This is a genomic window from Mesobaculum littorinae, assembly GCF_004011175.1.
GTDB lineage: Bacteria > Pseudomonadota > Alphaproteobacteria > Rhodobacterales > Rhodobacteraceae > Tranquillimonas > Tranquillimonas littorinae.
On record NZ_RQXX01000001.1, the window covers coordinates 1 to 110,385 of the forward strand.

The 110,385-nt window shown below is 68.1% G+C and carries 112 protein-coding genes (1 of these 112 only partly in view); 53 read left to right on the plus strand and 59 right to left on the minus strand.

The genetic code is table 11. The annotated features are described in order from the left end of the window. The 4 genes from EKE94_RS00005 to EKE94_RS00020 all read left to right on the plus strand — a co-directional run. Positions 1-915 (plus strand): hydroxypyruvate isomerase family protein (locus tag EKE94_RS00005; RefSeq protein WP_328590458.1); only part of this gene is annotated, 915 nt, incomplete at its 5' end. 34 nt (positions 916-949) lie between these two features. After that, positions 950-2,638 carry a GMC oxidoreductase gene (locus EKE94_RS00010; RefSeq protein ID WP_127904559.1) on the plus strand — a complete coding sequence of 563 codons (1,689 nt, stop codon included), beginning with the start codon at positions 950-952 and terminating at the stop codon, positions 2,636-2,638. Next, on the plus strand, positions 2,638-3,201 hold the full coding sequence (locus tag EKE94_RS00015; protein WP_127904560.1) for a gluconate 2-dehydrogenase subunit 3 family protein: 564 nt from the start codon (positions 2,638-2,640) through the stop codon (positions 3,199-3,201). The genes EKE94_RS00010 and EKE94_RS00015 overlap by 1 nt, the downstream gene beginning before the upstream one ends. A 66-nt stretch (positions 3,202-3,267) precedes the next feature. Beyond that, positions 3,268-4,023, plus strand: a complete 756-nt coding sequence (locus tag EKE94_RS00020; RefSeq protein ID WP_206614996.1) for a 3-keto-disaccharide hydrolase — start codon at positions 3,268-3,270, stop codon at positions 4,021-4,023. A 246-nt stretch (positions 4,024-4,269) separates the two neighbouring features. Here the strand turns inward: EKE94_RS00020 and EKE94_RS00025 are convergent, their stop codons facing one another. Then, positions 4,270-5,289, minus strand: coding sequence for a ribose-phosphate pyrophosphokinase (locus EKE94_RS00025; protein ID WP_127904562.1), 1,020 nt, complete (start codon positions 5,287-5,289; stop codon positions 4,270-4,272). A 94-nt stretch (positions 5,290-5,383) separates the two neighbouring features. Between EKE94_RS00025 and EKE94_RS00030 the strand changes: the two genes are divergently transcribed. Further along, positions 5,384-5,995 carry a 2-hydroxychromene-2-carboxylate isomerase gene (locus EKE94_RS00030; RefSeq protein ID WP_127904563.1) on the plus strand — a complete coding sequence of 204 codons (612 nt, stop codon included), beginning with the start codon at positions 5,384-5,386 and terminating at the stop codon, positions 5,993-5,995. Positions 5,996-6,232: 237 nt separating this feature from the next. On the opposite strand, the gene EKE94_RS00035 is transcribed toward EKE94_RS00030, so the two are convergent. The 5 genes from EKE94_RS00035 to EKE94_RS00055 form a co-directional block, all read right to left on the minus strand. Beyond that, positions 6,233-7,279: a threonine aldolase family protein gene (locus EKE94_RS00035; RefSeq protein WP_127904564.1), complete on the minus strand. Its 1,047-nt coding sequence runs from the start codon at positions 7,277-7,279 to the stop codon at positions 6,233-6,235. After that, entirely contained in the window at positions 7,276-7,812 is a 537-nt protein-coding gene (locus tag EKE94_RS00040; protein ID WP_127904565.1) for a YcgN family cysteine cluster protein, read from the minus strand. Before EKE94_RS00040 ends, EKE94_RS00035 begins: the two co-directional genes overlap by 4 nt. Beyond that, positions 7,805-8,800 (minus strand): bifunctional riboflavin kinase/FAD synthetase, encoded by a 996-nt coding sequence (locus tag EKE94_RS00045; RefSeq protein ID WP_127904566.1) that lies wholly within the window; start codon positions 8,798-8,800, stop codon positions 7,805-7,807. Before EKE94_RS00045 ends, EKE94_RS00040 begins: the two co-directional genes overlap by 8 nt. Positions 8,801-8,868: 68 nt before the next feature. Next, on the minus strand, positions 8,869-9,741 hold the full coding sequence (locus tag EKE94_RS00050; RefSeq protein ID WP_127904567.1) for a TIGR01459 family HAD-type hydrolase: 873 nt from the start codon (positions 9,739-9,741) through the stop codon (positions 8,869-8,871). A gap of 152 nt (positions 9,742-9,893) precedes the next feature. Beyond that, on the minus strand, positions 9,894-10,814 hold the full coding sequence (locus EKE94_RS00055) for a manganese-dependent inorganic pyrophosphatase (RefSeq protein ID WP_127904568.1): 921 nt from the start codon (positions 10,812-10,814) through the stop codon (positions 9,894-9,896). Positions 10,815-11,145: 331 nt separating this feature from the next. On the opposite strand from EKE94_RS00055, the gene EKE94_RS00060 reads away from it, so the two are divergent. The 3 genes from EKE94_RS00060 (at position 11,146) to EKE94_RS00070 (ending at position 13,681) form a co-directional block, all read left to right on the plus strand. Continuing rightward, on the plus strand, positions 11,146-11,433 hold the full coding sequence (locus tag EKE94_RS00060) for a co-chaperone GroES (RefSeq protein ID WP_127904569.1): 288 nt from the start codon (positions 11,146-11,148) through the stop codon (positions 11,431-11,433). Between the two features lie 70 nt (positions 11,434-11,503). Beyond that, positions 11,504-13,150, plus strand: a complete 1,647-nt coding sequence (gene groL / locus EKE94_RS00065; RefSeq protein ID WP_127904570.1) for a chaperonin GroEL — start codon at positions 11,504-11,506, stop codon at positions 13,148-13,150. Between the two features lie 153 nt (positions 13,151-13,303). Beyond that, positions 13,304-13,681, plus strand: coding sequence for a GFA family protein (locus EKE94_RS00070; RefSeq protein ID WP_127904571.1), 378 nt, complete (start codon positions 13,304-13,306; stop codon positions 13,679-13,681). Between the two features lie 121 nt (positions 13,682-13,802). Here the strand turns inward: EKE94_RS00070 and EKE94_RS00075 are convergent, their stop codons facing one another. The 3 genes from EKE94_RS00075 to gntR all read right to left on the minus strand — a co-directional run bounded on the left by EKE94_RS00075 (position 13,803) and on the right by gntR (position 16,599). Next, entirely contained in the window at positions 13,803-14,882 is a 1,080-nt protein-coding gene (locus EKE94_RS00075; RefSeq protein WP_127904572.1) for a 5-(carboxyamino)imidazole ribonucleotide synthase, read from the minus strand. After that, positions 14,875-15,360: a 5-(carboxyamino)imidazole ribonucleotide mutase gene (gene purE, locus EKE94_RS00080; protein WP_127904573.1), complete on the minus strand. Its 486-nt coding sequence runs from the start codon at positions 15,358-15,360 to the stop codon at positions 14,875-14,877. Before purE ends, EKE94_RS00075 begins: the two co-directional genes overlap by 8 nt. 192 nt (positions 15,361-15,552) lie before the next feature. Beyond that, positions 15,553-16,599 carry an HTH-type transcriptional regulator GntR gene (gntR, locus tag EKE94_RS00085; protein ID WP_127904574.1) on the minus strand — a complete coding sequence of 349 codons (1,047 nt, stop codon included), beginning with the start codon at positions 16,597-16,599 and terminating at the stop codon, positions 15,553-15,555. Between the two features lie 50 nt (positions 16,600-16,649). Here gntR and EKE94_RS00090 point away from each other — a divergent pair, with 50 nt between their 5' ends. The 4 genes from EKE94_RS00090 to EKE94_RS00105 all read left to right on the plus strand — a co-directional run bounded on the left by EKE94_RS00090 (position 16,650) and on the right by EKE94_RS00105 (position 20,194). After that, positions 16,650-17,195 carry a gluconokinase gene (locus EKE94_RS00090; RefSeq protein WP_235855844.1) on the plus strand — a complete coding sequence of 182 codons (546 nt, stop codon included), beginning with the start codon at positions 16,650-16,652 and terminating at the stop codon, positions 17,193-17,195. Positions 17,196-17,225: 30 nt separating this feature from the next. Then, positions 17,226-18,242 carry a TRAP transporter substrate-binding protein gene (locus EKE94_RS00095; protein WP_127904575.1) on the plus strand — a complete coding sequence of 339 codons (1,017 nt, stop codon included), beginning with the start codon at positions 17,226-17,228 and terminating at the stop codon, positions 18,240-18,242. A 73-nt stretch (positions 18,243-18,315) separates the two neighbouring features. Next, positions 18,316-18,873: a TRAP transporter small permease subunit gene (locus EKE94_RS00100; RefSeq protein WP_127904576.1), complete on the plus strand. Its 558-nt coding sequence runs from the start codon at positions 18,316-18,318 to the stop codon at positions 18,871-18,873. Position 18,874: 1 nt separating this feature from the next. Beyond that, positions 18,875-20,194, plus strand: a complete 1,320-nt coding sequence (locus tag EKE94_RS00105) for a TRAP transporter large permease (protein WP_127904577.1) — start codon at positions 18,875-18,877, stop codon at positions 20,192-20,194. A gap of 164 nt (positions 20,195-20,358) precedes the next feature. On the opposite strand, the gene EKE94_RS00110 is transcribed toward EKE94_RS00105, so the two are convergent. Then, complete coding sequence (locus EKE94_RS00110) at positions 20,359-20,577, minus strand: YdcH family protein (protein WP_127904578.1); 219 nt, start codon at positions 20,575-20,577, stop codon at positions 20,359-20,361. A 151-nt stretch (positions 20,578-20,728) separates the two neighbouring features. On the opposite strand from EKE94_RS00110, the gene EKE94_RS00115 reads away from it, so the two are divergent. Next, complete coding sequence (locus tag EKE94_RS00115) at positions 20,729-21,142, plus strand: Hsp20 family protein (RefSeq protein ID WP_127904579.1); 414 nt, start codon at positions 20,729-20,731, stop codon at positions 21,140-21,142. Positions 21,143-21,158: 16 nt separating this feature from the next. Further along, positions 21,159-21,386: a DUF1150 family protein gene (locus EKE94_RS00120; protein ID WP_127904580.1), complete on the plus strand. Its 228-nt coding sequence runs from the start codon at positions 21,159-21,161 to the stop codon at positions 21,384-21,386. A 186-nt stretch (positions 21,387-21,572) separates the two neighbouring features. On the opposite strand, the gene EKE94_RS00125 is transcribed toward EKE94_RS00120, so the two are convergent. The 3 genes from EKE94_RS00125 to EKE94_RS00135 all read right to left on the minus strand — a co-directional run bounded on the left by EKE94_RS00125 (position 21,573) and on the right by EKE94_RS00135 (position 25,732). Continuing rightward, on the minus strand, positions 21,573-23,648 hold the full coding sequence (locus EKE94_RS00125; RefSeq protein WP_127904581.1) for a bifunctional sulfate adenylyltransferase/adenylylsulfate kinase: 2,076 nt from the start codon (positions 23,646-23,648) through the stop codon (positions 21,573-21,575). A 291-nt stretch (positions 23,649-23,939) separates the two neighbouring features. Then, on the minus strand, positions 23,940-24,944 hold the full coding sequence (gene trxB, locus EKE94_RS00130; RefSeq protein WP_127904582.1) for a thioredoxin-disulfide reductase: 1,005 nt from the start codon (positions 24,942-24,944) through the stop codon (positions 23,940-23,942). Positions 24,945-25,087: 143 nt separating this feature from the next. Then, the gene (locus EKE94_RS00135) at positions 25,088-25,732 is read right to left on the minus strand and encodes a hypothetical protein (protein ID WP_127904583.1); all 645 of its coding nucleotides are present in this window, start codon (positions 25,730-25,732) and stop codon (positions 25,088-25,090) included. A 212-nt stretch (positions 25,733-25,944) separates the two neighbouring features. On the opposite strand from EKE94_RS00135, the gene EKE94_RS00140 reads away from it, so the two are divergent. Beyond that, positions 25,945-26,445 (plus strand): Lrp/AsnC family transcriptional regulator, encoded by a 501-nt coding sequence (locus EKE94_RS00140; protein WP_127904584.1) that lies wholly within the window; start codon positions 25,945-25,947, stop codon positions 26,443-26,445. A 41-nt stretch (positions 26,446-26,486) separates the two neighbouring features. On the opposite strand, the gene EKE94_RS00145 is transcribed toward EKE94_RS00140, so the two are convergent. The 5 genes from EKE94_RS00145 to lgt form a co-directional block, all read right to left on the minus strand. Further along, positions 26,487-27,161 (minus strand): Hint domain-containing protein, encoded by a 675-nt coding sequence (locus tag EKE94_RS00145; RefSeq protein WP_164870773.1) that lies wholly within the window; start codon positions 27,159-27,161, stop codon positions 26,487-26,489. 271 nt (positions 27,162-27,432) lie between these two features. Next, a complete protein-coding gene (locus EKE94_RS18505) occupies positions 27,433-27,579 on the minus strand; it encodes a hypothetical protein (RefSeq protein ID WP_164870774.1) in 147 nt (48 codons plus the stop codon). Positions 27,580-27,842: 263 nt separating this feature from the next. Next, the gene (pgeF, locus tag EKE94_RS00150; RefSeq protein WP_127904586.1) at positions 27,843-28,601 is read right to left on the minus strand and encodes a peptidoglycan editing factor PgeF; all 759 of its coding nucleotides are present in this window, start codon (positions 28,599-28,601) and stop codon (positions 27,843-27,845) included. Further along, complete coding sequence (locus EKE94_RS00155) at positions 28,598-29,707, minus strand: class I SAM-dependent methyltransferase (RefSeq protein WP_127904587.1); 1,110 nt, start codon at positions 29,705-29,707, stop codon at positions 28,598-28,600. Before EKE94_RS00155 ends, pgeF begins: the two co-directional genes overlap by 4 nt. Next, positions 29,704-30,600 carry a prolipoprotein diacylglyceryl transferase gene (gene lgt, locus EKE94_RS00160; RefSeq protein WP_127904588.1) on the minus strand — a complete coding sequence of 299 codons (897 nt, stop codon included), beginning with the start codon at positions 30,598-30,600 and terminating at the stop codon, positions 29,704-29,706. The genes EKE94_RS00155 and lgt overlap by 4 nt, the downstream gene beginning before the upstream one ends. A gap of 109 nt (positions 30,601-30,709) precedes the next feature. On the opposite strand from lgt, the gene EKE94_RS00165 reads away from it, so the two are divergent. Both EKE94_RS00165 and EKE94_RS00170 read left to right on the plus strand, forming a co-directional pair. Continuing rightward, positions 30,710-30,961, plus strand: coding sequence for an accessory factor UbiK family protein (locus EKE94_RS00165; protein ID WP_127904589.1), 252 nt, complete (start codon positions 30,710-30,712; stop codon positions 30,959-30,961). A gap of 511 nt (positions 30,962-31,472) precedes the next feature. Further along, on the plus strand, positions 31,473-31,976 hold the full coding sequence (locus EKE94_RS00170) for a type III secretion system chaperone family protein (RefSeq protein WP_127904590.1): 504 nt from the start codon (positions 31,473-31,475) through the stop codon (positions 31,974-31,976). A gap of 119 nt (positions 31,977-32,095) precedes the next feature. Here the strand turns inward: EKE94_RS00170 and EKE94_RS00175 are convergent, their stop codons facing one another. Beyond that, positions 32,096-33,364: an SAM-dependent methyltransferase gene (locus tag EKE94_RS00175; protein ID WP_127904591.1), complete on the minus strand. Its 1,269-nt coding sequence runs from the start codon at positions 33,362-33,364 to the stop codon at positions 32,096-32,098. A gap of 327 nt (positions 33,365-33,691) precedes the next feature. Here EKE94_RS00175 and aspS point away from each other — a divergent pair, with 327 nt between their 5' ends. The 5 genes from aspS (at position 33,692) to EKE94_RS00200 (ending at position 39,839) form a co-directional block, all read left to right on the plus strand. Further along, positions 33,692-35,470, plus strand: coding sequence for an aspartate--tRNA ligase (aspS, locus tag EKE94_RS00180; RefSeq protein WP_127904592.1), 1,779 nt, complete (start codon positions 33,692-33,694; stop codon positions 35,468-35,470). Then, complete coding sequence (locus EKE94_RS00185) at positions 35,470-35,700, plus strand: DUF1413 domain-containing protein (RefSeq protein ID WP_127904593.1); 231 nt, start codon at positions 35,470-35,472, stop codon at positions 35,698-35,700. Before aspS ends, EKE94_RS00185 begins: the two co-directional genes overlap by 1 nt. A gap of 305 nt (positions 35,701-36,005) precedes the next feature. Beyond that, positions 36,006-37,043, plus strand: coding sequence for an aldo/keto reductase (locus tag EKE94_RS00190; protein ID WP_127904594.1), 1,038 nt, complete (start codon positions 36,006-36,008; stop codon positions 37,041-37,043). Positions 37,044-37,245: 202 nt separating this feature from the next. Further along, a complete protein-coding gene (locus EKE94_RS00195) occupies positions 37,246-38,604 on the plus strand; it encodes a DUF1800 domain-containing protein (RefSeq protein ID WP_127904595.1) in 1,359 nt (452 codons plus the stop codon). 11 nt (positions 38,605-38,615) lie between these two features. Continuing rightward, positions 38,616-39,839 (plus strand): DUF1501 domain-containing protein, encoded by a 1,224-nt coding sequence (locus EKE94_RS00200; protein WP_127904596.1) that lies wholly within the window; start codon positions 38,616-38,618, stop codon positions 39,837-39,839. 153 nt (positions 39,840-39,992) lie between these two features. On the opposite strand, the gene EKE94_RS00205 is transcribed toward EKE94_RS00200, so the two are convergent. Together EKE94_RS00205 and EKE94_RS00210 are read right to left on the minus strand one after the other, a co-directional pair. After that, entirely contained in the window at positions 39,993-40,208 is a 216-nt protein-coding gene (locus tag EKE94_RS00205) for a hypothetical protein (protein WP_127904597.1), read from the minus strand. A 195-nt stretch (positions 40,209-40,403) separates the two neighbouring features. Then, complete coding sequence (locus tag EKE94_RS00210) at positions 40,404-41,126, minus strand: response regulator (RefSeq protein WP_127904598.1); 723 nt, start codon at positions 41,124-41,126, stop codon at positions 40,404-40,406. A gap of 114 nt (positions 41,127-41,240) precedes the next feature. Between EKE94_RS00210 and mce the strand changes: the two genes are divergently transcribed. Beyond that, entirely contained in the window at positions 41,241-41,699 is a 459-nt protein-coding gene (mce, locus tag EKE94_RS00215) for a methylmalonyl-CoA epimerase (protein ID WP_127904599.1), read from the plus strand. A 75-nt stretch (positions 41,700-41,774) separates the two neighbouring features. Beyond that, positions 41,775-42,089 (plus strand): DUF1467 family protein, encoded by a 315-nt coding sequence (locus EKE94_RS00220; RefSeq protein ID WP_127904600.1) that lies wholly within the window; start codon positions 41,775-41,777, stop codon positions 42,087-42,089. On the opposite strand, the gene EKE94_RS00225 is transcribed toward EKE94_RS00220, so the two are convergent. The 3 genes from EKE94_RS00225 to EKE94_RS00235 form a co-directional block, all read right to left on the minus strand. Then, positions 41,998-42,744, minus strand: coding sequence for an EI24 domain-containing protein (locus tag EKE94_RS00225; protein ID WP_127904601.1), 747 nt, complete (start codon positions 42,742-42,744; stop codon positions 41,998-42,000). The genes EKE94_RS00220 and EKE94_RS00225 overlap by 92 nt on opposite strands. A 43-nt stretch (positions 42,745-42,787) precedes the next feature. Further along, positions 42,788-43,366 carry a nitroreductase family protein gene (locus tag EKE94_RS00230; protein ID WP_127904602.1) on the minus strand — a complete coding sequence of 193 codons (579 nt, stop codon included), beginning with the start codon at positions 43,364-43,366 and terminating at the stop codon, positions 42,788-42,790. 66 nt (positions 43,367-43,432) lie between these two features. Then, positions 43,433-44,548, minus strand: a complete 1,116-nt coding sequence (locus EKE94_RS00235; protein WP_127904603.1) for a class II histone deacetylase — start codon at positions 44,546-44,548, stop codon at positions 43,433-43,435. Between the two features lie 119 nt (positions 44,549-44,667). On the opposite strand from EKE94_RS00235, the gene EKE94_RS00240 reads away from it, so the two are divergent. Further along, positions 44,668-44,928 carry a DUF167 domain-containing protein gene (locus EKE94_RS00240; protein ID WP_127904604.1) on the plus strand — a complete coding sequence of 87 codons (261 nt, stop codon included), beginning with the start codon at positions 44,668-44,670 and terminating at the stop codon, positions 44,926-44,928. A 241-nt stretch (positions 44,929-45,169) separates the two neighbouring features. Here the strand turns inward: EKE94_RS00240 and EKE94_RS00245 are convergent, their stop codons facing one another. Continuing rightward, positions 45,170-45,412, minus strand: a complete 243-nt coding sequence (locus EKE94_RS00245; protein WP_127904605.1) for a hypothetical protein — start codon at positions 45,410-45,412, stop codon at positions 45,170-45,172. A gap of 240 nt (positions 45,413-45,652) precedes the next feature. Between EKE94_RS00245 and EKE94_RS00250 the strand changes: the two genes are divergently transcribed. The 4 genes from EKE94_RS00250 (at position 45,653) to EKE94_RS00265 (ending at position 48,552) form a co-directional block, all read left to right on the plus strand. After that, the gene (locus EKE94_RS00250; protein WP_127904606.1) at positions 45,653-46,402 is read left to right on the plus strand and encodes a M48 family metallopeptidase; all 750 of its coding nucleotides are present in this window, start codon (positions 45,653-45,655) and stop codon (positions 46,400-46,402) included. A 151-nt stretch (positions 46,403-46,553) separates the two neighbouring features. Then, positions 46,554-46,805: a DUF6455 family protein gene (locus tag EKE94_RS00255; RefSeq protein ID WP_127904607.1), complete on the plus strand. Its 252-nt coding sequence runs from the start codon at positions 46,554-46,556 to the stop codon at positions 46,803-46,805. Positions 46,806-47,025: 220 nt separating this feature from the next. After that, the gene (locus tag EKE94_RS00260; RefSeq protein ID WP_127904608.1) at positions 47,026-47,415 is read left to right on the plus strand and encodes a PRC-barrel domain-containing protein; all 390 of its coding nucleotides are present in this window, start codon (positions 47,026-47,028) and stop codon (positions 47,413-47,415) included. 234 nt (positions 47,416-47,649) lie between these two features. After that, the gene (locus tag EKE94_RS00265) at positions 47,650-48,552 is read left to right on the plus strand and encodes an SDR family NAD(P)-dependent oxidoreductase (RefSeq protein ID WP_127904609.1); all 903 of its coding nucleotides are present in this window, start codon (positions 47,650-47,652) and stop codon (positions 48,550-48,552) included. Between the two features lie 105 nt (positions 48,553-48,657). Here the strand turns inward: EKE94_RS00265 and cutA are convergent, their stop codons facing one another. From cutA to EKE94_RS00280, 3 genes are all read right to left on the minus strand, one after another. Next, positions 48,658-49,035, minus strand: coding sequence for a divalent-cation tolerance protein CutA (gene cutA, locus EKE94_RS00270; protein ID WP_127904610.1), 378 nt, complete (start codon positions 49,033-49,035; stop codon positions 48,658-48,660). Next, positions 49,035-50,420 (minus strand): 30S ribosomal protein S12 methylthiotransferase RimO, encoded by a 1,386-nt coding sequence (gene rimO / locus EKE94_RS00275; RefSeq protein ID WP_127905419.1) that lies wholly within the window; start codon positions 50,418-50,420, stop codon positions 49,035-49,037. Before rimO ends, cutA begins: the two co-directional genes overlap by 1 nt. Positions 50,421-50,833: 413 nt before the next feature. Beyond that, positions 50,834-51,406: a glutathione S-transferase family protein gene (locus EKE94_RS00280; protein ID WP_127904611.1), complete on the minus strand. Its 573-nt coding sequence runs from the start codon at positions 51,404-51,406 to the stop codon at positions 50,834-50,836. A gap of 69 nt (positions 51,407-51,475) precedes the next feature. Between EKE94_RS00280 and EKE94_RS00285 the strand changes: the two genes are divergently transcribed. Then, positions 51,476-52,186, plus strand: a complete 711-nt coding sequence (locus tag EKE94_RS00285; RefSeq protein WP_127904612.1) for a helix-turn-helix transcriptional regulator — start codon at positions 51,476-51,478, stop codon at positions 52,184-52,186. 405 nt (positions 52,187-52,591) lie between these two features. Here the strand turns inward: EKE94_RS00285 and EKE94_RS00290 are convergent, their stop codons facing one another. After that, positions 52,592-53,044 carry an Lrp/AsnC family transcriptional regulator gene (locus EKE94_RS00290; RefSeq protein ID WP_127904613.1) on the minus strand — a complete coding sequence of 151 codons (453 nt, stop codon included), beginning with the start codon at positions 53,042-53,044 and terminating at the stop codon, positions 52,592-52,594. A 102-nt stretch (positions 53,045-53,146) separates the two neighbouring features. Between EKE94_RS00290 and EKE94_RS00295 the strand changes: the two genes are divergently transcribed. The 7 genes from EKE94_RS00295 (at position 53,147) to EKE94_RS00325 (ending at position 61,306) form a co-directional block, all read left to right on the plus strand. Next, positions 53,147-53,869 (plus strand): AzlC family ABC transporter permease, encoded by a 723-nt coding sequence (locus EKE94_RS00295; RefSeq protein WP_127904614.1) that lies wholly within the window; start codon positions 53,147-53,149, stop codon positions 53,867-53,869. Then, positions 53,866-54,162 carry an AzlD domain-containing protein gene (locus EKE94_RS00300; protein WP_127904615.1) on the plus strand — a complete coding sequence of 99 codons (297 nt, stop codon included), beginning with the start codon at positions 53,866-53,868 and terminating at the stop codon, positions 54,160-54,162. Before EKE94_RS00295 ends, EKE94_RS00300 begins: the two co-directional genes overlap by 4 nt. Before the next feature lie 688 nt (positions 54,163-54,850). Then, the gene (locus EKE94_RS00305; protein WP_127904616.1) at positions 54,851-56,785 is read left to right on the plus strand and encodes an ABC transporter ATP-binding protein; all 1,935 of its coding nucleotides are present in this window, start codon (positions 54,851-54,853) and stop codon (positions 56,783-56,785) included. Positions 56,786-56,844: 59 nt separating this feature from the next. Beyond that, complete coding sequence (locus EKE94_RS00310) at positions 56,845-58,371, plus strand: glutathione ABC transporter substrate-binding protein (RefSeq protein ID WP_127904617.1); 1,527 nt, start codon at positions 56,845-56,847, stop codon at positions 58,369-58,371. 78 nt (positions 58,372-58,449) lie between these two features. Beyond that, positions 58,450-59,370 (plus strand): ABC transporter permease subunit, encoded by a 921-nt coding sequence (locus EKE94_RS00315; protein ID WP_127904618.1) that lies wholly within the window; start codon positions 58,450-58,452, stop codon positions 59,368-59,370. A gap of 14 nt (positions 59,371-59,384) precedes the next feature. Continuing rightward, positions 59,385-60,296 (plus strand): ABC transporter permease subunit, encoded by a 912-nt coding sequence (locus tag EKE94_RS00320; protein ID WP_127904619.1) that lies wholly within the window; start codon positions 59,385-59,387, stop codon positions 60,294-60,296. Beyond that, on the plus strand, positions 60,293-61,306 hold the full coding sequence (locus EKE94_RS00325; RefSeq protein WP_127904620.1) for a P1 family peptidase: 1,014 nt from the start codon (positions 60,293-60,295) through the stop codon (positions 61,304-61,306). The genes EKE94_RS00320 and EKE94_RS00325 overlap by 4 nt, the downstream gene beginning before the upstream one ends. Here the strand turns inward: EKE94_RS00325 and EKE94_RS00330 are convergent. Both EKE94_RS00330 and EKE94_RS00335 read right to left on the minus strand, forming a co-directional pair. Beyond that, positions 61,303-62,121, minus strand: a complete 819-nt coding sequence (locus tag EKE94_RS00330; RefSeq protein ID WP_127904621.1) for a M55 family metallopeptidase — start codon at positions 62,119-62,121, stop codon at positions 61,303-61,305. The two genes, EKE94_RS00325 and EKE94_RS00330, sit on opposite strands and share 4 nt — an antisense overlap. Positions 62,122-62,166: 45 nt before the next feature. Then, on the minus strand, positions 62,167-63,111 hold the full coding sequence (locus EKE94_RS00335) for an isoaspartyl peptidase/L-asparaginase family protein (RefSeq protein WP_127904622.1): 945 nt from the start codon (positions 63,109-63,111) through the stop codon (positions 62,167-62,169). Between the two features lie 428 nt (positions 63,112-63,539). Between EKE94_RS00335 and tmpT the strand changes: the two genes are divergently transcribed. Further along, positions 63,540-64,196: a thiopurine S-methyltransferase gene (gene tmpT / locus EKE94_RS00340; RefSeq protein ID WP_127904623.1), complete on the plus strand. Its 657-nt coding sequence runs from the start codon at positions 63,540-63,542 to the stop codon at positions 64,194-64,196. A gap of 1 nt (position 64,197) precedes the next feature. Here tmpT and EKE94_RS00345 read toward each other — a convergent pair whose 3' ends face one another. From EKE94_RS00345 to EKE94_RS00400, 12 genes are all read right to left on the minus strand, one after another. Beyond that, positions 64,198-65,346: a metal ABC transporter permease gene (locus tag EKE94_RS00345; RefSeq protein WP_127905420.1), complete on the minus strand. Its 1,149-nt coding sequence runs from the start codon at positions 65,344-65,346 to the stop codon at positions 64,198-64,200. Continuing rightward, positions 65,346-66,482, minus strand: coding sequence for a metal ABC transporter permease (locus EKE94_RS00350; protein ID WP_127904624.1), 1,137 nt, complete (start codon positions 66,480-66,482; stop codon positions 65,346-65,348). The genes EKE94_RS00345 and EKE94_RS00350 overlap by 1 nt, the downstream gene beginning before the upstream one ends. Continuing rightward, positions 66,475-67,275, minus strand: a complete 801-nt coding sequence (locus EKE94_RS00355) for a metal ABC transporter ATP-binding protein (protein WP_127904625.1) — start codon at positions 67,273-67,275, stop codon at positions 66,475-66,477. Before EKE94_RS00355 ends, EKE94_RS00350 begins: the two co-directional genes overlap by 8 nt. A 74-nt stretch (positions 67,276-67,349) precedes the next feature. Then, positions 67,350-68,336 carry a metal ABC transporter solute-binding protein, Zn/Mn family gene (locus tag EKE94_RS00360; RefSeq protein ID WP_127904626.1) on the minus strand — a complete coding sequence of 329 codons (987 nt, stop codon included), beginning with the start codon at positions 68,334-68,336 and terminating at the stop codon, positions 67,350-67,352. Positions 68,337-68,583: 247 nt separating this feature from the next. Beyond that, positions 68,584-69,051: a manganese-binding transcriptional regulator MntR gene (gene mntR, locus EKE94_RS00365; protein WP_127904627.1), complete on the minus strand. Its 468-nt coding sequence runs from the start codon at positions 69,049-69,051 to the stop codon at positions 68,584-68,586. 394 nt (positions 69,052-69,445) lie between these two features. Beyond that, entirely contained in the window at positions 69,446-70,240 is a 795-nt protein-coding gene (locus EKE94_RS00370; RefSeq protein WP_127904628.1) for an inositol monophosphatase family protein, read from the minus strand. After that, complete coding sequence (locus EKE94_RS00375) at positions 70,233-71,246, minus strand: LacI family DNA-binding transcriptional regulator (protein WP_127904629.1); 1,014 nt, start codon at positions 71,244-71,246, stop codon at positions 70,233-70,235. Before EKE94_RS00375 ends, EKE94_RS00370 begins: the two co-directional genes overlap by 8 nt. Next, entirely contained in the window at positions 71,243-72,667 is a 1,425-nt protein-coding gene (locus EKE94_RS00380; RefSeq protein WP_127904630.1) for a glycerophosphodiester phosphodiesterase family protein, read from the minus strand. Before EKE94_RS00380 ends, EKE94_RS00375 begins: the two co-directional genes overlap by 4 nt. Beyond that, a complete protein-coding gene (locus EKE94_RS00385; protein ID WP_127904631.1) occupies positions 72,664-73,728 on the minus strand; it encodes an ABC transporter ATP-binding protein in 1,065 nt (354 codons plus the stop codon). The genes EKE94_RS00380 and EKE94_RS00385 overlap by 4 nt, the downstream gene beginning before the upstream one ends. Beyond that, complete coding sequence (locus tag EKE94_RS00390; protein ID WP_127904632.1) at positions 73,728-74,552, minus strand: carbohydrate ABC transporter permease; 825 nt, start codon at positions 74,550-74,552, stop codon at positions 73,728-73,730. Before EKE94_RS00390 ends, EKE94_RS00385 begins: the two co-directional genes overlap by 1 nt. Before the next feature lies 1 nt (position 74,553). Then, positions 74,554-75,927 (minus strand): carbohydrate ABC transporter permease, encoded by a 1,374-nt coding sequence (locus tag EKE94_RS00395; RefSeq protein ID WP_127904633.1) that lies wholly within the window; start codon positions 75,925-75,927, stop codon positions 74,554-74,556. Continuing rightward, positions 75,911-77,257, minus strand: coding sequence for a sugar ABC transporter substrate-binding protein (locus EKE94_RS00400; protein ID WP_235855845.1), 1,347 nt, complete (start codon positions 77,255-77,257; stop codon positions 75,911-75,913). The genes EKE94_RS00395 and EKE94_RS00400 overlap by 17 nt, the downstream gene beginning before the upstream one ends. A 428-nt stretch (positions 77,258-77,685) precedes the next feature. Here EKE94_RS00400 and EKE94_RS00405 point away from each other — a divergent pair, with 428 nt between their 5' ends. After that, positions 77,686-78,756, plus strand: a complete 1,071-nt coding sequence (locus EKE94_RS00405) for a mechanosensitive ion channel family protein (protein WP_127904635.1) — start codon at positions 77,686-77,688, stop codon at positions 78,754-78,756. A 62-nt stretch (positions 78,757-78,818) separates the two neighbouring features. Here EKE94_RS00405 and EKE94_RS00410 read toward each other — a convergent pair whose 3' ends face one another. Together EKE94_RS00410 and EKE94_RS00415 are read right to left on the minus strand one after the other, a co-directional pair. Beyond that, a complete protein-coding gene (locus EKE94_RS00410) occupies positions 78,819-79,547 on the minus strand; it encodes a metal-binding protein ZinT (protein ID WP_127904636.1) in 729 nt (242 codons plus the stop codon). 369 nt (positions 79,548-79,916) lie between these two features. Further along, the gene (locus tag EKE94_RS00415) at positions 79,917-80,519 is read right to left on the minus strand and encodes a GcrA family cell cycle regulator (RefSeq protein WP_127904637.1); all 603 of its coding nucleotides are present in this window, start codon (positions 80,517-80,519) and stop codon (positions 79,917-79,919) included. Positions 80,520-80,654: 135 nt separating this feature from the next. On the opposite strand from EKE94_RS00415, the gene EKE94_RS00420 reads away from it, so the two are divergent. The 3 genes from EKE94_RS00420 to argF all read left to right on the plus strand — a co-directional run bounded on the left by EKE94_RS00420 (position 80,655) and on the right by argF (position 84,006). After that, the gene (locus EKE94_RS00420) at positions 80,655-81,461 is read left to right on the plus strand and encodes an ABC transporter permease (protein WP_235855846.1); all 807 of its coding nucleotides are present in this window, start codon (positions 80,655-80,657) and stop codon (positions 81,459-81,461) included. A gap of 346 nt (positions 81,462-81,807) precedes the next feature. Then, complete coding sequence (locus tag EKE94_RS00425) at positions 81,808-82,995, plus strand: aspartate aminotransferase family protein (RefSeq protein ID WP_127904638.1); 1,188 nt, start codon at positions 81,808-81,810, stop codon at positions 82,993-82,995. Positions 82,996-83,100: 105 nt separating this feature from the next. Then, complete coding sequence (gene argF, locus EKE94_RS00430) at positions 83,101-84,006, plus strand: ornithine carbamoyltransferase (RefSeq protein WP_127904639.1); 906 nt, start codon at positions 83,101-83,103, stop codon at positions 84,004-84,006. Between the two features lie 254 nt (positions 84,007-84,260). On the opposite strand, the gene EKE94_RS00435 is transcribed toward argF, so the two are convergent. Beyond that, positions 84,261-84,494, minus strand: coding sequence for a hypothetical protein (locus EKE94_RS00435; protein ID WP_127904640.1), 234 nt, complete (start codon positions 84,492-84,494; stop codon positions 84,261-84,263). Between the two features lie 204 nt (positions 84,495-84,698). Here EKE94_RS00435 and gndA point away from each other — a divergent pair, with 204 nt between their 5' ends. Further along, positions 84,699-86,093 carry an NADP-dependent phosphogluconate dehydrogenase gene (gene gndA / locus EKE94_RS00440; RefSeq protein ID WP_127904641.1) on the plus strand — a complete coding sequence of 465 codons (1,395 nt, stop codon included), beginning with the start codon at positions 84,699-84,701 and terminating at the stop codon, positions 86,091-86,093. Positions 86,094-86,157: 64 nt separating this feature from the next. Here gndA and hrpB read toward each other — a convergent pair whose 3' ends face one another. Next, a complete protein-coding gene (gene hrpB / locus EKE94_RS00445; protein WP_127904642.1) occupies positions 86,158-88,623 on the minus strand; it encodes an ATP-dependent helicase HrpB in 2,466 nt (821 codons plus the stop codon). A 368-nt stretch (positions 88,624-88,991) separates the two neighbouring features. On the opposite strand from hrpB, the gene EKE94_RS00450 reads away from it, so the two are divergent. Both EKE94_RS00450 and rpmB read left to right on the plus strand, forming a co-directional pair. Further along, positions 88,992-89,642, plus strand: coding sequence for a hypothetical protein (locus tag EKE94_RS00450; RefSeq protein WP_127904643.1), 651 nt, complete (start codon positions 88,992-88,994; stop codon positions 89,640-89,642). Between the two features lie 330 nt (positions 89,643-89,972). Continuing rightward, positions 89,973-90,260, plus strand: a complete 288-nt coding sequence (gene rpmB / locus EKE94_RS00455; protein ID WP_127904644.1) for a 50S ribosomal protein L28 — start codon at positions 89,973-89,975, stop codon at positions 90,258-90,260. A gap of 220 nt (positions 90,261-90,480) precedes the next feature. On the opposite strand, the gene EKE94_RS00460 is transcribed toward rpmB, so the two are convergent. The 3 genes from EKE94_RS00460 to EKE94_RS00470 all read right to left on the minus strand — a co-directional run bounded on the left by EKE94_RS00460 (position 90,481) and on the right by EKE94_RS00470 (position 92,193). After that, on the minus strand, positions 90,481-91,179 hold the full coding sequence (locus EKE94_RS00460) for an NAD-dependent deacylase (protein WP_407940852.1): 699 nt from the start codon (positions 91,177-91,179) through the stop codon (positions 90,481-90,483). A 52-nt stretch (positions 91,180-91,231) separates the two neighbouring features. Beyond that, entirely contained in the window at positions 91,232-91,531 is a 300-nt protein-coding gene (locus EKE94_RS00465) for a hypothetical protein (protein ID WP_127904646.1), read from the minus strand. 380 nt (positions 91,532-91,911) lie between these two features. Continuing rightward, positions 91,912-92,193: an acylphosphatase gene (locus tag EKE94_RS00470; RefSeq protein ID WP_127904647.1), complete on the minus strand. Its 282-nt coding sequence runs from the start codon at positions 92,191-92,193 to the stop codon at positions 91,912-91,914. A 227-nt stretch (positions 92,194-92,420) separates the two neighbouring features. Between EKE94_RS00470 and lepA the strand changes: the two genes are divergently transcribed. From lepA to EKE94_RS00485, 3 genes are all read left to right on the plus strand, one after another. Then, positions 92,421-94,223 (plus strand): translation elongation factor 4, encoded by a 1,803-nt coding sequence (gene lepA / locus EKE94_RS00475; RefSeq protein WP_127904648.1) that lies wholly within the window; start codon positions 92,421-92,423, stop codon positions 94,221-94,223. Between the two features lie 346 nt (positions 94,224-94,569). After that, a complete protein-coding gene (locus EKE94_RS00480) occupies positions 94,570-95,064 on the plus strand; it encodes a pyridoxamine 5'-phosphate oxidase family protein (protein WP_127904649.1) in 495 nt (164 codons plus the stop codon). 376 nt (positions 95,065-95,440) lie between these two features. Next, positions 95,441-95,842 carry a DUF2177 family protein gene (locus EKE94_RS00485; protein WP_235855896.1) on the plus strand — a complete coding sequence of 134 codons (402 nt, stop codon included), beginning with the start codon at positions 95,441-95,443 and terminating at the stop codon, positions 95,840-95,842. A gap of 55 nt (positions 95,843-95,897) precedes the next feature. Here EKE94_RS00485 and EKE94_RS00490 read toward each other — a convergent pair whose 3' ends face one another. The 5 genes from EKE94_RS00490 to thrS form a co-directional block, all read right to left on the minus strand. Further along, positions 95,898-96,104: a cold-shock protein gene (locus EKE94_RS00490; protein WP_127904651.1), complete on the minus strand. Its 207-nt coding sequence runs from the start codon at positions 96,102-96,104 to the stop codon at positions 95,898-95,900. Between the two features lie 246 nt (positions 96,105-96,350). Continuing rightward, positions 96,351-97,109 (minus strand): HvfC/BufC N-terminal domain-containing protein, encoded by a 759-nt coding sequence (locus EKE94_RS00495; RefSeq protein ID WP_235855847.1) that lies wholly within the window; start codon positions 97,107-97,109, stop codon positions 96,351-96,353. After that, a complete protein-coding gene (bufB, locus tag EKE94_RS00500) occupies positions 97,106-97,969 on the minus strand; it encodes an MNIO family bufferin maturase (protein ID WP_127904653.1) in 864 nt (287 codons plus the stop codon). The genes EKE94_RS00495 and bufB overlap by 4 nt, the downstream gene beginning before the upstream one ends. Positions 97,970-97,977: 8 nt before the next feature. Next, positions 97,978-98,265, minus strand: coding sequence for a BufA1 family periplasmic bufferin-type metallophore (locus tag EKE94_RS00505; RefSeq protein WP_127904654.1), 288 nt, complete (start codon positions 98,263-98,265; stop codon positions 97,978-97,980). Positions 98,266-98,448: 183 nt separating this feature from the next. Then, positions 98,449-100,407: a threonine--tRNA ligase gene (thrS, locus tag EKE94_RS00510; RefSeq protein WP_127904655.1), complete on the minus strand. Its 1,959-nt coding sequence runs from the start codon at positions 100,405-100,407 to the stop codon at positions 98,449-98,451. 172 nt (positions 100,408-100,579) lie between these two features. Here thrS and EKE94_RS00515 point away from each other — a divergent pair, with 172 nt between their 5' ends. Next, complete coding sequence (locus EKE94_RS00515; RefSeq protein ID WP_127904656.1) at positions 100,580-101,323, plus strand: alpha/beta hydrolase; 744 nt, start codon at positions 100,580-100,582, stop codon at positions 101,321-101,323. Between the two features lie 403 nt (positions 101,324-101,726). Continuing rightward, on the plus strand, positions 101,727-102,035 hold the full coding sequence (locus EKE94_RS00520; protein WP_127904657.1) for a transglycosylase domain-containing protein: 309 nt from the start codon (positions 101,727-101,729) through the stop codon (positions 102,033-102,035). 71 nt (positions 102,036-102,106) lie between these two features. Here the strand turns inward: EKE94_RS00520 and phaZ are convergent, their stop codons facing one another. Next, positions 102,107-103,426: a polyhydroxyalkanoate depolymerase gene (phaZ, locus tag EKE94_RS00525; protein WP_127904658.1), complete on the minus strand. Its 1,320-nt coding sequence runs from the start codon at positions 103,424-103,426 to the stop codon at positions 102,107-102,109. 158 nt (positions 103,427-103,584) lie between these two features. Between phaZ and EKE94_RS00530 the strand changes: the two genes are divergently transcribed. The 3 genes from EKE94_RS00530 (at position 103,585) to phaR (ending at position 106,721) form a co-directional block, all read left to right on the plus strand. After that, on the plus strand, positions 103,585-105,378 hold the full coding sequence (locus EKE94_RS00530; protein ID WP_127904659.1) for a PHA/PHB synthase family protein: 1,794 nt from the start codon (positions 103,585-103,587) through the stop codon (positions 105,376-105,378). 125 nt (positions 105,379-105,503) lie between these two features. After that, positions 105,504-105,956, plus strand: coding sequence for a Phasin (locus EKE94_RS00535; RefSeq protein WP_127904660.1), 453 nt, complete (start codon positions 105,504-105,506; stop codon positions 105,954-105,956). A gap of 216 nt (positions 105,957-106,172) precedes the next feature. After that, positions 106,173-106,721, plus strand: coding sequence for a polyhydroxyalkanoate synthesis repressor PhaR (gene phaR / locus EKE94_RS00540; protein ID WP_127904661.1), 549 nt, complete (start codon positions 106,173-106,175; stop codon positions 106,719-106,721). A 225-nt stretch (positions 106,722-106,946) separates the two neighbouring features. Here phaR and EKE94_RS00545 read toward each other — a convergent pair whose 3' ends face one another. The 3 genes from EKE94_RS00545 to EKE94_RS00555 form a co-directional block, all read right to left on the minus strand. Then, positions 106,947-108,332 carry an aminotransferase gene (locus EKE94_RS00545; RefSeq protein WP_127904662.1) on the minus strand — a complete coding sequence of 462 codons (1,386 nt, stop codon included), beginning with the start codon at positions 108,330-108,332 and terminating at the stop codon, positions 106,947-106,949. A 45-nt stretch (positions 108,333-108,377) separates the two neighbouring features. Beyond that, on the minus strand, positions 108,378-108,779 hold the full coding sequence (locus tag EKE94_RS18510) for a GFA family protein (RefSeq protein WP_164870775.1): 402 nt from the start codon (positions 108,777-108,779) through the stop codon (positions 108,378-108,380). A 285-nt stretch (positions 108,780-109,064) separates the two neighbouring features. After that, a protein-coding gene (locus tag EKE94_RS00555) for an NAD-dependent succinate-semialdehyde dehydrogenase (RefSeq protein ID WP_127904664.1) crosses the window boundary here: on the minus strand, positions 109,065-110,385 show its 3' portion. It continues 116 nt past the right edge of the window; only the last 1,321 of its 1,437 coding nucleotides appear in the window; its start codon lies off the right edge, out of view; the stop codon is at positions 109,065-109,067.

Consider the following 110,385-nt stretch of genomic DNA (forward strand, 5'->3'; position numbering starts at 1 on the left):
CAGGACCCTGCACACCGCGACCTTACTCGCCGGCAAATGGCGCTCGGTGCCCTGGCCGGGGCGGCCGGGCTGCAGGCCGGCGCGGCAGCCGCCGCGACGGGCGGGGCCACCGAAAGCCCGGCCAACACCACGGCAAATCAGGCGGCCGGCAACAGGGCGGGCGTCCGCCACTCCGTCGCGCGCTGGACCTTCGACGCGATGGCGCTGCCCGATCTCTGCGCGCTGGCCCGCGGCATCGGCATGCAGGCTATCGACCTCGTCGGCCCCGCCGACTGGCAGACGCTGAAGGATGCCGGTCTCGACAGCTCGATGTGCAACGGCGCCGAGCCGAACCTGACGGACGGCTTCGCCGACCCGCAGTTTCACGACGCGCTGGTGCAAAGCTACGAACGTCACATCGACCTCGTGGCCGAGGCGGGCTATCGCAACCTGATCCTGTTCTCGGGCAACGCGCGCGGCATGGACCCCGGCACCGGGCTTGCGAATGCCGAGCGGGGGATCGGGCGCATTCTGTCCCGGGCCGAGGATCGGGGCGTCGTGTTGCACATGGAGCTTCTGAACTCGAAGGTCGATCACCCCGACTACATGGCGGACAATTCGCCCTGGGGGGTCGAGCTGTGCACCCGGCTCGGCTCGGACAGCTTCCGCCTGCTCTACGACATCTATCACATGCAGATCATGGAGGGCGACGTGATCCGGACGGTCCGCGATCACGGCGACTGTTTCGGCCACTACCACACCGCGGGCGTGCCCGGCCGCAACGAGATCGGCGAGAACCAGGAACTGCACTATCCGGCGATCATCCGCGCGATCGAGGAGACCGGGTTCACCGGATACCTCGCGCAGGAGTTCCTGCCGACCGCCAGCGATCCCGCCGCGTCCCTGCGCGACGCGGTCCGGATCTGCAGCGTCTGAGACATCCAGCGACATAGCCAGAGGAGGAGAGAAAATGGCGGACGACATGCACTACGACGCGATCGTCGTGGGGTCGGGGATCAGTGGCGGCTGGGCTGCCAAGGAGCTGACCGAGAAGGGGCTGAAGGTTCTGCTTCTGGAACGCGGCCGCAACATCGAGCACCAGGTCGACTACGTGAACGCCCAGAACGAGGCGTGGGATTATCCGCATCGCGGCGAGCCGACGCGCGACATGGTCGAAAAGCACCCCGTGCTCAGCCGCGACTACCCGCTCAACGAACAGACCCACGGCATGTGGGCCGACGAGCAGGAGAACCCCTATACCGAGGAGAAGCGGTTCGACTGGTACCGCGGCTATCACGTGGGGGGGCGGTCGCTTCTCTGGGGGCGGCACACCTACCGCTGGAACGAGGCGGATTTCGAGGCGAACGCCAAGGAGGGGATCGCCGTCGACTGGCCGATCCGGTACTCCGACCTCGCGCCGTGGTACGACTACGTCGAGGGGCATGCCGGCATCTCGGGCAACCGCGACGGGCTCGACGTTCTTCCCGACGGTAATTTCCAGCCTCCGATCCCGCTCAACATCGTGGAAAAGACGGTGTCCGAGCGCATCAAGCGCGAGTTCGGCGGCGAACGTCACCTGATCAACGCGCGCATGGCGAACATGACCGAGGACAAGCCCGACGAGGGCAGGACGAAGTGCCAGTTCCGCAACAAATGCTGGCTTGGCTGCCCCTACGGCGCCTACTTCGCCACCCAGTCCTCGACCCTGCCGGCGGCGATGGCGACGGGGAACCTTACGCTGCGCCCGCATTCCATCGTGCGGCAGGTGATGTACGACAAGGACAGGAAGCGCGCCACCGGGGTCGAGGTGATCGATTCAGAGACCGGGCAGACCTACGAATACACCGCCAACGTCATCTTCCTGAACGCCTCGACCTTCAACTCGACCTGGATCCTGATGAACTCCGCGACGGATGTCTGGGACGGCGGGCTTGGTTCGTCGAGCGGTGAGCTGGGCCACAACGTGATGGACCACCATTTCCGCACCGGCGCGCAGGCGACGCTGGAAGGGTTCGAGGACAAGTACTACTACGGTCGTCGCCCGACCGGGTACTACATGCCGCGCTACCGCAACTGGAACGGCGACAGCCGCGACTACGTGCGGGGCTTCGGCTACCAGGGCAGCGCCAGCCGCGAGGGCTGGGACCGGTCTGTTGCGGAACTGGGCAGCGGCGCGGACCTCAAGCATGCGCTGTCACGGCCGGGCGAGTGGACGATGATGATGCTGGCCTTCGGCGAGATGCTGCCCGCGCATCACAACCACATCGCGCTGGATCCCGACGTCACCGATGCCTGGGGCCTGCCGGTCCTGAAGTTCTCGGTCGAGATCGGCGAGAACGAAGAGCGGATGCGCAAGGACATGCGCGACGATGCGGTCGAGATGCTGACCGCGGCGGGTGGCTCAAACGTGGAGGGCTTCGACTGGGGCTATGCGCCCGGCATGGGCATCCACGAAATGGGGACCGCGCGCATGGGGCGCGACCCCAAGACCAGCGTGCTCAACGCCCATAACCAGGTCTGGGACGCGCCGAACGTCTTCGTCACCGACGGCGCGGCGATGACCTCGGCCTCCTGCGTGAACCCCTCGCTCACCTACATGGCGATGACCGCGCGCGCCGCGGATTTCGCGGTGTCCGAGCTGAAGAAAGGAAACCTCTGATGCAGCGCAGACAGCTTCTCCAGATGATCGCGGCGGCGACGGGCACGGCCTTCATCGCCGGCAAGGTCCAGGCCTACGAGCCGACCGAGACGGGGCAGAACCTGTTCTCGTCCGAGGATGGTCAGCTTCTCAACGATCTGGGCGAGACGATCCTGCCCGCCACCGACACGCCCGGCGCCAGGGACGCCGATGTCGGCCCCTTCATCACGCAATACGTCTCGGACTGTTACGACGACGGGGAGCAGGCGCTGTTCCGCGCGGGCCTGGACGACCTGCGCGACCGGGTGCAGGTCGTCTACGGCACCGATTTCGCGGGACTGTCCGACAGCCAGAGACGTGCCTTCGTCGACGATCTCGACATGACTGCAAGGATCGTCGCGTCGGGCGCGGGCGAGGGGGCGGGCGCCGCCGACCTGCACTGGTTCACGATGATGAAGCAGCTGGTGATCTTCGCCTTCTTCACGTCCCAGGTCGGCGCCACCGAGGTGCTGCGTTACGTCGCCGTGCCGGGACGCTTCGATGGCGATGTCGACTACAACGGCGAACCCGCCTGGGCGACCTGATCACGGCGTGACTACGGGCGGGTTGCCGCGTCAGGCGCCCCGCCCCCGAACATGAGGGAGAGAGACATGACACGTATGATGACCGCGCTGGCCGCCCTGGCCGCGCTGAACGGTGCCGCCCCCGCAATGGCGCAGGAAATGAGCGACGCGGCACGCTCGACCATCACCGAGCTTGACGGACCGAAGCCGCCGAAGATCGCGGCGCCGGCGGACGAGGCCCCCTCGGACGCGACCGTCCTCTTTGGCGGAGACAGTCTCGAAGCCTGGGAAAGCGTCGAGGGTGGCAAGGCCGCGTGGCTGGTCGAGGACGGGATCATGCGGGTGAACCGCGGCTCGGGCGCGATCCGCACCACGCAAGACTTCTGCGACGTGCAGCTTCACGTCGAGTGGCGCGCGCCAGAAGAGACCGAAGGCTACGACGGGCAGGACCGGGGAAATTCCGGCGTGTTCCTGCAAGAGCGTTACGAGGTTCAGGTGCTCGACAGCTACGACAACCCGACCTACGCCAACGGGCAGGCGGGGTCGATCTACAAGCAGCACATCCCGCTCGTGAACGCCTCGCGGCCGCCGGGGGAATGGCAAAGCTACGACATTATCTACACCGCCCCCGAATTCGGATCCGACGACCGGGTGAGCGAGCCCGCGCGCGTGACGGTGATGCACAACGGGATCGTCGTGCAGAACGACGTCCAGATCCAGGGAAAGACCGTCTGGATCGGAGCCCCTAGCTACGACGAGGCACATGGTTGCGCGCCGATCATGCTGCAGGATCACGACGCCGACGTGGCCTATCGCAACATCTGGGTGCGCGACTTGTCGTGACCCCGTGTCCGGGTGCCGGGCCCTCCGGGTCCGGCGCCTCGGCCGCCCCGCCCGGCGCGCAACGATGAGCGCGAGGCAATCGCCCGACGGGTCATCAGAATCCTGCGCTGAGTTGATCGACTGACCACTAACTTGCAGAGCGCGGCGCCACCGCAAACCGAGGCGCCGCGCTGCGTTTCAAACGTGCAAGTATCGGCCGGGCAGGGGCGCTGCCCCCGCAGGCCTGGCAGATCTTGGGGCCCGCGGTCAGGGGCGGGCGTAGGTGCCTTCGTAGATCGGCACCAGCGTGTCGACTTCGAGCAGGGACGAGATCGAGGTGCCGTGCCAGGTGTTCAGGATCGCCTGGGCGAAGATCGGCGCGGTGGGCACCACGCGGATGTTCGGCGCCTCCAGCGCGGCCTTCGGCGTTTCGATCGTGTCCGTGATCACGAGGCTTTTCAGCTTCGACGCGCTCACCCGCTCGACCGCCGGCTTCGACAGGACGCCGTGCGTGGTATAGGCGTGGACCTCCTGCGCTCCGTTGCCCATCAGGACCTCCGCGGCCTTGCACAGGGTGCCGGCGGTATCGCAGATGTCGTCGACGATCAGGCAGGTTTTTCCCTCGACCTCGCCGATCACCGTCATCTCGGCGACCTCACCGGCCTTTTCGCGGCGCTTGTCGACGATCGCCAGCGCGCAACCCAGCCGCTGCGCCAGCGACCGCGCGCGCGCCACGCCGCCGACGTCGGGCGACACCACGGTCAGGTTGTCGAGCTGCCCCTTGAAGTGGTGCATGATGTCCAGCGCGAAGATCGGCGCGGCATATAGGTTATCGACGGGGATGTCGAAGAAGCCCTGTATCTGCGCCGCGTGCAGATCCATCGTCAGCACCCGCGCCACGCCGGCCTCGGTCAGCATGTTGGCGACCAGCTTGGCCGAGATCGGCGTGCGCGACTTGGTGCGGCGGTCCTGTCGGGCATAGCCGAAATAGGGGATCACGGCGGTGATCTTGGCCGCCGACGACCGGCGCAGCGCGTCGGTGATGATCAGAAGCTCCATCAGGTTGTCGTTGGCGGGTTTCGAGGTCGGCTGGATCACGTACATGTCCTCGCCGCGGACGTTCTCGAACACCTCGACGAAGACCTCGCCGTCGTTGAACCGCTCGACCCTTGCGTCGACCAGCCCGACATTCATCCCCCGGTGCAGCGACATCCGCCGTGCGATTGAGTTGGCAAGCGGCATGTTGGCGTTGCCGGAGATGAGTTTCGGCTCGATCATGGAGGGCATGGGGGCAGGGGTCCTGTGGCAGCTGCGGTCGCGTTGACACGGATTAACACGGGCGTACCGTCGCGCAAGCCGAAGCGCCGCAGGAGGATGCAAAATGCCAAAGATAGACTATTTCTTTTCGACCCTGTCGCCCTATGCCTACCTCGCGGGCGACGGGCTTGAGCGGATTGCCGCCCGACACGACGCGACCATCGTCTACAAGCCCCTCGATCTGGCCCAGCTGTTCCCACGCACCGGCGGGACGCCCGTGGGCGACCGCCACCCCGCGCGGCTTGAGTACCGCGCGCAGGATCTTGCCCGGAGCGCGCGCAAGGTCGGGCTGCCGCTGGCCGTCGCGCCGGCGCACTGGCCCACGAATGCCGCGCCGTCGTCCTATGCCGTCATCGCCGCGCAGCGGGCGGTCGAGGCGGGCGCAGACGGCGACGTAGGCGCGCTGGTGCGGGCGATCCTTGCCGCCTGCTGGGCAGAAGAGCGCGACATTGCAGAGGACGACACGATCCGCGACTGCCTCGCGCGCACGGGCTTCGATCCCGCGCTTGCCGACAGCGGATTGCTGGCCGGTGCCGAAACCTATGCCGCCAATCTGGAAGAGGCCGCGGCCCGCGGGGTTTTCGGCGCACCCTTCTACATCACGCCCGACGACGCCCGGTTCTGGGGGCGCGACCGGCTTGAGGATCTGGACCTGCACCTGGGGGGCAAGATCTGACAGGCATCGGCGGGGCCCAAGGGCCGGCCGGGGGCACCTGCGCCCGGGGACAGGTTGATTAAGTCGGGCGGATGCCCTCCGGCGGGTGCCGTTGACCGGCCCCGCCGCCCACCGACGACAGCCCGAGACGCCTGCCCGACACACGGGCCTGAGGGGCGGGGCGGGCAGGGGCGGGATGGTCAGGGAGGGGATTGTCGGGGGCGGTATTGTCGGGGGCGGGGCCTGTCCCCCGATGCCTCAGCCGTGCAGAAGTTCGAGGAATCGCGCCGTCTCCTCGGGCGCGGTGGACCAGGAACAGACCATCCGCGCCGATAGAAGCTCGTCGTCGGGCCCTTCCAGCGACTGCCCGCCGGGCCAGAGGTAGTAGGCGGCGCCGGCGTCCTGCAGGCGCCGATGCGCCGCGCGCGGGAAGGCGGCGAAGACCGCGTTCGCGTCGGTCGGGTGCAGAAGCCGGCCGCCCGCCTGCGAGATGCCGTCCGACAGGGTGCGCCCCGCGTCGTTGGCAGCGCGCGCGAGGTCGAGCCACAGGTCGTCGGCCAGGTAGGCCTCCATCTGCGCCGAAAGGTAACGGTGCTTGGAGAACAGGTGCCCGCCCCGCTTGCGCCGCAGCTCGAACTCCCACGCCTTGGCGGGGTCGAAGAACACCACCGCCTCGACCCCGAGACAGCCGTTCTTGGTGCCGCCGAAGGACACGACATCGACGCCGGCCTTGCGCGAAAGCTCGGCCGGCGAGGCGCCGGTTGCGACCACCGCGTTGGCGAACCGCGCGCCGTCAAGGTGCACGGGCAGGCCGTGGGACTTTGCCACGTCGCACAGCGCACGCGTTTCCTCGGCCGAGTAGACGGTGCCGTTTTCGGTCGAGTTGGTCAGCGACACGATGCCGGGCTGGACCGAGTGGACGGCACCCCCGGTGGTGCGGATCGCGGCGTCCAGACCCTCGGGCGTCATCTTTGCATCGCGGCCCTGCGTCAGCACCAGCTTGGACCCGGTGGTATAGAATTCGGGCGCGCCGCATTCGTCTACGTTGATATGCGCGTCGGCGTGGCAGAACACGGCCTGGAAGGGCTGGCAGTAGCTGGCCAGCGCCAGCGCATTCGCCGCCGTCCCGGTGGCGACGAGGTAAACGGCAGCCTGCGGCGCCTCGAACACCTCGCGCAGGCGGGCGCGGACGCGGTCCATGATCGGGTCCTTGCCGTAGGGCATGGCATAGTCGCGGTTCGCGGCGGCCACGGCCTCCATCACGCTGGGATGGGCGGCGCTGGAGTTGTCGGAGGCGAAGTTCATGTGCCGGGTTCCTCTATGATGTGATCCTCCCACTCCTCCTCCGGTATCTCGAATTCGGGAATGGTGATCCCGCGGGCTGAGACGCCCGCGTCGTGAACGCTCTCGGGCGTGCCCGAGATCAGCGGATGCCAGTCGTAAAGCGGCTTGCCCTCCCATAGCAGCCGGTAGGCGCAGGTGGCGGGCATCCAATAGGCGACTTCGGGCAGGTTGCGGGGCGACAGAACCACGCATTCGGGAACGAATTGCTTGCGGATCTCGTATTGCGCGCAGCGGCATGATCCGTCGTCGAATAGCCTGCAGGAGATGCGGGTCAGCGCGACCTCGCCCGTCTCTTCGTCCTCAAGCTTGTTGAGGCAGCATTTGCCGCAGCCGTCGCAGAGGGCTTCCCATTCGCGGGGCGTCATCTGGTCCAGCGGCGTCGTGTCCCAGTAGCGGGGGCGCAGGCGGTCGCGCGGGATCGGATCGCGGGCGGTTTCCCTGTGCCCGTCGCTGCGGTCGTCGCTGCGCCCATCGCTGCGGTCATGCTCAGCCATCGATGCCGTCCGTCCGGCCATCCAGCGGCGCCGATGCGCCCTGATCGGCCCGTTCTTGCGCAAGGATCGACCGGGCGTGGGCGCTGTCGTCGTCCATCTGCGCGATCAGGCTGTCCAGGTCGTCGAATTTCAGCTCGGGCCGCAAGAACTCGACCAGCGCGACCGAGAGGTGTTCGCCGTAAAGATCGCCGCGGAAATCGAAGAGGAAGGTTTCGATGTTGGGCGCGTTGACGCCGAATGTCGGGCGCGTCCCGATCGAGGCGACGCCGTCGTAGTCGCCCGCGTAGGCGCCCGTCAGGACCCGCACGCGCACGGCATAGACGCCCAACCGCGGCTGGTGCAGCCCGGCGATCGACATGTTGGCGGTGGGGTAGCCCAGGTCCCGCCCGCGCCGGTCGCCGTGCAGTACCGCGCCTTCGATCCTGTGGTGGTGGCCCAGCATCGCGGTCGCGTCGCGCACCCGGCCCTCGGCCAGCGCCTCGCGAATCGAGGTCGAGGAGACGCGCAGCCCGGCTGTTTCCAGAAGATCGGCGCGGGTGACGCCAAACCCGAATTCCTCGCCGAAGGCAGCCAGCGCATCGGCATCGCCGTCGCGCCCCTTGCCAAAGCGGAAATCGCGCCCGACGACGACATGGCGCAGACCCAGCCCCCGGGCGATCACCTCTTCGGCGAAGGCCCGTGCTGGCAGTTGCGACAGCGTAGTGTCGAAGGGAAGCTCGTAGAGCAGATCCACCCCCAGACGGTCCAGCCGGTTGGCGCGCGCCTCGGCGTTCATCAGCCGGAACGGCGGGCTGTCGGGGGCGAAGAATTCACGCGGATGCGGTTCGAAGGTCATCACCCCGAGCGGCGCGCCCAGCCGCACGGCCTCGGCCCGGGCAAGGTCGATGACCGCCCGATGGCCCAGATGGACGCCGTCGAAATTGCCGATGGCCGCGCTCGCGCCGCGATCGCCTTCGGCGACGAACTGATGATCCCGCACGATCCGCATGGGCGATGCGATAGCGCCGCTCCCGCGCGGGTGCAAGCGGGGTCGGGCGATGCCGCTGCGGCGCGGCCCTAGCGCAGGAAGCCGATCGCGAAGTCCGGGGCGACGCCCTCTGCCTCGACATAGGCGGCCAGCGCCTGCGGTTCGGGCTGACTGTCGGTGCGGGTTTCCCGGGCCGCGAGGCCGCCGGTCACGAAGAGGCTGTCGATACCGGCGTCGCGCGCGCCCCTGATATCCGTGTGGATGCCGTCGCCCACGGCCAGGATGCGGGGGCTGTCGGGCGCGCGCCCGGTTTCGTCCAGCCGCCGGCGCGCGAGGTCGTAGATCGCGCCGTGTGGCTTGCCGAAATAGAGGCTCTCGCCGCCGAGGTCGGTATAGAGACGCGCCAGCGCGCCCGCGCACCATTCCCGCGTCTCGCCCCGGTCGACGACGATGTCGGGGTTCGCGCACAAGAGCTTCAGCCCGCGCCCGACTGCTGCTTCGAGCGTCGGGCGATAGGCCTCGGGCTCTTCGCCGGGCGTCGGGAAGCCGCAGCAGACGATGCCCTCGGCCGCCTCGGGCGCGACCAGCCGCGGCTCGATCGGCGAGGCGACGAGCGCGAGGGGGTCGAGAAAGGCGCGGTCGTGCTCGGCGCCGATGAACCACACGTCGCGCCCCACGGCGCCTTCGAAAAGGGCCACGCGCGCCGCGTCGCCCGAGCTGGCGATGGCGTCCCAGGCCGAGGTCGGCACGCCGAAGCTGTCCAGTTGCGTGGCGACCGAGGCGCGCGGGCGGGGGGAGTTGGTGACCAGGACCACCGTCTTGCCCGCGGCGCGGAAGGCGTTCAGCGCCAGCACGGCCTCGGGCAGGGCGCGCAGGCCGTCATGCACGCAGCCCCAGAGATCGCAGTAGAGGACATCGTAGTCGTCGGCGATCTGGTCGAGGGTCTCGATAAGTCGGGTCACGGGCCGCAGCCTCCTGATGATGATGCGCGATCCGCGCAGGGTCGGGCGTGCGCCGGTCGGACCCGGGCCCGGGGCGCCAACCGGAAGGGCACGCCCCGGCCGGACCCGGTGGCGGCCACGCGCGGCGGGCGCGCGTGGCCGGGGTGGGGGATTTAGACTGCGAGGTTCGGGATGATCTGCTTCTTGCGGCTGACGATGCCGGGCAGCACGACGGTGTCGTCGCCGCAGACGGTGGCAAAGCTCTTCTCGGCGACTTGGCGCGTCAGGTCGTTGGGGACCAGCATCGTCGCCTCTTCGCGCAGGATGTCGACGACGAAAAGCAGGACCTGGTCCACGCCGTCCTCGCGCGCGACCTCGTCCATCGCGGCGACCAGCGACGCCTTGCGCGCCAGCACGGTTTCCGGCGACGTGGTTTCCAGCACCGAGACGCGGAATTTCTTGCCGCCGACTTCGTATTCCTTGGAATCCATCCGCAGCAGTTCGGCGTCGGAGAAGGCCGAGACATCGGACTTCGCGGCGAACATCTCGGCGGCGTAGCCGGGGATGTCGACGCCCAGGTCGGCGGCCAGCGTCTCGGCCAGCTTGCGGTCCGCGTCGGTCGTGGTGGGCGAGCGGAATTCAAGCGTGTCGCTCAGGATGCAGGACAGCATCGCGCCCTTGATCGGATCGGGCATCTTGGTCGCCTCGGCGCCCATCAGGTCGTGCATGATGGTCGCGGTGCAGGCGACGGGGCGGACAGTGATGTCGATCGGACCCTTGGTCTCGATCCCGCCGACCAGCTTGTGGTGGTCGATGATCGCGGTGATGTCGGCGGCGTTGATGTCCGCGGGCAGCTCGGCAGGGTTGTTGGTGTCGACGATGACCACCGGATCGCCGGCGCCGACGCCGTCGATGATCTGCGGCTTGTCGAGGCCCCAGCGCTGCAGCATGAACGCCGCTTCGGTGTTGGGCTCGCCCAGCAGGGCGGGGGCGGCATCGCGGCCCTCGACCTCGTTTAGGTACCACGCCCAGATGATCGGCGAGCCGGTGGAATCGGTGTCGGGGGATTTGTGTCCGAAGACTTTGATGGTCATTGAGGCTGTCCCGTGATCCGGTTTGGTTTCGGCGCCCTTATATTCAGGGCGCCGGGCCTTGTCACCCGGCCCGGGGGGCCACGGTCCGCCGGCGGCGAGCCCGTCGTCAAGCTGCCCGAAAGGGGACCGCTTCGGGGGTGCGCCGCCTCCCCCACGAAGGCAGCGGCGGATTGCCGCTGCAGGCGAGCCCCCGCGGCGCGGGGGGGTTGCGGCGCAGGTCGCGCGATCCCAGTTGACAGCGTGAAGGCAGTCCCCTATCTCCCCGTCGTTAGCACTCACCCCTAGTGAGTGATAAGTGAAGACAAACGTGAACCCGAAGGAGCGTTCAGAGATGGCTTTCAAACCGCTGCATGACCGCGTGCTGGTCCGCCGTGTCGAGTCCGACGATAAGACCAAGGGCGGTCTGATCATCCCCGACAGCGCCAAAGAGAAACCTGCCGAAGGCGAAATCGTCTCGACCGGTGAAGGCGCCCGCAAGGATTCCGGCGAACTGATCGCGATGACGGTCAAGGCCGGCGACAAGGTGCTGTTCGGCAAATGGTCGGGCACCGAGGTCAGCCTCGACGGCGAAGACCTGCTGATCATGAAGGAATCGGACATCCTGGGCATCATCGCCTGATCGTCCCGCGGCCCCCGCAGGGCCGCGCCTTTTCTTCTGTGAAACACACGACATTCAAGGAGCAAGCATAATGGCTGCCAAGGACGTCAAATTCGACACCGATGCCCGCAACCGGATGCTCAAAGGCGTGAACATCCTGGCCGATGCGGTCAAGGTCACGCTGGGCCCCAAGGGCCGCAACGTCGTCATCGACAAATCGTTCGGTGCGCCCCGCATCACCAAGGACGGCGTCACCGTCGCCAAGGAAGTCGAACTGGAAGACAAGTTCGAGAACATGGGCGCGCAGATGGTGAAGGAAGTCGCTTCCCGCACCAATGACGAAGCCGGCGACGGCACCACCACCGCGACAGTTCTGGCCCAGGCCATCGTCAAGGAAGGCATGAAGTCGGTCGCCGCGGGCATGAACCCGATGGACCTCAAGCGTGGCATCGACATGGCCACTGCCAAGGTCGTCGAGCAGATCCGCGCCGCCGCGCGTGACGTGTCGGGCACCGACGAAGTCGCTCAGGTCGGCACCATCTCGGCCAACGGCGAAGCCGAAATCGGCCGCCAGATCGCCGACGCGATGCAGAAAGTCGGCAACGAAGGCGTCATCACCGTCGAAGAGAACAAGGGTCTCGAAACGGAAACCGACGTCGTCGAAGGCATGCAGTTCGACCGCGGCTTCCTGTCGCCCTACTTCGTCACCAACTCGGACAAGATGATTGCCGAGCTGGACGATTGCATGATCCTGCTGCACGAGAAGAAACTCTCGTCGCTGCAGCCGATGGTGCCGCTGCTCGAGTCGGTGATCCAGAGCCAGAAGCCGCTCCTCATCATCGCCGAGGACGTCGAAGGCGAAGCGCTGGCGACCCTCGTGGTCAACAAGCTGCGCGGCGGCCTGAAGATCGCTGCCGTCAAGGCCCCCGGCTTCGGCGACCGCCGCAAGGCCATGCTGCAGGACATCGCCGTCCTGACCGGCGGCCAGGTGATCTCGGAAGATCTGGGCATGAAGCTCGAGAACGTGACCGTCGACATGCTGGGCCAGGCCAAGCGCGTCTCGATCACCAAGGACGAGACCACGATCGTGGACGGTGCCGGCGACAGCGCCGAGATCGAAGCCCGCGTCGGCCAGATCCGCAACCAGATCGAGGAAACCACCTCGGACTACGACCGTGAAAAGCTGCAGGAACGCGTGGCGAAGCTCGCCGGCGGTGTGGCTGTCATCCGCGTCGGCGGCATGACCGAAGTCGAAGTCAAAGAGCGCAAGGACCGCGTCGATGACGCGCTGAACGCGACCCGTGCGGCCGTTCAGGAAGGCATCGTCGTCGGTGGCGGCGTGGCCCTGATCCAGGGTGCCAAGGCGCTCGAAGGGCTCGAAGGCATCAACAGCGACCAGAACGCCGGTATCGCCATCGTGCGCCGCGCGCTCGAAGCGCCGCTGCGCCAGATCGCCGAGAACGCCGGTGTCGACGGCTCGGTCGTCGCGGGCAAGATCCGCGAAAGCTCGGACCTCAAGTTCGGCTTCAACGCCCAGACCGAAGAATATGGCGACATGTTCTCGTTCGGCGTGATCGACCCGGCCAAGGTGGTGCGCACCGCGCTCGAGGATGCAGCCTCGATCGCCGGCCTGCTGATCACCACCGAAGCGATGATCGCTGACAAGCCCGAGCCGAAAGGCCAGGGCGGCGCCGGCGGCGGCATGCCCGACATGGGCGGCATGGGCGGCATGATGTAAGCCACCCGGGCCACCGATCGGCATCGCCGGTCGACCCCGACAGACAGGAAGGGGCGTTCCGCAAGGGGCGCCCCTTTCTCGTTGTGGGCGGGGGCGCGGTGGTCCAGTCTTGGCCTTACGCCTGCGAGCCCGCAAACCCACGAGGTGCCAAGCATGGAACGCCACGACGGAGGATGCCTTTGCGGGGCGCTGCGCATTTCGGCCAGGGGTCGGCCGCTGCGTGTCGGCCTGTGCCACTGTCTGGACTGCCGCCGCCACCATGGCGCGCCGTTCTATGCGGCCGCGATCTTCCGGGCCGATAACGTGCGGATTACCGGACCATGGCGGGCCTATCGCGGGCGTGCCTTTTGTCCCGATTGCGGCTCGTCGGTCTTTGCGCAGAGCGGCGAGGAAATCGAGGTTCATCTGGGCGCTCTCGATACCCCCGACAGTCTGCGCCCCGATTACGAGGTCTGGACCTGCCGGCGCGAAAGCTGGCTGACCCCGGTCCCCGGTGCGGCCCAGTTTCCGCGTGACAGGGAGGACGCGTAGGTCCCGGCGCGCGACGCGACCGGGGGTCGGGGGCGCTAGAGACCCTGGTTGATGCAGCCTGAGGGCGCGTCCGGGCACTGGCGTCGTCCCCTGCCAGTGTCCTCGGGCGCCCGGGCCGCGGTCAGGCGGCGCCGGTGCGGCGGTTCACGTGGCCCATCTTGCGTCCCGCGCGCACCTCGGCCTTGCCGTAAAGGTGCAGCGCCGCGCCCGAGGTCCTGAGATCGGGCAGGCGGTCCATGTCGGCACCGATCAGGTTCTCCATCACCACGTCGGAATGGCGCAACCCGTCGCCCAGGGGCCAGCCTGCCACCGCGCGGATATGCTGTTCGAACTGGTCGATGTCGCAACCGTTCTGCGTCCAGTGGCCCGAGTTGTGGACCCGCGGCGCGATCTCGTTCACGACAAAGCCGTCCGGCGTCACGAAAAGCTCGACCCCCAGAACTCCGACATAGTCGAGCGCGTTGAGGATGCGTGCCGCGACCAGCACCGCGTCGGTGCGTTGCGATGCGCTGAGCCGCGCAGGCACGGTCGTGGTCCGCAGGATGCCGTCCTCGTGCAGGTTCTCGCCCGGATCGAAGCAGGCCACGGACCCGTCGGCACCGCGGGCGCCGATCACCGAAACCTCGCGCTCGAACGGCACGAGGCCTTCCAGGATCGCGGGCGCACCGTCGAGGGTGGCAAGGGCCGCGTCGGCGTCCTGCGCCGTGGCCAGCCGCGCCTGTCCCTTGCCGTCGTAGCCGAAGCGCCGGGTCTTGAGGATCGCTGGCGCGCCCACCTGCGCCAGCGCGGTGCCGAGGTCCTCGGCGCCGTCCACGGCGGCAAAGGGCGCGACGGTCAGGCCCAGATCGGCGAGGAAGGTCTTCTCGGTCAGCCGGTCCTGGCTGACGCGCAGCGCCTCGCGTCCCGGTCGGATCGGGCGGATCGCCTCGACGGTATCCAGCGCGGCGGTCGGGATGTTCTCGAACTCGTAGGTCACGACATCGACCGACTGCGCGAAACGGGTCAGCGCCTCGGTATCGTCATAGCCGGCCTTCATGTGGAAATTCGCGACATGCGAGGCGGGGCAATCGCCGCCGGGTTCGAAGATGCAGGTCTTGAACCCCAGCCGGGACGCGGCCACCGACAGCATGCGGCCCAGCTGGCCGCCGCCGAGGATGCCGATCGTGGATCCGGGGGCGAGGGGGGGCGTGGTCTCAGTCATCGCTGGGCTCCTCGGGGATCGAGGCCGAGAGCGCGGCGCGCCAGGCATCCAGCCGCCCGGCCAGCGCAGGGTCGGAGACGGCGAGGATCGCGGCGGCCATCAGGCCCGCGTTGGCCGCGCCAGCCGACCCGATCGCCATGGTCGCGACGGGAAAGCCCTTGGGCATCTGCAGGATTGAATAGAGGGAATCGACCCCGGACAGCGCCCGGGTCTGCACCGGTACACCGATCACCGGCACCCGGGTCTTCGACGCCATCATGCCGGGCAGATGCGCCGCCCCTCCGGCGCCGGCGATGATCACCTTCAGGCCGCGGTCCACGGCGGTCTTGCCGTAGTCCCACAGCCGGTCCGGCGTGCGGTGGGCCGAGACGATGCGGGTTTCGTGCGTGACGCCCAGCTCGTCCAGAATGGTCGCCGCCTCGCGCAGCGTGGGCCAGTCCGACTGGCTGCCCATGATGATCCCGACGTCGACGCCCATCGCCTGCCTCCTGAACTTCGATCTGCCCCGGCCAGTATACGCAGCCGCCCCATGGCGCAACGGGCGCGGGCCGTCACGGTGTCCACCGCGAGGGCGCGGAGCCGGATCCTCGTGCGGCAGGCTATAGCCGGCAGTGACAGGGGGGGGGCGGACCGGGCTGCGGGGCTGGCCCCGTGGGGCCGCGCGCGGCGCCTACCCGCGGCGGGTGCTTTCACGCGGCATCAGACGGAACCCGAGGTCGGCGATCCTGGGGCCCGGATCGCGGTCGTCGAGGCGGGCCAGGATCTTCTCCATCGCGGTGCGCCCCATGTCGTGCCGGAAGGTGCGCAGGCTGGTCAGGGTGGGATAGGCGGCGGCGTTGACCTCGAAATCGTTGAAGCCGCAGACGCCGAAGCTTTCCCCGATCCGAAATCCCCGTCGCAGCGCCGCGAACTGCACCCCGAGCGCGAGGTCGTCGTTGTTGCAAAAGACCGCGTCGGTTTCGGGCGCCTGCGCCAGCAGCCGGTCCAGAAGCGTGCCGCCCAGCGATACGCTGGAGGCGTCGTTCGTCACCATCTCGTGCCCCTCGACGGGCAGGCCGGCGGCGTCGAGCGCGGCGCGGAACCCTGCGCGGCGGCGTGTCGAACGGGGATCCATCCGGGCCCCGATAAAGGCCGGGGCCCGGTAGCCCTGTGCGATCAGGTGTTCGGTCGCCGCCTGCGCCGCCTCGTGGTGGGAAAAGCCCACCATCATGTCGATGGGATCCTGGGCCAGGTCCATGATCTGCACCACCGGGCATCCGGCCCGTTCAAGCAGGGTGCGCGCCTCGGGCGTCTGGTCGACGCCCGCCACCACCAGCCCCGCGGGGCGCTGGCTGAGGAAGACGCGGATCAGCTCTTCCTCGGTTTCGCTGCGGTATCGGGTGTTGCCGAGCTGGACCTTGTAGGGCGTCCCTGAGACGGCGCTGTAGACCCCGCTCAGCACGTCCGAGAACACGTTGTTGGTGACAGACGGGATCAGAACTCCGATGACCGAGGTGCGCTGCGACGCCAGGGCCTGTGCCGCCGGGTCGGGGATGTATCCCAGCTCGTGCACCGCCTCGGCGATCCGGGCGCGCAGGGCGGGCGATACCATTTCGGGGCGGCGCAGCGCACGGCTGACGGTGATCGTCGAGGTGCCGACCCGGGCCGCGACGTCGGCGAGGGTGACGCGGCGGGACGACCTGCGGCCAGAGGGGGAGGGGGCATCGATGCGTGACATGGGGAAACTATCCTTGACGCATGACAGCGCTGTCAATAAGCATTGCGCCCATGACAACGCTGTCATTCGCGCAGCGCGCAACCATGGGGGGAGCTATGCGGCACGTGCTGGTCATGGGCATCTGCGGCACGGGCAAATCGTCCGTCGCCGGGCTGCTGGCCGCGCGCACCGGGCGGGGATTCGTCGAGGCCGACGATCATCATTCGGCCGAGGCGATTGCCCGGATGGCCCGTGGCGAGGCGCTGACCGACGACGACCGCTGGGGCTGGCTTGACCGCGTGGCGCAGGCCGCCCTCGCCGAAGGCCGGCCGACGGCGATCGCCTGTTCGGCGCTGAAGCGGGCGTATCGCGACCGTCTGTCCGAAACGCTTGGCGAGATCGACGTCATCCACCTGGACGGCGCCCGCGATCTGGTCGCCCGGCGCATGGCCGACCGTGCAGGACATTTCATGCCCGTCAGCCTGATCGACAGCCAGTTGTCCGCTCTCGAACCGCCCGCAGGCGCGCGTGTCCTGCGGCTGGATATCGATCAGCCGCTCGATGCGCTCGTGGCGCAGGCGGTCGAATTCACGACCCCGGAACGCCCCTCGGCGTAACCGGGACTTTTCACCTTGGGAGGACCAAACATGAAGACCCTTACCCTGACCGCCCTGCTGGCCCTTGGTACCGCGACCGGCGCGCTGGCGCAGGAGATGACGCTGCGCTTTCAGTCGTCGGACCCCGCGGGCAACCCCAACTTCCTGCTGCAGAAGGAATGGGCCGCAAGCGTTTCCGAAAAGACCGACGGCGCCATCACGGTCGAGCTTCTGCCGGTCGAATCCATCGTCGCCCATAACGAAACGCAGGACGCCATCGCCGCCGGCATTCTTGACGGCCACGTCACCGACACCTCGTACTTTGCGGGCAAGGACCCGGCCTTCGGCCTGATCGCGAACCCCGTCGGCGCGTGGTCCGACCCGCAGGAAATGTTCGATTACATGGAAGAGGGCGGCGGCCGCGAGCTGATGAACGAGCTGCTGAACCCGTATGGCCTGCAGTTCCTCGGCGCGACGACCCCGGGGCTCGAGGCGCTGGTGGCGAAGGTGCCGCTGGACGGGGTCGACGACCTGCAGGGCCTCAAGATGCGCGCGCCCGAGGGGCTGGTGCAGCAGGTCTTTGCCGCGGCCGGTGCCGCGCCGGTGAACCTGCCCGGGTCCGAGGTCTTCACCTCGCTCGACAAGGGCGTGATCGACGCGGCCGACTACACCGTGTTCTCGACCAACCAGGCGCAGGGCATGCACGACGTCGCAAAGCACCCGGTCTACCCCGGCTTCCACTCGATGCCGCTGGTCGAGATTTCCATGAACAAGGAAAAGTTCGACAGCCTGCCCGAAGAGCAGCAGACCGCGCTGGTCGAATCGGTCGCCGAGTTCGCGCAGATGCAGGTGTCGGAACTTCGCGCCGCCGACGAGGCCGCCGTCGAGAAGGCCCGCGAAGCCGGTGACATCACGATCCACGACTGGCCCGAGGACGAGCGCGCGCGCTTCCGCCAGATCGCGCAGGGCGAATGGCAGACCGTGGCCGACAAGTCGGAGAACGCACAGAAGGTCTACGATTCGCTGACCACCTACCTCACCGATGCCGGGCTGATGCAGTCCGAGTAATCGCAGCGACCCGAGCCATGCCCGGGCCGGCCTGCGCGTCGGCCCGGGGTCTTGCAGTCCGAGGAGGGGACAGATGGTCAGCCATCAAGAGACGAGCGAGGCGGCCCACGAGGCGCCGCAGGGGGCCATCGCCGAATCCGGCCTGCTGGGTAGGGCGATCTCGGCCGGGGGGCTGGTGTTCGCGGCGGGCATCGTTGTGGCGATGCTGATCCTGATCCAGGAGGTGGTGCTGCGCTACTTCTTCAATTCGCCCACGGTCTGGGCGCACGAGACGACGATCTTCCTGTCGGGGATCGCCTTCGTCTACGGCGGGCTCTACTGCGTGGCGCAGGACAACCACATCCGCGTGGTGCTGCTTTACGATGCGATCCCGCGAGGGGCACGCCGCATCCTGGACATCGTGATCTCGGTCATCTGCGCGTTGGCCTCGGGCATGTTCGCCTGGGCCGCGTGGCTGATGGTCGAACGGGCGGTCTTCACCCCCGCGGGTGACTTCCGGCTCGAAACCTCGGGCAGCGCGTGGGACCCGGTCTACCCGGGGCTGATGAAGCTCTTCCTGCTTGCCGTGATGGCCGTGATGGCCCTCCAGTTCCTCATCCTTGCCATCAACTACGCGCGGGGAAGGCGCTGACATGGACATTTTCGGTTCGCTTCAGGGCCTCGGCGTCGAAAACGCCACCTACCTCATGTTCGCGATGCTGCTGGTGCTTCTGGTCACCGGCATCCCGCTGGCCTTCGTAACACTTCTGGTCGCGCTGATCTTCGCCCTGGGCTGGTTCGGGCCGATGGCGGTGCCGCTGATCACCAGCCGTGTCTATTCCTTCGTCTCCAGCTTCGTCTTTGTCTCGGTGCCGATGTTCGTGCTGATGGCCGCGATCCTCGACCGATCCGGCATTGCGCGGGACCTTTTCGACGCGATGAAGCTGGTCGGCGGCCGTCTGCGCGGCGGCGTGGCGATCCAGACGATCCTGGTCGCGGTCATCCTGGCCGCGATGTCGGGCATCATCGGCGGCGAGATCGTCCTGCTGGGCCTGATCGCGCTGCCGCAGATGCTGCGGCTGGGCTATGACCGGCGGCTGGCCATCGGCGTGGTCTGCGCGGGCGGGGCGCTGGGCACCATGGTGCCGCCCTCGATCGTGCTGATCATCTATGGTCTGACGGCGAACGTGTCGATCGGGGATCTCTTCACCGCGTCCTTCCTGCCGGGCCTGATGCTGGCGGGATTCTACGTGGCCTACGTGCTGATCCGCGCCTACCTCAACCCCGCCGTCGCCCCCGTGATGGAGGCCGACGACAGCCAGACATGGCGCGACAGACTGCCGCTGCTCAAGGGGCTGATCCTGCCGATCCTCGTGGTCATCGGGGTCCTGGGTTCGATCTACGGCGGCGTCGCCAGCGTGACCGAGGCATCGGCCGTGGGCGTGCTGGGCGTGATCGTGTCGACGATGATCCGGGGCGAGTTCACCTTTGGCCTGCTCACGGGCGCGGCGCTGCAGACACTGCGGACCGTCGGCATGATCGTCTGGATCGGCATCGGCGCGTCGGCCCTGGTCGGGGTCTTCAACCTGATGGGCGGGCTGGACTTCATCCGGTCGCTGCTGACGAACCTCAGCGACGATCCGCTTCATGTCCTGCTGTTCATGATGGCGATCCTCTTCGTGCTGGGCATGTTCCTCGACTGGGTGGGGATCGCCCTTCTGGCGATGCCGGTCTTCGTGCCGATCATCAAAGATCTGGGCTATGATGCGGTGTGGTTCGGGGTGCTGTTCTGCATGAACATGCAGGTGAGTTTTCTCACGCCGCCCTTCGGACCTGCGGCCTTCTACCTTAAATCCGTGGCGCCGCCCGAGATCAGCCTCGGCGAGATCTTCAAGTCGCTCCTGCCGTTCATCGCGCTGCAGGTCCTGGCGCTGGCGGTGCTGATCGCCTTCCCCGGGATCACCGGGCGCTGAACCGGCCCGGGGGGGGGCGCCCGCCGCGCGGCCCCCCGGGGACCTCTCGCCCGTTGGTCGCGATGCGGCGCGGGACAGGGCCGGCAGGCGGCATGGCCTGCGCGGTCGGGTCACCTGGAGTGGTTTCGGGTGCCGTAGGCCCGGCGCCGTGCCCTTGGCCCGGCTCAGGCCAGGATGTCGGGGATCAGGCGATCCTCGATTCGGGCGATTTCATCCTTCAGTCCCAGCTTGCGCTTTTTCAGGCGCTGCAGGGTGAACGCCTCGCCCGGCGGTCCGTCCTGCAAGGCACGGATCGCGGCGTCGAGGTCGGCATGCTCGCGGCGCAGCACCCCGAGCTTCACGCGCAGGACCTCTTCTGTTTCCATTCGGCTGGAGGCGTTCATTTTCGCTATCCCGGGCTTTGCGCCCCCTGTCTAGCGCGTTTGCGCGCGATCGCAAAGAAACCTTGTAGGGCGTGAAACCCGCCCCCATATTCGGGTCAGACAGCCGCCGCACGGGGCTGATCTGCACGATCGCTTGATGAAGGACGTGTCGATGACGAAAATGGCCCTTGGGTCCCACCCGTTCCTCTTGGGGTTCGAGCAGCTTGAACGGCTGGTCGAGCGCACCGCCAAGTCGGATGCCGGAGGGTATCCCCCCTATAATATCGAACAAACCAGCGAGACCGCGTATCGCATCACCCTGGCTGTCGCCGGGTTCGGCGACGACGACCTGTCGATCACCGTCGAGGATCGCCAGCTTGTGGTGCGCGGACGCCAGTCCGAGCCGTCGGAGGATCGGTTGTTCCTGCATCGCGGCATCGCCGCCCGGCAGTTTCAGCGGACCTTCGTGCTGGCCGACGGCGTTGAGGTGGCAGGCGCGGCGCTGGAAAACGGTTTGCTGCATGTCGATCTGGAGCGGTCCGTGCCCGAAACGGTGGTCCGCACGATCCAGATTTCGAAAGGTTGAGGGAAAGGTAGTCCAGATGGATACGCATTACGAAGCCGTCCCCGAGGGGGGCCAGAACATCGTCTATGTCCGTCCCGTGAAGGTTCATGACCTGCCGGACGACGTTCGCGAACAGGCAGGCGACCTCGACCTGGTCTATGCCGTCCACAACGAAGAAGGCGACCGGCTGGCGCTGGTCAAGGACCGGCAGCTGGCGTTCATCGTGGCGCGGCAGAACGATCTGGCGCCGGTCAGCGTGCACTGATCGCGCCTGACGCGCGGGCTTTTGATCCCGCCAGAGAATGCGAAAGGGCCGCGTCTTCACCCGAAGACGCGGCCCTTTTTGCGATCGACTAGGGCGAACCGATGGCCTGATGGCCCGTGTGGTCGCAAGGGGCGGCCCGCCCGCGGGGGCAGGGCCGCTGATCTACGCGTGTGTCCGGTCGGGGCTTCAGCGTTCGGTCCCGATCAGCCCCATGCTTTCCAGTTTCAGCAGGACTTGGTGGGCGCAGTTGTCGACATCCACGTTCTGGGTATCGATCCGCAATTCCGGGTTCTTGGGCTCGTCATAGGGATCGGAGATGCCGGTGAACTCCTTGATCTTTCCCTCGCGCGCCAGCTTGTAGAGCCCCTTGCGGTCGCGGCGCTCGCATTCCTCGAGCGGGGTGGCGACGTGAACCTCGACGAAGGCGCCGAAAGCCTCGATATCCTCGCGCACCGCGCGGCGGGTGGCCGCGTAGGGCGCGATGGGCGCACAGATCGCGATGCCGCCGTTCTTGGTGATCTCGGACGCCACATAGCCGATGCGGCGAATGTTGAGATCGCGGTGCTCCTTAGAGAAACCCAGTTCGGACGACAGGTTCTTGCGCACGATGTCACCGTCGAGAAGCGTCACCGGGCGGCCGCCCATCTCCATCAGCTTGGTCATCAGCGCGTTGGCGATCGTCGACTTGCCCGACCCCGAAAAGCCGGTGAAGAGAACGGTGAACCCCTGTTCGGAGCGCGGCGGCGAGGTGCGGCGCAGTTCCTTGACGACCTCGGGGAACGAGAACCAGTCGGGGATTTCCAGCCCTTCGCGCAGGCGGCGGCGCAGCTCGGTGCCCGAGATGTTGAGGATCGTGACGTTATCCTTGTCCGCGATCTCGTCATTCGGTTCGTACTGGGCGCGCTCCTGCACGTAGACCATGTGTTTGAACGGCACCATCTCGATGCCCATCTCTTCTTGGTGCTCCTTGAACAGCTCCTGCGCGTCGTAGGGGCCGTAGAAGTCCTCGCCTTGGCTGTTCTTGCCCGGGCCGGCGTGGTCGCGGCCGACGATGAAGTGGGTGACGCCGTGGTTCTTGCGGATCAGGCCGTGCCACACCGCCTCGCGCGGGCCGGCCATGCGCATGGCGAGCGGCAGAAGGCTCATCGTCGTGGTCGCGGCGGGGTACTTGTCCAGCACCGCCTCGTAGCAGCGCACGCGGGTGAAGTGGTCGACGTCGCCCGGCTTGGTCATGCCGACGACGGGGTTGATCAGCAGGTTGGCCTGGCTTTCGCGCGCGGCGCGGAACGTCAGCTCTTGGTGCGCGCGGTGCAGCGGGTTGCGCGTCTGGAACGCGACGATCCGGCGCCAGCCCATCTTGCGGAAGAAGGCGCGCAGTTCGTTGGGCGTGTCGCGACGGGTCTTGAAGTCGTAGTGCGTGGGCTGCTGGATGCCGGTTACCGGCCCGCCCAGGTAGACCTTGCCGGCCTGGTTGTGCAGGTAGTTGACCGCCGGATGCGCATCGTCATCGGCACCGAAGACCTTTTCGGCCTCGCGCGACTTGTTGGGCACCCACTTGTCGGTGACGGTCATGGTGGCGAGGATCACGCCCTCCTGGTCGCGCAGGGCGATATCCTGCCCCGGCTCGATGCTGTCGGCGAACTTTTCGCCGACGTCCAGCGTGATCGGCATGGGCCAGAGGGTGCCATCGGCCAGGCGCATGTTCTCGACGACGCCGTCGTAGTCGGCCTCGCCCAGGAAACCCTTGAGCGGGTAGAAGCCACCGTTCATCAGCAGCTCGATGTCGCAGATCTGGCGCGGCGTCAGGTCGAGCGACGGCAGGGTGCCGGCTTCGACCTTCAGCTTCTGGGCCGAGTCGTACGAGACGTAGAGTTCCGGGATCGGGGCGAAGGAGTTCGACATCATGCGGGTCCTGTATGGTGAGGTGTCGAGGGTGGCGTTTGCGCCGGTCAGTTCGGCGTGCAGTGCGTTGTATTCGGCAAATTTCGAGGCAAGGAACCGATCGACCAGCCGGGCCTTCTCCGTGGCGCCACGCGTCGTCAGCTCGTAGCTGAAGCGGTGTCGCCGGTCGGGACCGGCGCGGTCGGTCACGCGCACGAACCCCGCCTCGCTTGCCTGGCGCAGCAGCGTGTTGAGTCGGCCAAGCGATATCCCGAGCGCCGCGGCGATCCCCCGCTGCGACGCTTCCGGCGTCAGGTCGACCTGGCGCAAGAGGCGGAAGGTCTGGCCTTCCTCGTCTGAAATCTCAGGGGCGTGCGTCACGGGTAGGGCCGATGGCTGAAAGTTTGTTCACGGATGAACACATTGCATATGCCCCGGCGTCATGGAACCCCCGAATCTGGGAGGCGAGCGAATTTCTGCGAAGTCTCTCCAGGTATGGGCGGCTTCGATCGCACCGCAGGACATGGCGAGCACGACGCCGCCCAGTCTCCCGCGGTCTGTCGAAGGGTGGCCAGCCGGGCGGCTTGGCCGGGGAGGGGAAGTCGGCGCGCGGGACGGTCCGCGCGCCGGAAATGCTCGGGGCTCGACGGTCGAAAGCGGATGAAACCGCGATCAGTGCCCCGCTTCGATCGGAGCGCCGTAGCCCAGCGGTTCGCTTTCGTCCTTGTCCTCGACCTCGCCCAGCCCGGCGAGGTAGCGTTCGGCCTCCAGCGCGGCCATGCAGCCCATGCCGGCGCTGGTCACAGCCTGGCGATAGACGTGGTCCGTCAGGTCACCCGCGGCGAAAACGCCGGGCACCGACGTTTCGGTCGAATCGGGCTTGGTCACCACGTAGCCACCGTGATGCGTGTCCAGCTGGTCGGCCACCAGTTCCGACGCCGGCGCGTGACCGATCGCCACGAAGAAGCCGGCGCAGGGCACCTGCGTCACCTCGCCGGTCTCGATATGGCGGGCCTTCACACCCTCGACGCCCAGCGGGGTCTCGGCGCCCACGACCTCGTCGACGGCGTGGTTCCACATGATCTCGACCTTGGGGTTCTTGAACAGCCGGTCCTGCAGGATCTTTTCCGCCCGCAGCGTGTCGCGGCGGTGGATCAGCGTGACCTTGCTGGCGAAGTTCGTCAAAAACAGTGCCTCTTCCACGGCGGTGTTGCCGCCGCCGATCACCACGACCTCCTGCCCGCGATAGAAGAAGCCGTCGCAGGTGGCGCAGGCCGACACGCCGAAGCCCTTGAACTTCTCCTCGCTGGGCAGGCCCAGCCACTTGGCTTGCGCACCCGTGGCCAGGATCAGCGCGTCGGCGGTGTAGACCGTGCCGCTGTCGGATTGCGCGGTGAAGGGCCGCCGCGACAGATCGAGCGAGGTGATGATGTCGCCGATGATCTCGGTCCCCATCTCGCGGGCATGGGCCTCCATCTTGACCATCAGGTCGGGGCCCATGATCGACGCCTCGCCGGGCCAGTTCTCGACATCGGTGGTGATGGTCAGCTGTCCGCCGGGCTGGATGCCCTGGATCAGGACGGGGTCCAGCATCGCGCGCGAGGCATAGACCGCGGCGGTGTAGCCCGCCGGGCCGGAGCCGATGATCAGAACCTTGCTGTGCTTCGTCTCGGCCATGGTGCCGCCCTTTCGTTTCTACGTTTCCGGTTTTGCCGGCGTGGCGTTCAGGTATGAAAGCTGGCAGTTGGTGGCAAGCCCATGGCACGGCATGAGAGCCCTCGCGAGGGGACATGGCGCGAAGGGGCCGCGCCTGTGCGGGCCTATTTCGAGCGGCGGAAAAGCTGCGCGTTCTGCGTGACGAAGTCCTTGAGCGGCTTGGACAATCCGCCAAGCTCGCGCCCTTTCATGTAAAGCGCACCGACGGTGGCCCCGATCGCGGCGCCGATCACGTCGACGATCAGATCCTTCATCGTGTCATGCAGCCCGGACTTCTGCATGTTGAAGCCGAAGATCTGGTCCATTCCGTATTCGAAGATCTCCCACACCGCGCCGATGGTAACGGCAAAGGAAAAGGCAATCAGACCCAGTGCCCAGGCCGGCGCGGCATAGCGGTCGCCCTCGAACAACATGAAGACGAAGAGAAAGCCCACTAGCCCGAAACCAAGCGCCGACCCCCCGTGCAGCACCATGTCCCACCACCAGTAGCGGTTGTAGAAATCGAAGGCCTCGCCAAGAAAAATCGTCGCGAAGATGAACAGCACGATCGCGGCGGTAAAGCTCATCGGCAGACGGATGCCGACGCGCGGCGCCAGCACGATGGGCAGCAGCGTCAGCGCGAATGTCAGCGCCGCCACGAAGGCCAGCGGCCACTGCCGTTCAAGCAGCGATGTCACGAATTCCAGCCCGAGCGCGGCCCAGACCAGCAGCACGGGGAGGGGGATGTTCTTCAGGCGCAATCTCGGCATGAGGTCACAGCTATGTGGCGCGCCTCCCGGGGGCAAGGAGCAACCAACCGTCCGGGAACGCGATCTGCCATCGGCGATGCTGGCCTGGGGCGGGGAGGGACCGGATCGGTTGTATTTTTGTTGCGCAACGCTGCAACATTATTGCGTCTCCAGAGCGATACCAGTAACAGGGCGTGAAATTCGGCCCTCTTGGGCTTTCTTGGAGACAATTGATGGCTGCCAGCAAACTCGACCCGATCGACCGCAAGATTCTGGCCGAGCTTCAGGCGGACGGGCGCATGACCAACGTCGAACTTGCGCGGCGCGTCGGGATCTCGGCCCCGCCCTGCCTGCGGCGGGTCCGCACGCTTGAGGAGGCGGGCTATATCAACGGCTACCACGCCCGGATCGACGCCCGCGCCATGGGGTTCGAGGTTCAGGTCTTCGCCATGGTCGGCCTGCAAAGCCAGGCCGAAGCCGATCTCGCCCGGTTCGAGGAGCAGTGCCGCGCCTGGCCCCTGGTCCGCGAATGCCACATGCTGAACGGCGAGGTGGATTTCATCCTGAAATGCGTGGCGCCGGACCTGTCGACCTTTCAGAGCTTTTTGACCGAGAAGCTGACCGCGGCGCAGAACGTGGCCAGCGTGAAGACCTCGCTTGTGATCCGTGGCGCCAAGGACGAACCCGGCGTGCCCTTCGACATCCTCGAAGACCGGCTGACGCGCTCGGCCTGAGCCCCGCGCGACGACGGGGCGCCGGATCGGTGGGGGCGCCGTCAGGCGACCTGGACCCACTCCAGATCCTCTTCGGTCAGCCGGGGCATGCAGAGCGGCCCGAAGGCCTCGACCCCCGAAAGATGGGGGAACAGCGACATGAACAGCTCGACGATCCCCGTGCCAAGCTGCGCAAGGTTCAGCGTGCCGGGATGGAAGCTTTCCACCTCGATCCCGCTGACCGACAGGGTTTGGTGACCGGCAAAGCCCAGGTGAAACGTGCGCATTGCCGAAATCGGGGTGATCTGGATCACGCGGGTGCCGTCAACCATCGCCGAAACCGGGGTCAGCGCGGCGTCGGTCTTCATCGCAGCGCGCAGCCTGGGCGCGCGGTTGACCAGCCGCGCCGCGGGGCCGAGCATCAGATCGGGCGCGGGACGGTCGAGGCCGAAGGCGTCCGCCGGCAGGCGGAACATGCGCACCGGTGGCTCGCCCGTCGGGTCGGGGACCAGCGTGATCGCCCCGATCCACAGCAGCGGCTCCCGGCCGTGCGATGTCTCGACCATCATGCCAGGCACCAGGTCCTCGACCGCGACGGGCCCCTCGGAGGTCGTCACCATCGCGCCGCGGCCGAATCCACCGAAGGCCTCTTCGAACATCGGGATGGCGGGGGCGGCCAGCGCCGTCGACTGGCTGTCGCCCGAGGGCAGCATCCAGGAAATGTCGTAGCGGCGCATCGGACCGGACGACAACATAGGCGGTGAAGGGTCGGGGCGGGGCGTCTTTTGCCGGGCGCTCCAGGCCGGCGTCACCCGCCATGACCCCGCGCGGGCAGAGGGGCCGGGGCGGGAATACGACATGACGTCAGTCCTTTCAGGGCCGTCTGGCGCCGCGCAGCGGGGCGGTTCGCGGAGAGGGGGCGAGGGATAGGGCGGGGGGTGCCCGAAGGAGCCGCGCAGATTGGATCAGACGGCGGGGAGCTCAGTGCCGGACACGTGCGCCCGCGGCTCAGCGTTTTGCAGGGGCCTGCGTCGGATGCAATTGGCTGATCGCTGTGGCATCCACGCTGTGCGCGGTGCGTTGCCAGGGCAGGCTGACCTCGGTCGTGCGGCTTTCGTCGATCGCGCTTTGCAGCCAGCGGCGGTTATGGGCCATGATCGGTCCTTCCTTGGTCTTTCGCGACCGTCCCGGCAGCTGGGACGCGCCTCTGTTGACCCCAGAAGACCTCTCTATTGGGGCGCGGATGGGGCGCTTGCAGGGAAAGTTGGGGCCGATTTGCGCGCCACGCCTGCCTTATTCCTGCCAAATTGCGCAGGGGGGTCGTTGGCGGGCCCGAGGGCTGGCGCGACCCGAGAGCTCTCACCACGAAAGGAAAGCCGGCAGTGCGTCGATACGGTCAGCGGCAAGGGAGCCGGAAATCAGAGCCGAATGGACGAGATCAGGCGGCCGTAATCGGCTTCTTGCCGGTGACAGGAGCGGCGGTAGGAGAAAAAGCGTGCCGCGTCGTCGTAGGTGCAATGCCCCGTCCATTCGGCTTGACCCACCCCCGCCGCGCGCAGGCAGTGCAGACCGAAGCCGGGCAGGTCGAACAGCATCCTGTCACCCGGGCCTTGAGCGAAGAACCGGGTGAGGTCGGGGTCCTCGGCCATGAAGCTGTCAAGGAACTCGGGCCCGACCTCGTAATTGCGCTGGCTGATGCAGGGGCCGATCACCGCGGTGATCCGGTCACGTTGCGCGCCCAGACGTTCCATCGCGTCGATGGTGTTGCCCAGGATGCCGGCCAGCGCGCCCTTCCATCCCGCGTGCGCGGCACCGATCACGCCGGCCTCGGCATCGGCGAAGAGAACGGGCTGGCAATCGGCGGTCAGGATCGCCAGCGCGATGCCCGGTTCGCGGGTGACCATCGCGTCGGCGCGCGGCGGCGGAACGGCGGCGGGCCCGGTAATCTCGACCACGTCGGCGGAGTGGACCTGATGCGCGGTCACCAGCGCCCCCGGCGCGACGCCCATGTCGGCGGCGACGCGGGCGCGGTTGATCGCCACTGCCTCGCGCTGGTCCGAAGATCCGATCCCGCAGTTCAGACCGCCGAACACGCCTGACGAGGCTCCGCCCTTGCGCGTGAAGAAGCCGTGGCGCACGGGGCGCAGGGCCGGTGCGGTCAGCACCTCCAGCGTCATTCTGCCAGGCCCGGCGGGGGCGGCGCATCTTTCGGGTGTATCGCCATCACCTGGAAAAGGTTGCCCATCTCCTCGGGGTGGGTCAACCGCCGATGCGCCGCGACATGGGTGTCGAACGCGGCACCGGTCATCCCTTGGGCAAGCGCCTGCGCCCGCGCCGTGATCCCGAGCCGTTCGAGGAAGACGCCCTGCGGCACTGGCCCCGTGGCCCCCGCCGGATGCGCCGCCGCGGCCAGGGGGCCGAAGGCCACATGGGCGGTCAGATCGGTTTCGCCGGGCGCATCCAGCGGCCCCGCTCTGCGATGGCCCGAGACGGCCTGCAGCGTGTCGCCGCGCGACTGCGCCGCGCCGTAATCGACGATCAGTGCCGCGCCGCCGTACCGCGCCACATGCGCTCCCAGGGTTGCGGCCGTCGCCTCGGACGGCGCGCTGTATTCGACCATCTCGCCCTCGGGCGTGACGGCGCGCAGGGGTTCGAGCGCGGCAAAGCGATCCTCGGGCGACAGGGCGAAGGCCAGGGCACTGCTGCCCGCGTCGCCCTGCGCGGTGACCATCCGTTCGCGCCATCCGTCGCCCGCCCGCAGGAACTGGCGCACGGGCAGGCAGTCGAAGAACTCGTTGGCCACGAGGAAAAGCGGCATCTCCGGCAGCTCGGACAGGCCGTCGATCCACGCGGGCGCGTGGGGCGCAAGCGCCCGGGCCTGATCGGCCCGCAGCGGCCCGGAGCTGTCCATCAGCGTCAGCCGCATCGCGTCGTGGAAGCCGGGCACCTGCCGCGTCGCGCGCAGCAGGTCGGCCATCAGCGTGCCGCGGCCGGGGCCCAGTTCGGCCAGGCAGAACGGGGCCGGCGCCCCCTGGTCCAGCCAGGCTTGCGCCAGCGACAGGCCCAGAAGCTCGCCGAACATCTGGCTGATCTCGGGCGCGGTGATGAAATCCCCCTCACGGCCCAGCGGCGTGCGCACGGCGTAATAGCCGAACTCGGGGTGGGTCAGGCAGGCCGCCATGTAATCGCCCACCGTCATCGGCCCAAGCGCCCGGATCTGCCGGAGGATCCAGTGCGCCGCCGGCGTCCTGCGGGCGGCGGCGGTCTCGTGCGGCCCGCTCATGCCGGGGCGGGGCGGCGGCGCAATGCGACGATCAGGAAACCCAGCCCCAGCGCCAGCATCGGCAGCGACAGAAGCTGGCCCATCGACAGGCCGAAATCGCCCAGTTGCACGACATATCCCATCGGGTTCGCCGCGGTGATGAACTGCGGATCGGCCTGGCGGAACAGCTCGACAAAGATCCGCGCCAGTGCGTAGCCCGACAGGAACACGCCCACGCAGAACCCCGGACGCTTCAGCGCGCCCAGCGCATAGACCAGCCAGATCAGCAGCCCGCCCAGCACCAGCCCTTCCAGCCCGGCTTCGTAAAGCTGCGAGGGGTGGCGCGCGCACAGCCCGTCGACATTGGTGCAGCTTTGCGCCCGGGCGCCGGGAAAGATCACCGCCCAGGGCGCGGTCGAAGGCCGCCCCCAAAGCTCGGCATTGACGAAGTTCGCGATCCGCCCCAGCAGCAGCCCCGGCGGCACTGCCAGCGACAGCAAGTCGAGCAGCGACAGCACCGGCATCGGGTGGCGGCGCAGGAACCACGCACCGCCGAGGACCACGCCGATCATGCCACCGTGGAACGACATGCCGCCGGTCCAGATCGCCGGGATCTGGGCCGGGTTCTCCAAGTAGTAGCCCGGCTGGTAGAACAGCACGAAGCCCAGCCGCCCGCCCAGCACGATGCCCAGGATCACGGCCGTGACCAGATCCTCGATCGCGTCGGCCGGGATCGGGGCGCGTCCGCCGGGCCACAGCCGGTCGCGCCGTACCGTCATCACCGCCAGCCGCCAGCCGGCGAGGATGCCCACGATATAGGCCAGCGCGTACCAGCGCAGCGCGAAGTCAAAGCCGCCGACCGAGATCGAGAAGACCTCGGACGAGATGTCGGGGAAGGAGAGAACTGCCTGCATGGGCGGGGTCAGAGCCCGGCGGCGCGGCAGAGTCAAGCCACGTCGCGGGCCGCTTGAGAATACCCGCCGATACGCCCATATAAGGGATAACCGACAAGGGAGCCCATCCATGCAGACCCGTAACAAGATCTTCGACGACGTCTCGCAACTGATGACCAACGCCATGGGCGTGGCACAGGGCGCGCGGGGCGAGGCAGAGACCGCGATGAACGGCTGGATCGACCGCTTTCTCGCCGATCGCGATCTGGTCACGCGCGAGGAATTCGATGCCGTTCGCGTCATGGCGCAGAAGGCGCGCGAGGAAAACGAGGCGCTGAAATCGCGCATCGCCGCACTTGAGGCCAAGCACGCCGGAGAGTGATCCGGCGACCCTTCGCGCGGCGGGAGGGGGCATCTTACGCAGACTTTTGACTGAGGCGTCCGTGACCGCGGGCGCCTCAATTCATTCTTAACCCCGTTCCGCGCAGGGTGGCCCTGTCGTGGACGGCTTTTTGCCGAAATATCGCGCAGGCGCCGGGCCCGTCCGGGCCGTTCTGCGGGCAGGGGATGCCCGGGCCCGTGACAGGGACCGCGGGGACGTCGGCAGGTTGGCCATAGTCAGGGGGAGGGTGCCGCACAGGACCACGGTCGGTTCAGGACCAGAATCTCACAGGCTTACGCACAGGCTGTGGATATCGGCTGGGGACAAGACTCGGTGGTTGGGGATTTCTCATCCACAAGAGAGTGCAGTTGTCACCAACATTTCGCTTTACAGGGGTGTGCTTTCCGCACACCATATTTCGTGAGGGTGCGCGCCTCGTCCGCCGCCCCTAGAGCAGGCACCAAGCGGTAGGTCCTTCGCGGATTTTCCGCCACAACCAGCGAGGCCGCCCATGTCGCTTTCCGAGCAGTACCTCGATACCGCCGAAATCCACCCGATCGATATCGTCGAGCATCTTGCCGAGATCCATGATTGGGAATTCGACCGCGTGGGCGACGACCAGATCGCGATGACGGTGGAAGGGCAGTGGCGCACCTATTCCATCACCCTCGCCTGGTCGTCCTATGACGAAACGCTGCGCCTGATCTCGACCTTTGAATTCGAACCGCCCGAGGATCGTCTGGCCGAGCTGCACGAGGTGCTGAACGCCACGAACGACCAGTGCTGGACCGGGGCCTTCACCTACTGGGCCGAACAGCGGCTGATGGTGTGGCGCTACGGGCTGGTTCTGGCCGGCGGGCAGATCGCCGGGCCGGAACAGATCGACCGGCTGATCACCGCGGCCGTGGTTGCCGCCGAACGCTTCTACCCCGCTTTCCAGCTGGTCGTCTGGGGCGACCGCAGCACCAAGGACGCGATGCAGATCGCCATCGCCGAGGCATACGGCCGGGCGTAAGACCCGGGTTTTCTGAGGGCGGCCCCGGACCCCCGGGGCCCGGTTTCATACACGGCAGACCCCGCCGCCGGGCGACCGGCGGCGGGTTTCCCTTGTCCCGCCCCGTGTTCGGCGGCGCCTTATTCGGCGGCGTGGGCCATCCTGTCCCGGGCGCGGTCCGGGACCTTGTCTTCGGCGCCATCACGGGTGTCGTCGCGATAAAGGTAGTCGCGTGTCAGCGGGACGGCCGCCTTGTCGTGCGCAAGCTGCACCTGGTAGACGACCTGCTGCGCATGGCGGAACGTCATCTCGCAGGCGATCAGGTAGTAGCGCCACATGCGGCAGAAACGTTCATCGTAGATCTCCCGCGCGCGGTCGATGTTGGACATGAAGCGGTCGTACCAGTGCCGGATCGTCTCGGCATAGTGCAGCCGCCAGATCTCGACATCGGTTGAGGCGAGGTTTTCCTTTTCGACCGCGGCCATCATCTCGGACAGGGCGGGGATATAGCCCCCGGGAAAGATGTAATTCGCGATCCACGGGCTGGTGGCACCCGGGGGCCCGCCGCGGCCGATGGTGTGGATCAGGGCGATGCCCTCGGGCTTGAGCTTGTCGTGGACATGGCGGAAATACTCGCGGAAATGCGGTGCGCCGACATGTTCGAACATGCCCACCGACACGATGCGATCGAAGGTTTCGGTCACGTTGCGGTAATCGACCAGCCGGAATTCGACCCGGTCCTGCAGCCCTGCCTCCTTCGCGCGCTGCACCGCAACCTTGTGCTGCTCCTGGCTGAGCGTGACGCCCAGGACATGCGCGCCGTAGTCGCGCGCCAGTGTCAGCGCCATCCCGCCCCAGCCACAGCCGATGTCCAGCACCCGCATGCCCGGCTCGATCAGAAGCTTGCCGGCAATATGCGCCTTCTTGGCCTCCTGCGCCTCTTCCAGCGTCATGTCGGGCCGGGTGAAATAGGCGCAGCTGTATTGCTTGTCGATATCGAGGAAGAGATCGTAAAGCTCGCCCGACAGGTCATAGTGATGCGCGACGTTCGACTGGGCCTTGCCCACGGGGTTCCACTGCGCCAGCCGCCGCAGGGCGGTGCGGGAATGATTCGCCGCCGTCTGCCACCAGACAAAATCGCGCCGCGCCGTGTTGCGCACTGCAAGGTCCATGAAGCCGTGAAGATCGTCGTTTTCGATGACCAGATCGCCGTCGGTGTAGCCTTCGCCGACGCCCAGGTCGGGGCTTTGCACGATGCGCTTTGGCAGGCTGCGATCGCGAAGCGCGACCCGAACCGGCGTTCCGGTTCCGTCGCCGTAGCGGTTGACCTGCCCGTCGGGCATCGTGACCTCAAGCGTGCCGGTCTTGATGATCCGTCGCACGGCCTGATCGAATGCCTTGTCCCACATCGTGAACCCCCTTGTCGCGAAGGCCCCGGCCCTTGGGCGGGGCACGTCTTCTGCGGAACGATGGCGAACCGTCCCGTTCACTTTGCAACTCTGGGACTTTGTTCCATCACGTCAAGACTTTGTTAACCTCGATGTGTTGCGCACCATGTGCGGACGTCTCGGGCAGGGCGGATTCGATCAACCCCGGGCCGGGGGCACAGCGGGCACGCCGGTCCGCTCGGGCTGGGCATGGCGTTGCGAGCGGCGGCGTCGCGGCGGCCCGGCTTGACTTCCCGGGCCGGGCGCGGTGTATCGACCGCGATCCGCCGACGCCTGAAAGGAGGCAAGATGCACGCCTATCGCAGCCAGACCTGCGCCGACCTCAACACCGATTTCGTGGGGCGGGACGTGCGCCTTGCCGGATGGGTGCATCGTGTGCGCGACCATGGGGGCGTGCTGTTCATCGACCTGCGCGACCATTTCGGCATGACGCAGGTGATCTGCGACCCCGACAGCCCGGTCTTCGACCAGGTTGAGAAGCTGCGCGCCGAATGGTGCGTGCGCATCGACGGCACCGTGAAGGCCCGCGCGCCGGAACTGGTGAACGCCAAGATCCCCACCGGCGAGATCGAGGTCTATGCCCGCGACATCGAGGTGCTGGGCCAGGCCAGGGAACTGCCGCTGCAGGTCTTCGGCGACCAGGAATACCCCGAGGAGACTCGGCTCAAGTATCGCTACCTCGATCTGCGCCGCGAAAAGCTGCACGACAACATCGTTCTGCGGTCGAACGTGGTGAAGGATCTGCGCGAACGCATGTGGGCGCAGGAATTCAACGAATACCAGACGCCGATCATCACCGCCTCCTCCCCAGAGGGCGCGCGCGACTTCCTGGTGCCCTCGCGCCTCCACCCGGGCAAATTCTACGCGCTGCCGCAGGCGCCGCAGCAGTTCAAGCAGCTGATCATGGTGTCGGGCTTCGACAAGTATTTCCAGATCGCGCCCTGTTTCCGCGACGAGGATCCGCGCGCCGACCGCAGCCCGACCGATTTTTACCAGCTCGACCTCGAGATGTCCTTCGTCGAACAGCAGGACGTCTTCGACACCATCCAGCCGGTGATCCAGGGCTGCTTTGAAAAGTTCGGCGGCGGGCGTCCGGTCGACAGTGTCTGGCCGCAGATTTCCTACGCCGATGCCGCGCTCTGGTACGGCACCGACAAGCCCGACCTGCGCAACCCGATCAAGATGCAGGTGGTCAGCGACCATTTCCGCGGCTCGGGTTTCGCGATCTTCGCCAACCTGCTGGAAAAGGACGGCACCCAGATCCGCGCCATTCCGGCCCCCGGTGGCGGCAGCCGCAAGTTTTGCGACCGCATGAACGCGTTTGCCCAGAAAGAAGGTCTGCCCGGCATGGGCTACATCTTCTGGCGTGACGGCGAGAACGGGGTCGAGGCAGCGGGCCCGCTGGCCAAGAACATCGGGCCCGAGCGGACCGAGGCGATCCGCCAGCAGCTGGGCCTTGGCAAGGGGGACGCCGCCTTCTTCCTCGGCGGGCGTCCGTCGGACTTCGAACGTGTCGCCGGCCGCGCCCGCGTCGTGATCGGCGAAGAGCTGGGCCTGACCGACCTCAACCGCTTTGCCTTTGCCTGGATCGTCGATTTCCCGATGTACGAGGCAGATGAGGAGACGGGCAAGATCGACTTCTCCCACAACCCCTTCTCGATGCCGCAGGGTGGGCGCGAGGCGCTGGACGGCGATCCGCTGGAGGTTCTGGGCTACCAGTACGACCTGGCCTGCAACGGTTACGAACTGGTCTCGGGCGCGATCCGGAACCACCGCCCCGACATCATGTTCAAGGCGTTCGAGCTGGCGGGCTATGGTGAAGACGAGGTGCGCAAGCGCTTCGGCGGCATGGTCAACGCGTTCCAGTACGGCGCGCCTCCGCATGGCGGCTGCGCCGCGGGCATCGACCGGATGGTCATGCTGCTGGCCGACGAACAGAACATCCGCGAGGTCATCATGTTCCCGATGAACCAGCGCGCCGAGGATCTGATGATGGCCGCCCCGTCCGAACCCACGGGCGATCAGCTGCGCGAACTGGGCCTGCGGGTCCTGCCGCGCGAAGACTGATGCAGGACTGCGAACGCGATCGGCTGGCCGGACGGCTGGCCGATTTCGATACGGGAGAGTTCCACTTTCCCGACCTCTACGGCCCCGGCTGGGACAGCCTGCCTATCGGCGAGAAGGTCAGCCGGGGTCGCGACTTCCTGAAGGCCGTGCGCAACGGCGACTTTCCGGGCGTCGACGACACGGGCCGCAAGGCCGGGGGCGGCCGGCTTTACCGCTGGGACGGGCGCTAGGCGCCGATACTCTGAACATGGGACCGGGCACAGCGCCCGGCTGCGCCGAACCCTCGACCCGAGGGGCGAGGGTGCCTGCCCCAAGCCCTCGGATCCGAAGGCGCGCCCCTGGTTTCTTCTCTTCTAAAATACTCCCGCCGGAGGCGTCCATCGGCAGCGCCCAGGCGAAACCTCTCGGCCGATCGCGAAAAATCGCAGGCAGGACGTGCCCGCCCAGGGGTCGCCCTCGGCAACTCAAGGCCCATATCCGGGACAGAAGGGGCCGGTTCCGGCCCGGTTTTTGCCAGACACGCAAAGGACATCCCATGCGATATCGCCCCCTCGGCCCCAGCGGCCTGTTCGTATCCGAGCTTTGCCTCGGCACCATGACCTTCGGCGGCGACGACGGGCAGTGGGGCAAGATCGGGCGCCTGCAACAGGACGAGGCCGATCAGCTGGTGAAGACGGCGCTCGACGCGGGCGTGACCTTCTTCGACACCGCCAACGTCTATGCGGGCGGCGAAAGCGAACGCATCTTCGGCCAAAGCCTCAAGAACCTCGGTGTCGCGCGCGACGATGTAGTCGTGGCGACCAAGGTCATGGGCCCGATGGGCGAGGGGCCGAACAAGCGCGGCGCCTCGCGCGGTCATATCCTGGCGCAGTGCAAGGAAAGCCTTGGGCGCCTCGGCCTCGACCACATCGACCTCTACCAGATCCACGGCTTCGATCCCGCGACGCCGATGGAAGAGACGCTCGAGGCGCTGAACCTTCTCGTCCAGCACGGCCACGTCAACTATATCGGCCTGTCGAACTGGGCCGCGTGGCAGATCATGAAGGCCGTGGGCCTGACCCGGGCCCGGCAACTGGCGCCGATCCTTTCGCTGCAGGCCTACTACACTCTGGTCGGCCGCGGGCTTGAGCGCGAGGTCGTGCCGATGCTGCGGTCCGAGGGCCTTGGCCTGATGGTCTGGAGCCCGCTGGCCGGCGGGTTCCTCTCGGGCAAGTACACCCGCGACAACATCGCGCCCGAGGGTGGACGCCGGGCCGAGTTCGACTTTCCGCCCGTCGATACCGACCGCGCGTTCCCCGCGCTGGACGCCATGCGCGAGATTGCCGAGACCAAGGGCGCAAGCGTCGCGCAGATCGCGCTGGCCTGGCTTCTGCACCAGAAGGTGGTGACCAGCGTCATCATCGGGGCCAAGCGGCCCGAGCAACTGGCCGACAACCTGGGCGCCGTCGATGTCACCCTCTCCGACGACGAGCTTGCGCGGCTTGACGACCTGACCGCGCTGCCGCCCGAGTATCCCGGCTGGATGCTGCAACGACAGGGCGAATACCGCCGCGGCCAGCTGGAGCACAGCTAGGCGCGCGCGACCCGCCGTGCCGCCCCGACCCATGGGGCAGGGCGCGGCGGACTGCCGCCCCGGCGGGGGCGGCCCCGTGCCGATCCGGTGCGGTCGCCGCGAAACGTGATGCACGGATCGCGCGGAGGTGCGGTAAAGGGGGGCAACGGCCGGGCTCTCCCGGCCAGCCATCCCACGGGCCCCTCATGACCTCGACCAGAGTATGACCCTCAGCAGCCTTTCCGCGATCCGCTTCGGCTATGGTCCGGGCGCGCGCGCGATGCCCTCTGGGGCCGAGGCGATCCTTGCCTCGCTGTCCGCCCCCGACGATTTGCTTCGGGCGTTCCCGATGCCGTCCCTCGACAGGGCGCTGAAGATCGCGCGCGCCGACCGCGATGCGCAAAAGGCGGTGGCCCGCAATGAGCCGGGCGCCGAGACGGTGAAAGAGCGTACGCGGCAGGACCTGTCGTCGGCGCAGATGAGCGGGCTGCGCCAGTCGCTGGCCCGGGTTGCCGACAGCCCGGCGCCCTTTCGCGAGCGCCTCATGCATTTCTGGGCCGATCACTTCGCGGTTCGTGTCACGCAGACCCGGCTGTCCGGCCTTGGGCCCGCTTATCTGGACCAGGCGATTCGGCCGAATATCGCTGCGCAGTTCGGCGATCTGCTCAAGGCCGCGGTGCTTCACCCGGCGATGCTTGTCTACCTCGACCAGGTCGCCTCGGTCGGGCCCGGGTCGGCCTTGGGGCGCGACCGGGGGCAGGGGCTGAACGAGAACCTCGCGCGCGAAGTGCTGGAACTGCACACGATGGGCGCCGAGGGCAGCTATACCCAGGCCGACGTGACCGAGTTCGCGGAGCTGCTGACCGGGCTCTCCTTCAACATCAACAAGGGCCCGCTGTTCCTGCCCAGGCGGGCCGAGCCGGGCGCGGAGACGGTGCTGGGCGTGGCCTACGGCGGCGCGAAACCCGGCCGGCGCGACATCCTCGCCTTTCTGGACGACCTCGCCCTGCATCCCGACACGGCGCATCACGTCTCGACCGCGATCGCCACGCATTTTCTGGCCGACCGCCCCGATCCCGGGGTCATCGCAGAGATGGAAACAGCGTGGAGCCGCAGCGACGGCAACCTGATGCAGGTCTATTCGGCTATGCTCGACCATCCCGCAGCCTGGGCGACAGAGCTTGGCAAGGCCAAGCGGCCCTTCGATTTCATGGCCAGCGCACTGGTCGCGCTGGGCGTCGCCGGGAGCACGGTGTCGAACATGCCCAACAAGCTTCTGAACCAGGCCTTTGCCCGCCCGGCACAGGTCATGGGGCAACCTTTCATGGCCCCGCCCGACCCCTCAGGCTGGTCCGAAGAGGCCGCGGCCTGGATCACGCCGCAGGGCCTGGCAGGGCGCATCCACTGGGCGATGTCGGTGCCGGCAAGGCTGGTCGATCCGCTGCCCGATCCGCGCGACTTCGTCCTCACCGTGCTGGGGGACATGGCGTCCGAGCGGCTGGTCTGGGCGGCCGCGGCGTCGGAAACGCGCGACCAGGGGGTGGGCCTCGTGCTGTCCGCGCCCGAATTCAACCGCAGGTAGGTGGGGCGATCATGACCGATACCGGCAGACCGGCGCAGGGCCGGTTCACGCGGCGGGGGCTTTTGAAGGGCGCGGCCCTGATGGGGTGCTCCGTCGCGGCGCATCCCCTGACCACGGCCATCACCTTCGCCTCGGCGCCCGGGGATGCGCGGCTGGTCGTGATCATCTTGCGCGGCGGGATGGACGGGCTGGACGTGGTACGCCCGGTCGGCGATCCGGGCTTTGCGGCGCTGCGTCCCGCAGCCAGTCCGGGGCTGGACCTGGGCGGGTTCTACCAGCTTCATCCGGCGCTCAGCCCGCTCTACCCGCTGTGGCAGGCGGGGCAGCTGGGGGTCGTCCACGCGACCTCGACCCCCTATCGCGACAAGCGCAGCCATTTCGACGGGCAGGACCTGCTTGAGGCGGGGACGGGCTTTGACGTCGATGCCCCGCATGTGCGTGATGGCTGGTTGAACCGGATGCTGCAGACGACGCCCGGGCTGCGCGGCGAGACGGCCTATGCGGTGGGCAGCGAGGAGTTGAAGATCCTGAGCGGCGCGGCGCCCTTCAAAAGCTGGTCGCCCGACGCGCGGCTAAATCTGACCGCGCAGGCCCAGCTGCTGCTGGGCGAGGTCTACAAGGACGATCCGCTGTTCCGGGGCGCTGCGGACCAGGCGATCCAGCTGGCCGAGCTGGGGCGGTTCGGCGGCACTGCCCCGCGCGAGGTCGCGCTGGCCGAGGCGATGCGCAAGGGCGGCGGCCGCGCAGGCGAGGCCCTGGCTGCCTTTGCCGCCGCGCGGCTTTACGACGAGGCGCGAATCGCGGCCTTTTCGCTGCCCGGCTGGGACACCCATCGCGGGCAGGAGGGCGCCATCACCCGCTCGTTGGGGCGGCTGGCCGAAACCATCTTGGTGCTGAAGCGCGGGTTGGGCCCGGTCTGGGACAAGACCGCCGTGCTGGCGATGACCGAGTTCGGGCGCACCGCGCGGCTTAACGGCACCGAGGGCACCGATCACGGCACCGGTGGCGCGATGCTGACCGCCGGTGGGGCGCTGCGCGGGGGGCGGGTTCTGGGCAGATGGCCGGGCCTTGGCGAGGCCGACCTTTACGACCGGCGTGACCTGATGCCCACCTCGGACGTCCGCAGCTATGCCGCCTGGGTGATGCGGGGGCTGTTCGGGGTAGAGAGATCCGCGATCGAAACCAGCATATTTCCGGGGCTCGACCTCGGCGAAGATCCCGGGCTGGTGCTATAGGCGAAACCGGAACGGCCAGCGCAAGTCGGTGGCACATTGCGGCGGGACACCGTCCGGCAAACGTCCCTTGGGTGGTGCTCGTATTGACACCCAAAACGGGGAAGGCGCTGCTTCAAGCGAAAGCAGCCGAGGTCTTACCGTCCGGTTACCTCTTCAGGCGCGGTCGGTGTCGGATTGGGAAAGCGCGGCGGCGGGCTGCGCCACGGGCGTGGCACTGTCCCGAAGCGCGTCCGCCGCGGGGTCGAGCCGGACCAGGGTGCCGGTGATCGCGATGCACAGCGACAGCAGACCAGCCGCGAACACCGCCCGCCCGAGCACCTTTGCAGGGGTCTGGGGCAGCTCGATCCCGTCGATCACGCTTTGAAGCATCGCATCGCTCCCTGAACTCGGTCAGACCCGGCTTGCAGTGGGATCTGAGTTAACGGTTTCTTTCTTGATCACCCTGAAATCGGGCAGGATTTTGGTCATGGACGTATATTGAGGTGGCAGTCTTCGACCCGTTCATCCCCGGCCGGGCTCTGTCCGGCCTCCCAAGGCGTGGCCGCGCGGCGCGGGGCCAAAGGATCATGCGCTCAACGGGGTCTTCGACAGGCGGCCCAGACGTTCCTGCACCATGCCCGCGAGCATCGCCCGTTGCGGGGCGGCGGCGTGGTCGGTCTGGCGCATGAAATCCTGTGCCGCTGTCACCAGCAGGGGGTCGCCGCTGCACAAACCCAACCCGCGAACAAAGCCTGCGGCGTAGGAGAGCGTCGGATCGTCGGTGCCGGCATCTAGCAGCGACGCGGCCAGCGACAGGTCGTCCTGCAAGGCTGCACGGTCGGGCGAAATGGGCTCTTCCACCACCAGCCGCGGCTCGCGCAGCTGCATGTCCTGCGGCAGCAGCCGGATCAGTTCGGCCTGCACCTGCGACAGGGTGCCGAAGGGTTTTTCCAGGAACCCGTCGGCGCCCGCCTCGGTCGCGCGCCCGGCCAGCGTGTCATCGCCCGAGATGGCCAGGATCGCGGGCACCCGGGGCCGCGCCGCCGCCAGGTCAGACAGCAGGGACAGGCCCGATCCGTCCGGTAGACCCAAGTCCACGATCACGATGGTGGGGCGGTAGGTCGTCAGGTGCCGCGCGGCCGACCGAAGGCTGTCGGCCCGGCGGATCCGCGCCCCGCTGCGCAGGCAGATCAGGCGCAGCGCTTCGCCGGCGAAGCGGCTGTCCTCGACAACCAGGACCGTCTGCCCCAGCAGGGGGCGGTCCCGCGTCGGGCGGGGGACGAATTGCATGCTGTCGTCAATCAACATCGGGCATATCCTGAAAACGGCGCCTTCGGGCGCGGGGCCTCGTCTGGATCAGCATGAGTCGATAAGGCTAAGGAAGGGTTAAGCGCACCGCGCGGGCGGCAGGGAGGTCCGGGCATGATCGGTCGGCTCAATCACGTGGGCATCGCGGTGCCGGACCTCGCGGCCGCGGCGGCCCAGTATCGCGACACGCTGGGGGCCGAGGTCGGCGCGCCCCGCGATCTTCCCGAGCATGGCGTCACGGTCATCTTCGTCACCCTGCCCAACACCAAGATCGAGCTGATGCAGCCCCTGGGTGCCGCGTCGCCCCTCTCGGGGTTCCTGCGCAGTGCGCCCGCGGGCGGGATGCACCACCTGTGCTACGAGGTGCCCGACATCGTCGACGCCCGCGACCGGCTGGTGCGGCAGGGGGCGCGGGTGCTGGGCGACGGAACGCCGCGGATCGGCGCGCACGGCCGTCCGGTTCTGTTCCTGCACCCGAAGGACTTTGCCGGCTGCCTTATCGAGCTGGAGGAGACGGAGCCCCGTCCGGCCGATGGTGCCCGGGCAGGGCGGCCCCAGCCGGCGCGACCTTAGGAAGCAGCCCCCTTGTTTTCCCGCGCGTCCCGGGCTTTGTGACAGGCACCCCGAGTTGCAGGAGGAGACGCCCCAATGGCGATCACGTCGGCCATCGTGCTTTTTGCCGTCATCTGGTTCATGGCGCTGTTCGTCGCGCTGCCGATCCGGATCCGGACGCAGGGCGATCTGGGCGACATCGTTCCGGGCACACATGCGGGCGCGCCCGAACATATCTTCTACAAGGCCAAGTTCATCTGGGTGACGGTTGCCACCATCGTCATATGGGCGGCGGCCTGCGCGATGATCCTGTGGGGGCCTATCGGGGTGCGTGATCTCGACTGGTTCGGGCGAATGGATCCGCCTGCCGGGGCCGCCCGCGACGTGCCAGCCGATGATAGAGGTGCGTGAAGGTCGCCGCACCCAGGACCGGAACCGCGAGGTTCAGGATCGGCACCGATAGCGGCAGCGCCATGAGCGTGCCTGCGATCCAGATTTCGGGCGCATGACGGCGCCGCATCGCCCTGGCGCCCGCCCGGCCCAGCCGCCGCATCGCCAGAAGCTGGAAATACTCCTGCCCCAGAAGCCAGCCGTTCATCGCCAGGAAGATGAACGGCGCCAGCGGGGCGACCGCAAGATAGATCGCCAGCGCCACGAGGTTGGCCGCGAAGATCACCGCCAGGAACCGCAGGCTGTCGCTTAGCCCCTGCAGCAGACTCAGCCGCGGCGCGGGGGCAAGCGCGGGATAGTGCCGCGCCTCGACCGCGTCGGCCACGTCGTCGAGAAAGATTGACGTGAAGGCCGAGGCGACAGGCACCATCAGGAACACCGACATCACCAGCATCAGCAAGATCGACGCCCCCGAGAGCAGGTCGTCGACCCAGGCGATCTGGCCGATCAGCGGCAGGGTGACGGTGTCTGGCAGCACGGTGTTCAAGAGCCAAAGCACCAGCGCGTAGACCGCGACCAGCAGCAGCACGGTCAGGCCGATGCCCTTGGCCAGCACGCGGCGGAACACCGGGTCGCCGGTCTGCGCCAGCGCCTTCCAGAAATCGCTCAGGATCATCGATTTGCCTTCTTTGTCCGTGGGGGCGCTTCGGGGGCGGGCCTCAGGCGTCGGCCCAGGTGACGATGCGGTCGAGATCGGGGCGCGGACGCTCGGGCGGGGTCACGCGTTCGGTGCCGATATAGATGACGCCGGCGATCCACTCTTCGGGCGCGAGGCCCAGGCCCTCTTCGCAGAAAGGGCGGTCGTGGCTGGGCCAGCCCGACAGCCAGTTCGCCCCCCAGCCCGCGGCAAGCGCCGCGTTCAGCAGTTGCAGGCAGGCCGCCCCGGCCGACAGGGTCTGTTCGATGGCGGGCACTTTCTCGGAGAGTTTGGGGCAGGCGACAACGGCGACGGCCAGAGGCGAGCCCGCATAGGCCGCGCGTTCCTTGGCGACCTTTTCCTCGGGCTGGTCCAGCGCCGCGCCGCGCGCGACGACCAGATCGGCCAGCCGGTCCAGCGCCGCGCGTTCGAGAACGATGAACCGCCAGGGCTCAAGCTTGCCGTGATCGGGGGTACGCGCCGCCGCGGTCAGGATCGGCCGCAGCGCGTCGCGATCGGGTGCGGGGGCCCCAAGCGTCTTGGCCGGGCGCGACCGGCGCGACAGAAGGAAGTCCAGCGCGGCGGGGTTGGGATCGGGCATCAGTGTCTCCTGAACGGTCGGGCGACGGGCGGCGGCTGTCGCGGTAGAGGCGCGGGCGGCGGCCGGTCAGCTGCCGCCGTGATAGGCTGCGAGCGCGTCGATCTGCGCATCGAGAAAGGCGTCGAACGCCGGTCCCGGCTGTCGCGCGGCCAGTGTCGCGGCCAGCGGATCGGGCGCCTCGATCTCGCTGCCGGCCAGCGCGGCGATGGCGGCATGACCGCAGAACGGCACGTGCACCTCCGAATACCCGCCTTCGTGGACCAGCACCAGACGCCCGCCACAAAGATCCTGTGCCGCGGCCTTCGTTCGCCGGGTCAGCGCGCCGAAGGTGTCCGCCGTGGCCAGCATCCGCCCCAGGGGGTCGACCGCCGAGGCGTCGTAACCGCAGGCAACGACAATCGCGTCGGGTCGGAACCGGTCCAGTGCTGGGCGCAGGATCCGGTCGAAGGCGGAAAGGTAGGCGCGGTGCCCGGTGCCGGGTGGCAGCGGCACATTGACGTTGGCACCTTCGCCGGCCCCGTGTCCGCGATCCTCGGCCGCGCCGGTATCGAGCGGATAGTTCCTCTCCTGATGCAGCGACAGCGTCAGCACCTCGGGCCGGTCGTAGAAAATCGCCTCGGTCCCGTTGCCGTGGTGCACGTCCCAGTCGATCACTGCGATACGGCTCGCGGCCCCGGTGGCCAGAGCCTCCTCGACCGCGATGGCGATGTTGGCCAGCAGGCAGAATCCATTGGGCCGGTCGGGCAGGCAGTGGTGCCCCGGCGGGCGGGTCAGCGCATAGGCCGACTTCAGATCGCCAGAAAGAACCCGGGCCAGGGCGGTGACGGCAAGGCCCGCCGACTGGATCGCGATCTCGTATCCGCCGGGAAGGAACGGGGCGCGAGGACCAAGCTCGCCTCCCGCCGCATTGGACAGCGCCCGGAACGCGTCCAGATACTCGGCCGGGTGGACGCGCAGAAGCTGGTCGCGTGTTGCCGCAGGCGCCCCGCCCGCGGTCAGCTGGGCGGTAAGCCCGGTGACATCCATCAGCGATTTCAGCCGGCGCTTGGTCTCGGGGCTTTCGGGCAGGCCCGCGCCCGAGGGTTCGACCAGTCCGCCCACCGGCACCGTCAGGGCATAGTGCCCGCCGCCGTGCCAGAAGCAGCGTTCGTCCCAAAAAAATCCCGTGCGTTCCGTGCCCATGCCTGTCCCCCCTCGCATTTCGCCGCTGGCTTTCGTATCCCGACCGTGACCGCGGGCCGCGCCGCTGTCCACCCGCCACCCCGCCCGCCACTCCGTCCGCATCCCGCAAGGAGCCCGTCATGGCCCGACCCGCAGGCCCGGATCTTCCGGCCCCGACCCCGGGCGACGAGATCGCGGTCCGGGTCACCCCGCGGGCGGCACGCAACGCGGTGGTCGAGGGCACGCCGCTGCGCGTCTACGTCACCGTCCCGCCCGAGGACGGAAAGGCCAACGCGGCGGTGCAGAAGCTTCTGGCCAAGGCACTGGGCGTGCCGAAATCCCGCCTGACCCTGCTGCGCGGCGCCACCTCGCGCGACAAGGTCTTTCGGGTCGAGGGCTGAGTTTATCTTGGCCCCCGGTGAGGGGCCGGGCGAGGGGGTGATGTGGGTTGGCCCAGAGAAACGGGGCCAGAACAGCGGCACCAGTAGCCGGTTGGGGGATTGCACAAAGCACAAGCTCGGCTGCGACATCGTCGGGGTGGGGGCCGCAGGTTGGATTGGATCGCGCGGCGAGCGGTCCCGGCGGGCCGGGGCAGGGCGGGTCACGATTGCGCGGGCCATCTCGACCGCGCCAAGCCCCCCGTCAGCCGCGACGCTTCGGTTCGATGCGATAGGCGCCTTCGGGCAGGTCCAGCGCCGCGGAGAGGTCGCGCACCTGCGACAGGGACAGGGTGATCTTCTCCATCCTGTCGGTGCGGGGGTCGAATTGTTCGACCGTCACGCAGTCTTCGAAGGCCTGCACGATCACGTCCTCCTGACGGTGCGGGGCGGCTTCGTCGACCAGGGTGATCACGGTCGCGTCGAAATCGTGCTCGATGGTGAACATGGGCGTCAGGATAGCCCGCCCCGCGCGCCCTGCAAGAGGGTTCGCGGCAGGGTGGGTCCGGGCGGGGCGCCGAAAGGGGGTGGCGCCATGCAGGACAGCGGATATGGTGCCCCTCGGATCGCCCGGGCCGGGCCGGCGCCGCGGATTGGTGCGGGCGACCTCTGAGACCCCGACCGACCGCCGCGGCCATCGCGGCCCCGGTCGGACGGACCGATTGCTGCGTTACGAAAGGAGCCTTGGATGCGTGCCGTCTCCGGCCTCTGCCTCGGGCTGTTCGCCCTGATCCTCGCCGCCTGCGAGCCTGTCGCCACGGGCCCTGGCCCCGCCGGGCCAGCCCCCACGGCACCGGTGCCGCGCATGCCGCCCGGGGACGCGGGTGACGTCGTGCCGCGGGCCACTGCACAGGTCGCCGCGCGGAACTTCGTCGACGTGATCGACCGAGTCGAACCCGTCGCCGAAAGCTTTTGCCGCAGCCAGACCACGGGGATGAACTGCGATTTCGCGATCGTCGTGGACGACCGCCAGGGGCTGGCGCCGAATGCGTTCCAGACCGTCGATTCCTCGGGGCGGCCGGTGGTCGGCTTCACGCTGTCGCTGATCGCCGAGGCACGCAACCAGGATGAACTGGCCTTCATCCTCGGACACGAGGCGGGGCATCACATCGCCGGCCATCTCAGCCGGTCGCGCGATGCCGCGGTCACGGGGGCCATCCTCGGCGGCATCCTCGCCTCGGTCGGTGGCGGCGATGCCGCGGCGGTGCGCAGCGGCCAGCAGTTCGGGGCGCAGCTTGGCGCGCGGCGCTACTCCAAGGACTTCGAGCTCGAGGCCGATTCGCTTGGAACGATCATCGCCGCGCGGGCGGGCTACGACCCGTTGCGCGGGGCCGAGTTCTTTGCCCGCTCACCCGACCCGGGCAACGAGTTCCTGGGGACCCATCCGCCCAACGCCGAACGCATCGCCACGGTGCGCCGCACCGCCGCCGGGCTGTAACGTCCCGGGTGCAGGGCTGAAATCCGGTTCGGGCCATTTGCCGTCGGGCATGGTGGCCCGGGCCGTTTGATCCATATCATGGTGACCCTGCGACAGGCAGGGTTTCTGTCGGGGCAGGACATGGCACGACCCGCCAGAAAGGACCCCGGACATGAGCTTTTTCGATCGTCTCGACCAGCATTTCGACCTGTTTTCCGGTATGGCGGCGCATCACGGCGCCGACCCGGCAGACCTGGCCGGGCAGCCGAATGGCGCCTCCCGCCTGCGCGCCGCCGTCCTGCGCTGCACGGGCTGTTCGCGCAGCGGAGCCTGCGCCGCGTGGCAGGCCCGCCACCTGCCGCAGGACCCCGCCCCCGAGTGGTGCCGCAATGCCGACCTGCTGCGCGGCCTCGCACCGGCCTGAGGCCCCGGGCCCGGTCGGGGCGGAACCTTGCGGTCTGGCTGCGCGCGGGCTGCAGACTGCCGCCCCGGAGGGCGCAGGTCCGGAACAGATCGGGCGCAGGGGGTGCCGCAGGGCGTAGGCCATGATCAGCGCTCCGGGATCCCGGCCCACCGGGCTCTGGAACGCCGCGTAAGGGCTGCGCGTTTAGGGGGTATCAAGTCATTGATCGGAGGAGAGACCGATGTTGACGCAAGACGATACCCGCACCCCCGCAGCCGACACCACGCGCCCCACCCGAGCGCTCGTCGCCTCGACCGAGGTTGACGGCACCGAGGTCTACAGCCCCACGGGCGACCACCTGGGCCATATCGATCACCTGATGATAGACAAGGTTTCGGGCCGTGTGGCCTATGCCGTCATGGCCTTCGGCGGGTTCATGGGGATGGGCGAAGAGCATCATCCCATCCCCTGGGCCAAGCTGCGCTATGACCCGACGCGCGGAGGTTTTACCAGCGATGTCACCCGCGAAGAGGTCGAGGGCGCGCCGAGCCGTCCGCGCGACTGGCGCGATGACCGCGCATGGGAGGAATCGGCGTTCTCGCACTACGGTGTGACGCCCTACTGGATCTGACAGAACGCGTCGGATGACGCCGAAGCACGCAGGGCGCGGCTCCGAAAGGGACCGCGCCCTGCGCCTGTCCGGGGACACCACGGGGCATTGCAGCCGGGCCTTGCCCGCGTCACAACCGCCTGGCGAAGCGTGGCTGCAGAGCGGTCCGCGCATATATCGACGAACCGCGAGCGGGCTTTCCCGCACTTTGCCTGCGCTTGGCACAGGCTTGGCCCGCGCTTGAAAGGACACTGCATGGATCGGGATTTCGAAGGACAGGTCGCCGTGGTCACCGGGGCTGGGGCCGGGCTGGGGCGGGCCCATGCGACGGCACTGGCCAAAGCGGGCGCGCGGGTCGTCGTCAATGACATCGCAGGCCCTGACGGCGGGCCCAGCGCGGCAGCGCAGGCGGTGGTGGACGAGATCGAGGCCGTGGGCGGCACAGCGGTGGCCGAGCCCGCGGACGTCGCCGATCGGGCGCAGGTCGCCGCGCTTGTCGCCCGAGTGCTTTCGCGCTGGGGCCGGATCGACGTGCTGGTCAGCAACGCGGGGATACTGCGCGACCGGTCATTCGCCCGGATGGAGATGGCGGATTTCGACCGCGTCGTCGCCGTCCACCTGACCGGAACCGCCAATATCTGCCACGCCGTCTGGGGCGCGATGCGGGACCAAGGGGCGGGCCGGATCGTCCTGACGACCTCGTGCTCGGGGCTTTATGGCAATTTCGGACAGGCGAATTATGCCGCGGCCAAGATGGGCATCGTCGGACTGATGAAGACCCTGCGGCAGGAAGGGGCCAAGTACGACATCCGCGTCAACGCCATCGCGCCGCTTGCCGCCACGGGGATGACCGACGGGATCATCCCGGACGCGGAGGCGGCACTTCTGGTGCCCGAGGCGGTGTCGCCCGCGGTGCTTTTCCTGGCCAGCGGCGCAGCGCCATCGGGCGTCATCATGGGCGCAGGCGCCGGGGCCTACTCGGTGATCGAGGTGGTGGAAAGCGCCGGTGTCTACCTGCCGCCCGAGGCACGCAGCCCGTCCGATTTCGCCCGCGCCTTCCCTCGGATGTCCGACATGACCGGCGCCAGAACGCTGGAGACGGGGTTCGACCAGACGGGCAAGTTCCTCGCAACCGTGGCTGCCGCAAAGAACGGGTAGCGCACGTCGAGCCGGGTGGTTGGTCATGGCGAGCGGTGTCCTGCGTCGCTGCAGCTCCACCCTGGTCCTGACCCGCTGCCGAAGGGGGCAACTCGGATCCCGGGATCAGCGCGGGACGTCGGTCGCCGGTTCGGCCTGACCGTCGGTCCCGGTCTGGGGCAGCTCAGGGTCGGTGGTCTCGTCGCAAAGCCACCGGGCCGTCGCCTCGTCCGCCGCGATTTCGTGCCAGGTGATGGCAGGAAGGTCGTAGGGATGCTGGTCGCGGATCAGCCGGGTCAGCGCAGCGGTTCGGGACGAGACCGTCTTGAGCACCAGAAGCGCCTCGCCATCCTCCTCGACCGCGGCCTCCCAGCGAAAGACCGAGGTGACGCCGCGCAGGACATTGCCGCAGGCGGCCAGCCGTGCCTCGACCGCCGCGCGGGCGATCAGCAGGCCGGTATCCGCATCCGGGCAGGCGACGTGCAGCTCGACGGGATCGCTCATCAGACCAGCCGTCCCCATAGATCGTATTCACCGGCCTCGTCGACCTCGACCGTGACGATATCGCCGGGGGACAGCCGCTCGTGCCCCTCGTCGATGAAGAGATTGCCGTCGATCTCGGGTGCGTCGGCCTTGGTGCGGCAGGTGGCGGCGTCGTCCTCGACCAGGTCGACGATGACCTCCTGCCGGGTGCCGACCTTCGCGGCCAGCTTGGCCTCGGAGATCGCCTGCGCCTTCTGCATGAACCTCTCCCACCGCTCCTGCTTGACCTCGGGCGCGACATGGTCGGGAAGGGCGTTCGACCGCGCGCCCTCGACGTTTTCATACTGGAAGCACCCGACCCGGTCGAGCTGTGCCTCGTCCAGCCAGTCGAGCAGGGTCTGGAACTCGGCCTCGGTCTCGCCGGGGTAGCCGACGATGAAGGTCGACCGCAGGGTCAGGTCGGGACAGGCGGCGCGCCATGCCGCGATCTCGTCCAGCGTCCGCGCCGCGGCGGCGGGGCGCGCCATGCGGCGCAGCACATCGGGATGCGCGTGCTGGAAAGGAATGTCGAGGTAGGGCAGTAGCCCGCCGCCCGATGCCGCGCCCGCGTTTCCGGCCATCAGCGGCACCAGGTCGCGGACATGCGGATAGGGATAGACGTAGTGCATCCGCACCCACGCCCCCAGCGATCCCAGGTCGCGGGCGAGATCGAGGATCGGCGCCTTAGCGTCACGGTCTTTCCAGTCGGTGCCGTAGGCCGACGTGTCCTGGCTGATCACCAGAAGCTCGCGCACCCCGGCTTCGACCAGTTTCTCGGCCTCGCGCATCACCGCCTTGTGGGGGCGCGAGGCGAGGCGTCCGCGCATGTCGGGGATGATGCAGAACTTGCACTTGTGATTGCAGCCTTCCGAAATCTTCAGGTAGCTGAAATGCCGCGGGGTGAGGCTGACGCCACTGGCGGGCAGCAGGTCGACAAAGGGATCGGGCGCGGGCGGCACGGCGGCATGGACGGCGTCCAGCACCTGTTCGTACTGGTGCGGCCCGGTCACGGCCAGCACCTTGGGGTGCGCGCCGGTGATATAGGCGGGCTCGGCGCCCAGGCAGCCGGTCACGATCACCCGGCCATTGGCGCTGAGCGCCTCGCCGATCGCGTCCAGGCTTTCGGCCTTGGCACTGTCGAGGAACCCGCAGGTGTTCACGATCACCGCGTCGGCGCCCGCGTAGTCGGGTGAGATGCCATAGCCCTCGGCCCGCAGGCGGGTCAGGATGCGTTCGCTGTCGACCAGCGCCTTGGGACAGCCGAGCGAAACCATGCCGATGGTCGGCTGGCCGTGGTGGGCGGTCTCGGTGACGCGGGCGCGGGCGAGATCGGGGCGAAGGTCGGGCGGGTTTTGCATGGCCGCGATATAGGGGCAAAGCCCGCCCTGCAAAAGGCCCGTCTTGCAGCCACGGTGCGCCTTGTCTCACCCTTCGGTTGCGGAGTTGCGGGCAGGGGGGGCGATGGCTGTGGGACGGCCAAGGGCTGTTCGCGCCCGATTGCATTTGCGGCGGTCGGGGGCGGCGGTGCCTGGGCCTTCACCGCGGCAACCGGGCTCCGCTCCCGGCGTCGCCGCGTCCGTACCGAACCGACGGGAAGAGCGCATTGCTTCGGTTGCAGGCCATGCCGGGTCTCCGCCCAGGTTTGTCAGGTCGCGCTGCGGCCCGACGGAGACGATCAATGCACGGCCCGCGCGCCGTCGGCCACGTCGTAGGCCCGGCTGTGCGGGACATGGCGTCGTCCGGGCCATCGGCCCGGGCGCTCCGTGGCGGGTGCGGGGGCTCAGGAGGTCGCTTCGCTCATGCGCTCGGTGCAGCGGGCGGCCCAATCCCGGATCTTCGGGTTTTCCGGCATGATGTCGGGGAACCAGGCAAAAGGCGAACTGCACAACATGTCGGCTGCGCTGAAGTCGTTCCCCAGAAGCCATGGACCCTTTGCCAGTGCCTCGGCCAACCGATCGACCATCGTGTCGAGATCCCGCAGCGATGCCGTGACCGCGGGGTGGCTGAAACCGGCCCAATGCAGGACCAGCAGGGGCTCCATGATGCCCTGATAGTAGAACAGCCACGACAGGTACGCGCCCCGGCCGGGCTCGCCGGGAAGAGGCGCCAGCTTTGCCGCGGGATAAGCGTCTGTCAGGTAGGCGATGATGGCGCCGCGCTCCCGCACGGTCTCCTCGCCATCCACCAGAAAAGGCACCTTCTTCTCGGGGTGCGGGTTGTCGGGATCCGGCGCCCCCGTCCCGTCCTGGCGGGGGATCGTGACCTCTCGGATCGTGACGTCGGCGTTCAGCATCCGGACCAGCGTCGCGACGGTGTCCGAGCGGGATCGGGGGGAATGGTAGAGAATGGGCATGGAAGTATCCTTTCGATATTTGCGGGTTCGGTGTACGCGTCGGCTGCTGACAGAACGAGGCAGCAGGCTATGGCCCGCCAGGACCGATTGATGCGCTTGATGGACGTTCTCCGTCGCCTGCCCGCGCCGGTGACGGCGGAACGACTTGCTGCCGAGACCGAGATTTCGCGCCGCCAGCTTTACCGCGACATCGCGACATTGCGGGCCGGCGGCGTCCTGATCGATGGCGAGGCCGGCTATGGCTACACGCTGACCGAAGACCCGGCCCTGCCGCCCCAGAGTTTTTCCCGCATAGAGATCGAGGCCCTCATGCTGGGTATCGGCAGCCTCGACGCCTTGGGCGACGCGGATCTGGCCCGTGCCGGGCGCGATGCGATCGCCCGCATCATCGCCACACTTCCCGACGGCCAGGCCCGGCAAGCCATGCACACGATCCTGCGGTCGTGGCGACCCTCCGACAGCAGGCCGGTGGTGAACCTCGACATGGATCTGGTGCGGCGATCCTGCTGGGAGGAGACGAGCCTCTGGATTTCCTACTGCGATCTGAGCGAGCGCCGGACCGAACGGGAAATCTGGCCGCTGGGTCTGTCCTACGGGCCGAACGCATTGATACTGCTTGGCTTTTGTCAGCTCAGACAGGATTATCGCCTGTTTCACGCAGCTCGGATCGAAAAGATGCGCCCCGGCGGAACCAGCTTCCGTCCGCGACGGGTGGACCTGCTGCGAGGGTACCTGCTGCGCCGGTCGATGCAGCACAAGGAGGGAGGCGGCCGCGACTGAGCGGGAGGCAGGCGACGTCCCATGGGGGGAAGTGAGACGCCGGGGGGGAGTGCCTCGACGCGGATAAGCGGCATCCGAACGGCGTTCGTCACTGGCCATTCTCAGGCAGGCCGGCATCCGCATGCCGGCCCCCATGCGGCTGGATTTGTCCCGGGGCGCGATCTGATACGACCCGAATGCGCCCTCTGTCCCCCCCCGGTTAGGGTAGCTGCCCGGGCTGAAGGCCCACGTATGCGGACCTCGGGGCGCCGCCATGCAGGCACCCCGAGGCTGATGTCATAGCCGGGAAACAACGTGTTCTCCGGCGCTTGCCCCGTGCGGAAAGGTAAAGGAGGTCTCGCCCAGCACCTGCAACCCGGCGATCCCGTCAGCCCCCTGTGGGGATGAGCGCATGTGGTCACAAATTCAGATGGGGAGTTCTGATGTCGCCTTTTCCGTCGAGATCACGATCGATGTTCGAAACTTCCGGACATTCTCATCGGAAAAGAAAAAGCGATGGGTGAAGGCCTCGTAATCGGGGATGTCCCTGGCCATGACGGTGAGAATGAAGTCGGATTCGCCGGCGATACAGTAGGCATGGGTGATCATGCGCTCCGCACGCGCCTTGCGCTTGAAGGCGTCGATCTGATCGATTCGATCCCGCTCGAGCTCGACCGCCACGATGGCTGTGAGGCCAAGCCCGACCTGTTCGGGATCGAGGATCGCCACCTCACGCCGGATCGCCCCGGCCTCCCTCAGGGCGCGCATCCGTCGCTGCACCGAGGCTGTCGAGAGGCCGGTCATCTCCGCAAGGGATTGCAGCGAGGTTCGCACGTTCCTTTGGAGTTGATCGAGAAGTTTCCGATCCAGAGTGTTCATGATGTCACCGGGTCTTATTCGCAGGGATTCTGATCGTCCATGGGCGCATATGGCCCGAAATCAGTATCGTGCGCATCATCAGTGTCGCCTAGGATGCGTGTCATGAAGCATGGTATGATATCCGGGGCCGTTGCAATAGTGCCCCTTGCCCTCGGGGCGGCCGTCTATGGCTTTGCCTTCGGTCTTCTGGCGTCGCAGTCGGGCTTTCCGTGGTGGGGCGTCGGAGTGATGAGCGTCTCGGTCCATGCCGGTGCGTCGCAGATCGTCGCCGTGGAGCAGTTCGCCACGACCGGCACCGTTCTGGGGGCCGTCCTCGCAGCTGCCGCGTTGAACCTGCGCTACGTCGGCATCGTCGCGTCCTTGTCGCAGGTGCTGGACGGACTGCCGCTGGGCAGGAAGCTGATTGCCATCCACATAACGGGGGACGAGAACTGGGCCCTCACCATGGCGCGGCGGGCCAAATCTCCCGACGTTGGTGCGGCGTTCCTGATGGGATCGGGCCTGGTCATGATATCCGTCTGGACGGCCTCCACCGCGGGCGGGGCGTTGATCGGAGCGGTCCTGCCGGATCTCGAACGTTTCGGACTGGGCTTTGCCTTCACCGCGGCGTTCATCGCTATGGCCCGTGGTCTCTGGCGGGGGCGGGGCCGCGCGCTGCCCTGGGCCGTGGCGGCCGCGGCGACGATGGCTGCCATTTCGTTCGGAGCGCCGAGGGCCTACGGAATCGTCGCGGGGGCGCTGAGCGGGTTGGTCGTCATATCCATGATGCGCCGGATCACCCAACGCGGAAACCGCTTGGGCAAGAAGGGGAGGGCGGCCTCATGACTGGCGCGCACTGGGCGGTGATCGGTCTGCTGGCGGTCGGCGCGTTTGCGATCCGCGTCTCGGGGCTGGTCGCGGGGCGACGTATCCGGGACTCGCGTCATGCCTGGGTGCTGGACGATCTGCCGGGCCTGATCGTGGTCAGTCTGGTCACCTCCTCTCTGGTGGGGCAGCCCTTGCTGACCTGGATCGCGGCAGCAGTGGCGCTGGGCATCGCGATCCTGACGGATCATGTCATCGCCACCATGGCGGTGGGCGTATCCGTCTTTGCGGCTCTGTCCTGGCTAGGGGTGTGAGGGGTACACCCCGCCCCGCGGCGACACGGGGCGGTAACCCGGGCCCGGAGCCGGGTCATGAACGGATCAGTGACGTTCTGGCGCGCGAAGCGGCGGAATTTCGGTACTCCCGGTCCCCACGGACTTCCCCGATCCCGCGAGGCTGAGGGCCCGGCGCGTCTTTCTCTGTTGATGGGTGGGATCATGCACCGGGCCCGCCGCCTGGGCCCAACACGCACGCGGGGGGGGCAACCCGTCGTGCCGCAACACGACAGGGCAGGCGAGGCCCACGCTCCGCTTCTGTCGCTGTCGGCCCTGAATGGTCAGCAGGTGCGGGGCTTCACCGCCTCGCTGCGGCGATGTCCAGACCGGCATGCATGCACGAACCGGCCCGGGCGACGCGAAGGGGCCGGTCGCCCGGGCAACCGACATTCGTTGCAGTGGAGCGGCGCAGGGATAGGCGGGCTGGGGAAACATCGTTGATTTCACGCTGAAATTGATGGCGCCGAAGCGGATATTCCGGGCGGTGCCGACTGAACGCCCCCGAGCAAGCCGGGCGCTGCATCCGCGGGCGGCGTATGCGGTTGCATACGCGGGCCCTTTGCCACATGTTGTGCGCACATATTTTCCTGTTCCGGCGGTCGTGAATGATCTCTTTGCCCACCCCGATTTTCGTCCCGATGCTGGCCAGGCTTGGCGGAGGCCCGGAATGAGCGCGGCAGAGGAGACCGGCGGGGCGCCGCTGCTGACGGTTCGTGATCTGTACGTGGGCTTCGGCCGCAACGCCGAGAAGACGCCTGCCGTGCGTGGCCTGAACCTGACGGTGCGGTCCGGCGAAACCGTCGCCATCGTCGGGGAAAGCGGGTCGGGTAAATCCGTTTCGGCGCTGTCTATGGTGCGGCTGGTCGAATTCGGCGGAGGCCGGATCACCGGCGGTGAGATCCTACTGCGACGCCGCAACGGACAAGAGGTCGATCTTTGCCAGCTGGACGAGGATGCCGCACGCGAGCTTCGCGGCGACGAGATCGCGATGATCTTCCAGGAACCGATGACCTCGCTCAACCCGGTGTTCACCGTCGGGGACCAGCTGGTCGAGGCAATCGTCACGCACCGCGACAAGAGCCGCGCCGCGGCCCGGGCGACCGCGCTGGAGATGCTGCAGAAGGTGCGCATCCCCAATGCCGAGCGGATGCTGAAACGCCACCCGCATCAGTTGTCGGGCGGGATGCGGCAGCGGGTGATGATCGCGATGGCACTGGCCTGCCGTCCGCAGCTTCTGATCGCGGACGAACCGACCACCGCGCTCGACGTGACGATCCAGGCCCAGATCCTCGGGCTGGTGCGCGATCTGCAGGACGACGAGGGCATGTCGGTCCTGTTCATCACGCACGACATGGGCGTGGTGGCCGAGATCGCGGACCGTGTCATCGTCATGTACCACGGCGAAAAGGTCGAAGAGGGTCCGGTCGCCGAGATCTTCGCCGCCCCGAAACATCCCTATACCAAGGCGCTTCTGGCCGCCGTGCCGAAACTGGGCGCGATGGCGGGCACCGATACGCCGCGCCCCTTCGACATGGTGCGCGCCGCGCCTGACGCTGAAGGCGGCGACAGCACGCCCACCGATCCCGCGGCCGAGCCGCAGACGACCCCGGCTGCCCCGACGCCCGTGGATTACGCTGCCGAGCCGATCCTGTCGGTGCGCGGCCTGACCACGGCGTTCGACATCCGCGGCGGCCTGCTCAACCGCGTCAACAGCCGGGTGCACGCGGTCGAGGGGATCGACCTCGATATCTGGGCGGGCGAGACGCTTGGCCTCGTGGGGGAAAGCGGCTGCGGCAAGTCGACGACCGGGCGCTCGATCCTGCGGCTTGTCGATTCGCATGCCGATCAGCTGCACTTTGCCGGGAATGACCTGACCGACATGGCGCCTTCGCAGCTGCAACGGCTGCGCCGCGACGTGCAGTTCATCTTTCAGGACCCCTATGCCTCGCTCGATCCGCGGCTGACGGTGGGCTATTCGATCTGCGAACCGATGCTGATTCACGGGCTGGAGACACGGCGCAGTGCCAGCGACAAGGCGGCCTGGCTGCTGGAGCAGGTTGGCCTGTCGCCCGAGCACGCCGATCGCTATCCGCACGCCTTCTCGGGCGGGCAGCGCCAGCGCATTGCCATCGCCCGCGCGCTGTCGACCGACCCCAAGCTCGTGATCGCGGACGAGGCCGTCTCGGCGCTCGACGTGTCGATCCAGGCGCAGGTCGTGAACCTGATGATGGAGCTGCAGCAGCGCTTCGGGCTGGCCTACCTTTTCATCAGCCACGACATGGCGGTGGTCGAGCGGGTCAGTCACCGCGTCGCGGTGATGTACCTGGGCCAGATCGTCGAGGCGGGCACCCGCCGCGCGGTCTTCGAAAACCCGCAGCACCCCTATACGCGCCGGCTGATGGCCGCGGCCCCGGTGCCCGACCCCGAAAGCCGCAACCGCACCCGCGTGCGGATGACCGGCGAGGTGCCGAGCCCGGTCCGCGCGATCGGAGATCCGCCGGTCCGCACGCCGCTGAAACCGGCGGGCGAGGGGCATTTCATCGCCGATCCCGAAGGCTTCGTGATCGCCGATCCGGTCGCAGGACAATCCCCGGCGGGCTGACGTCCGGGGCGAAGACCAACGCATAAAACAGTTCCATAACCTACAGGGAGACCTTCGACATGGCATACCTCAAGACAACCGCGCTTGCCGCCGTTCTCGCGGCGACGGGCGGCCTTGCGCAGGCGCAGGACATCAAGGTCGCCATGGATCAGGTGTTTCACACGCTCGATCCGCAGGACAGCAACTACAACGTAGACTTCTCGTCGATGGAAGGCGTGTTCGAACGCCTGATCTCGTTCGACGAGGACATGGGCCTTGTCCCGCAGCTGGCCACCGAGTGGGAGGCCAACGAAGACGCGACCCAGTTCACCCTGACCCTGCGCGAAGGCGTCGTGTTCCATGACGGCACGCCCTTCAACGCCGAGGCGGTGAAGGCCAACCTGGAGCGGCTGGCCGACCAGAGCCAGAACCTGGCCAAGAACAGCATGTTCAACATGGTCGACAGCGTCGAGGCCCCCGACGAGACGACCGTGGTGATCAACCTCAAGGAACCCTTCGGCGCGATGATCAACACGCTGGCTCACCCTGCCGTGGTGATGCACAGCCCCGCCTCGCTGGAAGAGGGCGATGTCAGCGACAATCCCGTCGGCACCGGTCCCTTCCGCTTTGACGAATGGGTCCCGGGCGAACAGCTGCGGGTCGTCGCGAACGAGGATTACTGGGATTCCGAGTGGCCGAAGGTCGACAGCGTCACCTTCTACCCGGTCCCCGAGAACGCGACGCGGGTGTCGATGCTTCTGTCCGACGAAGTTCAGTTCGTCTACGTCCTGCCCGCCGAGCTGGCCGAGAACGTCGAATCGAACGACAACTACGAGGTTCTCAGCCGCGAAGGTCTGACCGTCTGGACCGCGGCGATGAACATGAACAAGGAGCACTTCCAGGATCCCAAGGTGCGCGAGGCGTTCAACCTCGTCGTCGATCAGGAAGCCTTCCTCCAGGTGGTCTATTCGGGCCATGGCTCGGTCCCCGACAGCCCGATCGCGCCCAACACCCAGTTCCACGAGGCGCAGGAGCCCGCGCTGTCGACCGACGTCGAGCGGGCCCGCGAACTGATGGAAGAGGCGGGGTACGGCGACGGTTTCGAGGTCGAGATCTGGGCCCGCAACAACTCGACCGAGGTGCGGATGCTGCAGTTCCTCAAGCAGCAGCTGAGCCAGATCAACGTCGACGCCACTGTCCTGCCGCTCGAAGGGGCGACCCGGTCCGAGCGCCTGTTCGGCAGCAACGTCAACCCCGAGACCATCGAGTATGACCTGGCGATCGGCGGCTGGTCGCCCTCGACCGGCGATGCCGACTGGCACCTGCGGCCGGTCTACGCGACCGAAGGCTTCATCCCCGCGATGTACAACATGGCCTTCTACTCGAACGAGGTGGTCGACGGGGCCGTGGCCGAAGCGCTCGCCACCGCCGATCCCGAGGCGCGGGCCGCAGCCTATGCCAAGGCGCAGGAACAGATCTGGGCCGACCAGCCCGCGATCTTCCTGGCGGTCGACGAAAAGATGGCCGGCCGCAAGAAGGGCGTGACCGGCGTCATCAAGATGCCCGACGGCACCATGCAGTACAGCCACGCCGCCGTCGAAGAATAAGAGGGCCCAGGCCCTTTATAGACACCGCGCGGGCCCGGTCCCGCGCGTTGTCTGCCATCCCAGATTCTCGGAGAGCACGTGTTTCAGTATTTCGTCCGGAGACTCCTGGCCCTGGTGCCGGTGATCTTTATCATCTCTGTGTTCGTCTTCCTGTTCGTGCACGCCCTGCCGGGTGATCCCGCGCGCGTTCTGGCAGGCGAAAACGCCACCCAGGCCGACGTCGAGGCGATGCGGCGGGCGCTGAACCTCGACCGGTCGCTGCCGGTCCAGTATGTCGAGTTCGTCCGCAATCTCGTCACCCTCGACCTCGGCACGTCGCTGCGGACGGGCGAGCCGGTCTGGGACATGATGATGCGCGCCTTCCCGGCGACCTTCTGGCTGTCCGTCGCGTCGCTGGCATGGTCGGTGGTCTTCGGGCTGATCGCCGGGGTGATCTCGGCACGTCGCCGCGACAGTTTCGCCGATCACTCGGCCATGGTCCTCGCCGTCTCGGGGATCTCGATCCCGCCGTTCTGGCTGGGGCTTTTGCTGATGCAGGTCTTTTCGGTCCAGCTGGGCTGGTTCGGTACCTCGGGCTTCGACGACTGGTCGGACCTGGTGCTGCCCTCGATCACGCTGGGCGCGGGCGTCGCCGCCGTCATGGCGCGCTTTACCCGCTCGGCCATGGTCGACGTGATCCGCGAGGATTACGTGCGCACGGCCCGCGCCAAGGGTCTGCGCGAACGCGTCGTGGTGTGGAAGCACACGCTGCGCAACGCGCTGATCCCGGTGGTGACGATGGCCGGCCTGCAGTTCGGCTTCCTGCTGGGCGGGTCGATCGTGATCGAACGCGTGTTCCGCTGGCCCGGGCTGGGGTCGATGCTGATCGAGGCGATCAACTACCGCGATTTCGTGGTGGTGCAGGCCGAGCTGATGCTGTTCTCGCTTGAGTTCCTGCTGATCAACCTCGCCGTCGACCTGCTTTACGGCATCATCAATCCCGCGATCCGGTATCGGTGAGGAAGAGGCGCATCATGACACCTACAGCCACCCCCGATACGGCCACTCCCGGCACCGCCACGTCCGAGACCCGGCGCACCCGCGGTCCGGTCGGCGAATTCTGGCGCCGCCTGCGCCAGCGCCGCGTGGCGCTGGCCGCGATGCTGATCCTGCTTGCGATCTACCTCTTCGCCTTCGCCGCGCCCTACGTCCTGCCCTACGGGCCGAATGATTTCGACTATCTCAACACCCTGCAGGGGCCGAGCGCGACGCACTGGGCCGGCACCGACGAATTCGGTCGCGACATCTTTGCCCGGCTGATGAACGGCGCCAAGCTGTCGATGTTCATCGGCTTCACCTCGGTCGGCATCGGCGCAGCCTTCGGCATCGTCGCCGGGCTGCTCGCCGGGTTCTACGGCGGCTGGATCGATTCGATCACCATGCGCATGTCGGACGTGCTCTTTGCCTTTCCGGGCGTGCTGCTGGCCATCGGCATCGTCGCGATCCTGGGGCCCGGGCTTAGCAACGTGATCATCGCGGTCGCGATCTTCTCGCTGCCCGCCTTCGCACGGATCGTGCGATCCGGCACGCTCGCGCTAAAGGAAAGCACCTATGTCGAGGCGGCGCGTGCGGCGGGGGCCTCTGACATGGTCATCATGGGGCGTCACATCCTGCCCGGCACGCTGTCGGCGGTGATCGTGTATTTCACCATGCGCATTGGCACCTCGATCCTGACGGCGACGTCGCTGTCCTTCCTGGGGCTCGGCGTCGAACCCTCGATCGCGGAATGGGGCGCGATGCTGTCGACCGGGCGCGACTACATGCTGGCCGGCGAGTGGCACCTGACGGTGTTTCCCGGGCTCGCGATCTTCATCACCGTGCTGTGCTTCAACCTGCTGGGCGATGGTCTGCGCGACGCGCTCGACCCGAAGCTCGAGCAGACGTGAGCGCCGACTGGTGGCGCCTGCCCCCGGGCGCGTTCAACGCGATCACCGATGTGCCCGGCGTCCGCGTCGGGCACTGCACGCGTCTGGGGGGCGGCGCGGCCACCGGCGTCACGGCGATCCTGCCGCATGACGGCGACCTGTTCGACGCGCCGGTCGTTGCGGCGGCCGAGGTCTTCAACGGCTTCGGCAAGTCGGCGGGGCTGATGCAGCTGACCGAACTGGGCGCGATCGAGACACCGATCCTGCTGACCGGAACTTTCGGCGTGCCGGCCTGTGCGACGGCGTTGATCCGTCACGCGATCGGCACCCAGCCCGGGATCGGGCGGGACCTGCCAACGGTCAATCCGCTGGTGCTGGAGTGCAATGACGGTCGCGTCAACGACATCCAGGCGATGCATCTGCGTCCCGAGGACGCCCTGACCGCGATCGCCGAGGCCGCGGGCGAGGCCCCCCCGCAGGGCACCGTCGGGGCCGGCACGGGCATGCGCAGTTTCGGCTTTGCAGGCGGGATCGGCACCGCCTCGCGCATGGTCACGGTCGAAGGGCAGGAGGTTCGCCTGGGTGCGATGGTCCTGTCGAATTTCGGCCGGGCCGAAGATCTGCGCGTGCGGGGCGAACATCTGGGCGCCGAACTGGGGCCGGTGGGCCCCGATGCGGGGTCGATCGTGATGGTGCTGGCCACAGATGCGCCGCTCAGCTCGCGCCAGCTTGGGCGGCTCGCCCGGCGCTGTCCCGCGGCCCTGGGCCGGATGGGAAGCCATATCGGCCATGGCAGCGGCGATCTGGCGGTGGCCTTTTCGACCGCCCTGCCGAAGCGCGGCGATGCCGCGCTGGGTGCGCTGCGGCCGTCATGGCCCGAACGCGGGATGGACCCGCTATTCGCCGCGACCGTCGAGGCGGTCGAAGAGGCGATCTGTGCCGCGCTCTGGCACGGGGTTCCGCACCCGGGGTGGCGCGGCGACAGGCTGCCCGCCTTCGCCACGCGCTTTCCCGGGCACGCGCCGCGTTAGCTGACGCCCATCGCCGCGAAGGAGAAGGTGGCCAGCACGCCGATCGCCTCGGCATAGCTGGCGACCTCGAAGCTGACGGTCGTCGAATCCTCGCGGTCGCAGAACGGCAGCAGCGCAGCGACATCCGCCTGGATCTGCGTCACGAAGCGCACCGAGACGCGAAGCGGCGGGTCGGTGACCATGCGGGCGGCAGGGCGGGGCCCCGAGACGGCGGCGGCGACCTCCTGCCGGATCAGGTCGCAGGACGCGCGGGGGGCGAGGCTGTCAGCCGCCGCGGCGCCCAGCGCCTCCTTGACGATGATGGCGCGGGCCTCGGGGAACTGGTCGGCCAGGTCCCGGGCCAGGCAATCATCGCCGCTGGCGGCCAGCAGCGGCACGCCGATCTCGGCGGCGTGCCCGGCGAAGAGCGTCGCCTCGCTCGCCTGCACGCCGTTGACGTCGATCCTGGAAAACGCGCGGCTGTTGATGGTGTGGGCCAGCACACCCCGGCGGCCCGCGGCGGCGTGGTAGCCGATCAGCACCACGCCGTGATCATCGGGCCGGACGCCCTGGATCATCGACAGCGGGCGCGGCTTGCCCGACACCAGCCGGGCGCGCGGGTCGATCTCGGCGGCGATGAGGTTGGTCATCGGCCCATGGCTGTCGGCGACGGCGATCTCGGTCGCGCCCGCCTCGGCGGCGCCGGCGATGGCGGCGTTGGTCTCGTCCGTCATCAGGCGGCGGGCAAGCTCGTAATCCGCGTTGCCGCGGCGTCCATGTTCGGACGCGACCACCCCGGCCACGCCTTCGATGTCGACGGAGATGAAGATACGCATGTAAGTGCTCCTTGTGGTGTCTGCGGTGACGCGCTGGGGCGCGGGTCAGGCCGGGTCGCCGTCTTCGCGGCCGAAAATGGCGGTGAAGGGCTGTCCCCCCGCTCGCACGCAGCCGCGGTACATGCCGTCCGAGTTGAAGGGCATCGTGATGGTGCCGTCGCGGTCAACGGCGATCAGCCCGCCCGAGCCGTCGTTCGGGGCAAGGTCCTCCATCACCACGACATGCGCCGCCTCCTGCAGCGACTGGCCTGCGTGACGCATGCGGGCCGCGATCTCCGAGGCGGCGGTCCAGCGGATGAACACCTCGCCATGGCCCGTGGCCGACACGGCGCAGGTGGCATCATCGGCGAAGGTGCCAGCGCCGATCACCGGGCTGTCGCCGACCCGCCCCGGCGCCTTGGCGGTCATGCCGCCGGTCGAGGTCGCGGCGGCCAGCCGTCCCTGCGCATCGCGGGCCACCGCGCCGACGGTGCCGTGGCGGCGGGCGGGATCGTCGTCCTCGACCCCCTCGGCCCGCATTTTCAACGTGCGTTGCAGCGCGTCCCAGCGGGCCTGGGTAAAGAAGTAACTGTCCTCCTCGAAGGGCAGGCCGGCGGCGCGCGCGCAGTCCAGCGCACCTTCGCCGATCAAAAGCACATGGGGCGAGGTCTCCATCACCGCGCGGGCGGCCCGGATCGGGTTGCGCGGACCGCGGATGCCTGCGACGGCGCCTGCGTTGCGGTGGGTCCCTTCCATCACCGCGGCGTCCATCTCCTGCACGCCGTCGGTCGTGTAGACCGCCCCGCGCCCGGAGTTGAACAGGGGGTTGTCCTCAAGAGCGCACACAGCCTCGACCGCGGCATCGACGGCCGAGCCGCCGGCCTTGAGCACCGCCTCACCGGCGGCGAGCGCCTGGGCGAGGCCAGCGTGATAGTCGGCCTCCATCTCGGGCGTAAGTGCGTCGCGCCTGATGGTTCCGGCACCGCCGTGAATGGCAAGGCTGTAGGTCATCTGCGTCCCTCGGGTTTGTCATGCTGCGTGGCGTCGGGGCTGTCCTATACCCCGCTGGCGGAAGAGACCATGTCGGGCCGCAGTCCTTTTCGGCGGCCGCATGCGCACACGGCAAGCGAAGGGCGCGGCCTGTGCCCGTCCGGACGACCGCTGACAGGGGCCGCCCGAACCGGGCCGCGGCGTCCGGTAGGCCCCCGTAGGAGAGGTTGCCGCGCAGCGGTCCTGTTCGCGTCAATCGGGGGTACGCGCCATGCCACGACGGGCCGACGTTTCCGGCGCGGCTGCCATGCGGCGGGACGCGCAGCGGGACGCCGCCACGAACGCTGCTCTATGGGCGCCTTATGCCGCGCGTCGGTCGTGTGCCAGGCTGCCTTGTCGGCGTCGCTCTGCTAGGGTCGCGGGGAAGGCACCCCGGGGGGCAAGGCACGATGGACGCGAATTTCTGGCACGACCGCTGGCAAAAGGGCCAGACCGGGTTCCATGAGGGCCGCGCCAACGGGCTGCTCACCCGGCACTGGGAGGCCATCGGCCTGCCGCCGGGGGCAACGGTCCTGGTCCCGCTATGCGGCAAGTCGGTCGACATGTGGTGGCTGCGCGACCGGGGCGCGCGGGTGATCGGCGCCGAGCTCTCAGAAAAGGCGGTCGCCCGGTTCTTTGACGAGGCCGGAGTGACGCCAACCCGCGTTCCCGCCGGCGCCCTGACACGGTGGGAGGGCGACGGCGTCGCGATCCTCGAAGGCGATGTGTTCGATCTGGACGCCCGCACGTTGGGCCCTGTCGGGGCGGTTTACGATCGCGCGGCGCTGGTGGCGCTTCCGCAACCTCTGCGCCGCCGCTACGCCGCCCATATCGCCGGGATCACGGGTGCGGCGCCACAGATGCTGATCACCTTCGCCTATGACCAGGCGGCGATGGACGGTCCGCCCTTCAGCGTCGACGCGGCCGAGGTCGCCGCCTGTCACGGCGGAACATACGCGTGCGCGGCGCTCGAGACGCGCGATGTCGCGGGCGGGTTCAGGGGCAGGGTGGCCGCGTCGGAGACCCTGTGGCACCTGACCCGTCCGGCAGACGGCGCCGCTCCCTAGATCACGGCTGTCCCTGTGCCTCGGTCCGCCAGGGTTCCAGGATGGATCGCGCCGTGGCGCGGCCCTTGGGGGTCAGCGCCAGCAGCTTGCCGTCGCGCACGAAAAGATCGTCCGAGATGCCGTTCGCGATGACGCGGTGCGCGGTGTCGGCACCCCAGCCAAGATGGGTGCGCAGCGCCTGCGCCACGTTCTCTTCGGCCCGGTCCCGGGTGTCTTCGTGCGAGAAGAGATGCACCGCTACGGTCCGCAGCTCGTTCTCCTGCCGCTCGGCCTGCCGCCGGTAGGCGCGTGCGATGATCCCGTAGCGCGGGCCGAACAGGAAGGCGAGCGCAAGGAAGACACCCGTCATCACCGCCATCATGCCGCCGATCGACACGTTGAGCGTGATGGCGGCATAGTATCCCAGGACGCTCGCCGCGATCGAGATCAGGGCGCCCAGGACAAGCATCAGCCACAGCCGGTCGGTCAGCAGGTAGGCGGCCGAGGGCGGAACGATCACGAAGGCGATGAACAGCACCGCGCCCACCGCGTCGAAGGCCGCGACCCCGGTCGCACTGACAAGGAACAGCAGCGCGTAGAACATGACCCCCGGCGCGAACCCCAGCGCGGCGGCAAGCCCGGGGTCGAAGGTGGTGATCTTGAGCTCCTTGAAAAACAGCGTCACGAACAGAAGGTTCACGGCGGTGACAAGGCCCATGAAGACCACCGCCTGCGGCACCTCGTATCCGCCGATCGCCATGGTATCGAGCCAGACGAAACCGATCTCGCCCAGAAGCACCGTGTGCTGGTCGATATGGACGTCGCGGGCGTAGACGTTCAGCAGCAGCACGCCGACCGAGAAGAGTACCGGGAAGACCAGCCCGATGGCCGCGTCGTATTTCACGCGCCGGGTGCTGAACAGAAGCTCGGTCAGGAACACGGTCAGCACGCCGGTCAGCGCCGCGCCGACGATCTGCACCGGTCCGGCCGTCGCGTGCGTCAGCAGCCAGACCACGACGATGCCGAAGATGATCGAATGGCTGATCGCGTCGGACAGAAGCGAGTTTCCGCGCAGGACGAGGAAGGTGCCGACCAGGGTCGAGGCGCAGCCGACAAGCGCCCCGGTCAGCATGATCATCAGCGCGGAGTTGGCAAAGATGACCTCGAGCATCATTGGTGTCCCTCGATATCGGCCGCGAGGCGCCGTGCCTCGACATGGCCGGATGGTGTCAGTTCCCAGTGCGGCGTGGTCTCGGGCGCGTGGGTGACCGGCCGGACCAGCCCGCGCTGTTCCAGCCGGGCAAGGACGCGGCGCGTGTCGGTGCCGTGATAGGTGTCAAGCGACCCCAGTTCCGCGGGATAGCTCCGGTCGCCATGTTCGGCCGCCATCGCGTGCAGCGTTGTCAGCACCTGCCGTCCGCGCAGCGACCGGCGGTCGCGCCAGCGGCGCGCCATCTCCCACAGCAGGCCGCGCTCGGGCGACAGCAGGAGCGAGACGAAGACGATCGCCGAGATCGCGAGCACGATCAGCGGACCCGTCGACAGCCCGCGCGCCGTGGCGCTGAGTGTGGCGCCCGCGACGCCCGCGACCGTCCCGAAGACCGCCGACAGCACCACCATGCTGCCCAGCCTGCGGGTCCACTGCCGCGCGGCGACGGCGGGGGCCACGATCATCGCCGTCATCAGCACGACGCCCACCATCTGCAGCCCGATGACGACGGCCAGCGCGACCATCACGGTCATCGTGATCTCGATAACGACGACCGGAAGCCCCAGGGACGTGGCAAAGCCGGGGTCGAAGGACACCAGCTTGAACTCCTTCCAGAGCGCCGCGACGAGGGCGAGCGAGGCGGCGGCGATGCCGCCCATGATCCACAGATCGCTGCGCAGGATCGCCGCCGCCTGCCCGAAGAGGAACGAGTTGAGCCCCCCCTGCGAGGCGTTGCCGGTACCCTGGATATAGGTCAGCAGCACGACGCCCAGGGCAAAGGACACGCTGAGCGCGACACCCAGCGCGGCGTCGGTCTTGAGCCGGCTGAGCCGCGTCAGGGCCAGCACGACCAGCGCGGCCGCCGCCCCGGTGACAAGCGCGCCTGCCAGGATGCTGCCAAGATCGCGCGTTCCGGCGACCAGGAAGCCCAGGCAGACGCCCGGAAGGGCGGCATGCGATAGCGTGTCCCCCAGCAGGCTTTGCCGGCGTAGCACCGCAAAGCAGCCAAGCACGCCCGACGAGACGCCAAGAAGCGCGGCCCCCATCGCGACGGTCTGGATGGTGTAGTCGGACAACAGGTCGAGCATGTCAGCCATGCTCCCCGGATCCGGCGGCATTGGCCGCGTCGGCGCCGAAGGCCTCGCGCTCGATCAGCGCGATCTGGCCGCCGTAGGCGCGGCGCAGGTTATCGGCCGTGTAGACCTCTGAGACGCGGCCTTGGGCGATCGGGCGGACGTTCAGGATGACCATCCAGTCGAAGTAGGATTTCACCGTCTGAAGGTCGTGGTGCACGACGATCAGCGTCTTTCCCTCTTCGCGCAGCCGGTGGAGGATGGCGACGACGGCACGTTCGGTCGTGGCGTCGACGCCGGCCATCGGTTCGTCGAGGAAATAGATGTCCGCGTCCTGCACCAGCGCACGGGCGAGGAACACGCGTTGCTGTTGCCCGCCCGAAAGCTGGCTGATCTGGCGGGTCGCGAAATCCTGCATCTTGACCTGTTCCAGCGCGCGCAGCGCCGTCTCCCGCTCGGCGCGGCCCGGTCGCCTGAGCCAGCCGAGACGACCGTAGAGCCCCATCGTCACGACATCGAGCGCGGTGGTCGGGAAATCCCAGTCGACCGACGACCGCTGCGGCACGTACCCGACCTTGCGCCGCTGCGTGCCATAGGGCCGCCCGAAGATCGTCACGTGCCCCGCCGTCGGCTTGACGAGGCCCAGGACCGACTTGATGAAGGTGCTCTTGCCCGCGCCGTTCGGCCCCACGATGGCGGCCATGACACCCGGCGGCACGTCGATGTCGATGTCCCACAGCGCCGGCTTGCCGTCGTAGCTGACGGTCAGGTCCTCGACATGCAGGGCAAGCTGGGGCTCGTGCAACTGATCGGTCAAAGCGATGTCCTTACCTGTGAAAGGGCCGCGCCGGGGGACCCGGCGCAGCGGTCGTTCCTCCGGGCCCGGTGGTGTTACCGGTCGATGATCTCGGCCGCGTTCCACTCATCTGCCCAGCCGGAGAGCGCGTCGGGGACATCCGCCACCTCGCCGCCGAGCGCCTGGGTGATTTTCGCCGTGTTTTCGAAGATCATCCCGATATAGGTGCTGGCCGGCGTGCCGTCCTCATCCATCGCGTCCGAGAAAAGCTCGCCGCCGATCTCGACCTCGTGGCCCTGCGCCCGCACGGCGTCGATCACCGACTGGACGGTCCGCGGATTGATCGTCGTCTCGACGAAGAGCGCAGGCACCCCGGCCTCGACCACCGCGTCGGCGGTCGCGCGGATATCGGCCACGCTCGCCTCGGATTCGGTGCTGATGCCCTGGATGGCGGCGACCTCGATCCCGTAGGCGCGGCCGTAATAGGCAAAGGCATCGTGCGCCGTGACCAGCGTGCGCTGCGCCTCGGGGATCGACCCGATCGAGGCCGCGGCCCAATCGTGAAGCGCCAGAAGCTCCTGTTGATACGCCTCGGCATTGGCGCCGATGCGGTCGGCGCAGTCGGGGCGGATCTCTGCGAGCGTTTCCTCGATGGTGGGCGCGATCTGCGACCAGAGCTGCGCATCCATCCAGATGTGGGGGTCGATACCGTAGACATCCTGGGTGGTGATCAGGTCGCCCGGATCGACCGATGCCGGCGCGACCGCGACCGTGGGTTTTTGCCGGCCGAAACGTTCGAGCACGTCGCCCAGCTGCCCCTCGAGCGAATAGCCCGAGTAGAAGATCACGTCGGCGCCCTGCATCGTCCTGACGTCCGATGCGGTGGCCTCGAAGAGGTGCGGATCGACGCCGGGCCCCATGATCGCGGTCACATCGACGCAGTCTCCGCCGACGTTCTTCACGACATCGCCAATCATGCCGATCGTCACGACGGCATTGACCGGCGCCTCCTGGTCCATGGCTGCCCCCATCGTCGCGGCGAGGAGGCTGGTTGCCGTGGTGGTGGTAAGCAAGAACTTCATTGCAGAGGCTTCCCTATTCAGGCGAGCTTTTACTATGTGATATAGCAATGGCTATATTCAGAGGGGGATTCCTGTCAACCATGAAAGAAGGGGGGCGGCACAGGGATGCGGGACGCAAGGCGACGACCGGCCCGGGATGCGGGCGGTCGTCTTCGGCAGGGCCGCGCGGCGATGGGTGAGCCACGAGGCGCCTGCCCCGGGGCAGACGGGGCAGCTTTGTCAGGCGGCGGCGAAAGGGGGCCGGGCGTCAGCTTGCGCCGCTTTTCCTCGACGCGACGAAGGTTTCGAAGGCCGTCAGGGTTTCGGCGCTGACATGATGTTCGATGCCTTCGGCATCATGGCGCGCGATCTCGGCATCAATGCCAAGCGTCATCAGAAAGGCCTCGACGATCTCGTGCCGGCGGCGGCATTCGCTGGCCAGGGCGCGACCGGCATCCGTCAGGAACACGCCGCGGTAGGGCTTTTGCAGGATCATCCCGTCCTCGGCCAGCCGCTTGAGCATCTTCGCGACGGTCGGCTGCGCGACACCCAGCCTGCGCGCGATCTCGACCTGACGCGCTTCGCCTTCGGTATCGATCAGCTCGGCGACAAGTTCGACGTAGTCCTCGACCAGTTCGCTGCGCCGTGCGTCACGCGTTTTCTGGAACGCCTCGGCATGGCTTTCGGCGTCCAGGGTGTTGCGGCGACCAGACTGGCGTGAAACTGGCTTTTGCATCGGCAGGCGTCCCGGATGTCGAACTTGATCGATCCGAAAGATATATAGCCGGGGCTAAGTCAACACAAGCTTGCAGGCGCTGCGCGGCTCCGGTTCGGCGCGACCTCGACCCGTGATGGCCGGGCCCATACCCGAAGCGGTGGCGGACAGCCAGGGTGACCGTGCAGGCCCGACCTGCGCCCCGCTGCGGGGGGGGCTGGTCCCCGCCGCCGGCCCATGTTGCTTCCGTGGGCTGCAAAGGGACCGTTCGACGGCTCAGGTACCGCGCGCCCTGTAGCCCCCCACCACCCGGAACGCGTGACCCTTCGTAAAGCTGGCCGTCCCAGCCTGCCGAAGGCGGATCTTTTGCAGCACCCCGGCCCAGTTGGACCCCGCCGCCCGCAGCCCAATGGCCTCAGGCCGGGTGCAGGACCCCAAGGCCCAGCCGCTCGATTTCGGGCCGCATCCCCGACGCCGCGGCGAGCACGGGGGCTGGGCGGTCCATCGGGTGCGGGGCGTGCCAACCGCCGGCCTCTTCGACCAGCAGCAGGCCGGCGGCACAGTCCCACGGCGCAAGCTGCGGCTCGACGAAGCCCAGGTAGTGGCCGGCGGCGACATGCGCCAGGCTGAGCGCAGCCGACCCGTTGCGCTGGAAGCTGCCGCCCGAAATGAGGAGGGACCTGACCATCCCGGCCATCACGTCGGGCGCTCCGGTTCCGATCGCGACCAGGCCGTCCGACAGGCGGGTTCCGCCCGAGGCCTGCAACCTGGTCGCCCCGCACCCTGCGCCCCCGCACCATGCACCCCGGCCCCGAACGGCGCTGTAAAGCCTGTCCCCGCAGGGATGTGCCACCCAGCCCGCCATGATCGTGCCGCCGTGGGACAGGGCGACCGAGATCGACCACCCCTGCAGGCCATGCAGGAAAGGGGCCGTCCCGTCGATCGGATCGATGATCCAGCTCCAGCCTCCGCGGCCGGGGGCCAGCCCGAGCTCTTCCCCCAACATGCTGTCGTTGGGAAACGCGCTGGAAAGCTCTTCGCGGATCACCCTCTCAACGCCACGATCTGCTTCGCTTACCAGATCCTGTGCGTCGGACTTGCATTCGACCGAAAGGTCGGAGCGGCGCTCGAAGTAGCTCAGGGCACGGGCGGATGCCTCGGCGATCACGGTTTCGGCGAACGCGATGCGCGCGGTCAGGTCTTCAGTCAATGTCGGTCTTCCTCGTGGTGCCGCGCCGGACCGCCGCGACGGAAATCGTTCGGGTTTCTGCCAGGCTGTTCGGATGCGCGATCCGCGTCGCCAGGGCTTCGATGCAGGCTTCGGAAAGCAGCTCAGGGTCCTGCCGGAGCGTCGTCAGGTCGTAGGCCGGCCAGGATGCCTCGGCTATGTCGTCGCACCCGACGATGGCGGGCCAGTCCCGGCGCGGGACGCCTGCATGCCGCAGACCGTCGATGAAGCCGAGCGCGAGGAAATCATTGGCGCAATGCACGCCGTCGACCCTGTCCTTTGCGGCCAGATACCGACCGGCGGCGACCATGCCCCCGGCATGGTTCTGGCTGGGGCCGGTCACCTCGCCTGCGAGGGTCATGCCCAGATCGTCGAGCGCCGCGCAGAAGACGCGGCGCCGGTCGTCGATCGTGAACGAGGCGCGTGTCTGGCCGGCATAGAGCACCCTGCGGCAGCCTGCCTCGTGCAGCAGCTCTGCCGCCATGCGCCCGGCGGATGCGGTATCCTGGACGACACGCGCGGCGCGGGCATCGACCGGGGCCTTGTTCACGAGGACCAGCGGCACGCCGAAGCGGGCGCATTGCTGGCTGATCTCCCCGGGCGGGGTGTCCGAGGTCACGATGGCGCCCGAGACATTGTAGTTCAGCATCATGTCGATCACCCGGTGCGGGTCGTCGCCCTGCGACCACGGCAGCAGGACCGGGCGAAAGCCCCGCGCCACGAGCCGTCGCGCAAGCAGATCGACCAGCCGCGCCCGCAGCGAATGGTCCATGTCCGACACCACGAGCGCCACGAGCTTGGACGGTGCCGCCTCTTTCAGGCTGCGGGCAAGGTAGTTGACGCGGTAGCCCAGCTCCTCGGCCGCGGCCATGATCCGCGTGCGGGTGTCCGGCGCGACCGACGCGCCTTCGGTGAAGGCGCGGCTGACCGCCGAGCGCGAGACACCGGCGCGGGCCGCGACGTCCGACGCGCGGGGTGACCGGCTCACGACCTGGCCTTCAACGCGGCCAGCAGCAGGTCCGCCCGGTCGAGGTTGATCATCTCGGGCCGCCAGTCGGCGATGCGGGCAAAGACGGCGGGGTCCGCGCCGAAATACTGCAGCATGGGCCGGATGCCGCGCGCACGGCAAAGCGGGGCCTCGGTCTCCCAGTCGGCGACCTGGATCTCGCAGATCTGCGGGGCGAGGTCATCGACCATCGCCTGGAAACCCGCGTGATGCATGGTGTTCGACTTGATGTTGGCGCGGTCGGAAAGCTGCCGCATCTCGCGCAGCAGGGCCGGGTCGGGGGACCAGAAGAAGCAATCCTGCAGGAAATCCCGCGCCGCGACGAAGTCCAGAAGCTGTTGCGCCGGGACGGACTTGTTCTCGATGTAGATCCGGCGGCCCCGGGCCTGCGCCAGGTCGATCATCTGCGCCAGTGTCGGCGGGTGTTCGTCCCGCCAGTGCGCGGCCTTCCATGATCCGGCGTCCAGCGGGGCCACCTGTGCCCAGTCGTGGTCCAGGACCGGCCCCGAGCCGCTGGTGGTCCGATCGAGCGTCGGGTCGTGCATCACCACGATTTCCCCGTCGCGGGTCGTGCGCACGTCAAGCTCCAGCCAGTCGCAGCCCATGTCGTAGCACAGACGTGCGCCCGCCAGCGTGTTCTCGGGCGCGATGTGGTTGATGCCGCGGTGACAGACCACCTCGATGCCATGCGCGCCGAGACTGTCGAAGCCACCGATCAGCTCGGGCTGGTCGGTGCACACTCCCAGCACGGGCAACCGTAGAAGATCGTGCAGTACCTCGGGGCGTTCCTCGTGCCACAGGACGATGCCCAGGCCGCGCCGCGTCGCCTCGGACATCAGGTCCGGCGTCACGAGGTCCTGCGGCCGGGGCGCGGCGCGTTCCCAGCAAAGGTGGATGATATCGGCCCCCGTCGCCGCGGCCCTGGCAAAGGGATCCTCTCCCGGCCGGACCAGCACGCAGACCGGCCAGGGGCAGTCCGCTGCCACCAGCGCCCGCGCTTCGGCATCGTCGAAGGCGCCCAGCGCCACGGGCCGGAAATCGTGTCGTGAAAGGACGTCGAGACAGGCCTGCCCGCTGCCCGTGACCTTGAGGTCCAGGTACAGCGCCTGGCCCCGGGCCTTCGCACGCTCGACGAGGTCTTCCAGATCCATCAGCTCCGGCAGATCGGCGCGGGCAGTCTGGGCGACGCGGCGTCCGCCGGCCACCGGATCGTGACAGGCCACCGGACTGCCGTCTGCGCTGAGGTGGATGTCCACCTCCCACATGTCGGACCCGAGGTCGGCCGCGATGTCGTACCCCCGGCCCGAGCCCTCGGGCGCATAGAGCGGGGCGCCCCTGTGCGCGATGCACAAGGGGCGCGCGTCGGCGCGGGCGGGAAAGGGAAACCGCAGCCCCGGCCTCACAGCCGTCGCCCCTCGGCGTCGAAGGCCAGCATCCTGTCCGCGTCCACCTTCCAGGTCACCTCGTCGCCGATTGACACGTCATCGCGTGTGGGCTGGATCGATCGCAGCGTCACGCCGGGCGCCGCCTGCACGTCGAACAGCATTTCGCGCCCCTGCGGCTCGACAAAGGTCACCCGGCCCGTGGCCTGTCCCTGGCCGCCATGGCCGAAATGTTCGGGGCGCAATCCCAGCGCGATCGGACGCCCGGAGGGCATGCCGCGCAGATGCGAGGGCAGGGGCAGCGTCAGTCCCGCCTCCATCGAAAACCGCCCTTCGGGACCTGTCCTGCCTTCCAGGAAGGTGATCGGCGGGTTGCCGAGGAACCCCGCGACGAACCTGTTGGCCGGGGACCGGTACATCTGCGTCGGGCTGTCGATCTGCAGGATTTCGCCCTTGTCCATGATGGCGACACGGTCGCACATGGACATGGCTTCGACCTGGTCATGGGTCACGAGGATCGCGGTAATCCCGGTCTCGAGCTGGATGCGGCGGATCTCGGAACGCATTTCAAGCCGAAGCTTGGCGTCGAGGTTGGCCAGCGGCTCGTCCAGCAGAAGAACGTCGGGCTTGCGCACCAGCGCGCGGGCGAGGGCGACGCGCTGCTGCTGCCCGCCGGAAAGCTGCGCGGGCCTGCGTCCCAGCAGGGCATCGATATGGATCAGTTCGGCGATCTCGCGGACCTGCCGGGCGATTTCGGCCGCGCTGGGGCGTGGTTTCTGCACGGTCAGCGGAAAGGCGATGTTCTCTTCGACCGTCAGGTGCGGATAGAGCGCGTAGTTCTGGAAGACCACGCCCACGTTGCGCCGCTGCGAGGGCAGGGCGGAGACGTCGCGGCCGCCGAACAGGATCCGCCCGCCATCCGCCCGGTAGATCCCGCAGACCGACAAAAGCGTCGTCGACTTGCCGCAGCCCGAGGGCCCCAGCAGCGCCAGCATCTCGCCATCCTCGACGGTCAGGTTGAGCCCCTCGATCACGGGGGTTCCGTCGAAGCACTTGGTGAAGTTTTCGAGGTTCAGTCGCATCAGCCCTTTGTGCCTCCGCCGAAGATTGTCATCAGCCGGTTCTGGAAGATCGCGAAAAGCGCGATCACCGGCAGGGTGTAGAACACGCCCACGGCCTTGAAGAGATTGAAGTCGTAGCCGATGTCGTCGCCGGCGATCAGCCCGTTCAGCAGGACCGACATGACGGTCATGTCCGATCCCGGCGCCAGCACCCGCGGCAGCAGGTATTCGCCCCAGCCGTCGAGGAAGGCAAAGACCGACAGGGCCACCAGCCCCGGCTTGACCTGCGGCAGGATCAGCCGCCGGAACACCGTCAGCCGCGATGCGCCATCCTGCACGCCGGCCATCTCGATCTCCCACGGGACGGCATCGTAGAAGCCCTTCATGATCCAGATGCCGAAGGGCAGCATCAGCGCGCCCTTCACCAGGATCACCCCGATCATGGTGTTGTAGAGGCCCGCGAACTTCAGCACGAAGAACACGCCGATCAGCAGCGTGACCGCCGGAAAGGCGTGCATGACGAGGATGCCCCCGAGGAAGAACCGCCGGTAGGGCAGGTTCAGCCGCGCGATGGCATAGCCCGCCAGCGACGAGACGGGGACCACCACCGCGACCATCGACAGCGCCAGGACGGCCGTGTTCAGCGTGGCCTTCCAGACATTGCCCGCCGCCGACATGTCCCAGAGGAACCGCCAGTGGCGAAGGGTGAATTCGTCGGGCCACAGCGCGCCCGGCGGGGCGTCGGTGACCGTGTCGAGGATCAGGAACCCGTACATCACCATCAACGGAAGGCTGATGAGGGTGATGACGACCATCAGGGGGAAAAGCGCGAAGTTCCGGGTCATCTCAGATCTCGATTTTCGGGCGGCCGACAAGCTCGGAGAACTTGAACAGGCGCAGGTAGATCAGCGACAGCGCCAGCCCCACGACCACCAGCACGAGCGCCATGGCCGCGCCCATCCCGTATTCGAGGTTGCCGGTGTAGTTCGACAGCGCCGTCTTGAAGGCTTCGAGCGCCCAGACGCTGGTCGTGCGCCCCGGACCGCCATTGGTGGTCAGCCATATCTGTTCGTAGGAGGACAGCAGCGACAGCGTCTGGTAGGCGGTCACGAAGAGGATCGGCCAGCGCATCTGCGGCAGGATGATCCGCCGGACCTGCTGCCATCGCGACGCGCCGTCCACTTCGGAGGCCCAGAGCTGCTGCAGGGGTATCGCCCGCAGGGCCCCGGAAAACAGGATCAGCCCGAAGGACGCGCCGATAAAGCCGTTCAGCGTGATCATCGTGGCCCAGGCGGTCACGACGGAGCCCTTCATGTAGTTGAAGGACGGCAGGCCGACCTGGTCGGCGAGGATCGGCAGAAAGCCTCCCTCCCAGGTGAACCATTTCCACATGACGGCATAGAGCACGACCGGCGTGATGCGCGGCAGAAGCCACAATGTCGAAAACAGGCTGCTGGCGCCTTTCGGCATGTAGAACAGCACCACGGCCAGAAAGAGCCCGAGCCCCACATTGAACAAGGACAACGTCGCGCCGACGTAGAGAAACGTGTTGCCGACCAGCCGCGCGGTTTCCTTCTGCGTGGCGAGGGTTCGGAAGTTCTCGGTGGTAAAGCGCGCGCCGGTGAAACTGGCCTCGACGATCCGCGCGCGGACTGCCGGTGCGATCTCGGGCGCCATCGCCTCCAGTTGCGCGGCGAGCGCCTGGGACGTGGCGAAGCGCTGGTTAAGGACCGAGGTCTCGAACAGGGCGGCGGCGGATTTCAGATCGCGGGGACGGCGCGGCGCGGTGCGCAGTCCGCGCAGGTCCCTTACGAACCCGGCGGGAGCTTCGTAGTCGCGGCCCATGAACCGCCGCTCGATCTCGTCGAGGAAGCGGTCGTCGACACCTGCTGCGCGGGCGCGCGCGAGGCCCGCCGCGTCGACTGTCACGCTAGAGCGGGCTACCGCCTCGGCGTCGGTATCGGACAGGCCCTTGTCGCCAAGCTGCCGCAGCAGGGTGGGCGTCACGACATAGTCGCCCCGCCCGATGCCGGTCGAGGTCGACAGGTCGGTGAAGGCGAAAACGCCGGTCAGGGCCACCGGAAGGAAGAAGAACAGCGTCAGCAGCAGCAGCGCGGGCGCCATCAGGATCAGGCCCAGCCGTGATACCGGCGCGCGGCGCGGGCGGACGGGGCGCGCCCTGCGCGCCCCGTCCACGATCGGATCAGCGAAGGACGACATCGTCGCCCAGCGATTGCTTGACGGTATCGGCCACGGTCTGCGCGGCCTCCTCGGGCGTGCTGGCGCCGGTCCAGCTGGCCTCGAGGCCCTGGTACATGGCCGTCCAGAACGTGCCGAAGTCCGAGTTGTTCGGGATCGCGTTGGTGTGCGGCGCAAGACGGCTCGACGCGGCGGAAAGCCATTCGTCGGCGGCGTAGAACGGCACCCGCGTCTCGTCCTTGGAGATGCCCAGGTGGGCGGATTTCACCGCGTGCAGGGCATTGATGTCGGGCGCCGAGGCCATGGCGATCAGCTCGGCGGCGATGACCGATTCATCCTCGGTGCTGGTCGCGCTCAGCAGGTAGACCAGCGGATGGGTAATCGAATTGGCGCGGCCGTCTTCGGTGCCGGCCGGGATCAGCGTGTACTGGACATCGCCGAAGAAATCCGCGAGCCCGAACTGGTTCTGCCACTGGGCCTTGTGCCAGGTGCCGCCGTGCCACGTGCCGTAGTTGCCCGCGGCGGCGTTCTGGTGCCAGACATCCCACTCGGTGCCGAGATGCGTGTTCGATACGACGCCCTTCTCCACGGCGTCCGCGAAGAAGCCATACATGCCCTCCAGCGCACCGGTATCGACCACCAGCTTGCCGGTTTCGGGGTCCGACATCTCGCCGCCGAAGCTTTGGTAGAACTGCCAGTAGTCTGGGCCGTTGGAGACGCGCGGGCCAAACCCCATCCCGGGCTCGATCACGCCCTCGTCCTGCATCGTCTTCACGGTGTCGAGCATGTCGTAAAGCGTGAAGTCGCCCGATTCCACACGCTGGGCGAGGCTCTCGATCTCGTCTTGCGACCAGCCGATGGCCTCAAGCGCGGGGATCGACCAGAACATGACGCGCGCCTCGGCGTCCTGCGGCACGCCCCAGACCCGGTCGTTGAAGGTCGCGGTCTCGATCAGGTTGGGGTAGATCGTGTTGAGCGGCCAGGTGTCGAAATAGACGTAGTCCTCGATCGGACGGATCAGGCCCGCCTCGGACCAGGGACCGATATCCTCGTGGCCCGACACCCCGATGTCGGGGGCGTTCTCGGCCTCGGAGGCGAGGGTGAAGGCCTGCTTGAAGTCATCCCAGCCGGACCACGCCTGTCCTTCGACGGTGATGGAAAGATCGTCGCCGCGGATCTCGGCCTGGCGCATCATCTGCTCGGCTGCGAGCTTGATGGCGTCGATCCGGTAGGTCGAGGTGTCGCCCGTTCCGCCGGACCAGACGGTGATGGTGTAGTCTTCGGCGGCGGCCCCAAGGGCCACCGAGCCCAGAAGCGCGGCGAGCGCCGCGGTTTTCACGTGGAGGGTCATGGAGAGCATTCCCGGAATTCGTGTCGTTGCAATGGCGTTGCACACGTGTGCAGGTCCTCGTTTCCCATCCGCCGTTAACACTCGCCCGACAGTTTGATGTCACTTCGGTGAAGCTGCATCTTCGGGTGCCGCCAACGTCCCGGCCGCAGAACGGGCGACGCCTGCGCATGATCTGAGACCGCGAAAGCCCTGCGCGGGTTGGGGGCCGACACCGGTGGTCTTGCCCCCGTCAGGAGTGGTGCCGCCCTCTTCGAGGGGGGGGGCGGATCGCCGTGGCGAAGCCGCGGACGGAGTACCGCTGCGTGCGGCGGCGGCCCGGCAGCCCGACCGCTTGACATTCCCCTGCCGCACCGCAGCATAGAGGGCGGGAGGAGACGGCTGCCGCGCATCTGCGCGGACGGCCTCGATTGTCATTCGCGGAGCGCGCCTTGATCACCCTCCAGACCGCCCTGAACTCGAACCTCGTGCAATGGCTGCTGCTGATCGCGGGCGTGGCGCTGGCGCTTGCGGCGCATACCGCGCTGTGGCGGCTGGTCGCCCGGAGGCGGCGGACCGAGTTCACGACCTTCTGGCGGCTGGCCAACCGTCTGCGCCGGCCCTCGCGGCTATTTACCTTCGTCGCGGCGCTGACGGTTCTTGTCCCCGCGCTCGACATCTCGCGCGCGGGGACCGACTGGCTTGAAGGGATCGCCGTCGCCGTGCTGGTGGCGATCTTCGGATGGACCGTGCTGGTGGCCGTCGATTTCCTGATTGAGAGGGCGCTGGGCAAGCTGTCGCTGGACAACGAAGAGGACATCACCGCGCGCAAGCATGTCACCCAGCTGCGCGTGCTGCGTCAGACCGCGCGGATCCTGATCGTGATCCTGACCGCCGCGCTGGTGCTGTCGACCTTCGAATCGGTGCGGGACTACGGCGTCAGCCTCTTCGCCTCGGCCGGGGCGGCGGGTCTTGTGCTGGGTTTTGCCGCGCGCCCGGTACTGGCCAACCTGATCGCGGGGATCCAGATCGCGCTGACCCAGCCGATCCGTATCGGCGACGTCGTGATCGTCGAGGATGAGTGGGGCTGGATCGAGGAGATCAACGCCACCTACGTCGTGATCCGCATCTGGGACTGGCGGCGCCTGGTCGTGCCCTTGTCCTTCTTCATCGAGCAGCCGTTCCAGAACTGGACACGCGAGCAGTCCTCGATCATCGGCGCGGTGACATGGTACCTCGACTACACGATCCCGGTCCCGGAGATGCGCGAGAAGCTGCACGAGATCGTCGCCGGGTCGTCGCGGTGGGACGGCAACGTGGTGAACCTGCAGGTGATCGAGACCGACCGCGACACGATGCATATCCGGGGGTTGATGAGCGCGCGCAACTCGCCCACCGCGTGGGACCTGCGCTGCGAGGTGCGCGAGGCGATGCTGCACTGGCTGCAGGCGACCTATCCCGAAAGCCTGCCGCGGATGCGGGGCGAGATGTCGGTGCGCGACGAACGCCGGGGCGACGCCTAGGGGCTGCCTGGCGGCAGGGCGCATGGTGGCCCCGGACCGCCAGGCAGCCCGGGGCAGGACGCTCAGTGCGCCTTCATCTCGGCAGCGATCTCCTCGCCCGACAGGTCCGACGGGTAGTAGGTCGGCCAGTTGGTGACCTCGTCCAGCAGCGCGGCGCGATCATCGCCCCAGTAGAGGTGGTAGTGATCGGCGTCCGCCGGCGCGATGCGGTGGTCGGAGAACTGGATGAACTGCGGCGCGTCCTCGTCGCCTTCGGTCTTCTCGAAGATAAAACGGACGCCCCGATTGCCGGCCTCGTAGGTCAGAACCTCGTAGCCATCGCTTTCATAGGTGCCCTCGACCGTCCCATCGGCGTCGTGAAAGCTGACGCTGTCGCCGTCGATCACGATGCGGTCGACATCGGTCTCGTAGCCGGTCTCGTAGTAGTCGTGATACTCTTCGGCGGTCTTGCTGCCATGCTCGGCCTTGTGCGCCATGACGCTGTCGAGCGTGCCGTCCTGAAGGAGGGGGTAGACCGACTGCCAGTCGCCCTCCCAGTCCGAAAGCTCGCGCTCGGCGATCTGGCTGTCTTCGAAAATGCCTTTGTAGACGTTCATGTCGCCGTGATCATGCGCGTGGTCGTGGTCGTGGTCGTGGTCGTGGTCGTGACCTTCAGCATGATCGTGGTCGTGGTCATGGTCTTCGGCGTTGGCAGTATCGTTGGTCTGCGCGGTGGCCTGCACCACGGGAGAGACGGCCAGCATCGCACCGATGGCGAGGGCGCTGACGTGTTTGGAAAGGTCGAACTGCATTGGCATTCCCTTCTGTTCGCAACTCGGACGTTCACGCTTGTAGGATATGGTATAACGTGACAACTCCGCCACCTAGCGTGTGGCCCGGGCCCGGGCAACCCCGATCAGGCAAATTGCGAGGTCGGCCTGGCAGGCAAGACAGAACCAATCGTCATGCGTAGGTCGCGCGGCGGAAGGTACAGGTTAGAAAGATATGGAATAGAGGTAAAAACAGTGACTTATGCTGTAAAGCTCAGGTTTTACCTGAAGGATGTCCTGCGCATCGACAGCGGCGTGGTAAGCATCCAGATGCGCCATGGCATGGCGCGGCAGAAACGAAAAACGCGCCGCCCCGGGGGCGACGCGTCTTTGGCAGTTTGAGGATGGAGGTCAGCGGCGGCGGTCGCGGCGCGAGCTCATTGGTTGAAAGGCCACGCCGACATGCGCCTCGCAATAGGGTTTGCCCGGCTGGACGGGCAGTCCGCAGAACCAGAAATCTTCGGTCGCGGGGTCGCCCACGGGCCATTTGCACGTGCGTTCGGTCAGCTCCATCAGCGAGATGCGCTTGGCCTTCTTCTCGATCTCGCGGACGCTGGCCAGCGCCTCGGGGCTGATTTCGTTGGCCGAGGGCTGCGGCGGCAGCGGCTGGCCCGCAGGCACGATCGGCTTGCGCGCGGGGGCTGCCGGGGCCGCGGGTTCGGCGCGCGCTGATGCCGGGGCGGCTGCGGGGGCCGGTTGCGGTTCCGGGTCGGCCGCGCGTTGCGGTTCGGGTGCGGGGGCGGACGGGGTCGCGGCGGCCGCCGGTTCGGCGGGCGCGGCCGTGGCTTCGGTCGCGGCGGCGGCGCCGACGCGGTTCGACAGGCCCAGACGGTGCACCTTGCCGATCACCGCGTTGCGGGTCACGCCGCCCAGTTCCTTGGCGATCTGGCTCGCCGACTGGCCTTCGTTCCACATCCGCTTCAGGGTCTCGACACGCTCGTCGGTCCAGGACATTGGGCTTCCTTCGGATGAGTTCGCCGGCTGCCCCGAAGGCAGGCGGCTTGGAGTTTTCGTCAGGGACCCTATTCTAGTCACTCGCGGCCCGGAAACAAGCACCGGGCCGCCCAGCTAACAGAAAGGATGCGAGGAATGGCCGATACCACGGTCGCAATGGGCGCGCGCCGCTTCGGCCGCTGGAACTGGACCGGGCTCAAGACGCTCGCCCTGCGCGAGATCCTGAGGTTTCTCGGAGTCTATACCCAGACGCTTCTGGCACCTCTGATCACGGCAGGCCTGTTCCTGACGGTCTTCGCGCTGGCCATCGGACCGTCGCGGGGCGACGTGATGGGCGTGCCCTTCATCGAGTTCCTGGCCCCCGGCATCCTGATGATGACGGTGATCCAGAACGCCTTTGCCAATTCGTCCTCGTCGATCATGGTGTCGAAGGTGCAGGGCAACATCGTCGACACCCTCATGCCGCCGCTGTCGCCGGTCGAGATGGTCCTGGGCTATCTTGCGGGGTCGGTGGCACGCGGCGTCTTCGTCGCGGTGCCGATCTGGATCCTGATGGCGGTCGTCGTGGGGGCGGGGCTCGAACACCCGGTCTGGGCCGTGGTCTTCGTGCTGCTGGGGGCGACCTTCCTTGGCGGGCTGGGCATCATCGCGGGGATCATCGCGACGAAGTTCGACCAGATGGCCGCGATCACCAACTTCCTGATCACGCCGCTGAGCTTTCTGTCGGGGACCTTCTATTCGATCGACCGGCTGCCCGACGCGATGTTCTGGCTGACGCATTTCAACCCGGTCTTCTACCTGATCGACGGCGTCCGCTACGGCATGATCGGCCAATCCGACAGCTCGCCCTGGCTGGGGCTGATCGTGGTGCTGATCGCCGACGTGCTGGTCTGCGTGCTTTGCTGGCACTGGTTCCGCCGCGGCTATCGGCTGAAAGCCTGACCCCGGGGGCGGGGCGCCGGGTCCGCCCGGCGTCCCGCTTCCGTGCCGCGGGCCCACATCATGTCACGTCGGCTGTGCAACACGCGGCCCGCCCCGGGCCGGGATTCCGGCGTCACCTATTTCAATGGACAGGTTTCAATGGACAGGCGGGCCCGGCCGGGGTATCAGCGCCGCATGAGCAACCTGCGCGCCATCTCCACGCTTCGACGCCGACGCTGATCCAGCGTCCGCCGTCGCGCGGCCGGTCCTGACGTCCGGCGCGCCCGTTTCTCATTCACCCCCCATACGTTGACACCGCCCCCGTGCCTTGGCACGTCTTGGGCTTCCCTACGCGAGGTATGCCTCCATGATCCCGTCTGTCCTGCCGACCTATTCCCGGGCGCCGCTCTCCTTTGTCAAAGGCGAAGGCGCATGGCTCGAGGCGGAGGACGGGACCCGATACCTCGACCTCGGCGCCGGGATCGCCGTGAACGCCCTGGGCCACGCCCATCCCGCGCTGGTCGAGACGATCAGCCAGCAGGCGGCGAAGCTCTGGCATGTCTCGAACCTCTACCGGGTGCCCGAACAGGAACGGCTGGCCGATGCGCTGGTCGCCGCGACCTTTGCCGACACGGTGTTCTTCACCAACTCGGGCACCGAGGCGCTGGAGCTGGCGGTCAAGATGGCGCGCAAGTGCCAGTATGCGGCGGGGCACCCCGAAAAGACCGGCATCCTGAGCTTCGAGGGCAGCTTTCACGGCCGTTCGATCGCCGCGATCTCGGCGGCGGGGTCCGAGAAGATGACCAAGGGGTTCGGCCCGCTCGTGCCCGGTTTCACCCAGATCCCCTGGGGCGACGTGGCCGCGGCCGAAGCCGCGATCGGGCCCGAGACCGGCGCCATCCTGGTCGAGCCGATCCAGGGCGAGGGCGGCATCCGCCCGCTGCCCGACGCCGACATGAAGACGCTGCGGCAGCTGGCCGACGAGCACGGGCTTCTGCTGATCTTCGACGAGGTGCAGTGCGGCATGGGCCGGACCGGACGGCTGTTTGCGCATGAATGGTCCGGCGTGACGCCTGACATCATGATGGTGGCCAAGGGCATCGGCGGCGGCTTTCCCCTGGGCGCCGTCCTGGCGACCGAGGCTGCGGCCGCGGGCATGACCGCAGGCACCCATGGCTCGACCTACGGCGGTAATCCACTTGGCTGCGCTGTGGGCGCGAAGGTGATGGAGATCATTTCCGACCCCTCCTTTCTCGACGCCGTGAACCGCACGGCGGGGCATTTCCGGCAGAAGCTCGAAGGCCTCGTAGCTGCGCATCCCGACATCTTCGAGGGCGTGCGCGGGCAGGGGCTGATGCTGGGGCTGAAGACCCGCGTGGCCCCCGCCGATTTCGTCAAGGCAGGCTATGACGAACACCTGCTGACCGTGCCCGCCGCCGACAACGTGGTGCGCCTGCTGCCGCCGCTGACGCTGGGTGCCGAGGAACTCGACGAAGCCGTGGCGCGGCTCGACCGTGCGGCGACCCGGCTGGAACCGGCGACCGCCGGGGCCTGACCCCCGGTTTCCCATGAAGGCCCCCGTCGGTTGCGGCGGGCGGCCTGCCCGTCAGGGGCACGCGAGGGCGAAGGCCCCGCCGCCCTTAGCCAAGAAGAGACTTGAATGCCCCATTTCCTCGATATCTCCCGCACCGAAGCGCCGCAGATCCGCGCCATCCTCGACCAGGCCCGCGCGATGAAGGAGGCCCGCGCCGGACGTCCGCGCGGCACCCCCGATGACGACCAGCCGCTTGCCGGCCGCATGGTCGCGCTGATCTTCGAGAAGCCGTCGACCCGCACGCGCGTGTCCTTCGACGTCGGTGTGCGCCAGATGGGCGGGCAGACCATGGTGCTGTCGGGGTCCGAGATGCAGCTGGGCCATGGCGAGACGATCGCCGACACCGCCCGCGTGCTGTCGCGCTATGTCGACCTGATCATGATCCGCACCTTCGAGGAGGCGACGCTGCTGGAGATGGCCGAATATGCCGACGTGCCGGTGGTGAACGGGCTGACCAACCGCACCCATCCCTGCCAGATCATGGCGGACGTGATGACCTACGAGGAACATCGCGGCCCGATCACCGGCAAGAAGGTCGTCTGGTCGGGTGACGGCAACAACGTCTTCGCCAGCTTTGCCGAGGCGTCGCGTCAGTTGGGCTTCGATCTGACCTTCACAGGCCCCAAGACGCTCGATCCCGAGCCGGCATTCCGCGAGGGCGTGACGATCGAACGGGATCCGGCCAAGGCGGTCGCGGGCGCGGATCTGGTCGTCACCGATACTTGGGTCAGCATGCACGACCCCCAGTCGGCGCGCGAACGGCGGCACAACCAGCTGCGCCCCTACAGGGTGGACGCGGCTCTGATGGCGCAGGCCAAACCCGATGCGCTGTTCATGCACTGCCTGCCCGCGCACCGCGACGACGAGGTCACGAGCGAGGTGATGGACGGTCCGAACTCGGTGATCTTCGACGAGGCCGAGAACCGCCTGCACGCGCAAAAGGCCGTCCTGCGCCACTGCCTCGGGGTCTGATCCCGGCAGCGATGGCGCCCGCCCGGGGGCGGCAATGCCCCTGGGGGCGCGGCATTGCGGCGCGGGTGTCGGGACGGGCGGTGTCACGGTCCAGGTAGCGGTCGGCGTCTGGGGGGCGCGTTGCCCCCGCGGTCGCCCTGTCGTGCGCGCCTGCCGTAGCCACGCCTCGGTCGCGGCCCCCGTCGTGGCCGGCGACGGGCTGCGTCGCAGCCCGGTCGTCTGACCGGCGCGGCTCTTCGCCCCCGGGCCGCGTCCTAGCTGTCGCCCTTCGTCTTGGGCACACGCTTCAGCGCTTCGAGCAGCAGGGCGCGCCCGCGGCGTTCGGCCTTGCGGATGCGCAGCGCGGTCAGAAAGGCCTCCTGCAACGTGGTGGACGAGGCACCCAGCGTTTCGGACATCCGCGTCTCGATATCGTCGTCGCCGGTCCGGGCGACCACGTCCAGCGTCTTGCGCGCCAGATCGTCCGCCACGGTCTCAAGTATCTGCATTGCCGTTCCTTCCGCTTCGCGGGTCCGTCGCGGCTCCGTCGTGGGCTCAATCGTGCGGCCTGTCGCGCGCCCACGCCCCCGTGCTCCGCGGTTCTGCATCCTAGGGCAGCGGCCCGCGGGGGCAAAGCACTGGCATTTTGCGGCCCGGACGCGTAAGCGCCCGGACACATCGACGGATGCGATACGGGATACAGGAGACGGCGGATGGCACGGATCGGGGTTATCGGAACCGGGGTCATGGGGGCGGCGCTGTCGCTCAACATGGCCGAGAAGGGCGTCGCGGTGGCGGTCCACGACCTCGACGCGGCCTCCATCGGACGGCTGATCGACCGGGCCGGTCCGCTGGCGGAAAACCTGACCGCCGCCGAGACGACCGAGGCGCTGCTGGCCGCGCTGCCCACGCCGCGCGCGATCCTCGTCATGGTCCCCTCGGGCGCGGTCGACGCGGTGATTGACGGCCTCGCGCCGCAGCTCGCCCCCGGCGACCTGATCATCGACGGCGGCAATTCCGATTTCCTCGACACCCGGCGGCGCGAGGCGGCGCTGTCCGAACGCGGCCTGAACTTCTTCGGCATGGGCGTTTCGGGCGGGGAAGAGGGGGCGCGGCACGGCCCCTCGCTGATGATCGGCGGCCGGCAGGAGGCCTGGGGCCTGGTCGAGGACATCCTGACCGCCATCGCCGCCCGGCACGAGGGCGAGCCCTGTGCCGCCTGGCTCGGACCCGACGGGGCGGGGCATTTCGTCAAGACGGTGCATAACGGGATCGAATACGCCGACATGCAGATGATCGCCGAGATCTACGGCATCATGCGCGACGGAGCGCGGCAGTCGGCCGCCGAGATCGGCGCGATGTTCGAAGGCTGGCGCACCGGGCCGCTGTCCTCCTACCTGATCGAGATCACGGGCCAGATCCTGGCGGCCGAGGATCCCGAGACCGGGCGCCCGGCCGTGGACGTGATCCGCGACAGCGCGGGGCAGAAGGGCACCGGGCGCTGGACGGTGATCGAGGCGCTCAAGCTGGGGCAATCCGCCTCGGTCATCGAGGCCGCGGTTGCCGCGCGCGCGTGGTCGAGCCGCGCCGAGGCGCGGCAGGCCGGTGCGGCGCTGTTCGCGCCCGCGGGCGGCGGCGCCGGCGCGCCAGCGGTGGACGAGCTTGGCCGTGCGCTGCTGGCCGCGCGGATCATCGGGTTCGGCCAGGGGCTGACGCTGATGCGGTCGGCCTCGGACGCGTTCGACTGGGATCTGGACCTTGCCCGGGCGGCCGAGATCTGGCGCGCGGGCTGCATCATCCGCTCGGTCCTGCTGGACGATATAGCCGGCGCCGCGCGGGCAGGCCTGCCCGAGGGCGAGCTGACCCATGCGCCGGCCTTCTCCGCGATGCTGGAAGAGACGATTCCGTCGCTGCGCCGGGTGGTGCTGGCCGCGTTGGGGCAGGGGCTGCCGGTGCCGGCGCTGGCCGCGGCGCTGGGCTATCACGATACGATGCGCCAGGCCCGGGGCACCGCCAACCTGATCCAGGCCCAACGCGATGTCTTCGGCGCCCACGGCTTCGATTACATCGACGGCCGCGCCGACCGTCACGGCCCCTGGGGCGCCTGAGCCCCGCCCGCAGGGGCAGTCCGAGCGCAGCACCGAGGCACCCGACCGGCGCCTCGCGTGCCGGTTACTTGCGGGGTTTGGCCCGCAACGTCGGTTCGGCCTGCGTCGGATCCTCGGGCCAGGGGTGCTTGGGGTAGCGGCCACGCATGTCCTTGCGCACGTCGGCATAGGAGGTGCGCCAGAACCGCGGCAGGTCCATCGTCGTCTGCAACGCCCGGCCCGCGGGTGACAGCAAGGTGACGCGCAGCGGGCGTCCGGCTACGGTGGGGTGGCGGGTCACGCCGAACATCTCCTGCAGGCGCACGGCGATTTCGGGCGCCTCGCCCGCGTAATCGACCGGGATGGTTCGGCTCAGCGGCGTGTCGATGCCGCCGGGTACCTCGCGATCCAGCCGCTGCATCGCCTCCCAGTCGAGCTGCGCGCGCAGCGCGGGCTCGGGGTCGAAGCGGCGCCAGTCCGCTGCGCTGCGCACGCCCCCGAGATAGGGCAGCAGCCAATCCTCGATCCGCGCCATCAGGGCGGCGTCCGACAGGTCGGGCATGCCTGCGTCCCCCGTCTCGCGCAGCAACGCCACCCGGGCGCGGAACCGCGCCGCGCCGGGGGGGAAGATCAACCCGATCTCGCGCACGCCCTCCAGCATAGCGCGGGCCACCGCGTCGCGCGGCGCGTCCGCCCAGGTGCGGTCGTCCAGCACCAGCGCGCCCAGCCTTTCCTGCTGCCGTGCGACGACCCGGCCCGCGCGGCGTGACCATGTGCAGACGTCGACCCATTCGGGCCGCATCCCCGGCACCGCGCGCAGGGCGGCTTCGCCGATCTCGAAGGCTTGGCGGATACGCGCCTCGCGCGGGTCGCCGTCGGTATCGGTGACGACCAGAAGGCGGCTGCCTGCCAGAGGATCCGCGGGATCGATCCGCGCGCCCTTGCCGCCCGACAGCAGGAACCGCGGCGCCTCGCCGGGGCGGTGCAGCGCGATCCGGTCGGGGTAGGCCAGGGCTGCGGCCTGCGCGGGCGTCAAAGGCTCTTCCGCATCGCCCGGCGGGGCGGCCCGGCTCAGGCGGCGGGCCTCCTCCTGCACGCGCGCTCGGGGGGCGGGCAGGCTGTCGTAGCCGGACCGACCCTTGTCGGTCAGCGCCGCCAGCCGCAGGGTCATGTCGGCGGGCGCGGCCTTCAGGATGTCGCGTTCCGACAGCAGCGCGGCGAGGTCGGCGGCCGACCCGCCCGCGATCTGCAGCATATGCGCCAGCCGGGGATGCAGCGGCAGCCCGGCCAGGCGCCGCCCGTGCGGGGTCAGCCCGGTCTCGTCCAGCGCACCGAGCCCCCGCAGAAGCGCCCGCGCCTCGTCGAAGGCGGCGGCCGGGGGCTGCGTCAGGAACGGCAGGTCGGCCGGGTCCGAGACGCCCCAGAGCGCAAGTTCGAGCGCCAGGCGCGTCAGGTCGGCGGCCTCGATCCCCGCGGGCGGAAAGGCGGCCAGCGCCCCGTCTTCGCCCCGCGTCCAGAGCCGGTAGCATACGCCGGGCGCAACCCGGCCCGCGCGACCGCGCCGCTGGTCGGCCTCGGCCCGGGTGACGCGCTCGGTCACCAGCCGCGACATGCCCGACCCGGGATCGAAGCGGGCCCGCCGCGCAAGGCCCGCGTCGACCACCACGCGGATGTCCGGAATGGTCAGAGAGGTCTCGGCGATCGAGGTGGCGAGCACCAGCTTGCGCGCCCCGTCCAGCGGCGTGATCGCCGCCTGCTGTGCCTTGTGCGGCAGCGCGCCGTAAAGCGGCTGGACGACGACGCCCCGGGGCAGATCCCGCTGCAGCCCGGCGGCGACGCCGCGGATCTCGCGCTCGCCCGGAAGGAAGACGAGGATGCCGCCCTCGGTCTCTGCGGCGATCTCGCGCAGGCGGTCGGCAACCGCGGCGTCGCGCAGGCGACCGCGGGGGAGGGGGGCGGTGGCAAAGACCGTCTCGACCGGAAAGGCGCGGCCCTCCGAGGTGACGAGCGGCGCATCCTCCATCAGCGCGGCGACGGGCCCCGCGTCAAGCGTGGCGGACATCACCAGCAGCTGCAGGTCGGGCCGCAGCGCACCGCGGATCTCAAGGCAGAGCGCCAGCCCGAGGTCGGCGTCGAGAGAGCGTTCGTGGAACTCGTCGAAGATCACCATGCCGACGCCCGAAAGCTCGGGGTCGGTCTGCAGCATCCGGGTCAGGATGCCTTCGGTCACCACCTCGATCCGCGTGGCCTTCGACACCTTCTGTTCGCCGCGAATGCGGTAGCCCACGCGCTGTCCCGGCGCCTCGCCCAGCGTTTCTGCCATGCGCTGCGCCGCGGTGCGCGCGGCCAGCCGGCGCGGTTCCAGCAGCAGGATGCGGCCCGACGGCGAGGGGCCGCTGTCGCCGCCGCGCGCCGCCTGCCGGTCGAGCAGGGCAAGGGGCACCCGCGTCGTCTTGCCCGCGCCGGGGGGGGCCTGCAGCACGGCGCGGCCGGCCCGGTCGAGCGCGGCAAGAAGGTCGGGCAGGGCGTCTTCGATCGGCAGTCGGGTCATGCCCGGGCTTATCGAGCATCGCGGGGCGGGAATCCACCATCGCCGGCCGAGCTGGTGCATGTCCATGCGCGCGCCGGATGACGCAGTCCCGCACGACATGGGCGGCGGGTGGTGGCCCGGCCATCCGGACCGCGCACGCCCCCCGCGTCGCGGGACGGCGCCGCGGGGCCGCCCTTTCATACGGCAGGGGGCTGCAGGCTGGTCGCCGACGCGTCCGGTCGCGGTCCGCCGGAGGGCGCCGTCTGGACGACTCTGCCAGTTACGAAGGCGGGAGGATCGCGTCGTCCGGGGGGCTTGCCCGGCCGGCGGCGGGCAGCCAGGGCCGGTCGCCTATTGCGCCGTCTCCGCGGCGTTGCTAGGCGGCGCGCATGGCCCCAGATCCCGATGCCGGACCTGTGATCGACCCCCCTCTCGCCCGCGCCGCGTCGTCGGGCGCACCGGGATTGCGTGTGCCGCACCCCGCGGGGCCCGAGTTCCGCGGCGACTGCGCGGCCTGCGCCGATCTTTGCTGTCTTGCTCTGGCGCTGGATCGGGGTGATGCCTTCGCCATCGACAAGCCGGCGGGCCAGCCCTGTCCGAACCTCGCGCCCGGCGGAGGCTGCACTATCCACGCGACGCGGGCGCGCGCGGGGTTCCCGGGATGCGTCGCCTACGACTGCGCCGGCGCGGGGCAGAAGGTCACGGCCGAGGTCTTTGGAGGTGCCGACTGGCGCGAGACGCCGGCGCTGACCGGCCCGATGATGCGGGCGTTCTCGGCGATGCGCCGGGTGCAGGAGCTGCGGCAGGTCCTGGCCGCCGCGTTGCAACTGCCCTTGGGCGTGGCCGACCGGCGCAGCGCCCGCGACCACTTCGCTGCCCTGACGCCGGGGCCCGGGGGCTGGACCGCAGAGGCGCTCGAAGCGGCCGTGACCGGCCCGCGGCCTGTGCAGATCGATGCCTTTCTGCGCGGTCTCTCCGGCCCCGCGCGCGCCGCGGGACTGGACAGGGCCGGCGTCCCCGGCGACGACGACCGGGGCTGACCCCGGCTGCGCCCCCGCGCTTCGGGGCGCGCGCCCCCTGCCTCCGCGCGCCGGCGCCCGGGCACGTAACGATTCGCCCCCGGGCTGCCGTTTCGTCCGGGCGGTCCGTCATTCGGGACGCGCGCGGTGCGGAGGGGCCATGACGCCACCGTCTGCCCCGCAAGACGGGCTTTTGGACCTGCCGAATAGGGGGAGCCTGCTTGACGCCGCCCCCGTATGGCGATAGATCGCGCGGACGGAATTCCGGGCACGGCTGCAGGGCGTGCCCGTTTGTATTGCGGGATCGGCGGCGAGGGTCGCGGACCTGCCAGAGAAACGAGGATCACGCTCATGTCGCGCCGCTGCGAACTGACCGGCAAAGGGCCGATGACCGGCAACAACGTCAGCCACGCCCACAACAAGACCCGCCGCCGCTTTCTGCCCAACCTCAACGACGTCTCGCTGATGTCCGAGGCTCTGGAGCGGACCTTCCGTCTGCGCATCTCGGCCTCGGCCCTGCGCACGGTGGATCACCGTGGCGGGCTGGACGCCTTCCTGCTGAAAGCGCGCGACACCGAGCTGTCGCCCGCCGCGCTGAAGATCAAGCGCGACATCGCCAAGGCGCGCGCCTCGGCCTGATCCCCGACCCGCGGGAAGGCCGGTCGTACGGCTTTTTCCCGCCCCGGGATCCCCTGCATGCCCCCGGCCCTTGTGGCGCGGGGGTCTTTGCGTTGGGGGACAGGGTGGCTGAGCTCGGGTGTTTGGTTCTGGCCCGGGCATGGGGACCGCCGGGCGGTCGGCATCTTGATGCCGGGCCGCACCCCGGGCGTGTCGCGGTGCGTCGGGGCCGGTCCCGGGTTCAGAAACCGCCGGTCGTGCCGAGGATCTCGTCCACCCATGCCGGGACGACTACGGTTGCGGGACCGTAGCGGCCCCCGTCGATGCCGGGGGCATCGGAGGGCGCGAGGTTGAGTTCGAGCGTCCGCGCCCCGGCGTCCTGCGCCCCGGCGGCGAAGCCCGCAGCCGGGTAGACGCTGCCCGAGGTGCCGATCGCCACGAAGAGGTCCGCCGCCTCCAGTGCCCCCGCGATGCGGTCCAGCCCGTGCGGCATCTCGCCGAACCAGACCACGTCGGAGCGGGTCGCGTGCGCGCTGCAAGTGGGGCAGGGGTCGCGCGGCGTCATCCGGGCGGGGGCCGTCCAGCGCGCCCCGCAGGCGGCGCAGAGCGCCGTGTCCAGCCGCCCGTGCATGTGCAGGACGCCCGGCGTGCCCGCGCGGTCGTGCAGGTCGTCGACATTCTGGGTGACGAAGAGCAGATCCCCGTCCATCGCCTGCGCCAGCCGCGCCAGCGCCGCGTGCGCGGTATTGGGCCGGCTTTCCGCCGCCTGCGCGCGGCGAAGGTTGTAGAAGTCGTGCACCCGCCCGGGATCGCGGGCGAACCCCTCGGGCGTGGCGACCTCGGACAGGTCGTAGCGCGCCCAGATCCCGCCCTTGTCGCGAAAGGTGCCCAACCCGCTTTCGGCAGAAACGCCCGCCCCGGTCAGCACGACCATGCGCATCAGGCGCTCCGGCCCTGGTCCAGATGCCGGGCAGCCGGATCGGGGCGGGGTGTCACGAACAGTAGCTTTCCGCGGTCGCCCCGAAATGTCTGTATTTCTTCCAGAAGACTTCGTGGTTCGGGCGGTCGGACTGGCGGATCTCCTGCGCCTGATGCGGTTCGGCGAAGAATTTCGCGGCCTGCCGCTGTTCGCGCCCGTCCAGAGTCATGTCCGCGACCTGCTGGATGCAGCCGCACAGCTGGCGGTTGCTTTGCGCGCGGTCCGAGTTGAGGCAGGCTTTCTCGACCACGCCCGCGCTCGCGCCGCAACTCGCCAGCAGCGCGAAAGCTGCGACGGCAAATCTCTTCTTCATAGGGTTCCTTGCCTCGTTCCTGTGCCGGCTCCGCATTTTGCCTGCGGTTTTCCCGGCGCGACTGCCATGCCTGCGAAGGTGCCAAACGGCCCCGGTATTTTCAATTCACGATTTCATGGGGGATTCCAAGTATCCGGCGGTGCGGGCCCCCAAGGAGCGCACCGTGACGAGCTGCCCCGGCGAGCGGGCTGTGGCAGGTTAAGGGGTCGGCCATAGGCGGCGAGGGGCGGGACGAACCGAGGTCGTCCGGGTGACCACCTCCGACAGCGGCCGACTGCACGTTCGATCCGCCGCAAGGGATTGCGGCGGCACCGCGCAGCCGCACCCCGGGGCGGCACCCGGGCGGCATACCAGTCGGGCCGCCCGCGATGCCCGGCCGGTCAGTTGGTCACGTCGAAACCCGGTTCGGGGTCGTCCTGCATCGGCTGGGTATCGACGGTGTCGACGCGGGCGCTCGGCGGGCCCTTGCGCAGCCTGTCGACCATCTCCTGCACCGCGCGGGGGGCGCCTGCCAGGATCGCGCCAACGGTGCCGTCGGCATCGTTCCAGACCCGGCCCGACAGGCCAAGGGTTTCTGCCTCGGCCTTGGTCCAGGCGCGAAAGCCCACGCCCTGAACCCGCCCCGCTACGGTAACGCCCACGGTGACCCTGTCTTCGTCCATTTCGTCCTCATTTCCTTCATCGTTCCTTGGGGCCGGTCCGGCCCGTCGCTAGGGGGGCAACGGTCCCTCGGCGCTTGGGTTCCGGGGCGGATGCGGCATGGGGCGGCCCGGGTGCGCGCCACGACCGCGATCTCCGAGGGGCCCCGACGTTCACGCCCTATTTCCCTTGCAAACCGCCGCCCGCCACGCCATCCACGTCGAAACCACCCATTCAGCCCCGGACCCGCATGACCGAGCTCAAGCACATCCGCAATTTCTCAATCGTCGCGCATATCGACCACGGGAAATCCACCCTTGCCGACCGGCTGATCCAGCTGACCGGCACGGTGGCCGAGCGTGACATGAAGGATCAGCTGCTCGACGCCATGGATATCGAGCGCGAGCGCGGCATCACGATCAAGGCCAACACCGTCCGCATCGACTATCCGGCGAAGGACGGGCAGACCTACATCCTGAACCTGATCGACACGCCCGGCCACGTCGACTTTGCTTACGAGGTCAGCCGTTCGATGCAGGCGGTCGAGGGGTCGCTTCTGGTCGTCGACGCCACGCAGGGGGTCGAGGCGCAGACACTCGCCAACGTCTACACCGCCATCGACGCCGACCACGAAATCGTGCCGGTACTGAACAAGATCGACCTGCCCGCGTCCGAGCCCGACCGCGTGAAGGAACAGATCGAGGACGTGATCGGCATCGATGCGCAGGACGCGGTCGAAATCTCGGCCAAGACGGGCCTTGGTATCCCCGACGTGCTTGAGGCCATCGTGCAGCGGCTGCCGGCGCCGACCGAGGGGGACCGCGACGCGCCGCTCAAGGCGATGCTGGTCGACAGCAAGTACGACCAGTACCTGGGCGTCATCGTCATCGTGCGGATCATCGACGGCGTGCTGAAGAAGGGCGACCGCATCCGGATGATGAAGACGGGTGGCACCTACGACGTGGACGACGTGGGCGTCTACCGCCCCGCGATGACCGCCGCCGAAGAACTGGGCCCGGGCGAGATCGGCTACCTCAACGCCTCGATCAAGCAGGTGCGCGACACCCGGGTGGGCGACACGATCACGCATGAGAAACGCCAGTGCGCCGCGCCGCTGCCGGGCTTCAAGCCGTCGGTGCCCGTGGTCTTCTGCGGCCTCTTCCCGGTCGATACGAATGATTTCGACGACATGCGCGATGCCATCGAAAAGCTTGCGCTGAACGATGCCTCCTTCACCTACGAGATGGAGACCTCGGCCGCGCTGGGCTTCGGCTTCCGCTGCGGGTTCCTGGGGCTCCTGCACCTTGAGGTGATCCGCGACCGGCTCGAGCGCGAGTACGACATCGAGCTGATCACCACAGCGCCCTCGGTGATCTTTCACGTCTATACCCGCGACGGCGAGATGCTTGAGCTGCACAACCCCGCCGACATGCCCGACCCGGCGACCGTCGAGCATATCGAGGAGCCGCGGATCAAGGCGACGATCCTCGTCCCCGACGAGTATCTCGGCGACGTGCTGAAGCTGTGCCAGGACCGGCGCGGCATCCAGATGGACCTGACCTACGCGGGCAGTCGGGCGATGGTGGTCTACGACCTGCCGCTGGCCGAGGTCGTCTTCGACTTTTACGACCGGCTCAAATCGGTGACGAAGGGCTATGCCAGCTTCGATTACCAGATGATGGGCTACCGCCAGGATTCGCTGGTCAAGATGTCGATCCTCGTCAACGACGAACCCGTCGATGCGCTGTCGATCATGGTGCACCGCGACCGGGCCGAGGGGCGGGGCCGTGCGATGTGCGAAAAGCTGAAAGAGCTGATCCCGCGCCACATGTTCAAGATCCCGATCCAGGCGGCGATCGGCGGCCGCGTCATCGCCCGCGAAACCCTGTCGGCGATGCGCAAGGACGTGACGGCCAAGTGCTACGGCGGCGACGCGTCCCGCAAGCGCAAGCTGCTGGACAAGCAGAAGGCCGGCAAGAAGAAGATGCGCCAGTTCGGCAAGGTCGAAATCCCGCAGGAAGCCTTCATCAACGCGTTGAAGATGGACGGCTGAGCGGCAAGGCAGGCCTTGCCCTTTGCCCGGTCGCCGGGGCGGCGCCTGCGGGCCTCCGTCTCTGCCGGAGGGGGGCGCAGGTTCACATGTCCGTCCTACGGGCAGTTCGCCCCTGCGTCCTGTCGGCGTCTAGCGAAGCTCGATCCTGGCTCACCGTGATCGCCCCTAGGTCCGCCGTTTACCCGCGCACGACGCGGCGTTCGCCTTGCGTCATCCTGCGCAGCAGGCCGGACCGTGGCGTGGCACGAGAGCCGGTGCCGTGCCCCGGTGGCTTGTTGTCCCGACCCTTGGAACCGCTGGCACTCTCCATCCGTTTCGCCGGCGAACACCGGAAGGGAGATACCCGATGCCCACCCCGCAAGAACTTGAACACAAGCTCTGGAAGAACCTCGCCTCGGACATGACCGTGATGCTGGGGCTGGAAACCGCGCTTGACGACCACCCCCGCCCCATGACGGCCATCCTCGACGAGGAGGGAGAAGAGCATGGGCCGCTGTGGTTCTTCACCTCGCGCAAGGCCAGCCTTTCCAAGGCGCTGGGGTCACCGTCGCCTGCCATCGCAAGCTTCGTGTCCAAGGGGCACGACATCTTTGCCACCATCCGCGGCACCCTGCGCGAAGATACCGACCCCCAGGTCGTCGAGCGGCTTTGGAACCCTCACGTCGCGGCGTGGTACGAAGAGGGCAAGGACGATCCGCAGCTGGTCCTTCTGCGGATGGACCTGTCCAGCGCCGAGATCTGGGAAAACGGATCGTCGCTGGTCGCCGGCGTGAAGTCGCTCTTCGGCTCTGATCCGAAGTCCGATTATCAGGACAAGGTCGCGGACGTTCCGTTGCGCTGACCAAGTCGCGCCGGTCCGGACTCACCCGTTGCCCAGCCGTGCTTCCGAGCCCGGGGAAAGCTGGGTAGGGCAGACGTTCGGCGCTGTTCGGAATGACTCTTATCAAGCCTTAGCGGCGAAGATCGCGGGCGCCGGGAACCGAATGGTTTCCGGCGTCGTCGTATGGGGACGTTCACACGGTCCATGCCGACCGGGGCGGGGGAGTGCGGCGGCCGAATAATCTGCGCAGGCAGATCCAGTTTCGACCGATCCGCGTATCTTACCACAAGGTCGCATGGCGAGGTGTCCGGGGGCCGGCCCCGGGGCGAAGCTCGCCCGGCGGCAAATTCCAACCTGCCCCCCGCGCGGGGGCAAAGATCAAAGGGCCGTCCACGTGATCCAGATCGCCGTCTGTTATGTCGCCACCGCCATCGTGTTCCTTGCCGCCGACGCGGTTGCGCTCAGAACCCTGATGCGGCCGCTGTTTGAGACCCATGTCGGCGACTGGCTGCTGCCCTCGCCCAGGCTGGGGGCGGCGGCGGGGTTCTACCTGATCTACGTGGCCGGTCTGGTCTACCTCGTCTCCTGGCCCGCGCTGAAGGCCGGCGCGCCGTCACAGGCCCTGCTGAACGGCGCGGTTCTGGGACTGGTGGCCTATGGCACCTACGAGATGACGAACTTCGCAACGCTGCGCAACTGGTCGTGGCAGCAGGTCATCGTCGACGGGACGTGGGGCACGATCCTGACCGGCGTTTCCGCGTGGATCGGCGTTCTCGTGGCCCGCGCGCTGGCGTCCTGATACGGGCGCCGGACTGGACCGGCCCTGCAACAGGGCCGATCCGGGACGCATGGCGTCAGATCGCCGACAGGTCGCCCGCCGAATTGCGACCGTCGCGGCCCTCGATCAGTTCATAGCGAACCTTCTGGTTGTCGGCGAGGCCGGTCATGCCGGCCCGTTCGACCGCCGAAATATGTACGAAGATGTCTTTCCCGCCATCGTCCGGCGCAATGAAGCCGTAGCCTTTCGTCGTGTTGAACCATTTTACGGTGCCAGTCGGCATTCCGCTTCTCCTTCGTCGTCGGACCGCCCGCGGGAGTGCGGCGGGGTGGTGCTGCCGGGTCTTCCACATCCTGCGGCCTACCTGGGGCAAGGCGCGCGCGTGACAGAAAGTCGGTGTGTCACGATCCCAAAGGATGCCGGTGATTCCGCAAAACGCAAGTAAAAGTCTTGCTACGTTGGGGCGCGGGTCGCATTCCGTCGCTCGAATGCGCATCGCACGGCAGTCACGCCGGTATCCTGCCCGGGATCAGTCGAAGGTCAGCCCCGTCAGGCCCTTGCCGGTCAGTAGCTGGGTCAGCAGCGCCGAGAGGTCGAACTGCGGCGCCGCGGCAACCGCGGCCGCGTGCGCGGGGCCGAGGGGCTGGCCCGCGCTCAACGCCAGCAGCAGCGTCGCGCCGCCCGGGGCCAGGCGATGCGGCGCGGGGTCGTAGTCGGGGCGCAGGATCAGCACCGCCTCGCCCGGCGCGCGGGCCGTGGGCGCACGCCCGTCGCGGATATCGGTCCAGAGGCTCAGCACCGGCCAGCGGGACCGGACCAGCCGCAGGGACGGCGCAAGCTGCAGGTGCGCGGTCATCAGCCGGTCGGGCGGCACGTTTGCCAGGACCTCGGGCGGAAGTGGCGGGGCGTCGGCGGCGTGGTAGCTTTCGCGCAAGGCCAGCTCCAGCCGGGCGAGATCGGCGAGCCATGGGGCTCCGCGTGCAGGCGCCCAAGTCTCCAGGAACCCGGGCAGGGCCGCGCCGTAACGCTGCAGGATGGGCGAATCCGGCGGATGCGTCCGCACGAAGGCCCGCGCGAGGTCGGCAAATCGGTCGTCGAGGACCTGCGCGAGCACGGGAAAGCCGGACTTCAGCGCCTGCATCAGGCCGATGGTCACGTTGTTGCGGTAGACGTCGTAGCGCCGCCCGGCGGGTCCGCCATCCGGCGCCCGCAGCCCGTTTGGTTCGGGGCTGGCGGGGTCCAGCAGCGGGCCCAGGAACGGCGGCGTCTCCGGGGCCGTCCGGGTCACGCCGCGGCCTGCTGTCCCAGAGCGCGCGCAGCCCGCGCGGCCTCGGCCGCGAGGACAGGCCAGTCGGGGACATCGGTATCCCATTCGATCAGCGTGGGCACGGGGCCGAACCGTGCAAGGGCGTGGTCGTAAAGCGCCCAGACCGGGTCGGCCACGGGGCGGTTGTGGCTGTCGATCAGAAGCGGGCGTCCCGAATCGTCGTGATCCTCGTCATGCCCGGCGAGATGGATCTCCCCCACGGCACCGGTCGGGACGGCATCGATATAGGCGCGAGGGTCCAGCCCCAGATTGGTGGCCGAGATGAACACGTTGTTGATGTCGAGCAGAAGGCCACAGCCCGTCCGGGCCACGAGGTCCGTCAGGAACTCGGTCTCGGACCGGTCGCTTTCTGCAAAGGCCAGGTAGCTTGACGGGTTCTCCAAAAGCATGCGCCGGCCAAGCCTGTCCTGCACGACATCGATATGCGCCGCGACACGGTCGAGCGTCGCTTGCGTATAGGGCAGGGGGAGCAAGTCGCCGAAATAGGCGCCCTCATGCGTTGACCAGGCCAGATGCTCCGAGAAACTGGCGGGGGCGAGCCAGCCCATCAGCCGCGAAAGCCGGTCGAGATGTCCGGGATCGAGCGGACCTTCCCCGCCGATCGACAGGCCGACGCCGTGCACCGAAATCGGAAACCGATCGGCCAGGGTGCTTAGCTGCGACAGCGGGCGCCCGCCGTCGCCCATGTAGTTCTCGGCATGGATCTCAAGCCACTCGACGGGGCCCGGATCATCCATGATCGCCGCGAAATGCCGCGCCTTGAAGCCCACCCCCGGGGCCGGGGGCAGGCGGTCGCGGGGAATGGGCCCGGCGGTGGACATGGGCCCGATCAGGCGGGCAGATCGCGATCGAGCGGTTCGAGCGATCCCTGTCGGTCGCCCGGCAGGTCGATCTCTTCGCAGGTGCCTGCCTGGACGAGGGTCCAGGCATTGCCCTGCCAGTCGACCGTCGATGTGCCGGCACAGGTCGTGCCCGGCCCGGCGGCACAGTCGTTTTCGCCCGCCTCGGCCACGCCGTAGCATTTCTCCATCGCCTGCGCCTGGACGGGCGCCGCGCCGTAGGTGGCGGTCAGAGCGGCCGCGACGGCACTGGCAACGGCAAGGGTACGGTTGGACATCGAAGGCTCCTGGTAAGTCGTTACAACGCTACATGTCGGCAGTCTCGGCCGAAAGGGAAGAGGCCGGGCGCCGGGTCACAATATCACATGCGCGTGTCCGGGCGGAATGGGTCCGGCCGGACATACGCATGCAAAGGTTAACGCGCTGCGGTCCGGGGCCGTTCCGCCCCGGGGCCATCCCGATCAGGCAAGATCGGGCGGCATCGCGTCGCGCTGGATCTGCGCCATGAACTCGTCGAGCGACTGGGTCTGGGTCTGCTTCTCGCCCAGGCGCCGCACGGTGACGCTTTGGGTTTCGACCTCGCGCCCGCCGATGGCCAGGATCACCGGCACCTTGCCCACCGAATGTTCGCGGACCTTGTAGTTGATCTTTTCGTTGCGGGTATCGGCCTGCGCCCGCAGGCCCGCGGCCGTCAGACGCTGCACGACCTCGCGGACGTAATCATCGGCATCCGACACGATCGAGGCCACGACCACCTGCCGCGGCGCCAGCCAAAGGGGCAGCTTGCCCGCGTAGTTTTCGATCAGGATGCCCAGGAACCGTTCGAACGAGCCCAGGATCGCGCGGTGCAGCATCACCGGGCGGTGCCGGTCGCCGTCGGCGCCGACATAGCTGGCATCCAGTCGGTCGGGCAGGTTGAAGTCGGCCTGGAACGTGCCGCACTGCCATTCGCGACCGATCGCGTCGGTCAGCTTGAAATCCAGCTTCGGCCCGTAGAAGGCGCCTTCGCCCGGATCGACCTCGTAGTCGCTGCGCACCGACAGGATCGCCTTTTCCAGCGCGCTTTCCGCCTTGTCCCAGACTTCGTCCGAGCCGACGCGCGTTTCGGGGCGGGTCGACAGCTTGATCTCGAACTTGTCGAAGCCGAGATCGCTGTAGACGCTGGCCAGAAGGTCGATGAAGGCGCCGCACTCGGCCTCGATCTGGTCTTCGGTGCAGAAGATGTGCGCATCGTCCTGCGTGAAGCCGCGGACCCGCATCAGACCGTGCAGCGCGCCATGCGCCTCATAGCGGTGGCACGAGCCGAACTCGGCCAGCCGCAGCGGCAGGTCGCGGTAGGACTTGATGCCCTGGTTGAAGACCTGCACGTGGCAGGGGCAGTTCATCGGCTTGAGCGCGTTCACCCGCTTTTCGTTGGCGTGCTCTTCGTCGATCTCCGTGATGTACATGTTCTCACGGTACTTGTCCCAGTGGCCCGAGGCCTCCCACAGCTTGCGGTCGACGATCTGCGGCGTCTTGATCTCGCGATACCCGGCGCGGCCCAGTCGGCGGCGCATGTAATCCTCCAGCTCGCGGTAGATCGACCAGCCGTTGGGATGCCAGAACACCATGCCGGGCGCTTCCTCCTGGAAATGGAACAGCTCCATCTCGCGGCCCAGGCGGCGGTGGTCGCGCTTTTCCGCCTCTTCGAGGAAGGTCAGGTGATCCTTCAGCTGCTGGCGATTCTGGAAGGCGACGCCGTAGATCCGCTGCAGCTGCTGGCGCGAGCTGTCGCCGCGCCAGTAGGCACCCGAGATGCGCATCAGCTTGAATGCGTCCGACGGCACCTGGCCGGTGTGCTGCAGGTGCGGGCCGCGGCAGAGATCCTGCCAGTCGCCGTGCCAGTACATCCGGATCGGTTCGTCGCCGGGGATCGAGTCGATCAGCTCGACCTTGTAGGGTTCGCCGTTCTGTTCGTAGTGGCGGATCGCGTCGGCACGCTCCCACGTTTCGGTGCGAACCGGATCGCGGGCGGCGATGATCTCCTTCATCTTCTTCTCGATCGCGCCCAGATCCTCGGGCGTGAAGGGCTCGGACCGGTCGAAGTCGTAGTACCAGCCGTTCTGGATGACGGGGCCGATGGTCACCTTCACGTCGGGCCACAGCTCCTGCACGGCGCGGGCCATGATGTGCGCCAGGTCGTGGCGGATCAGTTCGAGCGCCTGCGTCTCGTCCTGCATCGTGTGGATGGCGATCTGCGCGTCGGCCTCGATCGGCCACTGAAGATCCCAGTGGCGGCCGTCGACGGTGGCGCTGATCGCCTTCTTCGACAGGGATTTCGAGATACTTTCGGCGACCTCGGCCGGCGTGGTGCCGGCAGGATAGTCGCGCGCGTTGCCATCGGGAAAGGTCAGGGAAATCGGGGATTGGTCAAGGCTCATCGGCCTGGTCCTCCTCGTCGGTTTGGCGCCCACGGAACGCCCGGTTGCGGGTATGTCTCGGGTCGCGTTTCTGACCGCGCCGGGGGGCGGCGTCAAGTCGCGGACAGGTTTTGCCTCTGGGGCATGGGCTGCTAGGTATCTGCGCCGACAGACCCCGAGGGAGCGACCACCGATGACCGACTATCTCGAGACGCCGCAGGGCCGGCGCATCGCCTATGACCAGACACCGGGCACCGGCCCGGGGGTGGTGTTCCTCGGCGGTTTCCGCTCCGACAAGGAGGGGACAAAGGCGGTCTACCTCGAAGACTGGGCCCGGCGGCAGGGCCGCGCCTTCCTGCGGTTCGACTATTCCGGGCACGGAAGCTCGTCCGGCGCGTTCGAGGACGGCGCCATCGGCGACTGGGCCGAGGATGCGATTTCGGCGATCGGCGCGCTGACCGAGGGGCCCCAGATCCTGGTGGGGTCGTCGATGGGCGGCTGGATATCGCTTCTGGTGGCGAAGGCGATGCCGGAGGCGGTTGCCGCGATCGTCGGCATCGCCGCCGCGCCGGATTTCACCGAGGACGGATTCTGGGCCTCGATGACCCGCGAAGAGGTCGAGGCGATGACCGAGACCGGCCGGATCGAGCGGCCGTCGGAGTACGGCGAGCCGCTGGTCGTGACGCAGCGGCTAATCGAGGAGGGGCGCACCCAGCTGGTTCTGCGCGACCCCCTGGTCCTGCCAATGCCGGTGCGCCTGCTGCAGGGCACGGCGGACGAGGATGTCGACGTGTCGGTCGCGCTGAAGTTGCTCACCCATGCCGAGGCCGGGGACATGCATCTGCGGTTGGTCAAGGGCGCCGATCACCGCTTCTCGACGCCCGACTGCCTTGCATTGATCGAGGCCGCGGTCGACGAGGTCTCGGCCCGCGTGTGACGCGGTCGGGGAGGGGGCGGTACTGCGGTATCGGCTGGCAGTGGGCAACGGGAGTGCCGGAGCGGAGCGTTGGTGCCGGGGCAGGGGCGGGGCTGTCCTGTGCTTCCAGCTCGCCCTGACCGGTGGCGCGTGCGCAGCAGGCGGCGGCGTCCGGCCCCGACCGGGTTCGCGCCACATATGAAGCGGGGGGAGCGGCATGGCCGTCTTTGCTCCCCCGTCGGTCCTGCAGGCCGTTCTCACAGGGCAGAAACGCCGGTTCTTCGATGCCTCCTCCACGGCCCCGAGCATCGCGCAGATGAACGCGCTCCGTCCGCGCGCCGGGGACACCACGCCCGGACGAAGACCCGAGGATACGGCGGGGTGCGCGGTCGAGATCGCCGCGACGTAGTCTCATGACGAGTGTCTGGAGTGGTCTGCCAACCCGGTCTACCTGGGGCGGGGATGCCACGGCGTGTCCGCCGCGGCGGTGGCCTATTTCGGCAAGCGAGGGGATGGCCTTCGGTCTGCCGAGGTCGCCTATATCGCCGTACTGGCCGCGGCCCCCGCGATGCCGCACCCGGCGCGCGACCGGGATCTGGCGCGGACCCGGCGCGATTTCGTGCTTTTGCAAATAGTGAAGACCGGGGCGCTGTCCGAGGCCGAGGCAACCGCCGCCCGGGCCTCTACGCTTGCGGTCGTCGCGCCCTTGCGGCCCTGCGCGGCCGGGGGATAGCAAAGGGTAGGCTGTGCACGTCGGGCCCGGCCCGCCGCCCGTCGCGCGGCAGGCCGGGGTCCCGCCGTCGATCAGACCGGGGTTGGCCCGCCCTTGGGGGTGCCACCACCGCTGCCGCTGGCGCCGACGGCCTTCAGGCGCGGGCCCGACTTGGGCTGGTTGCGGCTGTTGCCGTCGATGAAATCCAGCACCAGCGGGCGGATATTGTTGCGCCAGCTGCGCCCGGCGAAAATGCCGTAATGGCCCGCGCCCGGCTCGAGATGGCTGGCCTTCTTCGCATCCGCCAGGCCGGTCAGCAGATCCAGCGCGGCAAGGCATTGTCCGGGGGCCGAGATATCGTCGTTCTCGCCCTCGACCACCTTGACGGCGGTCTCGGTGATCGCCCCGATATCCACCTGCTCGCCCCGGATGGTGAAGGCGTTGCGCCCGATCTCGTTGTTCTTGAAGATCCGCTCGACGGTCGACAGGTAGAATTCGGCCGTCATGTCCATCACGGCGAGGTATTCGTCGTAGAACTTGTTGTGCTTGTCGTTGTCGCGCGCTTCGCCCTTGGCGGTGGCGACGATCTGGTCGAAGAACGCCTGACCGTGCCGTTCGGCGTTCATCGCGATGAAGGACGACAGCTGCATCAGCCCGGGATAGACCAGACGCCCGACGCCCGCATATTTCACGCCCACATGCTGGATGGCGAGGTGTTCAAGCTGGCCCATGGTGACGCGGTGGCCGAAATCCGTGACCTCGGTCGCGGCGGCAGAAGGGTCGATCGGGCCGCCGATGAGGGTCAGCGAGGCCGGCTGCGCCTGCGGCTCGCGCTCGGCTAGCCATGCCGCGGCGGCCAGCGCCAGCGGGGCGGGCTGGCAGACGGCGATGACATGGATGTCGGGGCCCAGATGCCGGATATGATCGATCAGGTAATCGGTGAAATCCTCGACATCGAACTTGCCCGCCGACACGGGGATGTCACGCGCATTGTGCCAGTCGGTGATCCACAGCTCGGCGTCGGGCAGCAGCGATGCGACGGTCGACCGCAGGAGCGTGGCGTAGTGCCCCGACATCGGCGCGACCAGAAGGATGCGGCGCGGCCGTTGGGGGCGGGAATGGACGTGGAACCGCAAAAGGTCGCCGAAGGGCTGCTCCAGCTCCTTTTCGACGGTCACAACGTGGTCGCGCCCGTCTTCTCCCACGACGGTGTGGATGCCCCAGTCGGGCTTGGCCACCATGCGCGAAAAGCTTCGTTCGGTGACCGCGCCCCAGGCGGCCATCAGTTGAAAGGCCGGGTTTGGCACGAGGCCTGTGATCGGGTAGGATCCGAAGGCGGAGGCGGTCGCACCCAGCCACTGGTTGGTGTTCCGGATCGTCTCCATCATGTCGTAAGTCGGCAACTGCCGCATGGGCTCTCCTTTCCCGGATCGCGATCCGGACCATATCAAAGGCCGCGAGACGCCTTTTCCTCCGGTCCGCCACGGAGGACGGGGCCGGTGACGACGCCTGCAGCAAAACCCCCCGGGGCAATGCTGCTATGCAGCGAAGATAGGCGGCAAGGGTTAAGATGACAACTCACGACGAGACGCCGCCGCAAGAGATCGATACGCTGACCCGCAACCTCGGCCGGATCGAGGAGCTTTCGGGCCGCCTGATGACCGCGCTGTCGCAGCGCCGTCCGGTGCGGTCCTCGCTGCAGGGGCCGTCACCCGACCTCTATGCCCGGGCCGCGACCGCGTGGTGGGCCGAAGCGATGGCCAATCCCGCCAAGATCATGGAACATCAGGTGGGCTACTGGGGCCGCACGCTGAAGCACTACGCCGAGGCGCAGCAGTCGCTGACCCGCGGCCCCCTCTCCGCGCCCGAAGATCCAGGTCCGAAGGACCGCCGTTTCGCCGATCCGATGTGGGACACGCATCCCTATTTCAACTGGATCAAGCAGCAGTACCAGATCAACGCGCAGGCGGTGCGCGACGCGGTAGCCGATCTCGACGGCCTGGCCGAGGGCGACCGCCAGCGGCTGGCCTATTTCAGCCAGCAGATCCTCGACATGCTGAGTCCGACGAACTTTCTCGCCACCAACCCCACCGCCCTGTCGCGCGCGCTTGAAACCGAGGGGCAGAGCCTTGTCGACGGGTTGGAAAACCTCGTCCGCGATATCGAGGCGAATGACGGCGAGCTTCTGGTCACCCTCTCCGATCCGCAGGCGTTTCAGGTGGGCGGCAACCTCGCCACCTCCGAGGGGTCGGTGGTGTTCCGCAACGACCTCTTCGAACTGATCCAGTACGCGCCGCGCACCGAACAGGTGCATCGCACGCCCCTGGTGATCTTCACGCCGTGGATCAACAAGTTCTACATCCTCGACCTGCGCGAGAGGAACAGCCTGATCCGCTGGATCACCGAACAGGACTTCACCCTCTTCGTGGTCAGCTGGAAGAACCCCGATGCCAGCTATCGCGACGTCGGCATGGACGATTATGTCGAGCGCGGGTTTCTGCAGGCGATCGCTTCGGTCAAGCAGATCACGGGCGAAGATCAGGTCAACGCCGTGGGCTACTGCATCGCCGGCACGACACTGGCCCTGACGCTGGCCCTGATGGCCCGGCGCGGCGACAGGTCGGTGAAGTCCGCTACCTTCTTCACCACGCTCACCGATTTCTCGGACCCGGGCGAGGTGGGGGCGTTCCTCGACGACGACTTCGTCGACGGGATCGAGGCGGATTGCCAGGAGAAGGGCGTGCTGCACTCGGTCTTCATGAACCGCACTTTCTCGTTCCTGCGGGCCAATGACCTGGTCTATGCCCCCGCGATCCGCAGCTACATGCTGGGCGAGGCGCCGCCCGCCTTCGACCTGCTCTACTGGAACGGCGATTCCACGAACCTGCCCGCAAGGATGGCGGTCGAATACCTGCGCGGGCTCTGTCAGCAGGACCGCTTTGCAACCACGGGGTTCGAGATCCTGGGCGAGACGGTGCGCCTGTCCGACGTGACCCAGCCGCTATGCGCCATCGCGTGCGAGGCCGATCATATCGCCGCATGGCGGTCCAGCTTCCGCGGAATGGCGCAGACCGGAAGCCGATCCAAGACGTTCTTCCTGACCCAGGCGGGGCACGTCGCGGGCATCGTCAATCCGCCGTCCAAGAAGAAGTATGGCCACTGGACGCATGGCGACTGGTCTGGCGGCGCCGAGGCCTGGAAAGAGGCGGCCGAATTCCACGAAGGTTCGTGGTGGCCGCGCTGGGGCGACTGGCTGTCACGGCGGTCGGGTCGCAAGATCCCGGCTAGGGTCCCGGGCGAGGATGGGGTCGAGGTCCTGGGCCCAGCGCCGGGAACCTACGTGACCGAACAGCCAAACGCCTGATTTCCGGGGAACAACCTGAGGGTTATTCTGCAATGCAGAAAATCCTTGAAATGCTGCGGCGCAGCATGCATATATCTCTCAATCCCGACGCTAGGGAAGCCGGCTCTGAGAAGGAGAGACAGACGATGATCAGCACGCAAGACTACACCAAGATGATGCAGGACATGATGGGCCAGTTCCCGATGGACATGGGCCACATGCAGGACAGCTTCAAATCCTATGCCGCCTTTGGCGAAAAGATGTCGAAGGTCGCTCTGGAAGCCGCCGAGAAGTCGACGGAGATCTCGTCGAAATGGGCGATGGATACGATCGGCAAGGTCGGCAGCATCGCCACCGTCAAGGACGATCCGTCGGACTACACCAAGGCGATGACCGATTTCGCATCGGCCCAGGCCGAGATGACCGCCGAATCGATGGCCGCCTACGCCGAAGTGGCGAAGAAGGTGCAGATGGAGACGGTCGAGCTGATGCTCGCCGCCGGCAAGGATATGAGCGAGGACATGACCTCGGCCGCCAAGAAGGCTGGCTCGGACATGACGTCCGCCGCCAAGAAAACCGCCGGCGCCGCATCGAAGTAAGCGTGCCGCACGGCACGGAACGGGCCCGCTTCCCCATCGCGGGGGGCGGGCCTTTTTCATGCCCACCCGCATCTGCCATGCGGCCCGCGACCGTCGGCGACGGCCCCACGGAAAACCTCGGCAGACGCGTGCATCCCCTGCGGATGGATGAGCTCTTTCCATCGGGCGTTGCGTGACCTACGCTCATGCTGCACAGCAACAAGGGGGAGGGAAGCCTTGGCCGAAGCCCAGTCACCGCTCTTGATCAAGCGCTACGCCAGCCGCCGGCTCTACAACACCGAAACCAGCGATTACGTCACGCTCGAGGATATCGCGGGCTTCATCCGCAAGGGCCGCGAGGTGCAGATCGTCGATCTCAAGTCCGGCGACGACCTGACCCGGCAGTACCTGCTTCAGATCATCGCCGAACACGAATCGAAGGGCGAAAACGTCCTGCCGCTGGCCGTGCTCACGGATCTCGTGCGCAGCTATGCGACGCAGACGCAGTCCGTGGTGCCGCAATTCCTCGCCCAGTCCTTCGAGATGCTGCGCGACAGCCAAAGCAAGATGCTCGACAACATGACCGCGCCGATGGCCGGCGTCCCGGCGTTCGAGGCGATGCGCGCCCAGCAGCAGGCGTTCCTCAAGGCGATGACCGGCGGCTGGTCCGGCACGTCGGGTCCGGCCCCCGAGGCGCCCGACCCAGCGGACGATGACAAGCAGGAGATCGCGGAGATCAAGCGCCAGCTCGCCGAACTTCAGGCCCGCCTCGCCCGCGAAGGCTGACGGAGGGCGCCGTCACGGCGCCCAGACAACCGCCCGGCACTCCGCGCATACATCCCACCCCCGAGCAACGCGGAAATCGCAAGAGCGTAAGGCCACCTCCCGCGCACCCCGATCGCCCCCGATCCCCGGCCCGCTGTTTCTTCTCTTTCCAAATACTCCACGGGGGTGCGGGGGTGTGAAACCCCCGCGGCGCGACGCCCGCCAGGGGCGGCGCCATGGCACAACTTAACCAGCGACCTCCGCGAAGACCCGCTCCAGCGCCGTCTCCAGCTTGCCGAACATCTCGTCCATCTGCCCGTCATCCAGGATGAAGGGCGGGCACAGCACCACGGCCTGGCCCAGCGGGCGGCAGATCAGCCCCAGGTCGGTACAGGTGTTGGCGATGCGTTCTGACACCGAAAGATGCCCCGCAAAGGGTGTTCCGCTGTCCTTGTCGGCCACCGCCTCCAGCGCCCCCATCAGCCCGCGTCCGCGCCACTCGCCGATATGCGGGTGCTGCGCCAGCCGCGCCATTCCGGCCTCGAACACCGGGGTCATGCGCCGCACGTTGTCGATCAGCGGCGCCGCGCCATCGGCGCCGTCCAGGATCACCTCGATGGCCTTCAGCGCGACCGCGCAGCCTACCGGGTGCCCCGAGGCGGTGAAGCCGTGGGGGAATTCCTCGATCGCATCCACCGCCACCTGCAGCCGGTCGGCCAGCTCGGGTCCCAGGATCACCGCGCCCATCGGGAAATACCCCGCGGTCAGCGCTTTCGAGGCGATGATCGCGTCGGGCGTGAACCCCAGCGCGTCGGCTCCCCAGACCTCGCCCGTGCGGCCGAAGCCGCAGATCACCTCGTCCGACACCAGCGGGATTCCGTGGCGCTTCAGGATCGGCTGGATCGCCTGGAAATATCCCTCGGAGGGCGGGATGACCCCGCCCGCGCCCATCACAGGCTCGGCCACGAAGGCGGCGATGGTCTCGGGCCCCTCGCGGGTGATGACCTCGTCCAGTTCCTCGGCCAGGCGCCGGGTGAACTGGGCCTCGCTTTCGCCCGGCCGCCCCTCGCGCCAGTAATGCGGGCAGGTCAGGTGGATGAACCCGTCCAGCGGCAGGCCGAAGACCTCGTTGTAGGGCTTGCCCGTCATCGAGGCCGAGACCGCCGTGACCCCGTGATAGGCGTTCTTGCGGGTCAGGATCTTGCGACGCGCGGGCTGGCCCTCGGCGCGGGCCAGGAACCACAGCATCTTGACCAGCGTGTCGTTCGCTTCCGAGCCCGAGTTGGTATAGAAAACCTTCGCGTCGTTGAAGGGTGCAAGCGCGGCGAGACGTTCCGACAGCATCACCGTCTGGTCGGACATCCGGCCGAAGAAGGCGTGGTATCCGGGAAAGCGGTCGTATTGCGCCTTGGCCGCGGCGGCCAGGCCGGGATGGTCGAAGCCGGCGACCATGTTCCACAAGCCGGAATTGGCATCCAGGTAGCGTCGTCCGTGCGTGTCCACGACATAGGCGCCTTCGCCATGGGTGACGACGACGGTGCCGCGCTCGCGGACCGAGGGCAGGTCGGTGAAGCCGTAGAAGCTGTGGGCGGCGGCGCGGGCCTCCCAGCTGTTGGCGTGATCTTCGGGCATGGGATGTCTCCTTTGACCGAAGCCTAGGGCGGGGACCGGTCCGCTTCAATCGCGATCGGTGCCGCGCCGCCACGGCAGGCCGTCATCCAGCCGGATCCAGGGAAGCCGGTCTTCGGCATGTCCGTGGTGGGTGGGGGCGAAGCGCGCGGGATCGTCGAAGGTCGCGGCCAGAAAGTGCATCTCGCCCGGATAGGCCTGGGGCGCGGCATAGGCCAACGCCCCGCCGCATTCGGGGCAGAACCAGCGCCAGACCCCGGGCGAGCTTTCGTAGGGGCGCGGGACGCCCGCACTCCAGCCCCACGCATCGTCGCGCACCGCGGCATAGCTGGCAAAGCCCGCGCCGGTGGCGCGCCGGCAGCTATCGCAGTGGCAATGGCCCTGCCACAGCAGGGCGTCTGGATCGAACTCGTAGCGGCAGGCGCCGCACAGGCAGTGTCCGCGGGTCACGTCGCATCTCCTGTTACCGGGTGGGCTTGGGCCGTCCAGTGGCGCCCCAGCACGGCACGCCGTGACGGCGCGTGGGTCTCTCGCGTGGAATGGTACCCGAAGGGACGGGGCCGGCAAGGCCGGAGCGGCCCCGAAACACAGCTTGGCGTGTCGGTTCGGCGGCCCCGGCCGGCGCTCACGTGTGACATCACTTGATCGCGGGGGACGGGGCGGAGGCCGCCGAAACGCCAGTCGACCCGGCCTGCCGGGTGGAAGTGAGCGCCCCCTGACGGGGGCGCCGGGATGTCAGTGCAGCTGGCTGACGAAGCGGGTGTCGAGATAGGCCACGACCGCGTCCGAGCCACCCTCGGTGCCATAGCCCGAATCACCCAGGCCGCCGAAGGGCACCTCGGGGAGGGCGAGGCCCAGGTGGTTGATCGTCAGCATGCCGGCCCGCACCTCGTCGCGCAGGCGCTGCGCAGTTGCCGAAGAGCCGGTGAAGGCATAGGCGGCAAGACCGTAGGACAGGCGGTTCGCCTCGGTCAGCGCGTCGTCGGCGCCGGCGATGCGGTTGATCACGGCAACGGGGCCGAACGGTTCTTCGTTCATGATCTCGGCCGAGGCGGGCACGTCGGCCAGCACGGTGGGCTCGAAGAAATACCCCTTGTTGCCGATGCGGCGCCCGCCATGAACCAGCCGGCCGCCCCGGGCCACGGCATCCTCGATCATCCGCTCCAGCGCCGGAGCGCGGCGGTCGTTGGCCAGCGGTCCCATGTCGACGCCGTCGTCAAGCCCGTGGCCCACCTTCACCGCGCGGGCATAGTCGACGAAATCGGCCATGAAGCGGTCGGCGATGCCGTCCTGCACCAGGAACCGGGTGGGCGAGACGCAGACCTGCCCCGCGTTGCGATACTTGTGCGCCGACATCAGCGACACGGCCTGCTGCACGTCCGCGTCGTCGAAGACCATGACCGGCGCATGGCCGCCCAGCTCCATCGTCGCGCGTTTCATGTGGGCTCCGGCCAGCGCGGCGAGGTGCTTGCCCACCGCGGTCGAGCCGGTAAAGCTGATCTTGGCGATCACGGGGTGCGGGATCAGGTATTCGCTGATCTCTGCCGGCACGCCGAAGACCAGTCCCACGACACCGGCGGGCAGGCCCGCGTCGATGAAGCAGCGCACCAGTTCGGCGGGCGCCGCGGGTGTCTCCTCGGGGGCCTTGACGATGATCGAGCAGCCAGTGGCCAGCGCCGCCGACAGCTTGCGCACCGCCTGGTTGATCGGGAAGTTCCAGGGCGTGAAGGCCGCGACCGGGCCCACGGGCTGTTTCAGCGTGATCTGCGTCACGCCCGGGGTGCGAGCGGGGATCGTCTGGCCGTAGGTGCGCCGCGCCTCCTCGGCGAACCAGTCGATGACGTCGGCCCCGGCCATCGTCTCGGCCTGGGCCTGTGCCAGCGGCTTGCCCTGTTCCAGCGTCATGAGGCGGGCGATCGCGGGGGCGCGGTCGCGCAGCAGGCCGGCGGCCTTGCGCATCAGCTTGGCCCGGTCGAAGGCCGGCACCGCGCGCCAGGTGGCAAAGCCGCGCGCCGCGGCGTCGAGCGCGGCGTCCAGATCGCCGGTCGAGGCATGC

Bases quoted from the DNA above. Each gene is read 5' to 3' on its own strand.
- EKE94_RS00165 (WP_127904589.1), top strand. From the start codon at position 30,710: ATGCAGACCCGTAACAAGATCTTCGACGACGTCTCGCAACTGATGACC.
- EKE94_RS00535 (WP_127904660.1), top strand. From the start codon at position 105,504: ATGATCAGCACGCAAGACTACACCAAGATGATGCAGGACATGATGGGC.
- purE (WP_127904573.1), bottom strand. From the start codon at position 15,360: ATGGGCGTCGACGTCGGGATCATCATGGGCAGCCAGTCGGACTGGCCC.
- EKE94_RS00265 (WP_127904609.1), top strand. From the start codon at position 47,650: ATGGATCGGGATTTCGAAGGACAGGTCGCCGTGGTCACCGGGGCTGGG.
- EKE94_RS00135 (WP_127904583.1), bottom strand. From the start codon at position 25,732: ATGCCGAGATTGCGCCTGAAGAACATCCCCCTCCCCGTGCTGCTGGTC.
- EKE94_RS00015 (WP_127904560.1), top strand. From the start codon at position 2,638: ATGCAGCGCAGACAGCTTCTCCAGATGATCGCGGCGGCGACGGGCACG.
- EKE94_RS00305 (WP_127904616.1), top strand. From the start codon at position 54,851: ATGAGCGCGGCAGAGGAGACCGGCGGGGCGCCGCTGCTGACGGTTCGT.
- EKE94_RS00420 (WP_235855846.1), top strand. From the start codon at position 80,655: ATGGCCGATACCACGGTCGCAATGGGCGCGCGCCGCTTCGGCCGCTGG.
- EKE94_RS00255 (WP_127904607.1), top strand. From the start codon at position 46,554: ATGAGCTTTTTCGATCGTCTCGACCAGCATTTCGACCTGTTTTCCGGT.
- EKE94_RS00100 (WP_127904576.1), top strand. From the start codon at position 18,316: ATGGTCAGCCATCAAGAGACGAGCGAGGCGGCCCACGAGGCGCCGCAG.
- EKE94_RS00070 (WP_127904571.1), top strand. From the start codon at position 13,304: ATGGAACGCCACGACGGAGGATGCCTTTGCGGGGCGCTGCGCATTTCG.
- EKE94_RS00055 (WP_127904568.1), bottom strand. From the start codon at position 10,814: ATGACCATCAAAGTCTTCGGACACAAATCCCCCGACACCGATTCCACC.
- mce (WP_127904599.1), top strand. From the start codon at position 41,241: ATGATCGGTCGGCTCAATCACGTGGGCATCGCGGTGCCGGACCTCGCG.
- EKE94_RS00110 (WP_127904578.1), bottom strand. From the start codon at position 20,577: ATGAACGCCTCCAGCCGAATGGAAACAGAAGAGGTCCTGCGCGTGAAG.
- EKE94_RS00090 (WP_235855844.1), top strand. From the start codon at position 16,650: ATGACAACGCTGTCATTCGCGCAGCGCGCAACCATGGGGGGAGCTATG.
- EKE94_RS00220 (WP_127904600.1), top strand. From the start codon at position 41,775: ATGGCGATCACGTCGGCCATCGTGCTTTTTGCCGTCATCTGGTTCATG.
- groL (WP_127904570.1), top strand. From the start codon at position 11,504: ATGGCTGCCAAGGACGTCAAATTCGACACCGATGCCCGCAACCGGATG.
- tmpT (WP_127904623.1), top strand. From the start codon at position 63,540: ATGGACGCGAATTTCTGGCACGACCGCTGGCAAAAGGGCCAGACCGGG.
- EKE94_RS00105 (WP_127904577.1), top strand. From the start codon at position 18,875: ATGGACATTTTCGGTTCGCTTCAGGGCCTCGGCGTCGAAAACGCCACC.
- argF (WP_127904639.1), top strand. From the start codon at position 83,101: ATGCCCCATTTCCTCGATATCTCCCGCACCGAAGCGCCGCAGATCCGC.
- EKE94_RS00225 (WP_127904601.1), bottom strand. From the start codon at position 42,744: ATGATCCTGAGCGATTTCTGGAAGGCGCTGGCGCAGACCGGCGACCCG.
- EKE94_RS00335 (WP_127904622.1), bottom strand. From the start codon at position 63,111: ATGACCTACAGCCTTGCCATTCACGGCGGTGCCGGAACCATCAGGCGC.
- EKE94_RS00310 (WP_127904617.1), top strand. From the start codon at position 56,845: ATGGCATACCTCAAGACAACCGCGCTTGCCGCCGTTCTCGCGGCGACG.
- EKE94_RS00010 (WP_127904559.1), top strand. From the start codon at position 950: ATGGCGGACGACATGCACTACGACGCGATCGTCGTGGGGTCGGGGATC.
- EKE94_RS00025 (WP_127904562.1), bottom strand. From the start codon at position 5,289: ATGCCCTCCATGATCGAGCCGAAACTCATCTCCGGCAACGCCAACATG.
- rpmB (WP_127904644.1), top strand. From the start codon at position 89,973: ATGTCGCGCCGCTGCGAACTGACCGGCAAAGGGCCGATGACCGGCAAC.
- EKE94_RS00230 (WP_127904602.1), bottom strand. From the start codon at position 43,366: ATGCCCGATCCCAACCCCGCCGCGCTGGACTTCCTTCTGTCGCGCCGG.
- lgt (WP_127904588.1), bottom strand. From the start codon at position 30,600: ATGCAGGCAGTTCTCTCCTTCCCCGACATCTCGTCCGAGGTCTTCTCG.
- hrpB (WP_127904642.1), bottom strand. From the start codon at position 88,623: ATGACCCGACTGCCGATCGAAGACGCCCTGCCCGACCTTCTTGCCGCG.
- EKE94_RS00235 (WP_127904603.1), bottom strand. From the start codon at position 44,548: ATGGGCACGGAACGCACGGGATTTTTTTGGGACGAACGCTGCTTCTGG.
- EKE94_RS00190 (WP_127904594.1), top strand. From the start codon at position 36,006: ATGCGATATCGCCCCCTCGGCCCCAGCGGCCTGTTCGTATCCGAGCTT.
- EKE94_RS00300 (WP_127904615.1), top strand. From the start codon at position 53,866: ATGACTGGCGCGCACTGGGCGGTGATCGGTCTGCTGGCGGTCGGCGCG.
- EKE94_RS00285 (WP_127904612.1), top strand. From the start codon at position 51,476: ATGGCCCGCCAGGACCGATTGATGCGCTTGATGGACGTTCTCCGTCGC.
- EKE94_RS00480 (WP_127904649.1), top strand. From the start codon at position 94,570: ATGCCCACCCCGCAAGAACTTGAACACAAGCTCTGGAAGAACCTCGCC.
- EKE94_RS00450 (WP_127904643.1), top strand. From the start codon at position 88,992: ATGGCCCCAGATCCCGATGCCGGACCTGTGATCGACCCCCCTCTCGCC.
- EKE94_RS00020 (WP_206614996.1), top strand. From the start codon at position 3,268: ATGACACGTATGATGACCGCGCTGGCCGCCCTGGCCGCGCTGAACGGT.
- EKE94_RS00460 (WP_407940852.1), bottom strand. From the start codon at position 91,179: ATGCGCATGGTCGTGCTGACCGGGGCGGGCGTTTCTGCCGAAAGCGGG.
- aspS (WP_127904592.1), top strand. From the start codon at position 33,692: ATGCACGCCTATCGCAGCCAGACCTGCGCCGACCTCAACACCGATTTC.
- EKE94_RS00425 (WP_127904638.1), top strand. From the start codon at position 81,808: ATGATCCCGTCTGTCCTGCCGACCTATTCCCGGGCGCCGCTCTCCTTT.
- EKE94_RS00210 (WP_127904598.1), bottom strand. From the start codon at position 41,126: ATGTTGATTGACGACAGCATGCAATTCGTCCCCCGCCCGACGCGGGAC.
- EKE94_RS00260 (WP_127904608.1), top strand. From the start codon at position 47,026: ATGTTGACGCAAGACGATACCCGCACCCCCGCAGCCGACACCACGCGC.
- EKE94_RS00120 (WP_127904580.1), top strand. From the start codon at position 21,159: ATGGATACGCATTACGAAGCCGTCCCCGAGGGGGGCCAGAACATCGTC.
- pgeF (WP_127904586.1), bottom strand. From the start codon at position 28,601: ATGACGCTGGAGGTGCTGACCGCACCGGCCCTGCGCCCCGTGCGCCAC.
- thrS (WP_127904655.1), bottom strand. From the start codon at position 100,407: ATGAGCCTTGACCAATCCCCGATTTCCCTGACCTTTCCCGATGGCAAC.
- EKE94_RS00395 (WP_127904633.1), bottom strand. From the start codon at position 75,927: ATGTCGTCCTTCGCTGATCCGATCGTGGACGGGGCGCGCAGGGCGCGC.
- EKE94_RS00170 (WP_127904590.1), top strand. From the start codon at position 31,473: ATGTCGCTTTCCGAGCAGTACCTCGATACCGCCGAAATCCACCCGATC.
- EKE94_RS00350 (WP_127904624.1), bottom strand. From the start codon at position 66,482: ATGGCTGACATGCTCGACCTGTTGTCCGACTACACCATCCAGACCGTC.
- EKE94_RS00155 (WP_127904587.1), bottom strand. From the start codon at position 29,707: ATGAGCGGGCCGCACGAGACCGCCGCCGCCCGCAGGACGCCGGCGGCG.
- EKE94_RS00205 (WP_127904597.1), bottom strand. From the start codon at position 40,208: ATGCTTCAAAGCGTGATCGACGGGATCGAGCTGCCCCAGACCCCTGCA.
- EKE94_RS00075 (WP_127904572.1), bottom strand. From the start codon at position 14,882: ATGACTGAGACCACGCCCCCCCTCGCCCCCGGATCCACGATCGGCATC.
- EKE94_RS00505 (WP_127904654.1), bottom strand. From the start codon at position 98,265: ATGTCCAACCGTACCCTTGCCGTTGCCAGTGCCGTCGCGGCCGCTCTG.
- EKE94_RS18505 (WP_164870774.1), bottom strand. From the start codon at position 27,579: ATGGCCCATAACCGCCGCTGGCTGCAAAGCGCGATCGACGAAAGCCGC.
- EKE94_RS00330 (WP_127904621.1), bottom strand. From the start codon at position 62,121: ATGCGTATCTTCATCTCCGTCGACATCGAAGGCGTGGCCGGGGTGGTC.
- EKE94_RS00280 (WP_127904611.1), bottom strand. From the start codon at position 51,406: ATGCCCATTCTCTACCATTCCCCCCGATCCCGCTCGGACACCGTCGCG.
- EKE94_RS00035 (WP_127904564.1), bottom strand. From the start codon at position 7,279: ATGAACTTCGCCTCCGACAACTCCAGCGCCGCCCATCCCAGCGTGATG.
- EKE94_RS00530 (WP_127904659.1), top strand. From the start codon at position 103,585: ATGACAACTCACGACGAGACGCCGCCGCAAGAGATCGATACGCTGACC.
- EKE94_RS00545 (WP_127904662.1), bottom strand. From the start codon at position 108,332: ATGCCCGAAGATCACGCCAACAGCTGGGAGGCCCGCGCCGCCGCCCAC.
- EKE94_RS00195 (WP_127904595.1), top strand. From the start codon at position 37,246: ATGACCCTCAGCAGCCTTTCCGCGATCCGCTTCGGCTATGGTCCGGGC.
- EKE94_RS00360 (WP_127904626.1), bottom strand. From the start codon at position 68,336: ATGAAGTTCTTGCTTACCACCACCACGGCAACCAGCCTCCTCGCCGCG.
- EKE94_RS00435 (WP_127904640.1), bottom strand. From the start codon at position 84,494: ATGCAGATACTTGAGACCGTGGCGGACGATCTGGCGCGCAAGACGCTG.
- EKE94_RS00295 (WP_127904614.1), top strand. From the start codon at position 53,147: ATGAAGCATGGTATGATATCCGGGGCCGTTGCAATAGTGCCCCTTGCC.
- EKE94_RS00045 (WP_127904566.1), bottom strand. From the start codon at position 8,800: ATGCGGATCGTGCGGGATCATCAGTTCGTCGCCGAAGGCGATCGCGGC.
- EKE94_RS00115 (WP_127904579.1), top strand. From the start codon at position 20,729: ATGACGAAAATGGCCCTTGGGTCCCACCCGTTCCTCTTGGGGTTCGAG.
- EKE94_RS00140 (WP_127904584.1), top strand. From the start codon at position 25,945: ATGGCTGCCAGCAAACTCGACCCGATCGACCGCAAGATTCTGGCCGAG.
- gntR (WP_127904574.1), bottom strand. From the start codon at position 16,599: ATGTCACGCATCGATGCCCCCTCCCCCTCTGGCCGCAGGTCGTCCCGC.
- EKE94_RS00410 (WP_127904636.1), bottom strand. From the start codon at position 79,547: ATGCAGTTCGACCTTTCCAAACACGTCAGCGCCCTCGCCATCGGTGCG.
- EKE94_RS00385 (WP_127904631.1), bottom strand. From the start codon at position 73,728: ATGCGACTGAACCTCGAAAACTTCACCAAGTGCTTCGACGGAACCCCC.
- EKE94_RS00490 (WP_127904651.1), bottom strand. From the start codon at position 96,104: ATGCCGACTGGCACCGTAAAATGGTTCAACACGACGAAAGGCTACGGC.
- cutA (WP_127904610.1), bottom strand. From the start codon at position 49,035: ATGAGCGATCCCGTCGAGCTGCACGTCGCCTGCCCGGATGCGGATACC.
- EKE94_RS00470 (WP_127904647.1), bottom strand. From the start codon at position 92,193: ATGGACGAAGACAGGGTCACCGTGGGCGTTACCGTAGCGGGGCGGGTT.
- EKE94_RS00185 (WP_127904593.1), top strand. From the start codon at position 35,470: ATGCAGGACTGCGAACGCGATCGGCTGGCCGGACGGCTGGCCGATTTC.
- EKE94_RS00290 (WP_127904613.1), bottom strand. From the start codon at position 53,044: ATGAACACTCTGGATCGGAAACTTCTCGATCAACTCCAAAGGAACGTG.
- EKE94_RS00145 (WP_164870773.1), bottom strand. From the start codon at position 27,161: ATGCGCCGCTACGACATTTCCTGGATGCTGCCCTCGGGCGACAGCCAG.
- EKE94_RS00250 (WP_127904606.1), top strand. From the start codon at position 45,653: ATGCGTGCCGTCTCCGGCCTCTGCCTCGGGCTGTTCGCCCTGATCCTC.
- bufB (WP_127904653.1), bottom strand. From the start codon at position 97,969: ATGTCCACCGCCGGGCCCATTCCCCGCGACCGCCTGCCCCCGGCCCCG.
- phaZ (WP_127904658.1), bottom strand. From the start codon at position 103,426: ATGCGGCAGTTGCCGACTTACGACATGATGGAGACGATCCGGAACACC.
- EKE94_RS00030 (WP_127904563.1), top strand. From the start codon at position 5,384: ATGCCAAAGATAGACTATTTCTTTTCGACCCTGTCGCCCTATGCCTAC.
- EKE94_RS00400 (WP_235855845.1), bottom strand. From the start codon at position 77,257: ATGACCCTCCACGTGAAAACCGCGGCGCTCGCCGCGCTTCTGGGCTCG.
- EKE94_RS00040 (WP_127904565.1), bottom strand. From the start codon at position 7,812: ATGGCTGAGCATGACCGCAGCGATGGGCGCAGCGACGACCGCAGCGAC.
- EKE94_RS00390 (WP_127904632.1), bottom strand. From the start codon at position 74,552: ATGACCCGGAACTTCGCGCTTTTCCCCCTGATGGTCGTCATCACCCTC.
- mntR (WP_127904627.1), bottom strand. From the start codon at position 69,051: ATGCAAAAGCCAGTTTCACGCCAGTCTGGTCGCCGCAACACCCTGGAC.
- EKE94_RS00095 (WP_127904575.1), top strand. From the start codon at position 17,226: ATGAAGACCCTTACCCTGACCGCCCTGCTGGCCCTTGGTACCGCGACC.
- trxB (WP_127904582.1), bottom strand. From the start codon at position 24,944: ATGGCCGAGACGAAGCACAGCAAGGTTCTGATCATCGGCTCCGGCCCG.
- EKE94_RS00240 (WP_127904604.1), top strand. From the start codon at position 44,668: ATGGCCCGACCCGCAGGCCCGGATCTTCCGGCCCCGACCCCGGGCGAC.
- EKE94_RS00415 (WP_127904637.1), bottom strand. From the start codon at position 80,519: ATGTCCTGGACCGACGAGCGTGTCGAGACCCTGAAGCGGATGTGGAAC.
- gndA (WP_127904641.1), top strand. From the start codon at position 84,699: ATGGCACGGATCGGGGTTATCGGAACCGGGGTCATGGGGGCGGCGCTG.
- EKE94_RS00060 (WP_127904569.1), top strand. From the start codon at position 11,146: ATGGCTTTCAAACCGCTGCATGACCGCGTGCTGGTCCGCCGTGTCGAG.
- EKE94_RS00345 (WP_127905420.1), bottom strand. From the start codon at position 65,346: ATGCTCGAGGTCATCTTTGCCAACTCCGCGCTGATGATCATGCTGACC.
- EKE94_RS00320 (WP_127904619.1), top strand. From the start codon at position 59,385: ATGACACCTACAGCCACCCCCGATACGGCCACTCCCGGCACCGCCACG.
- EKE94_RS00200 (WP_127904596.1), top strand. From the start codon at position 38,616: ATGACCGATACCGGCAGACCGGCGCAGGGCCGGTTCACGCGGCGGGGG.
- EKE94_RS00515 (WP_127904656.1), top strand. From the start codon at position 100,580: ATGACCGACTATCTCGAGACGCCGCAGGGCCGGCGCATCGCCTATGAC.
- EKE94_RS00465 (WP_127904646.1), bottom strand. From the start codon at position 91,531: ATGAAGAAGAGATTTGCCGTCGCAGCTTTCGCGCTGCTGGCGAGTTGC.
- EKE94_RS00245 (WP_127904605.1), bottom strand. From the start codon at position 45,412: ATGTTCACCATCGAGCACGATTTCGACGCGACCGTGATCACCCTGGTC.
- lepA (WP_127904648.1), top strand. From the start codon at position 92,421: ATGACCGAGCTCAAGCACATCCGCAATTTCTCAATCGTCGCGCATATC.
- EKE94_RS00175 (WP_127904591.1), bottom strand. From the start codon at position 33,364: ATGTGGGACAAGGCATTCGATCAGGCCGTGCGACGGATCATCAAGACC.